The sequence below is a fragment of the Erysipelotrichaceae bacterium 66202529 genome (genome assembly GCA_017161075.1).
In the GTDB taxonomy this organism is placed as follows: domain Bacteria; phylum Bacillota_I; class Bacilli_A; order Erysipelotrichales; family Erysipelotrichaceae; genus Clostridium_AQ.
This window is the reverse complement of the sequence record CP046174.1, coordinates 1499457-1614799: the sequence shown is the minus strand read 5'-3', so window position 1 is coordinate 1614799 and position 115343 is coordinate 1499457. Positions and strand designations below refer to the sequence as shown.

The window sequence follows — 115343 nt, the reverse complement described above, 5'->3', positions numbered from 1 at the left end:
ACAAGAAAATTCATATATTCCCAGCTTTCTCTTTTGTATATTATACCATATATAAAACAGATTTGAAAGCCTTGTGTTTTTTTCTTTCTGAAAAGAAATGAAAAAGACCAGCTGCGTATACGCTGATCTTCCCTGCTGAAACTGCTGTGTTTTCATGGTGATTGTTTTCCTGAATTACCTGAATTTCTCCGGATTTTACAACCGGCACATCTGTAATCCTCCCCTGCCTGTACCATATGCATACCGCTGATTTTGGGTGTATAAAGCTTCATATAACTCACACATAAAGCACACGCATACTTAATAAAGCAAAGCATCTGCTAGATTGATACGCATGCGGAAATGCACTTACGATGGCTCTGCTCCTTCTGCTTCCTGCTTTAATCAGGAATGGCGCACATGCTTGCTGTAGGTATACAGATCTGACACCGTTACCAGCTGATACCCCTTTTCCTGCAGGCGTGGAACCAGCTCTGAAACTGCAGCTGCGGTTGATGCATACAAATCGTGCATTAAGATAATATCTCCATCCTGTACCTGCTCAAGCACGCGCTCCACTACGACCTTCGCATCACGGTCATGCCAGTCTCTGGTATCCAGTGACCAGGTCACGATGCGCTTACCCTTTGCACATTCCATAACCGTCTTATTTTTACTGCCATAGGGCGGCCGGATCACATCCGGATACCGGTGGGTAATATCATAAATGGATTCCTGCGTCGCTATGATCTCCTCCTCTATATTTTCCTTTGACAGTGTGGTCAGCTGCTTATGCGAATACGTATGATTTCCGATTTCATTCCCCTCCAGCACCATCCGCTGCAGGATATCCGGAAAATTATCCGCATTGCTGCCAAGGACAAAGAAGGTTGCACTGGCTCCGTACTCCTTTAATACATCCAGAATTGCAGGCGTATAGCGCTTGCTTGGGCCGTCATCGAAGGTAAGCGCAATCATCGGCTTTTTCGGGTCAATATTTTTTACCGGCTCATTTAAAATATCCTCATAGGGAACAATCGTCTGCTGAGCTTCCTTCTTCAAATCCATCGCATCCTTGAAGACATCATAGCCACACTCAAAGCTCGCTGCCTCATCAAACAACGTACCCTGAGGAAAATAAAACACCATTCTGTCCTTTTTTAATACAAACCGGTCGAAATTTTCCTCCACTGCCGATATATGGGAGCGGAAGCGGTCATTATCACATTCCGAAGGGAACCGCTTCTGAAAATAATCGGATGCCTTAGCGGACAGCTCCTGAATCCTGTTCGCATCAAAAATATCATACAGATGGATAAAATCCTGCTTCTTTGTATCATACACGATGGTTTCCACAAACTCCTGCTTCTGGTAGATGCATTGATAAATCATCAGCTTAATCGAAACATAGCGCTCATCCTTATAGAAGGACTGCCAGGTGATATTAAACTCCGCCTTTCGTTTTTCCTTATATGGCTTAACAGCAGTCAGGAAACGCTTTTGATAACTGTCTACGATATCCTTGATTTTTTTATCCAGCTTGGCAATGTCTGTTTGCGGATACATAATACTTTCCAGATAGGTATCCTTATATTGAATATCCTGTACGGTCGTTCCAATCTCCTGATTTGGATTTCTGTTCTCATCCAGCTCCTTCCTATTACAGCCGCATAAAAGCAGCAGACACAGGAAAGGGCATACAATACGTCTTACATTCATGAATTATCACCTGCTCCTTCAAGTATATGGAAAAACAGGCGAAAATAATGCATTATTATGCGAAAAAAATTGTAATTCCCTCGATTTCGTATTATCATTATAGTTGGTCTAAAAGGTGGAATTGAATATGAATGAAAAAGAAAAGATTATAAATATCGCGGTCATTGCCCACGTCGATGCAGGAAAGTCTACTCTGGTAGATGCCTTCCTTCGTCAGAGTGATGTATTTCGCAGCAATGAAGAAGTTGTCGACTGTGTTATGGACAGCAATGATCTGGAACGGGAACGTGGTATCACCATCTATTCCAAGAACTGCAGTGTAATCCATGATGGTGTAAAAATCAATATTGTAGATACTCCTGGACATGCGGATTTCTCCAGTGAAGTAGAACGTATCATTAAGACCGTTGATGCTGTTATTCTGCTGGTGGATTCCAGTGAGGGTCCGATGCCGCAGACACGCTTTGTATTAAGCAAGTCTCTGGAAATGGGTCTTCGCCCGATTCTGTTGATCAACAAGATCGATAAAAAGGATGCCCGTCCGCAGGAGGTTGTGGATGAGGTGTATGAGCTGTTCCTGGATTTGAATGCCACGGATGCACAGCTTGATTTTCCAATCCTGTATGGTATCGCCAAGCAGGGAATCGTACAGTATGATATGGATACGCCAAGTGATTCCATTGAACCGCTGTTCAAAACGATTCTGAAGCATTGTGAAGCATATCCGGATCTCGATGAGGAACCGCTTCAGATGCAGATCAGTGCCCTTGGTTACGATGAGTACATTGGGCGTCTGGGAATCGGCCGTATCTATCAGGGTGTGTTAAAGGCACAGCAGAGTGTTGTTATCTGTGATTCCTTTGGACATGAGCGTACGAACACGACCTCGCAAATTTTCGTATACCGCGGGTTGAGCCGTGTTTCCGTGAAGGAAGCAAGAAGCGGTGATATCGTGGTAATCGCAGGTATTCCGGATATCATGATCGGTGAAACGCTGTGCGAAAAGGATCATATCATGCCGCTGGAAAGTATTCATATCGAAGAGCCTACCCTGAGTATGAATTTTATCGTCAACAAATCACCATTTGCCGGTAAGAGCGGAAAATATGTGACCTCACGAAACCTGAAGGAGCGTCTGGAAAAGGAGCTGGAAGTCAATGTTGGATTAAAGGTTGAACCAACCGACAGCGGTGACTGCTTCAAGGTCAGCGGACGCGGGGAATTACATATCTCTGTCCTGCTGGAACAGATGCGCCGGGAAGGCTATGAGGTTGCGGTTAGTAAGCCGGAGGTCATTCTGCATAAGGATGAAAACGGAAAGACGGTAGAGCCGGTAGAGGAGGTTGTTGCTCTGGCTCCGGAGGAATACAGCGGAACTATCATCAACAAGCTGAATCTAAGAAAGGGTGTCATGGTGGACATGGTGGAAGAAAACGGCTACTGCCGTATCACCTATGAAGCACCAACCCGAGGACTGCTGGGATATCGCAGTGAATTTATCAATGATACCCGTGGAGAAGGTACTCTCGTTCGCCGTATCAAGGGCTATACGCCATACAAGGGTGAAATTACGCAGCGTTCCAATGGCGCCATGATTTCTACGGAAACCGGAAGTGCGATGACCTACGCCCTGTGGAATCTGCAGGAGCGCGGTACTCTCTTTATCTCTCCACAGACAGAGGTATATGAGGGTATGATCATCGGTGAATCTGCACGTAATGTGGATATGGATGTCAATCCGCTGAAGAACAAGAAGCTGACTGCAATACGTTCTAGTGGAAACGATGAAGCGATGCGTCTAACGCCTCCTAGAGAAATGTCACTAGAGGAAGCTCTGGAATGGATCAATGACGATGAGCTGGTGGAGATAACGCCGGACAGCATCCGTTTACGCAAAAAAGGTCTGAAGCCGCATGAGCGCCGTCAGTATTACCGTGAACGCGTGCAGGATGAAGTGAAGTAAAAAAACAAAAACGCCGATATGGCGTTTTTTCTATATCGTGATGCAGGGTAAGAAGTTGAAAAGCTCGACAAGGGACATACGCTGATTCATAAAAAAACTGCCATGGGAAGTCCTCGTCCGTTACCTTTATTGAGGCTATGGACAGGGACCCTTTTGGCAGTACTTTTACGTACGCTTATCAAATTTTGTCTTACATTTCGGACAGGTGATCGTAATGGTACCTCTCCCCTTTGGTACACGCAAGCGCTGCTTGCAGTTTGGACAGTTATAATATTTATGAGTCTTACGATCCTGAAATTCACGCTTCTTCGTTCTCCATGTATTCTGAATCGGATAAATTTTACCCATAAATTTTGCATTTTCCTGTGCCCGCTTATACGTATTTTTACTCAGAATACGAAACCAACACCATACGATCAGCAGCAACGCCACATAAGTGATATATGGAATGCGGAAAGCGGTACCCACAATGGTGATTACAAAATACAGAATCAGTATCGCAAAAGACAGCTGATCCACTCCTGTTCTTCCACGCATAAAATTCTGAAACCATTTCATATCTCAAAACTCCCTTCGATTGTGACATATTATATCACGTTCTAATTCCGATTTCCACGCCTCCCGTGCTTTTACGACAATATCACACAAAAAGCCCATGTTTGTATGGATTCCTGTTTATTTATGCCTGTCAGCATAAGGCATATTGGTTGACGAATTGCAAAAAGACTGCTATGATATACCCGACAAAAACTTCAGGGTCGGGTGAAATTCCCAATCGGCGGTAAACCCCGCAAGCCGAAAGGCAGGAACCGTGTGAAACTCCGGTGGCGACAGTATAGTCTGGATGAAAGAAGTTAAAGTTTTTTCGATATGTCCCTAAAGGTTTTTGTTGAAAACCTTTTTTCTTTTGAAAAAAGGCTGACAGAGACAGGAGGAATCGTATATGTCAGCATATGTTTCAACAAAAAGCAGGATGAGTGTTCACACCATCGCCAAAATCAGCATACTGGGAGCCCTGGCCTTTCTGGTCATGATGTTTGAAATCCCTCTCCCCTTTGCCCCTGCATTTTACAAGCTGGGATTTGATGAGGTCATCGTATTGATTGGAGGATTCGCCCTTGGCCCATGGGCTGCCGTCTGCATTGAAGCATTGAAAATCGCTTTGAATCTGATTATCGGCGGAACCATAACTATGGGAGTTGGAGAGCTTACCAACTTTCTGATTGGACTTGCCTTTGTACTACCGGCTACCCTCATGTATCAAAGAGAGAAAACAAGAAAGCACGCATTATATGGATTGATTACAGGTACAATCTGTATGACCGTTCTGGGCGGTCTGTTAAATTATTTTGTTATGCTGCCGGCGTATGCCTTTTTTATGAACTGGCCACTTGATCAGATTATCGCAGCCGGTCATGCAGTAAATCCAAATATCAACGGTCTGCTGGCACTTGTTCTGATGGCTACCACCCCGTTTAATCTGCTGAAGGGCATCCTTTGCAGCATCGTTGTCTTTCTATCCTATAAAAAAGTATCCCCTGTGATAAAGAAGCAGTAAATAAAAAAAGGCTTTCGTACGATCCGTGCATAATTATGCTATATGACGGATAGAAAACGAAGGCTTTTTATATATATTTTTTAAAATTCATCTGACGCTTTTCACATACATAACCGTTTCTCTCATAAAATGCATGTGCCTGTTTCCGCTGTTCACCGGATACCAGCCGAACCATGCAGGCATTGCTATCCCTTGCCCAGCGCTCTATGCTATGCAATAGACTGCTGCCGACTCCCTGCTGCTGGAAGGCAGGATGTACAGCAATCCCCAGTATATCCTTCATAGGTAAGGAATATAAAAGCTCATAATCCTGTGCATGAACATAGCCGACAACCCTGTGTTCAGCTACAGCAACAATGATACAGTGCTGCTTCATTTCAAGCAGACAAGCCAGCTGCCGCCTTGTATCCTCTAATGAGCAGGCATAGCCCAATACCTCCTCATTCAGCTTCTGTATGGCTGCTGCATCTGCCATTCGGGCTTTACGAAGCTGCACTGCATGTTCATCCTTCCTCATATCTTATGCCCCGCCGCAACATGCAGTACTGCATCCATAAACAGCAAAATCAGAATGATCCAGCCAGTCCATGCGAATACACCGGTCATATCTGAGGTTAAACGGCATATATTCATTTGACGTCCGATTCCCATCTGTACCTGTCCCATGATTTCTGACATAACGCCTACCTTAAAGGTCAGAGAAATCCCATTCGACAGCGATGCCTGTATGGATGAGGATAGAAGTGGAATATAGACACGGCGAAGCAGATACAAACGCCCTTCCGGATACAGCTGAATCACCTTTTTTAGATTTTCATCCATATGCTGTAAACCACTGAATAAGCTGCTGTAAATCGTTGGAAAGATGATCAGAAAGCTGACAATGGCAGCACTGCTTTCCGAACCAAACCATAAAAGAATAACAATGATATAGGAAATGTTGGGAACACTGCGGGTAAGCAGAAGAACAGGATAAAACAGATCGTGAAAGATATGAACCCGATACGATAGATAAGCACAGCCTGCCGCAAGAATAAAAGCTGCCGCAAGCCCTCCCCATGAACGTATCAGCGTCACCAGGGTGCTTTGATAAAACGTTATGGATTGCAGCTGTGCAATCATCAGGCGAAATACATCCAGCGGATAGGGTATAATAAAATCATTGTCCATCCATACTGCAAGCAGCCACCAGAGCAGGAACAGGAAAAAAGCCGATGACAGAATCCTGACCTGCTTCATTCCTCATCCTCATCAAACAGCGACAGCTGCTTTTTTTCTTTCTTTACGGCTCCTTTTCCCGCCTTATCCACCGCTGTAAATGTCAGACGCTCATTATCGACCTGAAATTCCAGTTCATCCTGTAGATATAAAGGAATCTGATCCTCAAACATCAGGATAGGAGTGCGGTCATGCACCTCCTTCATCAAACCATGAGATTCACCTGTCACGATTACAAATTCCTTTTGTTCATTAAAAATACCTGCCAGATAAAACAAAGGTACATCCTCTCGCTGAATCAAAATTTTCTGCTTTTGCTTTCCAACCTTGACCCATTCATAAAACCCATTGCATGGAATCAGACATTTCTGTGAAAGCATGGAACGAAAGGTTTTTTTCTTATCGATTCCCTCACTTCTGGCATTGATCAGCTTCCCATAAGGGCCCTGGATTCCCCAATGCATGACATCCAGTGCATATCCGTCCTCACCGCTGACAAGCACCAGTGCGTCATTACCGGGAAAAACCTCCTCTCTTGCATACTCGAAGAGTGCCTGCTGTTCAATTTTTCGCTTCAGCCTTGCGAATTCCGGCAATTCTCTCAATTCAAAAAAATATCTTCCACACATATGCGAACCTCCTGTACCTATGCCTGTTCCTTTTGTCCCCCCAGCAGCCTGAGCAGATGTGATATCTCCTTTTCGATCCACTTCTCGTTATATCCCAGCTCTAACGCCTTCTCATAATGCGTAAGTGCCTGCTCGTATTTCTTTGTTTCTGTATACAGCTCCCCAAACGCAGAATGCAGCCATCCGTCATTTCTTCCCAGCTGCTGTGCCTCCAGCAGATACGACAATGCGGCATCCAAATGATTCATACGCAAATGACACCAGCCCAGCATGGAGCTGTATAACGGATTCTTCGGCTCCAAATCATATGCCTTTTTAAAACAGCGGGCTGCCTCCTCATATTTTTGCAGCTGTGTATAATTCCAGCCCAGCTCGCTGAAATTCCATGCATCACTTCCATGGCGATTTATACGCTCATTTAAAATTTCGATTGCTTTCTCCGCCTCATGATTCCGCCCCAGATTCCATGCATACAAATCATACATTTCCCGGCCTTCCTCTCCATGAGACAGACAAAACTGGCAGGCCTCAATAGCTTTTTCATATTCATGCAAATCGCTGTAGCATCGGGCATAGTGAAACATGAGCCATAGATCATCCTTTTTATTCACACTGGCACGATCCAGATAGCGCAGCTTCTTTTTCATATCCTGCTGCTTGTGCGCAATCCAAATCATTTCCTGATAGATCCAGTAGGTATCTGTTTCCTTTTGTACAGCCTTTTCAAAATACTCCAGTGCTGTATTGTATTGCTCATCCGATTCTTTGATCCTATTAAGGGAACGGTAAACATCACCGAGCAGGGTGCGCTCGCTGGTATCATCCCTTCCCAGCTCTAGTGCCTTCAAGAGATGAAGAAGTGCTTCCTGCGGTTCATTCTTCTGTGAATACGCATAACCAAGCTCATACTCCTTCCAATCCTGATAATGTGGATGCTGGATTTCCTGCAAAATATTGATTTCCTTATCATATTCCCCGCATGCCTTATAAAACCTTGCCAAGTCAAAGCGTGCATCCTCATCCGGCAGAATATGATAGCTTTTTAAATAATAATCCTCTGCTGTTTTCTTATCTCCGGCATGATAATACGCCTCTGCAGCCTGTGATAACAGCCAGACATTGCGTGTGTCGTCCATAAGACCATTTTCAAAGTATGTTATTGCCTTTTCAAAATTTCCCTGCTGCTTATAGCACCATCCAATTTCACCATGCAGCCATGGCTCATCAAAGCCCAGCTCCAGCGCCTTTTCCAAAGCCTTTAAGCCATCATCGCTTTCCCCCTGCCGATCTAGCGAAAAGCCTAGCTGACTATACATCCAGCCATCCTCCGGAAAATAGACAAGACCCTTTCGTAAATATATCTCTGCTTCCTGATAGCGCTCCATATGGTTTAATATCCACCCCATATTTCCATAATAGAATGGCTCCTCTGTCGCATACAGTTGATGCTGTTCCAGTAATATACGCGCATCCTCCAGCCTGTTTTGATCCAGCAGCTGCATAAATTCTTCCTTGTAATCCATAGTCTGCACCCCTCTTATGATTATTATACTATACTTTCCAAATGAAAAAAAGAAGGCCAGGATGGTTCCTTAGCCTAAAACAGCTGCAATACAACGCCGCTGATAACCGCTGTCACAAAAAGTATTGCGAAGATTCGAAGGATATCTCTTTTATTATCATACATGCGCAGCAATACGAGAAGTCCCAGGCCGGCGCTTGTAATCAGACCGGCGGTAAGTGCCCCGAAGGAGAGTACACCATCCATAAACAGCTGTGCCAGAATGACACTGGCTGCGCAATTCGGGATAAAGCCGGCAAAGGCTGCCAGTACTGGCTGCAGATAAGACCCTTGTGCAAGTATGGTACGCAGGGTGTCCTCACCTATATAATAAATGAAGACAGACAGTGCAAAATTCACAACAAAGACGAAGATAAATATTTTTATTGTACGCACTAATGCTATATAGAAAATAGAATGATGCTCCTCTATAGCTTCCTTTTCACATTCTGCATGGATATTGTGCAGCGGATGATTTTCCTTTAGCCGGTGACCACGGACTAAGATATCCACCAGATATCCGACAAGAACAGCAAGCACCAGCTTCACTGCGATGACAGACAGCAGGATATTGATCTGCTTTGGTTGCGCCACCAATATAGGAATTGCCTCATCACTTGTAGATATAAAAACTGCAATCAGTGTTCCCAAAGATATGGAACGATTCATATACAAACCACTTGCCAGTACAGAGAATCCACACTGCGGTACAATGCCCAGTACACCGCCAATCAGCGGGCCCAGTGCTCTTGCGGATTCTAAGTGCTTCTGGAAACGGTCATTGCTCTTATGTTCCAGGTATTCCATGAGCAGATACGTAAGAAATAGAAACGGTATCATTGGAAGTGCGTCATGAAATACATCCTGAAGTACATCCTGCATAAAATTCCTCCCTTCACATACTAGAGAATTTTACCATTCTTTCGTATTTTATACCAGTAAAACAATCATTCCTTGCCGATTGAGCATTTCTTTTTTTTCGTTTGCCTCTATATCAGTTGCATCTATTATATAAGGAACATCAAATATATACCAATTTTTTAAATGAGCAAATTCACTGCCACTAATTGCAGAGCCTTACGGTGGCTGCATTTTCAGGTAATAATGGCCCTTAGTATGCAGTACTTCGATTGCAAAGTAAAGTATACAAAGCATATTGCTTATATATGGCGAATTTCAATATACAGAATCATATGGGATACTAAAGCCTTTCATAATCTGTTGAAAAAAGACCCAATCATATAGAATAGTGGATCTGTCTTAATCTTTAAAAAAAGACCCATCCAAGGATGAGTCACTTTACCTGGCAGCGTGCTATCTTCACTGGAGCTTGTCCAGATATTGTCGCCGCTGATATGCTTAACTTCTGTGTTCGGGATGAGTACAGGTGTGTCCACATCGCTATCGCCACCAGATCTCTTTGAGGTCGTTCCCTCAAAACTGAATAACAGTTGACTTGTTTCTTTGTGATTAAGTCCTCGACCTATTAGTATCAGTCAACTCCATGTATCGCTACACTTCCATCTCTGACCTATCTACCTCGTCGTCTTCAAGGGGTCTTACTTCGTTTGACGAATGGGAGATCTCATCTTGGAGTAGGCTTCGCGCTTAGATGCTTTCAGCGCTTATCCCTTCCCTACTTAGCTACCCAGCTATGCTCCTGGCGGAACAACTGGTGCACCAGCGGTAGGTCCATCCCGGTCCTCTCGTACTAAGGACAGCTCTCCTCAGATCTCCAACGCCCACAACAGATAGGGACCGAACTGTCTCACGACGTTCTGAACCCAGCTCGCGTACCGCTTTAATGGGCGGACAGCCCAACCCTTGGAACCGAATTCAGCTCCAGGATGCGATGAGCCGACATCGAGGTGCCAAACCTCGCCGTCGATGTGAACTCTTGGGCGAGATCAGCCTGTTATCCCCAGGGTAGCTTTTATCCGTTGAGCGACGGCCCTTCCATTCGGCACCGCCGGATCACTAATCCCGACTTTCGTCCCTGTTCGACTTGTCTGTCTCACAGTCAAGCACGCTTCTGCATTTGCACTCGTCGATTGATTTCCATCCAATCTGAGCGTACCTTTGGGCGCCTCCGTTACTCTTTAGGAGGCGACCGCCCCAGTCAAACTGCCCACCTGACACGGTCCCTCACCCAGCTTATGGGTGCAGGTTAGAACTTCAATCAAACAAGAGTGGTATCCCAACATCGGCTCCTCGTATACTGGCGTACACGTCTCTTCGCCTCCCACCTATCCTGTACATCTTTGATCAAAATTCAATATCAGGCTACAGTAAAGCTCCATGGGGTCTTTCCGTCTAGTTGCGGGTAACCTGCATTTTCACAGGTACTAAGATTTCACCGAGTCTGCTGCCGAGACAGCGCCCAAATCGTTACGCCTTTCGTGCGGGTCAGAACTTACCTGACAAGGAATTTCGCTACCTTAGGACCGTTATAGTTACGGCCGCCGTTCACTGGGGCTTCAATTCATTGCTTCTCCTTTCGGATGACAAATCCTCTTAACCTTCCAGCACCGGGCAGGCGTCACCCCCTATACTTCGTCTTGCGACTTTGCAGAGAGCTGTGTTTTAGTTAAACAGTCGCTTGGGCCTCTTCACTGCGGCTCTCTTTTACAAGAGCACTCCTTATCGCTAACTTACGGAGTCATTTTGCCGAGTTCCTTGGCAACAGTTCTCTCGCTCACCTCAGGATTCTCTCCTTGCCCACCTGTGTCGGTTTTGGTACGGGCCGCTATGGAATTATCACTAGAAACTTTTCTTGGAAGCTGGCATCATGTGCTTCAGTACTTGCCCGAAGGCGTTCCCTTACCTGTCACATCTTACATCCCGCTGACGCATTTCACTGTCAGCCTGCTATATGCTTCGACCACAATCCATTTAGTGGCTCACACTAGCCTTCTCCGTCATTCCTTCATTTCCATCGCGGGTACAGGAATATCTGCCTGTTTTCCATCCACTACGCCTTTCGGCCTCGCGTTAGGTCCCGACTTACCCAGGGCGGACGAACCTTCCCCTGGAATCCTTGGGCTATCGGTGTGTAGGATTCTCACCTACATCTCGCTACTCACACCGGCATTCTCTCTTCCATGCTCTCCACCACTCCTTACGGTATGGCTTCTACGTGCATGCAACGCTCCCCTACCACTCAACTCTGAAGTTGAATCCGCAGCTTCGGTAGTATGCTTAGCCCCGGTACATTTTCGGCGCAGGGTCACTCGACTAGTGAGCTGTTACGCACTCTTTCAAGGATGGCTGCTTCTGAGCCAACCTCCTAGTTGTCTGTGCATCCCCACATCCTTTTCCACTTAGCATACATTTTGGGACCTTAACTGGCGGTCTGGGCTGTTTCCCTTTTGACCATGGACCTTATCACCCACAGTCTGACTGCCGAGTATATCTGTATGGCATTCGGAGTTTGATTATACTCAGTACCCCGGGATGGGGCCATCGTACATTCAGTGCTCTACCTCCATACGACTCTTCCTCGACGCTAGCCCTAAAGCTATTTCGGGGAGAACCAGCTATATCCGTGTTCGATTGGAATTTCTCCCCTAGCCACAACTCATCCGCCAACTTTTCAACGGGGGTCGGTTCGGTCCTCCATTCAGTTTCACCTGAACTTCAACCTGGTCATGGCTAGATCACACGGTTTCGGGTCTACATCATCGTACTGCCGCCCTATTAAGACTCGCTTTCGCTTCGGCTCCGTATCTTCTACTTAACCTCGCACGATAACGTAACTCGCCGGTTCATTCTACAAAAGGCACGCCATCACCCTTTAACGGGCTCTGACTTCTTGTAAGCATACGGTTTCAGGTTCTATTTCACTCCGCTCCCGCGGTTCTTTTCACCTTTCCCTCACGGTACTGGTCCACTATCGGTCACTTGGGTATATTTAGCCTTGACGGATGGTCCCGCCTGCTTCCGACAAGATTTCTCGTGTCTCGCCGTACTCAGGATACCACTAGGCTTCGCTAGACTTTCAGATACGGGACTTGCACCCTCTCCGGTCGGCCTTTCAATGCCGTTCTCTTAGCCATGCTCTTGCCATATCGTGGTCCTACAACCCCAGATCAAGATCTGGTTTGGGCTCCTCCGCGTTCGCTCGCCGCTACTTACGGAATCATTCTTATTTTCTTTTCCTCCGGATACTTAGATGTTTCAGTTCTCCGGGTACCTCCCGCATGAGCTATGTATTCACTCATCGGTGACAGCTCATTACTGCTGCCGGGTTTCCCCATTCGGATATCGACGGATCTTTGTGTACGTACCACTCCCCGTCGCGTTTCGCCGTTTGTTGCGTCCTTCTTCAGTTCCAAGTGCCTAGGCATCCACCGTACGCCCTTATTCACTTAATCACGATTAAGTTTTAAGCGTTCTTTTCTTGCTTAGGTTTTTGCTTGAGTTTTCTGTTTTGTTTAACTTTCTACTCGTGAATATCTATGTTCGTTTACAACTTTCGTTATAGACCTTCATATGTCTTCTGTTATTCAGTTTTCAAAGATCGACTTCTTTTTCGCTTGGAAAGTCTCAGCCACCTTTGGATGCCTTCGCACCTCCGGCTGCTTCGGTATTCCAAAACTGAACAGGAAATGTTCCTTAACCATTTTACTTCTTTTGTACTTTCTCCTTAGAAAGGAGGTGATCCATCCCCACGTTCCCGTAGGGATACCTTGTTACGACTTAACCCCAGTCATCGGTCCTACCTTCGACGGCTCACTCCTTACGGTTATGCCACCGGCTTCGGGTATTACTGACTCCCATGGTTTGACGGGCGGTGTGTACAAGGCCCGAGAACGTATTCACCGCAGCATGCTGATCTGCGATTACTAGCGATTCCGACTTCATGAAGTCGAGTTGCAGACTTCAATCCGAACTGAGACGGCCTTTATGAGATTCGCTCCTTGTCACCAAGTCGCTGCTCTTTGTGGTCGCCATTGTAGTACGTGTGTAGCCCAGGCCATAAGGGGCATGATGATTTGACGTCATCCCCACCTTCCTCCGGTTTGTCACCGGCAGTCTCGCATGAGTCCCCAACTTGATGCTGGTAACATGCGACAAGGGTTGCGCTCGTTGCGGGACTTAACCCAACATCTCACGACACGAGCTGACGACAACCATGCACCACCTGTGTGATCCATATTTATCTCTCTATCTCTAGAGCCTTTGCATCCATGTCAAGGCCTGGTAAGGTTCTTCGCGTTGCTTCGAATTAAACCACATACTCCACCGCTTGTGCGGGCCCCCGTCAATTCCTTTGAGTTTCACACTTGCGTGCATACTCCCCAGGCGGAGAACTTATTGCGTTAACTGCAGCACTGAATTCCTCCAACACTTAGTTCTCATCGTTTACGGCGTGGACTACTAGGGTATCTAATCCTATTTGCTCCCCACGCTTTCGTGCCTCAGTGTCAGTTACAGACCAGGCGACCGCCTTCGCCACTGGTGTTCCTCCATATATCTACGCATTTTACCGCTACACATGGAATTCCATCGCCCTCTTCTGCACTCTAGCCTACCAGTTTCCATAGCTTACAATGGTTGAGCCATTGCCTTTTACTACAGACTTAGTACGCCACCTACGCACCCTTTACGCCCAATGATTCCGGATAACGCTTGCCACCTACGTATTACCGCGGCTGCTGGCACGTAGTTAGCCGTGGCTTTCTGGTAAGCTACCGTCACTCCCATAGCATTTCCTCTATGAGCCGTTCTTCACTTACAACAGAGCTTTACGATCCGAAGACCTTCTTCACTCACGCGGCATTGCTCGTTCAGGGTTCCCCCCATTGACGAAAATTCCCTACTGCTGCCTCCCGTAGGAGTTTGGGCCGTGTCTCAGTCCCAATGTGGCCGTTTACCCTCTCAGGCCGGCTACGCATCATCGCCTTGGTGGGCCGTTACCTCACCAACTAGCTAATGCGCCGCAGGTCCATCCATGTTCACACCTTGAGGGGTGCTTTAATATACAGAGCATGCGCTCCGTATACCTATCCGGTTTTAGCTACCGTTTCCAGCAGTTATCCCAGACACATGGGCAGGTTACCTACGTGTTACTCACCCGTTCGCCACTAAGTCTCTTTGGAAGCAAGCTCCCTAGAGACTTCGTTCGACTTGCATGTATTAGGCATGCCGCCAGCGTTCATCCTGAGCCAGGATCAAACTCTCCATTTGATTTAGCTCTAACGCATGACTTGCGTTTGAATTTCATTTTAGTTATCGTTATTCCGAGAATATTGTTTTCTCAAATAATTGACGTTTCCTGTTCAGTTTTCAAAGACCGAAATTTCTATTTCGTGCGCCGCTGTTTCTCATCAGCGCTCGTATATAATACAACGAATCATTCTTTGTGTCAACGTTTTATTTCACTTTTTTTGATTTTTTTCTTCCTTTTCTGTTCGTAAACGGTTACAGCATTTGTTTATGCCTAATTCTCCTTATTATAGAATATTTCCCTGTAATGTTTACAATATAAAAGCATTAAGAATAACGGCTGCAGATGGATGCGGTACTACTCAGAAACTAGCAGCACTTGCAGCTGTAAAAAGGAAAAAAGTTTCATAGAAGCTCTCCTGCTTCTTTTCATCACGAGTATTCGTTTCGTTTCAAACAAGCGCATACCAAAAAACGGACAACATTCATACAAGCACAGATACAAAAAAACTGTCCTCTCGCTGATGATAATCATCTGCTGTGACAGTCTTCCTATATATAATGTTTCTATGCTTCCTCACGTACCTTGCCGCATATTGGATAATTTGCACAGCTTGGATTGCATGCCTGCTGTGCAGTGAGTCGCAGCTTAGCCGGAACAAGTGCCGTAATTTCATCATCGTCGTATCCGACAACGAAGCTTTTCTCATTGATCATAATTGGACGCTTCAAAATAGATGGATTCTTTTGTATGATATCCACCAGCTCCTTGATAGAGATATCATCCAGATCTCTATGCAGCTCCTGAAACGCCTTGGAACGCGTGGATATAATGTCCTCCGTACCGTTTTCTGTTCTCTGCAGAAGATATTTTATTTCATCCTCCTTCAGCAGTGTCGTAAAAATATTCTTTTCAATGTATTGCATCTCATTGTCTTTTAACCATTGCTTTGCTTTTCTACAGCTTGCACATCCGGGTGAAGTATATAGTATAATCATCTTCTCTGCCTCCTTCACATATACCTATTATAATTCATTGTATTTTAATAGGAAAGCAATTTTTGCATATTTTGTGTTTTTCCTTGTTTTTCAGAATCGATAATAGTATGATAGTATTGAAATCAAAATGCATAGATAAGGATTAGTAATTTTAAGGATACCTTCTATAGAGAACTGATGGTTGGTGCAAATCAGGGAAGACCTTAACAATGAATTGGGGCCTTGGAGCATGTTCCTGTAAGGAACCGGCAAGCCACCGTTACTGGCAAGTGATTCTATACTATACAGATATGGAATAAGTTGGGTGGTACCACGCTGTAAGCGTCCCTACATGGTACTTTTTTTATTATATGGAGGTGTTTTTATGAAACGAATGCTGAGCGGCATTAAACCAACCGGACGTCTGACTCTGGGAAACTATATCGGAGCTATACGGAATTTCGTAGCTTATCAGGATGATTATGAAATGTATGTCTTTATAGCGAACATGCATGCAATCACAGTCCCACAGGAGCGCGCAGAGCTGAAGAAAAATACAAAGGATTTGATTGCGCTGTATCTGGCTGCCGGTTTGGATCCGGAAAAGGTTACGATTTTCTTACAGAGTGATGTGCATGAGCATGCTGAGCTGGGATGGATCATGACCTGCAATTCCTATATGGGAGAGCTGCAGCGTATGACACAATATAAGGATAAGACGGCAAAGGGAGAAACCGGTATTACAGCAGGGCTGTTTACATACCCGTCCCTGATGGCTGCGGATATCCTGTTATATGATGCAGATTATGTTCCAGTCGGTCTGGATCAGAAGCAGCATGTGGAGCTGACAAGAAATCTGGCAGAGCGCTTCAACAACCGTTATGGCGATACATTTGTCGTTCCGGAACCGCTTGTAAGCAAGGTGGGAGCGAAAATCTATTCGCTGCAGGATCCGACAAAGAAAATGTCCAAATCTGAGGAAAATCCAAAGGGTACCATTGATTTGCTGGATGAACCATCAGTTGCACGTAAAAAAATCATGTCTGCAGTTACCGATTCCATCGGTATTATACAATATGATCCGGAAAACCAGCCGGGTGTTTCCAATTTACTTACTATTCTGTCCTCATTAAATGGAGAGAGCATTGAAGACATTGTTGCGCGATATGAAGGCAAGGGCTACGGTGATCTCAAAAAAGAAGTTGGTGCAGCAGTCTTTGATTTCCTGAGTGATTTACAGGCGAAGTACAAGGATATCCTGTCCAGCGGTCAGGTGGAGAAGGTTATTACAGAGGGTAATGAAAAGGCCAGACGTTCCGCTCGCAAGAAACTGATGAAGGTAAAAAAGAAGATTGGCTTTCAACTGTTCTAAAGCGAATTTAAAAGCATACGGGAAGCATGATAAGCAAACGTGCAATTTATCATGCTTTTTTTGTTCTGTACAGAATATGCATACTGCAATATTCATGCGGTATACGCAACTGTCGTTTCCCTGCCCATGTATTTATGCTATGATACTGGTATACGGAGGTGATGAAATGCAGCACTTATTCTTACGCGATATCTTCATTGACTGGAAAAAGGTCACAGATTACACACAGGGCATTGCGGCACTGCATTCCTTTGATACATTGAAATTTCACAAGCAAATAACCTTTCTCACAGGAGAAAACGGCTATGGTAAGTCAACGCTTCTGGAAGCAATCGCCGTAGCTTATGGCTTTAATCCCGAGGGAGGCACAAAAAATTATCGGTTTTATACCAGAGATACGCATTCCTCACTTTACGAGGGCATTCATATGAGCCGCGGCCCATATCAGCCTTCCTGCTCCTATTTCCTGCGGGCGGAGAGCTTTTATAATGTAGCGACCAAGGCCGAGGATTATGAATCCACATATCAGGGAAGAGCTTTGCATTCCTGTTCTCATGGTGAAAGCTTTTTATCCTTTATGCAGAGCTTTCGGGATGTTGGCTTCTTCCTTTTGGATGAGCCGGAGGCAGCTTTGTCTGTGCAGCGGCAGCTGGCCCTGCTGATTCAGCTCACGACAATGGCCACAGAGGGCTCCCAGTTTCTGATTGCAACGCATTCTCCGATTCTGCTCGGTGTTCCCGATGCTCAGATTTTAAGCTTTGATGATGGCAGGGTAGAAGAAATCACCTATGAACAGACTGCATCCTATCAGATAACCGAGATGTTTATCAATAACCGTGACTATATGCTGGATAAGCTGTTACGGGAAGATGATATATAAGCGCTTATCAAACATTCATTACCATCACACCGGGAAGATTCCTATAATAATACGACGCCGGGCTAACAGCTGCAATAGCAAAAGCATCATCATGCGAAAGGTTCATAATGAGGAAATGAAGTACGCAAATGCCTCAAGATTATCTGGGGATTCTTATTATTTAAAGGGTACATTTCATCTTCGGTTAAAAAGTTTTTGGCAACAGAAACATACTACGCATTATTTCCTCTCTATTGTAATGTTTGTATTTCTTGAAACCTTTCTGTTGCCTTCTTTTTGAACTATTAAATATTCCTTAATAGTTTAAGCTGATTCAAGCTCATTATCATGTGCTAATTGATTGCATTTTCTCTCTCAACCGAATAGCAGTACAAATCGGCAAATGCTTTTACTCAACATGTAGAGGATGGACTGCCACGCCAAATGTGTCTTCCTTCTTCTGTTATGATGTAATGTAATTCTTAGACCGGAGCAAAAAGAAAACTCAACCTACAGTCTTTCAAGTTGAGTATCTTTGAAGATATTGGGCTTGATTATTTAGCATATCTTCTCTTATATAGATAAATATATTGAATTTAATTTCTACATATACTGTTGTCTAAACTATCCAGCTTATTCTCAATCTGCTTTGCGTATTTATAAAATGTTGATCTTTTCATCTGCAATTCATCACAATAATCAGATAGTTTCTGTTTTTTGCTTAGACAGGCTTTGATACGTATTTCAAAATCTTTCGGTAAGGCAGTTTTTGGTCTGCCGTATGAACCCACACCTTCAGATTTTCTCTGTAAGGCTTTTTCAATTCCTTTTTTCTGACTCGCTTTTAACTTTTGTCGATTCAGTTCTAAGAGATAATCATAGAAACAAAGTAATAATGAAGCATCCGCTTTTAAGCCATTACAGGCTATCATCATCCTTTCTTCAGCTAATAGTTCCAAGCTGTTTCTGACTTCTGTTAAATCATTCCCCAAGCATATAAAGGAATCTATCTCTACTTTTTCACTCACTTCAGCTCTCCTTTGATCATTCGTCTTATCATGTGATAAGAATTCGCCAAAATTCCGGTATCAAATTTATAAAACAAATCATTAGAGTAAACATGCAGGAAGATAGATGCTATTTAACTACCATCCTGCTTGGGTAAAACTTTTTCTTAATCTTTCGTTACAATAAAATTCATTGTTTCAGTTCCTGCATCTTTTACGACTGTTGTACCATTTATTTCTACTTTCGTTTTTATCGTATAAGTAATACGATAAGTCCCTGCTTCCAATCCCTCCTTTAATTTATAAGTCTGCTTATTTGTTTTCCAGCTCAGTACTTTATCAAGACTTCCTGTGAAAACATCGGATAAGTTTAAATCCTCGTATTTCTTTGTTTCAGGATTCTTCCTAGATACAACCTGTTCTACTGTCACTTCGCTTGTATCTGCACCACCTTGAGCCACCTTAGTGATTAAAGCATTGATTGTTCTATCTGCATCATCTGTCTTGAATATAGGTTCATCAGGCGATAGCATTTCTACAGCGATGGAATAGCGGTAATCCTTTAATTTAAAGTTATATTGTACATTCGATACTGATGTCGTAGTTGTATCTCCCGGATAGTTTGCCAATGCACCACTGACAAGTTCAATATCAAAACGATAGTTACCAGATGGCACATTACTAAGGTTATCCATAGATACATAAATATTTGATGTAGCCTCTGTCATTTGATCCGCAAGTACGACTGTTAAACTATCTCCTGATGTACTGTAACGCACACCATTGCTGATGATTTTCCATGTCTGCGGTATGTCAATATATCGATTCAAATCCTTGTTAAATAGTTTCACTTTCACACCCATCTGGCGTCCATCTCCAGTTGTATCAATACCTACATTTGCATTTTGAACTGCAGTTTTTAAATCAATCTGGAACGTCGTATTCATTGGATAATCCGGTGTAATAGAGACTGTTCCAGAAGCTTTCTCACTGCTTAAGGAATATTCTTTCTTATCACCATTAACCGCAAATACTGTTGACATCGTTGCGTTGTATACAGAACTACCAGAACTATTTACAGCATCAAGCGTTGCAGTAATAGAATTTACTGTAAAGGATGCTGCACGTGCAAAATCTATGACAAAGATAAAATTTTCCTTCTGTCCTTTCTCTGTTACAGGTTGATACTTCGTATTCGATGTTTCATTTTTGATGAAATCGCTAAGATTGATCTTTGATTTACCGCCATTAGGAACTGTGTATTCATAATATTCATCATGTGTTCCTTTTTTATCTACCATCAGAATCGTTGTTCCTTCCGGAAGTGCTGTTGAGAAAGATAATGTATGATCAGCTGGTATATCTTTTAATTGCCCCTGCTGTGCATATTGTAAAGTTACAGAACTCTCTTTTGATATTGTGATACCTACTTGAGGGCTTGCTGAATTATAGGTATATGTTTGTCCAGCTCGATCATATTTCTTGCCAGATTGTAATGCAACATCTGTATACTGTCCGTGCTGTTCTCGCTTTATATCTAATATCACATTCATTTTACCGGTTTCAATTTCTGAACCATCCGGCTGTAGTTTGATCATATCTATGGTAAATGTTACTTGCAGGGGTGCTGATGAATCCGTTTTGCTGATACCATCAAGATTAGAAAGATCTACCTGTATAATCGGCTTGGCAGTTCCACCATTGATAGAACGCATCTCACCTTTATTTGTTTCATCAACAATGATTTGGTTTCCTGCTCCATCGCTGCTTCCGACTACATAGCCAACTTTTCTCTGTTCTAACCAGCCGCTTTGTCCTGTTCCAATCGATAATCCTAATGTTGTATTGACATTATCATTATCTTTTAACTGTCCTTCTTCTTTAATTGTGAACTTCTCTGTAGAGCCATTTTGTGTCTTAATCTGTAAGGATGAAGTATCCAGACGATAAATGGAACCATCGGCAGAATCCCCTTCAAGCTGGGCTGTTTTTCCTCCAGTAGGCTTATCTGACATGGTCAGAGTTTCCTGTCTATTGAGTACCGCATTTGCAACTTTCCAGTTTCTCCATACTGTTCCTTCTTTATCATGAGTTGGTGTTATTTTTTCATGATATGTAATGCCTTGATCTGTATCTGTAGCATTGGCATAATAGAATCCGCTGTCATCATCTGAACCCATACCACCTAGAATATAGATACCTTTTTCAAGATTATTACCATCTTTATCATAACGTCCTAATAAGGTAAAGCCTTTGACATCACCATAGCCCGGACGAGATACGTCCTCATTGGTACGCAATTCCAGTGCTTCTCCCTGCTGCATATAGATCGTATTGTTAATTCCTAATGCATTGGATGCTGTAGTTACATTACCAGCAGCATCTTGACTCTCAATACCTAATAATAGGTTCGCAGGTGTTTGCAGTTTGACTTCACTTCCATCTTTTAATATCAGATTTCCAATCCTATTCAATGAATATTGAGAAGTCGCAATCAAGTTTGCACTATCTGTAGTTCCGCTAATCTCTATCTTACTTTTTTCAATCGTTAGCGTATCTGCCCGCTGAATAGACAAGAGTGCTGCGTCATAATTTTTAAGAATAAAAGTACGATTTCCTGATACGACACATTTGTTTCCATCTCCAAACAAACTTTCTCCAACTTTGAATGTTGTGTAAGTATATGCATCTACATTCACTTCTGCATCGCCCAATACATATGGGTTAGAAGCATCAAAGGAAGTTCCCGAAGCTGCTTTATTCCCACCTCCAAAGATTGACTGCATAATCGTGATTTCTTTGCTTGTTGGAGTGATACCTACTGTATTTCCATCTGCTGCAAATTTACCTACATGCACTTTGGTATTCCCTGACACGATTGCACTATCCGAACCACCGAAGACATTTCCTGTATCTTTATTTGAAGCAGTTCCTATTGTTCCACTGATAATATCTACATGTGTATCTCCTCCAACCGTACCTTGGCTTCCTCCACCAAAGACATTGCCACTGATAGATGCATCTGCAATAACGATATAGACATCTTTCTTAACATTCGATGTAGCACCGAAACCAGCACCGTAGACACTTTCAGAAATCTTACTACCTTGTATCTCGATCAACGTTGAATCCTCGATACTACCTTCTTCAGAACCACCATAGACATTTTTCGCAGTAGCAGTAGCACTCATATTGATTTTTGTATTGAATACCTGTGTATTGACACCTTTTCCACCACCAAATACATTTCCTGTTACTATTCCATTTATGGTTAGGTTTGAAACTCCTTTTACGGTTCCTCTTTGATTACTACCTCCGTAAATATTTCCCTGTACAGTTGCATTTTTTTCTAATGTAATATAGCTATCACTTTCTGGAGCATTTCCAATCCCTGCATTCTGTTTATCTTCGATACCTACCTGATTTCCTGCTCCATAGACATTTTCATTAACGACAGAGCCTTCCTTCAATGTGATATGAGATGATGTAAAAGTTCTTCCTTCATCTCCTCCACCATAAAGATTGGTTATCTTAGCACCATTATTAACGATAATAACAGGAGTATATGTTTTCGTACCATTACCAAGACCACCACCGTACACTGTTCCTACTGTACCGTTGATCGTTAGATCAACATCTTCTACATCACCTGAATTATTAGAACCACCATAAAGACTTGTGACCTTCATAGATGGATTGATAACTACATTACTCTTTCCGGTGATACCAGCCTGATCTCCTCCTGCAAAGACCTTATCAATCGTCCCTGTATCAGTGCCATTATTTGTATTACCAACTGTAATGCTTGCATTTGAAGTTTGACCAAGATTTCCACCGCCATAGACATTCTCTATTGTCGTATAGCCATCAATCTTGATCACAGGACTTTCCGTTACTGTAGATTGACCATATCCACCACCATAGACATTGGTTACTTTAGGAATTGATCCTTCAGAACCGTCTACCTGTATCTGTGGATTTTTCACAGTTCCATTATTATTGGAACCACCATACATATTTTGAATAGTAGCTGTAGAAATTACCTGAATCTTAACTGTTCCATCAACACCGGCTTCATTTCCGCCGGCAAAAGCATTTTTTATATTTGAATCCGAACTAATGAGTACATTTGTATTGGCAACAAGGCCTTTATTACCTCCACCGTAAGCATTATCAACAGTAGCATTTTGAGTAGTTATAGAAGGAGACTCTGTAGTTGTATCTGCTCCATATCCTCCGCCATAGACATTACCAGCATACCCTTTGATATTGATAACTGGAGCTTTTACAAGACCGGAAGAATTTGCGCCACCATACACATTACTGATTTTATTTGCATTATCAGAAGTAACTGTTATCGTTGATACTCCAGTAACATCAGCCTGTGTCTTATCAGTAGCATTTCCACCACCAAACACATTATCGGCTTTGCCCGCTAGATTTAATATAGGAGAACTAACACTACCTGATGAATTACATCCGGCATAAATATTCCCGGCACTTGACCCAGCCAAAGAAGTGATCTTAACATCGCCAGTGATACTTGCTTGATCAGATCCACCAAAAGCATTCTTTACATATCCACCATTCAAATTAACAGTGGAATTTGTAACAGTACCTTTTTCTGAACCACCGAATGCATTTCCAGCAATATTTGCACCACTTTCAACATTTAATGTTGCATTTGTAACAGTAGTATTTTCTCCCTTACCTCCTGCATAAACACTATTAGCCACGCTACCTGAAATATTAACTGTTGATGTTGTTGTAGTTCCAGATGCATTTGAACCACCATAAATGTTGCCAGTAATTGTTGGTGTATTCTTTAATGAGACAATACTAGTATTAACACCAACATTATTACCTCCACCAAAAATATTCCCACTATTTTCTTCTGTTCCAATTACTCCTCCTAATATATTAAGCGTAGAAGCAGTTGTTGTTCCCTCATCTCCACCACCATAAACATTTTCTTTAATAACAGCATTATCACCTATATTAATATTACTTTGTGAAACCGAAGTAAGGCTTCCTTTCCCTGAACCATATACATTCTTTGCTGTTCCATAAAAGTAAACAAATGCCGTGCTATTGATATTTGATCTGTTATTACCACCACCATAAACATTATTATCAATTATCGTATTTTCATCAATATTTATTGTAGCATTCCCATAAATATTACTTGATATAGTACTTCCTTTATTATTTTTACCACCTAAACCACCACCATAAACACTACCATGTATGTTAGAATTTCTTATCGTTAATGTTGAACTTCCATTTACTGCTCCATATTTTCCTCCTAAATAAACATCATTATTAACTTCAGCATTCTCAATTAAAAGATTTACACCAGATTTAACAGTTGGTCCGCTACCTTCAGCCCAATCATTTAGACCTCCACCATAAATTGCACCAAAAGTTCCACCATGAATAGAAATATTGATTTTTTCTTGTACAGGATACCTATTGGATGTTGAATTACCGTCATATATGCCTCCACAAAATTCTCCTAGTTTCGTAGTCCCATAAGGATCATAAACTTCTATATTAACGTTTTTCACATAACCTGTTCCTGCGTGAGAAGCACCATAAACACTGTGACCTCCTCCATATATTTTGATATGTGTATCGCCAGTGACCTGACCGTATCGATTACCACCAAAAATACTAAAGCCACCACCATATGCAATTATATTCGTACTACCGGTTAATACACCACCTGTATGTATACCTCCATAAACAGCACCACCTCCGCCATATAACAATATATTTGTATTCCCACTTGAACTTGTATTATAACCTGCACCATTAATGTAACGATATGATCCACTGAATATTCGAATGTCCGAATGTCCATTTTTACCACTTGTTCTACTACCACCAAAAACCTGTAATGTTCCAGAAGTATTAACGATGTGATCTCCCATTATCAATGTATGAAAATCTGCATATATTCCCTCTGGTCTTTCAGCATTTCCGCTCCAGAATGTTGGTGCACCAATTTTTATATTCTCAAATTTTGTATCATCTCCTAAAGTAATCATAACATTAGTATTATCCATATACAGAATTGGAGATGTGGTCTGATCATAGGAATTAGCAGTAATTGTTACTTTTTTTGCTGGTAAAGTAACTGTTGAAGTAAACCTATAAGAGCCTAGCAGTACAATTTTATTAGTGTTGATTGTGCCATCAGACGGCAGTTTCCCATATGCTTCATTAAGGGTTTTCACAGCAGTATCTGGCGTCATACCATCTCCACTTGCTGATATATTGGGATTAAAATAAATGACTGTTCCATTACTCCACTGTGCAGTAAAAATTATATTGCCATGATCTGCACCATTTAATGATAGAGATAAAACATCTGAAGTCTGTATAATATCATCTGTGTTTACTATTGTTCCATTATTCTTCGTGACCACTATATTATTCAAGGTTACTTTCCATCCTATAAATACTTGATTGTTAGGTGGTGTCAATGTACTTTCTTCTGGTTTATAAGGTGTAGATATACTAATGCTTGTATTAACCGGAGCTTCTCCAACTCCACCATTTGCATCATATGTTATCGTTATTGGCTTTTCTGCATCAATTCCAGTTACTTCATTTGTAGTAAAGGTTGTAGGAGTTGCAGCAGTTCTTGCTTTACTTTGCTTTGACACAGATAATATTGCTCTGAACATAGAAGTATGATCATTTTCATTTGATTCTCTAATGAGTGTAGATTTTGTTTCTCCTTCTATATCTTTCCAATCACTATCTAAGGTCTTGATCTGCCACTGATAGGACATGACATATCCCTGTATATCAGCAATTTCAGTATCAGTTATCTTATTGAAGATAGAATAGGTCGTTTTTTTATCTTTCACCGATTGCCTGATTTCAGGCTCAAGTGTTGCTTTCGTTTCCCATCGTGAAGTCAGAGAAAGAGTATCAACTGTTTCATCAATTGCCATCTGATCATCTACGTTGATTTCTTTTCCCTGATATGTCCATCCGGTAAATATTGATTCATGAAGTGCATCATCCATGCTTGGATTCGTAAGTCCTATTTCTGGTTGTTCAGGCACAAAGATAGATCCTTTAAAAACCGGAAGATTTCTTGTCAAAACATTATCTAGCTTTGCTGTAACGAATCTATCTGCTTTCTGATACTCTGCCTCATTCATAGCATTAACAAATGATGCGTTATTATCTTCACATTGATAACCACCATGAACAGTAGCGTAGAATACATGTGTTCCCATCTGCTGTTCTGTAATCGTTTTAATCTCTATGACAGTTTCCGTCTTAATTGATGTAGGTTCCTTAATATCAGCTTCATTATCATCAACTGGAGTAGTATTATTTGACATCGGATCATTTGATTCACTATTCACAGGTTCCTGCTTTTCAGTTTGCTCCTCCTCAGTTGAAGGTACTTCTTTTTCAACTGCTACAGTAATATCTGCTGTTTTAAAATGATTTATAATTTTCATGAAATGAGGTGCATTCTTTTCATCGCTGCCATAGAATGCTCCATCTCCAATATGTACAACTGTTGCCGGTATTTCTAAAGCATCATTCAATCCCTTACAATTATAAAAAAGATAATCCCCTATAGATGTGATGCCATCTTCTATAACAATTTCGCTGATTTGATTGCGATACTCTTTTAATGGAGTTGTATCAGCAGTAAAATCCTTGATTTCCCCCTCACCGCTTAAAGTTAGTGTTCCATCCTTTGTCAGTATTGCTTTTACATTATCATTGTTAACACCTACTGGTATCGTAGCGATAATTTCTTCATCATGAAAAGCATATACATGTTCATCATCATTTAACAGTAATCCAATCAAACTTCCCACAAGGAAAAGGGAAGCAATAAGAAGCTTTAAGTTTTTGTTATGATTATTCTTTTTATTCATATTCTGTCCTCCCTTACCTAATTGGAAATCTTTCCTTTGACATCTATGTTTGCAGTTCTTCCGTTTGCTGTAACTGTAAAATACTCACTTTCATTTATCGTATCAGTCACAAAGAATCGGACAATATGACTGGAATCCTGCGCTAAATGAAATGTTGTACTCTTGCCTGTTACATTTGAAAGAAGCTGATCTGTCGTATCAATTGTTACCCATGAAGGCCATGCAATTTCTACGTCGGTTTCTCCTGCAACACCAATACGTATATCAATGTAATTATTATGCTTTTCTAATTCAGCATCAAAGGTCGTCGTTTTCTCATTTAGGGAAAACTCTCCATACATCGTCTGAGTGAAACCAGTTCCTGCCGTGCTTGGTTTCGCAACTGCAGTTACTTTGAATTTATTATTTGCAGGTTTATGTCCACTAGGTACTGTAATGATAACTTTATCTGTAGTTTCACTTGAGGAACTCAAATGCAGTGTATCACCATTATTGATAGTCGTATCATTAACCTGTATTTGTAAACTTGCATCATCAACTGATAACGTATAATCTATATCAATGCTTGAAGATCTTAGACTATCCTGCCAATTTCTAATATCAAGGATAACTGTATAATCTTTACTTGTATTCCAATTATTCATTTCATGCTTCATTGCTGTTCCTTCTTGCAAAGAATCAGATGCAAAATAGAAACCTTCCGGCTTGACAATATGTTTATCTGACATATTTTCACCAATGAACATTGCGAATGAAACACCACCTAAAATGATTGTCACGATAACACAAAGGGATAATATTTTTAAGAGAAGCTTTGTTCGCTTGTTACCTATTTTTATCTCTTTCATACACGTACCCCTTTCTTAACTATTTGCTTGTTTCGTCTTTATTCTGATTCTGACATAGTCTATTTCAGTGCTGAGCTCTGATGTATTTTCCGATGATGGCCATTCTATTTTGACTTTATAAGAATGTTGCATCTTGTTTAAATTGAGCGTTCCTAAATTCGTTTCAGTATTTGCTTCTACTGTTTGACTGATCATATTTGTTGTATCTCCTGTAGGATTTGAACTAACAGGAGTAAAAGTAAATTTCAATGGTATATTTCCTGCAGTTTCAGCAAGAAAGGTATAGGTCATTTTGACTTCGGCCGTTCCATTCGTATCATAATTGGCAACATCGAATGTCATTTCAGTATAAGTTCCGGGTTGTTTCGGCATTTCCACATTGTCGATTTGAAACGTAGATTCATTTACAAATCTTGCAGTCGTTGCAGTACCCTGTCCCTGTACGGAAGAAGTGTAGCGTGCAAGTGTCACAGCACCCATAACCAGCAGTATGAATACTAACCCGATTGCTGTTTTCTTTAATGTTGTTCTATTCCTTTTCATTTCCTGCACCTCTGTTTCTTCCTGTCGCTATATACCAGATTCCTATGATGATAAATAAACTGATGATTCCGAATGGTGACATCAGCCACATGACCAGATAGCCAAGCAGCGGTATCGTCAGAATTACTTTCCCTAATATCTGTTTCTGCTGGACTTCCTCTGTATCTGCCACATTATTGGCGTCACCTTTTGTTATGTATCGTTCCCTGTCTATGCTGATGATTCTATGTGTAATGATGGCTCCTTCTTCCTGAAAGGATATAATATCTTCCATTTCATAACTGCTCTGTTCTTTTGTAATGACGATGCTGCCAACTGGTATTGCAGGTTCCATGGAACCTGTCAGAACTGTCTTGTAATTATAGCCCAGAATGCTGGCAGTTTCATCATGAACAATGAGTTTGTTGTATGCCTGAATGCCAAGTATAATGATCAGCAGACATACGAGAATGCCAAGCACCAATGTTCCAGCTTTTGTGATTATGTTTCTCATTTCTCTTTTACCAGTTCTTCTACACGGACACCTAGCTTGATTTCAAACTTTGACTGATTCTTTCCAAGTTCTGTATCTTTACTATTTGTTTTATCGAATGGCCATTTCCATTCCAGACGGTATAGCTTTTGATTATCTATACTCTTATGACCAATGGTCCCATCCGCAGAAAGCGTCAGCTCTCCATCCTTTAGACTCTGCCATTTCACATCATCATCTACTACACTGTCGATGCTCTGAATTTCAGACAGTCTGTATTCCAGTGGGAATTCTACCTTTGATACCTTCTCAAGATAGATCTTTACCGAGAGATTGGTTGAACGATTGTTCTCCAGACAGAAGATGTAGCTGCCTTCTGATCCCGGCTGTATGACAGGCACATTCTCACTGTTTATCTTTCCTGTATCAAAAAGGTCTAGTGCTGTTAACGGTGTTGTCACATTCCATGGACTTGTCCAGCCTGCCTTATTGTTCCCTCTCACGGTATAACCCTCTGGAGGAGAAAGTGGATTATCGGGGTCTACTGGCGTGTCCGGATCCGTAGGCTTATCTGGATCAAACGGAGTATCTGGATCTGTTGGTTTGTCTGGATCAGTAGGCTTATCAGGGTCAACCGGAGTATCTGGATCGACTGGCTTGTCTGGGTCTACTGGCGTATCTGGATCTGTTGGCTTATCTGGATCAACCGGAGTATCCGGATCGACTGGCTTGTCTGGATCAACTGGTTTATCGGGATCGGTTGGTGTGTCCGGTTCACTAGGCGCGATTGGCTCTACATCACCATCCGGCTTCACATTTGACGGCTTATCCTTTGGTATCTCATTTATAGTTCCATCTTCGTTATTCGTAACTTCATCTCTTTCATCGTTGATTTCTACATCATCCTTAGGGAATACGATCGTTCCGTCCCCCTGTATCACTGTTCCATCTTCCAGTTTGATGCCATCTTCAGGAATGCTGATAATTGTATTGTCCGGCTTCACCATGTATGGATAATGCACGATATTATTGTTTTCCAGAACAACGGTTCCTGATGGCAACACGATCTGTCCATCATCGACTTTTAGCTGTCCATCCTGTGTGAAGACATTTCCTTTATCTGTGACTGCATAGCTGCTTTCCGGTATCAGCAGAAGCTTATCTCCATCAACCTCAACTTTCAGTTCAAGATAGCGAATCGCCGTTGATAAATGGACAACATATTCCCCGTCCTTGTTCTTTGTGATATTGAAATTCTGTCCCTTCTGTTTCTGTTCCACAGATATAAGTGCTTTTGCTATGACATTATCATCCTTATCAAGTACCGATAGCGTATGTTCTGCAGGAGCGACGTCTTTGAACAGAAACCATCCATTCTCATCTGTCTTTGTTTCCTTCACTTCGGAATGCAGCTGCACACGACCGTTCTGATAGACCCTTCCATCAGAATACATAACCTGACCTGATACGTGTATATTACGCTTCTCGACAGGATCGATCGTTATGGTATCGACAACAGGAAGCTCCTCTGTATGATGATTCAGCATGAGACTGACACCGACACTGGAAAAAAGTAAAAGCAACAGTAATAAAAGAATCAGTTTTTTATGCTTTTTCCCTTCATCCTGTTGATTGATCTGTTCAGTTGTACTTTGATCTTTCAATTTATCATCCATAATCATTCTCCTGTTCTTTTTCCCTTAGCAAAGCTCACAGAGTATTCTGTGGGTTCTGCTAAAGGGCAGTGCTGGCACAGGACACTGCTCCTTAGTTTTTGTGCCTTGATTTGATATAAGATGCTGTTTTAATCAGCTTGCTAACTGTGTTGCTTCTACCTTGACTGTAAAATTGACTGTACCAGCAGCTTTACCATCTGTTGTATCATTTGTGTTTCCAGTTTTCTTTGTCGAGTCATCACTACCAGTTTCAAATGCCCATGCCCACGTAATATCTTTTTGTGCTTTTGCATCTGCTGCAGTCAGAACACCTGTTGTTGAGTCAACAGTGATATTTTTTGTCATAAACTCTACATAAGTATCGTTTGTGAAATCTGTTTTTCCCTTAGTTACACCATCACATGTGATTTTGAAATTCGTTGGTAGTTTACTAACATCATCTACCTTGATACTAATTTTGAGATTCGTCTTGACTTCCGTTCCACTCAGATCATAGTAAAGTGGAACAGTACCGGAACTGCCTGGTGCGATTTTTTCTTTTGCAATAGTATCGGTATTGGTTGTCTCACCTAATTTAAAAGTTGTAAATGTTTCTGCACCTTCTGAACTTCCTGCCTTGAATACCCATTTAGCAGTAACCGCAGTTCCTGTACCTGTTACCTCACTGGCATACTTCGCAAGTGTTCCACCGGAAATGCATGTCGTTATCAGAGTCAACGCAAAAGCTGCCATGCCTAATCGTCCGGCTATGCTTTTCTTTCTTTTCATTTCTTCTTTCCTCCATTTTTTCTTTTATATGTAAACATCATCCAATGTTCTGTGCCAACCTATCAGATGTGTATTACAACGATTTCATTTCTTCTATTCTGTTTCTTCTATCTGCTGTTTCTCTGCCTTTAGCTTTGCAAGCTCTGCTTCCAGTCTTTCCTTTTCCTTCAGCTGATCCTGCAGTGCCTCATTCTCTTTCCTGCTGTCTTTTCTTCGCTTAAAGATGTCATACAGGATATAGAGCGCAAATGGGATTCCCAGACATATCAGCATTCCCTGCGTGCTCTGCATGAACATCAGGATATTCCCTAGATTGGGGATACGAAATCCCTTATAGATACCCTGTATCTGTTCCGGATACACTGCCAGTCTATCCTCTACATTGTTGTAGTCTCCCTTTGTCACATAGGCTGTCTTTCCTTCATGATCCGTTACGCTGATGATCCTGTGCGTTGTCGCCTTGCCTGATACCAGATATGTAATCACATCACCTTTCTGCAGGTTCCCTGTATCTTCTGCTTTTTCTATGACGATGACATCTCCTGCATCAAAGGTTGGTTCCATGGAACCTGATAAGACGATCGCAGGCCGATAGCCCATGAAGCCCGGCATATTTTCATTATCCTGAAATCCATTAAAGATGATCACAAGATTGACAACGATGATCGGTATAAATATGATACAAGCTATGATCCCTATCACGCTGGATGGCTTGACTCTTTTCATTTCTTCCTCTCCTTCATTTTCTTTAATTCGATAATACTTTATCCTGCATCCACAGCTTTTCAAACTGCCTGGATTCCATCGGCCTGCCAATCAGAAAGCCCTGTCCGATGTCACAGCCGATCCTGCTAAGGTATTCTAATTGTTCTTCTGTTTCTATGCCTTCGCAGATGACTGTCATGTCGATCTCATGTGCCAGCTCGATTGTCTTTTCTATGATCGAACGGGAACGTTTATTATTTTCAATCCCGTCAAGCAGGCACTTATCTATCTTCAGAATATCTGCTGATACGACACTTAGGAAGTTGAGGGAGGCATACCCTGTTCCAAAGTCATCAATAGCTAATTGAAATCCACGCTTATGCAGATTAGATGCCAGCTTCAGCATTTCGTCCTGCTGTTCTACGAACGCTGATTCTGTCAGTTCAAAGGCAATGTCCTCATGTGGTATGCCATATCTGTCCACTGTTGAACAGAAATCTTCAAGATATGCTTCATTTTCTATGTGCAGTCGGGACTGATTGATGGATATCGGCTTCAGTTCCAGTCCTTCATCCATCCACTTTCTCATCTGCCGGCAGAGCAGTTCCAGCATATGAAAGTCGAAACTGATGATCATACCATATTCTTCAAATACCGGTATGAAGTCATTGGGCGGGATAAGTGTTCCATCCTCTTTCTGCCATCGGCACAGCGCCTCTCCCGAGATGATGCGATGTGTCTGAATATCAAACTGAGGCTGTATGTATAATTTATATTCGTCGTTCTGCATTGCAGGGATTGCCGATTCCAGAAGTTCATTCTTCTGGATCATATTATTCATCATTGCATCATCATAATAGACTGACCGGCTTCCTGTGATGTTCTTGGGAACGCTCTGCTGGGCGATCAGTGCCTTGTCCAGCATGTCGATGACATGCTCATGTCGGATGTCCTGCGGCAGATAGATGCCTGCAACAAAGCAGATGTCCATGTTGATCTTCTTGCTGATACGCTTGTCAATGAGCTTCATGCGTACCTTATTCTCTCGATACGACATTTCATCCTTTGTAAAGAAACGATAGGTCATCGCAAAGATGTCCTTCTCTATCCTTGCGCATGTTTCTCCCTCCCGGCATGTCTTTTTCAGATTCTTCGCAATGTTCTGCAGTACCTTGTCTCCCATGCCATATCCATGAACCCGATTGATATAGCGGAAGTTCTTGATACCAAACTTGATGATGGCATACGAATCATCAGGATATTTCTTGAATATCTTTTCTGTATCACGAATGAAGCCATTCATATTACTGATTCCTGTTAAGGCATCGGTATTGACAGCATTGCTGAGTCTTTCATTCATCTGTGAATAGGCCGACTGCGCTGCCTCAATATTGAAATAGTTATGTTCCTTCAGGTCGGTATCCGCTATCGAATTATGCACATGAATGACCTTCCACAAATTATTATCCTTGTGCCATACAACAGAAAATCGCAGAGGCATCTTCATCACGCAGGAAGCATCCGGCAGGGTCTTAGCAGTCAGTGTTACCATAACGATCCCCAGATTACTGCTGATCTCAATGCCATGAAACCATGCATTCTCTATCAGAAAATATCCGTCATAGATTCTGGATTCCTCCTCAAAAAACATGACCGCTTCTTTCTTGCTGCTGCATATCTCATTGACTCCCGTACCTATCCAGCTGATCTGATCCGATAAATTGTTGTCGCCACATCCTATCACTCCTGCCATCCTCATTGTGTTCATTTTGACAGAGCGTTCTTTCTTTTATAATGCTCTATCACCATTTCATTTGCCTGTTCCTTCGTTATTGGTTTTCCCCTATAGTAAAATTCAATCTCCTGATCCATATTAACCAGATGTGCAACACCGGCACTCCGATACTGCTCATGTGTAAACATATCCGGCAGTCTTGCCACGATCTTTCTTTTCATTGATTTTCCTCCCATTAGCACTGATTCAGCCAATCCCTTACATTGTTATAGCGCTCCTGTGATACCGGTACTCTGATTTCATGTTCCAGCATCAGCTCATAGCGTGCTAAAGACTTCGTATGATAGCGATTGACTAAGTAACTCTTATGTACCCGCTTGAACATATCCTTGTTTTTTTCATTCAGCATCTGTTCAAAGTCAAGCAGCGTGATGCGTCCAAAGACATCGTTCTTTGCAAGGTGGATGATACAGTTCATATCAAATGCCTCACAGTACAGGATGTCATGGATATTGATGATATGGTATCGGTTCTTCTGATCCTTAATGGTAATAGACCCATTTTTCTTAATATCACGATTGACCAGCATCTCAAAGTACCCCTTTGTATATTTACCAATCTTGTGCGGGAAGATCTCACCCTCCTGCAGATTGATCATTGGATTGGATACATGGATATGCATGATGAGAAGCTCATCTTTCATCTTCTTCCATACGAAAGTGATCCTCTGCATATCACTGTAGATTTCACCAGAGGTACTTGTCGTATGACCTGTGTGTCTTCCCGTAATGACGCATTCATGCGTATCATTGGATGCGCACACATAATCAAAGGCGGTCAATTCAATATCCGGCAGTTCCTTTGATTCCTTTTTGAGGACTTCGGCTATCGTCTGTTTACCAACATAGAATTCCTCTGCACAGGAACCGATCCAGATGCAGCTTCTATGTAAATATCCAATTGCAAAGTCATCATCCTTTTGATAATGACGAATCATGATCTCCTTAGTCAGTTCTATACAGTGACTGATTTCTTCCTTTTTCATGTTCTCTCTATCTCCCTCTGATTTGAACAACATAATGCGTATTATGTTGTAGACCCTATCCAGACAGATAGAAGATACATAGGAAAAACACAAAAAAGGCATCACGAATGGATGCCGATTGAATAATTATATGACAGAAAGCTTCATCAGGAATCAGTATATGTTTCTTTAACTATACCGTTTTCATAGCTTTTTTGCGCCCTTTTTTTCAGCTTTATCATATTTATATCACATAAAAAGTGATAAAAATTAGGTTTCCCCAAAATATTTTATTGTTTACCAATATCTATTGTTGAGACTGGTACAAAATGGTAAGATATTTTATGTAAAACGGTTACAATTTCATTTTAATAAAATTGTTACTTATATTTTTGATAGAGAAACATACAAAAAACGGCGATTTAAAAGGGCTTTAGCCGATATAAAAGTATTTTACAACATAATACGCATTATGTTGTATTATTATACGGTTAAAGGAATTATCAAATCCATTTTTGATAGGGATTTCTGACATTCTCTACCTGTTATCATAGTATATATTCTTGTAGTCTCGATACTTGCATGTCCCAATATATCCGCCAATCTTACAACATCTTTTTGTAGACGATAAAATGTCAATGCGAATAGATGTCTCAAATTATGTGGGAATACTTTTTTATCATCGACTCTGGCATCACGACATAGTTTTTTCATGGCACTCCAAATATTACTACGATCCATTGGTCTTCCACTCTTTGTGATAAAGACAGCACCTGTTAATATGCTTTCCTGTTTACAATAATCTTTAAGCAATCTCTTTAATTTCTTTGGAATAAATACCGTTCTTGTCTTCCCTTTATTTCGTACAACTGCCTTCCCTTCTTTTACTGCTTCTACCGTTATGTATTTATGTTCTGATACTCTGATACCTGTACCACATATCGTCTGCAGTAACATATACAAACGTTTATCATCTCTCTTTAATGCCGTATCCAGCAGACGCTTATATTCATCTTTTGTCAGTTCCCGTTCCTCTTCATAAAAAACAGAACGCTGTACCTTGTGTAATTTTAATTTCATATTTCCCAGTTTTAAATAATCAAGCAGACCGTTTAGTGCGACAAGCATACTGTTGATACTTGATACCTTGTATTCTTCAGACAGACTATTTTTATAAGCTACCAGTTTCTCTTTTGTTATTGCTTTATCATTTTCAGGCAAATATTTATAGAAATGCATGACATCTCTTATATATTTTTCAATCGTTGCTTTACTTCTTTCTTCCCCATATAAATATGTTTTGAATTCCCCTATCATTTTCATATTTAATACCGTCTTTTTCATTCTATCCAGCTCCTTTGATGTTTTAATCCAATCATATCATTTTGTTATATTAGAATCACTGGTAATAATTGGTATTTATATAGTGAAATTCAAATTTGCTTGATATCTACAATGAATATTAGTAAAAAAATTCATGTACTTTTATCAATTCATTTAGCTTAATAGCTTGGCTGTTAAGAATGAGTGGCTGGACAATAAATATCCACCAGTATAGCCGGGGGTTTTCTTATATAAACAAGGTATAAAATAAGACAGAAGCCGAAAACAGCCTCTGCCTTATATACGATACAATCAGATTGCGCTTAGATTCAATACGCCAAGGAAGTAACAGATCAGCACTGCCACACCCACGACGATACGGTAATATCCAAATATTTTGAAGTCATGGTTACGAATGTAATTCATCAGGAAGCGAATGGCAAACATGGACACAACAAAGGCGATGATGCTTGCCACGACAAGCAGGGCGATATCTCCTCCACTCATGGATAATCCATAATGCATGAAGTATTTCATAAATTTTAATCCGCTGGCACCAGCCATAGCTGGAATCGCCATAAAGAAGGAAAATTCACTAGCCGCAAAACGGGAACAGCCCAGTATGGAGGCACCTAAAATAGTGGCACCGCTTCGTGAGGTTCCGGGAACCAGAGCAGCAATCAGCTGAAACAGACCGATCATAAAGGCCGTCTGATAGGTGATTTCTCCCACTTTGCGGTATTTTGGATGATGCTTGGTGCTTTCCAGCACGATAAAGCCGATACCGAATACAATCAATGCAATGGCTACGACAATGGCATTGTTCATATACTTCTCAACATAGTCATTCAGGAATATGCCGATGATACCTGGAATGGATGCAACAAATACATGAAACCATAAATCCCAGGTGGAGCGCTTTTCACTGATGGATTTTCTCGGTGAAAATGGATTCAGCTTATGGAAATACAGTACACAGACTGCCAGAATAGAGCCAAGCTGTATAACTACCAGAAACAATCCCCAAAATGCGAATTCCGGAGTATCCGGCTTTGCCAGCGAGGAGCTCATCGGAAAAAAGCTGTTAAACAGAATCATATGTCCGGTGCTGCTGACAGGAAGCCATTCCGTGATTCCCTGAATGATACCGAGCAGAACCGCTTTTATCATATCGAATAGAAACATAGTGTAATCTCCTTTTTTTCATTCTTTACCATTGTAAACCACACAGAGGTAAAGCACAACCTTTCTCTTTGAAAAAACAATAACAATTCTGTAAGAAAAAGGCTTTTTTCAGTCATATATAACGATGGCGTTTACATAAGCTTCTTTTTCAGACCTATGCCTGTAGCCACTCCTTCACCATTTCCTTAAACAGGGTACCACGTACCTCATAGTTTGGAAATTGATCATAGCTGGAGCATGCCGGTGACAGCAGTATGATATCTTGTTCCTTACTATTCGCAATTGCTTCCTTTAAGGCTTCCTGCATGGTTTCCACGACATAAACATGAGAGAAGATCTCCTGAAACTGCGGCCCGGTTTCCCCAAAGGCCACACACAGCTTGACGCGTGCATCATACTGCCTGAGATCATCAAAGCTGATGCCTTTGTCATGTCCTCCGGCAAGCAGAATGATATTGCTTTCAAAGGAGCTCAGTGCCGCAGTAACCGCATGCGTATTGGTTGCCTTCGAGTCGTTATAAAATTTTACACCGTTTTTCTCTCCGATATATTCCAGACGGTGCTCCACTGGTTGAAAGGAGGCAATCGCCTTTTGAATATCGCGAACAGATACGCCCAGCTTATAGGCCATACAGGCGGCAATCATGGCATTGGAGAGATTATAATCTCCAACGACGTGAAAGCTCTTTTCTTCAAACAGCAGAATATCCCGTAAATACACTGCCCCGTCTTTGCGGTACAGGTCAACATCCTGCCGTGTTAAAGAAAAATCAATCACCGTACACGGAATGTTTTGTGCATACTGCAAAACCGTTGCATCATCCACATTGCGCAGAAACCAGTCATCCTTTGTACAGTTCTCATAAATGCGCATCTTGCTTTCATAATACGATTCCACACTCGGCATATAATCCAGATGATCCGGTGCGAGGTTGCATACCACGCTGACACTCGGCGCAAAATGTTCAATCCCCAGCAGCTGAAAGTTGCTCAATTCAAGGGCTACATCCTTTTCCTCTGCTTCATATTCCAGAGCAAGCTCGCTCAGCGGCCAGCCGATGTTACCGGCTACGATTGCCTTCTTATTATATTTCAGCATTTCATACAGCATGGTGGTGATGGTGGTTTTACCATTCGTTCCTGTGATGGCACCATAGTGAAACCCTTTCGCATACCGATAGCCGATTTCCACCTCTGTAAGAATTTTCACCTTATGCTCCACAAAGTAGCGAACAAAGGGAACCGTGTATTTGATTCCCGGATTTTTTACGACAAAGGCATAGCCTTCATGCTTTAGTTCCTCCGGATGCCCCTGTTCGAATACTTGGATACCAAGGGCCTGCAGCTCTTTTTGTTCCGGAATTGCATTCATGTCCGTAATCGTCACAGCATAGCCGTGCCGCTGCAAAAGCTTTGCGACTGCCACACCGCTTTTTGCGGCGCCAATTACAAGTACCTGTTCCTTCATATCACATTACCCCCAGCCATAAACCGATGGCCGCAAGCACGACACCGATGCTCCAGAACATCAGCACGACCTGTGTTTCCTTCATACCGCCCAGCTCAAAATGATGATGCAGCGGCGCCATACGAAATACTCTTTTCTTTGTTGCCTTATAGCTGGTTACCTGAATAACGACCGACAGCAGCTCCATGACAAAGACACCGCCAATAACGATCAGCAGCAGCTCCTGCTTTAAAATCATAGCGCTTGCTGCCAGTAAACCGCCGATTGCTAAAGAGCCGGTATCTCCCATAAAGATTTTAGCCGGATGCACATTGAAGCGCAGATATCCCAACAGAGAACCGCACACTGCCAGCAGCAGCATCGCCAGATCCTTATTATTCTGAAGCAGAGCGAAAATCACAAACGGTGCAATGGCAATAATGGAGGTTCCTGCACACAGACCATCCAATCCATCTGTCAGATTGACCGCATTAGATTCACAGGTGAACATAAAGAAAATCAATACAAAATACAGAATACCCAGCTCCAGCGAGATGTGAACGACCGGAAGGATCAGTGTCGTTTCCGCAATGGAGCGGTAAAACAGATAAAACACAACAGCCAGTATGGACTGCATCAGAAATTTCATAGATGGCTTCAGACCGTCATTGTTCTTTTTCACGACGATCAGGAAATCATCAATGAAGCCTATGAGGGCATAGCCCAGATACGCGAGCACACAAATCAGCATTTCCCCCGAGAAAAACGCCTTGTAGTCCAATACCAGCATGACGAGGATTGGCACGCTCACAAAAACGAGTCCTCCCATGGTCGGTGTTCCCGTTTTCGCCATGTGGCTCTGCGGTCCTTCCTTACGGATGCTCTGTCCGAATTTAATTTTATGTAGAAACGGAATGAGCAGCGGCATTACCACCAGGGTTGCCACCAGGCTGATTCCGAATGCGAGCAGATATTTTATTTCCAAAGTAGTTCCTCCTTAGCTAGACGTTCCTTTACGCAGGATCGATCAGAAAAGGGATATTCCCGTCCAAAAGCCGTAATGGTTTCTTCGCTCCCTTTTCCAGCGATTATTATTATATCACTATTTTGTGCTACTTTAATAGTATGTTTTATCGCAAAGTAGCGATTTTCAAACACAACGGCATTGGAAAAGCTTTCGCACTTCATATCCTGCAGGATATCTGCCACACTTTCCCCCCTTGGATTATCACTCGTAAAGACGGCGATATCACTGTATGCAGCCGCAATCGCAGCCATTTGAGGCCGCTTTGTACGATCACGCTCCCCGCCGCACCCGAGAATCGTCAATATGCGTCCCTTTTTCACGGAGTTGGCAAAAAGCAGCAGCTCCTTTACAGCTGCAGCCGTATGGGCATAGTCGATCCAGATTGTAAATCCGCCGACCTCCATAACCTCCATACGCCCGCTGACCGGCTTCAGCTGCTCACAATCCTGTACAAGCCGCTCATAGGAACAGCCGGTACGATGAACGACAACGATAGCCTCAGCCAGATTATATACGTTTACCATACCCAGAAGCTTCGCATGAAAGGCATAGCCCTGCAGGTGAAAGGAAAGATCATGCGCACTGAGCTGAACCTCTGACAGCGGGAAATGGGCAGCCTGCATACCGATGCTGATACAGGTATGCTGCGCCAGATTGACTAGCTCCTGCATATAGCTCAGATCACTATTGTATATAATCGTTCCCTGTGGCTTCAGATAGCGGCGCAGCTTGAATTTCGTATAACGGTAATGCACTCTGCTCAGATGATAGTCCAAGTGATCCTGTGTTATGTTCGTGTAGACAATATCATCGAATTGCAGAAAGCTGATGCGGTTCTGGTCGATGGCATGCGAGCTGACCTCCATAACAACATGCGTAATGCCTGTCTGCACTGCTCTGCGGAAATAATTTGCCAGCTGAAAGCAGCCAGGGGTGGTATTGTGTATTTCAATAACCTCATCCGGATAGCGGACACTGCCGGTTCCTATTTGTAATACAGCACAGTCCTCCATGGCAAGCAGCTGGGATATGATGCTGGCAACACTCGTTTTCCCATTGGTGCCCGTAACACCGATGACATGCAGCCTTGCACACAAATCCCCGTAATACAGCTCAAGTAATGCCTGCCGGATGCGCTCTACATGCGGCGTGTAGTAGACATGCTCCTGTTGAAGCAGCTCATCACACAGGACGACTGCTCCCTTATCCAACGCCTCCTGCAGAAAGGTGGCACCATCATAGGCACTTCCCCGGCGGCACACAAACAGCCAGTCTTTTTTTAAATCGCGGGTATCATCACTGATTCCCTGTAAAATTCGCGTATCCTCACAGGGGATATGCAGCAGCGTGAACAGCTCATTTAACCTTGTCGTTTCCAAGATAGATCCAGACCTCCCCTCCCTCCGCAGAGAGTGTGGTACCTGCTTCCGGCATCTGTTCCATTACCGTATCACCACTGCCGATGAAGGTAAAGGTAACCCCCTCCTGCGAAACATCCTTCTTTTTCTTACCTCTGAAATCCTGCACCTTGATATTTTCCGTTTCCGGCCATACCAGCTTTTTCGGAATCTGATCCTCTGCTTTTTTCACACCGAGATATGGCAGGATATCCTCATAGCACGCTTTGGCAACCGGCGCAATGACCGTTCCGCCGTAAAGTACATCATTTTGCGGACTGTCTGCGGCAATATACAGCACGATTTGCGGGTCGTCAATCGGTGCTGCGCTTAGAAAGGATAAAATATAGTTACTGGTGGAATAGACACCGTTCTCCGCAATCTGTGCCGTTCCGGTTTTTCCGCCAATCTTATAGCCCTCTGTATACGCCGGCTTTCCTCCGCCGTTTGCTACGACGCTCTCCAATGCGTAGCGCATCTTCTTACTCGTATCCTCACTGATCACCTTGCGCTTTGGTGTCGGCTTGTATTCCAGAATTGCATCATGGGTAATCGGATCGTTGACGCTTTTTGTAATATAGGGAGTATATAGGGTACCGCCGTTGATAATGGCTGAGAAGGCGGTAACCAGCTGAATCGGTGTGACGCTCAAGCCCTGGCCAAATGCCACGGTTGCCTGTTCCAGTTCTCCCATTGCACTTTTCTTAAACATAATTCCCTTGCTTTCCCCAGGAAGATCGATTCCGGTTTTCTCTCCAAATCCGAATTTCTTTACAAAGTCATATTCATTATCCAGACCCATCCGTCTGGATATTTCCACAAAGCCCGGATTGGAGGAGTTTTCCAATACCTGCAGGAAGGTCTGCTGCCCATGCCCGCCAGCCTTCCAGGATTTGATACGCGCACCGCCGACCATCTCATAGCCGCGATCATAATACGTATCCTTAAACATATCAAACAGCTTCAGCTCCAATGCAGAGGCAAAGGTTACCGATTTAAAGGTAGAACCAGGCTCATAGCTTTTCCAAATAGGAAGATTGCGGTTATAAACATCACTGGAGTAATCCTTATAGTGGTTTGGATCGAAGTCAGGCTTACTGACCATGGCAAGAATTTCTCCGGTATTGGGATTCATCGCCAGTGCCAGTGCGGATTTCGGCTTATAGCGCTTTACCAGATTGTTCAGCTCCCGCTCCACGATATCCTGAATTTTCGAGTCAATGGTTAGCTGTACATCCATGCCACGGCCCGGTGCCTCATAGCTTTCCTTATATAAGTCAACATTATGCCCCTTGGCGTCGAAGGGGATGTTCAACGCACCACTTTTCGCAGACAGAATGTCGTTATACTGCAGCTCCAAACCGGCAAGTCCCTGATTATCAATACCGGTAAAGCCCAAAACCTGTGCAAGATAGTTATTATTGGGATAGTTGCGCAGAGAATCCTGCACCAGATAGACACCTGGCAAATCCATCGCCTCCAGCTTGCGTGCCTTGTCATCGCTGATCAGACGTCCCTCCGGCTGAATTTTCTGTGTGCTGACATGCTTGGTTATGGTGGAATATATTTTTTTCTTATCCGCCTTCAAAACCTCCGCAAGCTGCTGGGCTGTTTTGTCCGGATCCTGTATCTGAGCAGGCACGACCATAACGGATGTACTTGGGATATCATGTGCCAGAACATTTCCGTTCTTGTCCAGAATGGAGCCGCGTAAGCCTGCGACTGTAAAATCACGCTCCCAAAGACTTAGAGCCTTTTCCATGATATCGGTATGATGAAAGATCTGTTCATAACCGAGCTTGCCCAGTATACAGCAGAAAATAAGAATACAGCAAAGGAATATTGTGGATATCCTCGTCTTGACCTTTCCTCGAATCATACCAGATCACCTCAGTCCATCGTATGAGCGAAACCGCCTTTTTATGATGAAAACAACGTTCTTCCCATCGCGCTGTTTCCTTTATATAAGAAATACGATACTTTTAATCCACGCTTTTTCCTCTTTCTTTATGCGTTCTATGGACTACTAAAGTGCATCGCAAGGACTTCTGAGTATCGTAAACGACTATGCATCACAGTTTGCTTTCTCCTATGTAATGGTTAACCCTTATCAAAAGAAATTGCCACTATATCCATATGGTTTCTATACCTTACATTTTTTCTTTCCGCATTTTTTAAGGACTGTAACAGACATCATAAGCAAAGAAAATTACAAATTTTCAAAAAAAAGCATTGACCCTCACGCTGCGTGATATAGTATGCTGTAGAGGAAGATACAGAGCAGTGCCGGCTAACACTCTGATATTTTTCAACAGATAAGGAAGTGGTACCATGAAAACAGTAAAAGAGGTCGCTGAGCTGACTGGCATCAGTGTACGCACCCTGCAATATTATGATGAGATCGATGTATTCAAGCCAACAGCATTTACCGATGCTGGTTACCGGCTCTATGATGACGACGCATTGAAGAAGCTACAACAGATTTTGTTATTCAGAGAACTGGATTTCCCATTAAAGGAAATCAAAAGGATCATGGAGCGGAAGGACTTCGATCAGAATGCCGCTTTTCAAAAGCAGAAGGCTCTGCTGATCGAGCGGCGAAACAGACTGAACCGGCTGCTGGAGCTGCTGGACAGGTTAGAGAAAGGAGAGAATTGCATGGAATTTCAAGATTTTAGTTTAAATAGCTATATACAGCTGCTGGAGGAATTTGAGAAAGAGCATACCGAGGAGATTATTCAGGAATACGGAAGCATCGCTGCCTTTGATGAGCTCATAGCCCGGGTTCGCGATCATGAAGCCGACATCGCCAAAACAGCCATTGCGTATTATGGAAGTGTGGAAGCATATACGGCTGCCATGAAGCACAACCTGGAGCATTTCACAGAAAATCTGGATAAGCTCACCCATATAAAGGAACAGGATTATGGAAAGCGCAATCAGGAGCTGATGAAGCAGCTGCTTTCGGATACAGACAGAGATCCGGCCTGTGCAGAGGTTCAGCAAATCGTATATGAGCTGCAGCATCTCATCCCGGAGGCAGAAGCGCCTGCCATGGATGCGGGTGTTCATCAAATGGAAATAATGATTGACAGCTATCTGCATAACGAGGAGCTGATTCACAGGATGGATGAGCGTTATGGAAACGGTGCCTCCCACTTTATGGGCTGTGCCTTGCAGGCGTATTTTGAGAAAGAAAAGAGTCCACACAAATAACGAACAAGGGAAATAAAAGCATCCTGCATATTTTATCACCTTATATACAATAAAAAATCAATTTTCCTTAAAATTGTCACTTGTCATTTATTCGGATATTTCCTCTGGATCAGCCTCTTAAATAAGGCAAAAAATGATGAAAAGGTAAATATTAAGACCTATCGCAAATTTATCCTTAATAAGTACTGCATCCGTAAAATAAAGAAAGAAGGAGAACTCACATTCATAGAGCTTTCCTTCTTCTTTTTCCATCATAGATGTTGATACACAAAACGGTATTAGTGCCAACACAGGCGAATTAGCGATTACCTTTGTATTCTATTAAGGTTTCAAACCTATCAGAATATTTGTAATACACATATGCGGTTATCTTTTTCTATTGTTCTGATCTTATAACTCAGGGATTCTTTTCCATGCATATAATAGGTGTTCCTTTTTTTCAAAAATGAAAGCATGTCTGCGTTTCCTGCTTTATAATAAGGAAGGAATACACATTACTGTAAAAAGTGTTCGTGTTCTTCATACTTTAAGAAGATTCCTTTCCTCATACATCCCAGATAACTTATTTCATCTTCACCTTAATAACCGTATCCTTACTGATGACTTTTCCTGTCTGTATATTTTGTGAAGTAACCATACCCGTGCCATCCATTTCCACTGCGATATGCGTCAGCTGCCAAAATGCGGTAATATCCTTCTTCGTCCAGTCCTTCATATTCGGCATTGTCATACGGCTGCCATCACTTTTCAGAAATATTCTCTGATTGGAGATAATGGTTTCCTTTTCCTGCGGATATTGCTCGACAACCTCGCTGCCATCTCCGATGATAATCTGTTCCGTATGCGTATCCTTTAGTTTTTCCTTCGCATATGCCAAGGAATGATTTCTCAACACAGGCATTTGTGCGACCTTGTATTTCTTAACAGTCTTTTCTTTTGTATCCGTCTCCTGATCGGCTGTAATATTTGCGGCAACCAATGCGGAACGCATAACCTCCTTCATCGGTTCTCTATCATAATTCAGATAATCACTTGCCTGAAATGCGTAATACACCATCACCTTTGGATCCTTTGCAGGTGCAGCCATCATGACCGAATTTGTATACAGGCTGCCATCATAGCCGTGCTTACCGTAAACCTGTCCGGTACCCGTTTTCGCTATAATATCAACATCCTTCATTCGATACATTCTCGCAGTACCATCCTTATCATCGACAACTCGTTTCATCAGCTTCTGAATATAGGCGCTTGTTTTCTCTGTAATCGGCTGCCCCACAACCTTTGGCTCATACTGCTTCGAAATTGTACCATTGGCATGCTCGATACGATCCACCAGATACGGACGCATCATGTTGCCGTCATTGAATATCGCAGAGAATGCCTGCACCATTTGTAAAGCGTTCACATTGATAGACTGACCAAACCCAGTAGACAGCTTTTCTGAAGCATAGGTAAACTGCATTTCCCCCGGCTCATTGGACAGATACGGCGTGTCTACAGATTTCAGAAAACCGAATTTCTGTAAATAGTCCTTATAAATATCAGGCTTCATATAGCTTGCCAGCAGCTCACAGATTCCAATATTACTGGAAAGTACAAAGCCTTTATCAAAGCTGATAGTTCCATGATCACTTCCCTGTGCATCCTGTATGTATAAATTCCCGCTGCTTGTACGAATAATATTTCCCTTCGCATCCTCAAGAAAATGAAAAATACCTGAATTAAATGTCTTGTTATATGGATAATGCCCGCTGTCCACAGCAGCTGCATAAGTGATTCCCTTCATAACAGAACCCGGCTCGTATAAAAAATCCGCAGGTAAATCCTGAAAGCTTTTTATATCATCGCGGCTGTTCAGATCAAAGGAAGGAGAGGACGCCCAGCCTAAAATCTTTCCGGTTTTCACTTCCATGACGATTCCCCAGCCACGCACACCGCCATATGTTTTTTTGACACTTTTATCCAGCGAGCTCTGCAATGTTTGCTGGACATTGCGATCCAGCGTCAGTACCACATTATCCCCGTTCTTTGCATAAGCCTTTGTATATTCCGTACCGGGAAGCGCATTGCCATCCGCATCCTTCTGGTATTCCTTACTGCCATCTGTTCCGTTCAGCTGCTCATCCAGTGCTGCCTCCAATCCAATCTGTCCGCTGATTTTCCCCTTCTTTTCATCATACTGGGCAAAGCCAAGCAGATGGGATGCAAAAACACTGTTGGGATAAGTCCTTTTTACACTGCTTTGAAACACGATACCGGGAAGCTTTAATGCCTCAATACTTTCCTTTACACCGCTGGAAAGGTATTTTCCCTGTTCACCGAATTCTGTCTGATAGCGGTTGGCATCCCGTGCCTGTGTCAAATTATCCCGTATAAAGGTCTCCTTTACGTTCAGCTTTGGGGCAAGAAGCCTGGCGGTCTTGTTGATATCCTGTACATACGCCGGTGTATTCCCAATTCCCTTTCTGGTTTTACTAAGAATTGCAATGAGTGTATAGGTATCCTCATCCTTAGCTAATATTTCACCGCTGCGATCGAGTATGCTTCCCCGGCGCGCCTTCAAAACCTCTGTATGGACAATATCGCCGTCCTTGTATTCCTTCACATTCATACCGGTGCGAAAATGCTTTGCGGAGGTCATTGTATACAGTACATTGGAAATTATCAGTACACTGATACAGCTCATCACCAGCAGCAGTATCATCAGATTCCGATTACTGCGCTTCATATATGCAGCCCCCTTCCTACAGGAAATGGCCCCATTCAGGTGCCATTTTCCATTACTCCATTTCGACCTTGATCACGGTATCCTTATTGATGGATTTTCCCGTTTTAATATTTTGCTTCGTTACCTTTCCGGTACCGCTCATTTCCACCTCGATATGCGTCAGCTCCCAGAAGGCAGTGACATCCTTTTTTGTCCAGCCCTTCATATCTGGCATCGTGATGTTGGCACCGTCTGTCAGAATGAAAACATTCTGATTGGAGATAATAGTTTCTCCTTCCTCCGGATATTGCCGGATAACACTGGAGCCGTTACCAATAATAACCTTGCTGGTGGAGGTTTTCTTCAGCTTATCATTCGCATAGGTAAGCGTATGATTAACAAGCGATGGCATTTGCGACTGCTTAAAATCCTTATATGCCTTCTTATTGCTGTTGGATTCACCGTCACTTGTAATATTCGCCGCAACAAGTGCAGAACGCATGACCTCCTTCATCGGCTCTCGGTCATAGGATAGAATATCGCTTGCCTGAAATACATAATATACCATAACCTTTGGATCATCCGCAGGAGCTGCCATCATGACAGAGTTTGTATACAGACTGCCATCGTATCCATTTGCACCCGCAACCTCACCGGTTCCTGTTTTCGCAATAATTTCCACATCATTCATTTTATAAGGAGATGCGGTTCCATCTGTATCATACACAACCCGTTTCATAAGCTTTTGCATATATTTGCTCGTCTTTTCAGAAATCGGCTGTCCGGTAATCGTCGTGTCATACTGCTTTATAATTTTTCCATTTGTATTTTCGATGCGGTCAACTACAAACGGCTGCACCATCTTTCCATCATTGAATATTGCGGAATACGCCTGTACCATCTGCAGGGCATTGATACTAATTGCCTGTCCAAAGCCGGTGGAAAGCTTTTCCGATGCATAATTGAAGGACATACTTCCTCCCTCATTATTCAGAAATGGTGCATTTACTGGCTTTAAAAAACCAAATTTATCAAGATACTCCTTATAAATAGAGGGATCCATATACTTTGTCAGCAATTCACAGATACCGATATTACTTGATAGCACAAAGCCCTTATCAAAGGTGACCGTTCCATGATTTTTCCCCAGTGCATCGTATATGGTTAAATCCTTGGAATTGCTAGTCCGGTAAATCTTACCGTTTCCGTCCTCCACAAAATGAAAGGCTCCGGAATCGAAGGTCTTATTATATGGATAATGTCCGCTGTCTATCGCCGCAGAATACGTGATTCCCTTCATAACCGAACCCGGCTCATACAAATAGTCGGAAGGAAGATCAACATAATCCTTAATGTTACGCTTATTCAAATCAAAGGATGGAGAGGATGCCCAGCCTAAAATCTTTCCAGTTTCAACCTCCATCACAATTCCCCAGCCGCGTACACCGCCAGCGGTCTTTTTAACACTCTTATCCAGAGAATTCTGTAAGGTCTGTTGGACATTGCGATCCAGTGTCAGCACAACATTGTTTCCATCGGTTGCATAGGACTTTGTATACTTGGTACCTGGAAGCACATTGCCATCCGCATCCCGCTGATATACCTCCAGACCGTCCTTTCCGCTCAGATATTCATTCAGGGCAGCCTCCAGCCCCATTTTCCCTACCATCGTATTTTTTTCCTCATCAAACTGTGCATATCCAATCAAATGGGATGCAAATACACCAGACGGATAATATCGCTGTACGGTTTCCTCAAAGGAGATACCCGGAAGCTCCAGTGCTTCAATGCTTTCCTTTACCTCTTTTGTCAGATTTTTTCCCTTATCTCCCAGCTCCGTCTGATATTTTCCGCTTTTCTGTGCTTTTGTCAACAGCTCTGCCAGCTGTTCCTCATCCATACCGAGCTTGGGGGCAAGCAGTCTTGCCGTCTTGGTAATATCCTTTACATAGGCGGGCTTATTGCCGATTCCCTTACGGTTCTTATTCAGGTACGCAATCAGCTTATAGGTATCCTCATCCTGAGCAACTGCCTCTCCGTTGCGATCATAGATCGTACCGCGCTTTGCCTTTAAAACTGTGCTGCTGGAAATATCCGGATCCTTATAATCTTTGATATTTGTACCGGTTCGCAGATGCTTTTCAGTCACCATAGTAAAAAGGACATTGGATAAAATGATTACACCAATGATCCCTATCATCAACAGCATATATACTAAAGTTCGATTACTTCTTTTCGGGTTCATATCATCACGCCTTTGTTATTTCTTTTCGTCTTTATCTACAACAACAACGTTGTCCTGATTCGTTTTGATCCCCTCTTTTTCCGCCATTCCAAGTACGCGGTCACGATCCTCCAGCTTTGTAATATCCGCCTCCAGATTTGCCACGTCCTCTTTCAATGCCGTTGCCTTCTGCTCACTCTCCTGTGCCTTCAGCTGCAGTGTTATATTATAGGACTTCAGTGCAAACTTGGCACCAAAATATCCGAAAATGGATACCGTTAACAGCAGAGTCGCAAGACCCTCGATACGCAGTCTTCTTTTTCTTTTCACAATTTTTGCCTTCGCCATGTTCCTCACCTGATCCTTTCTATACATCTAAGCTTTGCGGAGTGCGAGCGCATATTTTCCCTCAGCTCATCCTCCGTTGCAGTTATCGGCTTTTTATTCACCAGCCGGTAGGGTGCTTCCTCCATATCCTGTGGCAGGATTGGAAGCCGTTTGTCATATTGCTTTGGCTTGCTGCAGGCCACAAACGTATCCTTTACGATACGATCCTCCAATGACTGAAAGCTGATAACACAAAGTCTTCCTCCTACATGAAGAAGTGCTAATGCATCCCGCAGCACCATCTGCAGCTCCCCGAGCTCATCATTGACAGCGATACGGATTGCCTGAAATACCTTTTTCGCCGGATGTCCCTTTTTATTCAGCACCTTTGCGGGCAGGGCGGATTTGATAACATCCACCAGCTCAAGGGTTGTTTCGATCGGCTTTGTCTCTCTTGCTTTTTCTATTTTTCTTGCAATCTGCTTGGCAAAGCTTTCCTCACCAAACTGAAAAAAGATGCGTACAAGCTCCTGGTATTCCCACTCGTTCACCACCTGATAGGCGCTAAGCTGCTGACTCTGATCCATGCGCATATCCAGCGGTGCATCAAAGCGGTAGCTGAATCCGCGCTGTGCTTCATCAAACTGCGGTGAAGATACGCCAAGATCCAAAACCATACCGTCAATGCCTGTAACGCCGCGTGCTTCCAATTCACTCTTTACATTTGAAAAATTACTATGTATCAGGGTTACATTGCTGCCAATCCTTGCAAGCCGTTCTCTAGATTCCTCGATTGCCGAAGCATCCCTGTCAAAGGCATACAGATGTCCCTGTGGTATCCGTGCGAGTATTTCCGCACTGTGTCCGCCTCTTCCCAGCGTACCGTCCACGTAAATTCCATCGCTTCGTATGGCCAGATTGTCAATGCTTTCCTGCAGTAATACGCTGTAGTGTTTCATCATATCATAAACTCCGTTAAGCTTTCGGCTATATCCTCAAAGGTCTCGTTTGCTTCCTCATCCACCGGTTCCCAGCGTTCTCTTGACCAGATTTCCACATGGTTGGCAGCACCGATTACCATACATTCCTTTATCAGCTCTGCCAGCTTCACCAGGGGAGAGGGAATCAATACACGACCCTGTGCGTCAATTTCACATTCAGCGGCTTTGCTTGTCATCATACGGACAAACATACGGGCATCCTTCTTGGTAGAAGGCAGCTTCATGAGCTGTTCATAAATGGTCTCCCATTGCTCTTTTGTGTAAACAGCCAGACAGCCGTCCAGCCCGCGTGTGATAATGACATGCTCTCCCAGCTCTTCACGGAATTTTGCGGGAATGATGATACGCCCTTTTTTATCAATATTGTGTGCGTATTCACCCATGAACATGTCCTTCACCTCCACTATCCGCCACTTTTTGCTACTTTATACCACCATTATACCCTCTGACTATGATTTTGTACATAAAGAATTAAAAAAATTAAGGATTTTATACTGCCTGTTTCGACGATTTTTCCTACAATTTCCAATAATGTGACGTTCATGGAAGCAATACCTCTTACACTGCCGGTTGCACTCATAAATATCAATCGTAAAACGTAAAAAAAGACACGACATCACATGAATAGGTGAATCTGTGCCTGATTTTTACAAACATACATGGGTAAGAAAGAGCCTTGATTCAAAGCATCAGGGCATGTACTTCCCTGCAGAAGCTTTTCGTGATTTATTGGTTATTTCTGTTATAAATGCCGTTTTTTCCTGTGTATAGGCATCCCGGTCTCTGCGATATTTCCGCGCCAGCTTCTTTTTCAGATTTGCATATTGGCAGCATGCATCCTCATGCGTAAGCAGATAATCGCGGAAATAGAGCTCATCCCAGTCATGAGGATAGCGCACATGCAGATGGAATACCTGTTCTGCAAAGCCCAAAACAGTATATCCCTTATGAAAGCAGAGAATCTCCCCCTGAGCATCCCTTCGCCTGGACATCAGCCCCCAGCCGTTTTCCATAAGTGTTTGTATAAGCGCCTGCGGGTATCGGGTATCTGTTTCCAAAAGAATATCTACACAGGGCTTTGCCTCCAGGCCGGGTACTGCAGTACTTCCAATATGGGAAATGCGAACGATCTGATCCTTTAAAAGTGTCTGTAGGCACTGACACTGTGTATCATACCAATCCTTATACCTGGCAGAATACGGTCTGATCACTATGGGAAACAGCTGCCAGAGCTGTTGCAGTGACATCCTCTGCAATTCCTGTGCATCTGGTTCTAACGCTGTTTTAAAAGCATCTCGTTTCAAAAGGTACAGCCGGTTTTGTTCATCATCCGAAAGCCTCTGAAACCCCAGAAGCTCAAGATTTTCAATGAAAAGAGGCTCTTTCCGTTCCGGTTCCATGAAAGCATTCTTCATATCCCAGCGATGAAATATATAAAACAGCAGCATCGACAGACAGCGGCTTTGCAAAGCAGCAGCATTTTTACCGATATCAGGCAGCTTCTCTGTAATAAAAACCGTATCCTGTTCAAGAAGCCTCACCTGCAGGCTACCGGCATATATTTTGTCCAGCAATACATACAGCTGCAGACAGCTTTGCACCTCCTGCTTCTCTTTATCAAAAAGCTCCTGCAGCGCAGCCGGTACAGGATTTCCCTGCAGCTCTTGCTTACTGCAAATTGTAAGATTCCTATAAGTTAATTTCATATGCTCTCCTGTTTTCTTATTTCACTCCAGCTTTGCGCTACAGCATTTTTCCAGCTGATGCTGAATATACGGTGCGTCTTCATCATCCAGCAAAGCAATCAGCTTATCGCCGGTATGCAGCTGCGTGCTGCCTTTTGGAAGCAGCTCCTTCCCCTGTCGTTCAACACTAATCAGCAGACATTTGTTCGGCCATTTCACATCCCGTATCGCCTGATCGCATACCGGGCTTCCCAGCTCCACAACAGCCTCCACCAAATGGCGCTCCCCATGGAAGGCGGACAGATTCACACCGTTTTTTACAAGCAGATTATGCAGCAGACTTTCATAGATTGGTTCACAGTTTAACAGGCTGGCACACAGATAGCTAATCAGGGATACAACAGCAAGCGGCAGCAGATTGGTCAGCGTTCCACTCATTTCCGCAATCAAAATAATGCCGGTGATCGGTGCCCGTACGATTGCAGCAAAGGTACCTGCCATCGCCATGATGATAAGATTATTCATATATCCGGCAGAGAATCCAAATACCTGAACTGCAATATTACCAAAAATCGCACCGGCGAAGCTTCCCAGCACAAGCAGCGGAAAGAAAATACCACCGGGTGCTCCTGAGCCAAAGCTGACCAGAGAAAATACGAATTTTACAGCCAGCAGCAAAAATAGCGTACGCAGCAGCATAATCGGTTGTTCACTCAGCATTTCAATCATCGCATGTCCGCTCCCCAGCACATCACTCATACTCAACGCAAGGATTCCAGACAATAGCATGGCTACAATAACCCCATAGCTTTTTAATCCGCTTTTTCCAAACAGCTCCTGTACCTTCATCGTAGATTTATTATATAGCACACCAAACAGTCCACAGACAATGCCCAGCAGAAGCAGCATCCAGTAATAGCCAAGTGGGAAGGTTTCCACCACCTCAAAATGAAAGGCTGGAGCCAGACCGAATACATTTCTGGACAAAAAATCCCCGGTTACACTGGCACACATGACAGAAATCAGAACGGAAACACTGAAGTTTTTATGAATTTCCTCCAGGGCAAACATCACACCGGCAAGCGGCGCATTAAAAGCCGCAGATAATCCGGCAGCCGCACCACAGGTCAATAAGAGACGCTCCTCCATCTTCACCCGGTGAAACAGCTTGGCAATCGCCTTGCCTGCCATTGCTCCCAGCTGTATGCTTGGCCCTTCTCTACCTAAGGACAGGCCCCCAAATGCACACAGCGTACCACCAAGCACCTTGCATGGCAATACCCGCGTCCACTGCTGATCGATAAAGGACATGATTTCTCCCTCTACCTGCGGGATTCCACTTCCTGAAATGAGCGGTTCCAGCTTTAACAGCTGTGCCACCAGTATTCCCAGAAGCAGTAAAAAAGCAAACCACAGTACAACATGTATCCAATCTGTACGAATAAAGGCAACGGCTGCCGCAACAAAATCCTCCGCATAGCCGAGCACGATGCGGTACAGCACCGCAATCAATCCGGCGCACAAGCCAGCCGCCAGCCCTTCGGCTATTAAAACATATTTAAAATTTCCTGCGCTGTGCAGGATATGAAGCGTACTTCCATGCTTTCTCTCTTTCACACATCTCATCCTTCTTTCATTAAAATTATAGCATTCGTATTTCTCTTTTACAAATCCTGTCAAAGAAAACAAAAAATCTCTGGATAAGCACGGCATTCAACACATGAATTCACTACTGCATGCACAATTCAATCATAACGATGAGCCCGTCAGGCAAGCGATGAATATGACATAAACATCCCCATTCCCCTGAACTGTAAAAGCTGATGTTCACTGTATGGAAAAGGAAGCCGTGGAATAAAAAGAAACTGCCGTGCATTAGAGTATTCTGTTCTAATACACTGCAGTCCTTCTATTTAAAATGAGAACAAAGACATCTGATTTTCATCCTGCATTCCTTCCAGAACGCCCATACTCTCCATTTTCTTTACCAGTGTACCGCTTAATGCCGTACGTCTTTGCAGATCCTCCTTCGAAAGGAACGCTCCCTGCTTTCTGGCTTCCACAACCGTATCCGCAACGTTTTCACCCAAGCCGTCAATGCTGGTAAACGGCGGAATGATATAGCTTGCATTCTCCGGATCAACAATGAACTCACGGGAAGCAGAGCGCATAATATCAATATTCGTAAAGTAATAGCCGCGAAGGTTCATTTCCAGAGCCAGCTCCAGCGTATTGAAGGTATCCTTATCCTTTTTGGATACATCCTTTTTCGTTTCATTGTTTTTCAGCATATCACTGATTTCCTGCATTCTGCGACGGATTGCCTGTTCCCCCTTGATCATAGTTTCAATATCATAGGCATCACAGCGAATGGAGAAGAACATGCAGTAATATACCTGCGGGCGATGTACCTTGAACCATGCGATACGGATTGCCATCATAACATAGGCAGTCGCATGCGCCTTCGGGAACATATACTTGATTTTCAGACAGGAATCAATATACCAGTCCTCCACCCCGTTCGCCTTCATCTCCGGTATCCATTCATCCTTTAAGCCCTTCCCCTTACGCACACTTTCCATGATGGTAAAGGCAAGCTTTGGACGCAGTCCCTTGTGCAGCAGATACACCATGATGTCATCACGACATCCGATGACGCTTTTCAGGGTACATGTCCCGTTATCAATCAGATCCTTGGCATTTCCCAACCAGACATCGGTACCGTGGCTCAGACCGGAAATCTTCAAGAGCTCATCAAAGGTAGTCGGACGTGTCAGCTCCAGGATACCGCGGACAAACGGCGTACCAAACTCCGGCAGTCCCGCAGCTCCGGTTTCCTCAGTTGATTTGCTCGTATCAATTTTCAATGCATCTACCTTGGAGAACACACTCATCGTTTCCGGGTCATTCATCGGTATCGTAGTCGGGTCAATGCCGCTCATTCGCTCCAGCATCTTCATCGCTGTCGGATCGACATGTCCCAGAATATCAAATTTCAAAACATTGTCATGGATATCGTGGAATTCAAAGTGCGTTGTTTTCCACTCTGCATACGGGTTGTTCGCCGGATACTGCACCGGGGTAAAGTCATGTACATCCAAATCCAGCGGAATTACAATGATACCGCCGGGATGCTGACCCGTTGTACGCTTAACACCCTCACAGCCCTTTGCTAAATGAAGCACCTGTGCATTTCGCATACTTCCCTCGATGCCCATTTCCTCCTCGTAGCCCTTAACATAACCGAATGCGGTCTGTGTTGCGACCGTACCGATCGTTCCTGCCCGGTACACATGATCATCTCCGAATACCTCTTTGGTATAGGCATGCGCATTGGGCTGGTAATCACCGGAGAAGTTCAAATCGATATCAGGAACCTTGTCTCCTTCAAATCCTAAAAAGGTTTCAAAGGGAATATCATGTCCGTCCCCACGAATCGTTTCACCGCAGTTCGGACAGATAATATCCGGAAGATCAAAGCCGTCCGCCACGCTTCCATCCGTATAAAACTTCACATAATGACATTTCGGGCAAACATAATGCGGGGCCAGTGGGTTAACCTCCGTTATCTCCGACATCGTAGCAACAAAGCTGGAGCCGACCGAACCTCGCGAGCCGACCAGATAGCCGTCATTCAAGCTCTTCTTAACCAGCAGATGTGAAATATAGTAAACAACATAGAAGCCGTGTCCGATAATGCTGGCAAGCTCCTTCTCCAATCGCTTCTCTACGATTTCCGGCAATACCGGCCCGTATTTCTTATGCGCATTTTCATAACAGATATCCGTCAGCTTCTGATCGGAGCCTTCGATATCCGGTGGATACAGCCGATCCTTGACCGGCTTGACCTCCTGAATCATATCCGCAATCAGCTTTGTATTTTTGATTACCATATCATAGGCGCGCTGTTCTCCCAGCCAGGCAAATTCCTTCAGCATCTCCTTGGTTGTACGGAAATGCTGATCCGGTGCCTTAAATTTCCGGCGCTTTTCCTGGTTATAAATATATAACGGATGACGGACACCACCAATAGCCTGTGAGGATATATAAATATCGCGAATCATTTTTTCACCCGGCTGTACATAATGACAGTCACCGGTTGCGACCAGCAGCTTATCCAGCTTATCTGCGGCGGAAACGATCGATTTCAGAATTTCCTTTAAACGATCCATGCTGGATATGGAATCACGTTCCACTAGATGGCGGTAGTTTTCCAGCGGCTGGATTTCTATGTAATCGTAAAATTGCATAACCTCTTCCAATGTCTGTTCATTGCGGGTCTGTGCCATATCAAACACTTCACCGTTCAGACAGCTGGAGCCAATCAGCAGATTGCCGTTGATACGGCGTTTTTCAATTTCACTGCGCAGAATACGCGGCTCAGCGACGATATTATTCGTGCTTTTACTGCTATAGGCAAGATATTTTGTATGGGAGAGCGTTACCAGCTCAAATAATTCCTTTAAACCGGCCATATTTTTAGCCAGCACCGTCACATGCTTTACTCGTACCTTGCGAAAGCTTTCCGCCGTTTGCATATCCTGCAGCTCCTGCAGATTTTTGATATGCTTTAAATCGTTCAGCATATTCATATAGGTCTGTACCAGTACCTCCGCATCATAATCGGCTCGGTGGGCAACATCCTCATCATACCGGATTCCATAGGAACGCGCAATCTGCCCCAAACGGTAGCCCTTACGATCCGCCTGCATGCTGCGGGCAAGATCCAGGGTATCAATCACCGGATTCATAATCGGCTTTCTTCCGATACGCGCCAGCTCATCATTCAGAAAATTGTAGTCAAAGGTCGCATTATGTGCTACCAGAATACTGTCACCGATAAAGTCCAGAATTTCATCAATACTATCCGCAAACGATTTCGCATTTTTCATATGCTCCTCGGTAATTCCGGTCAGCTCTGTCGTAAAGGCAGATAACGCAACCGGAGGCTTGATAAACATCTGCAGGCTTTTGATACAGGCGCGATCCTTGACGATCTGTCCGCCAAATTCAATAATATGATCGAAACGGCTGGACAAACCGGTCGTCTCCAGGTCAAATACACAATAGGTTCCCTTTTCCAGTTCAATATCCTGGATATTGCGAACAATCTGCAGGGCTGGATCAACCATGTTCATTTCCAGACCGTAAATCATTTTAAACGGCGTTTCTCTGCTCTTGTTTATGGCATCCACCTTATGCTGTGCCTTCGGAAAGGCCTGCACAACCAGATGGTCGGTGATGGCAATCGCATCCATTCCCCATGCATTGGCCTGGTCAATATATTCCTCTATATTGCATACACCATCCATCTCGGACAGCTTGGTATGCACATGCAGCTCCACGCGCTTCTCCTCTGCTTCATCCACGCGTCTGACCTCAGGAACCTTTTCAATCACATCCGGCATAAACACCAGCTCACGCGTATAGGCATCATATTCCGCTTTACCATACGCCACAACGCAGTCTCCATTGCGGATTTCCGCCAGAACCTCCTTGGTTACGGCACCACGCTCAAAACGCTTCATGATGATGGCATCATCGTCATCACCGATCCACAGCATCTGGATATCCCTTCCATTGCGCAGCGTTCTTGTTTCTGTCTCAAATATTTTTCCATGGATACGGATACCGTGGCACTCCTCTGTGATGTCATGGATAGAAAACGGTACATAGGAATCCAGTCCTTTTTTCCCTTTTGGCTTGAAATTATAGCTTTTCTTTTCCTCATACACCTTCACCGGCTTTGGCGCTGCATCACTTTTTACCGTAACGGTCGGTATCGGAGCTGATTTTTTCATTTCCTCTACATGTATTTCCAGCTGAAAGCCGCACTGCTTCAGAAACTCCTGCAGCAGATGCTTATTCTGAATCGCACGGTCACGTTCCATTCCATCCATAATCTGATAGACAAGATACTTCTGATCATTGATCGTCGGCAATGATTCATGAAATATTTTCAGCTGCATATGCCTAGATACAAAGCGTTCTATATAATTGGATACCTCCAGCAGCTCTGCTTCACTTTTATCGGTACGAATATGCAGGTCTACACTGCAGCGTGTAAGCTTTGTCAGACGCATACAGAATACATCCCATACCTGGAACGGCAAAGGCTTTGGCAGAGAGATTTCCATTTTAATCACATTGGATTTCTTCATATATACCGGCTTCATGGTAAAGGTACCCTGCTCAAAATACTCCAGATCCGGATTGTTCTGTTCCATTTTCTTTACTAAATCTATCAGTTTCAGTTCCATTGAATCCCTCTTTTCCGCTCCTTATATGATAGCATATTTCATCCCGTTGAAAAAGTAAAATCCGTTTGCAATTTACCCGATTACCCTGCGGGCCATCACCATGTGTAAAAAAAGACACCTGCTCTTACGCAGGTTATCATGAGCTGGTATTCTCTTGGCTGCCTGTAAAAGCGTGCAGTGCATCCATGAATCCCTGTAAAATAGCTGTACAGGCTGTCACATATGTCATGCGGCTTACCATACATGATATAAGGCACAAGAAAGCAAACCGCCATCGCAGCGTCCAAATAAGGGATTCATTTTATATGCGGGATATCCAGGAAGCTGCTCATAATAAAAACAGATGTCTGCATAGCCTTATGCACCATCCGTTTGTTTATCCCGGTTATGTCTGTTATCGTGAGCTGAACGTTTCTTATGGCTGGGCTGCTTTTTCGAGCGCCTTTTGTACTGCCATTTTCATCGCTCTGCTGGATATCGTCGCTGATGAGATATCGTCCACTGCTGGTGTGTTATTGCTTTGGATATCGGTCAGGATGCGTTCAGCAGCCTTTCCCATACCATTATCATGCTGTAACAGTCGTATCCTTTTGATTGTATCCTGCTTTACCTCCACCTGCAGCCGTACATAAACCAAACCGGTTTTACATTCCCCCAGATAGCTGCCATCCTTTAGATTTTCCATCTGCGGAATTATCAGTTCCAGTTCATCACTTTGTTTTTTGGTATCATAAAATGCATAGCCCACCAGACAAACCGCGATGATCAGTATAAGGGATATCATGCCTATGATTTTTTTATGCATGGGACAGCTGCTCCACTGCGGCGTCAATATTCTCCCAATGCAGTTGATCCACCACGGATACGGACTGCTCCTCATACAGATGCTCCTGCCGATTCACCATACAGATGATTTTCTTTTCCAGAAAGCCCAGCTTATGAAAATCCAGTCTTCCGCCGATCATGTCTGAAAATGTAAGCCGCCGGTAAAACTCCGCTCCCAGATTTTCTGTGATAATTTTTTCCGTTGATGCATTCCCCATACCGGATAACAGCATACTAACGCGTTTTCCCGTTAGCTCAGCATCCTTTTTCTGGATACAGCTTCTGAGCTGTTTTGCCAGTCTGCCTGCATAAATGCTTCCCATAAATACAATCTGGTCATATGTCTGAAAAGACAGTGTATCAGCTGCCTCCTGTATATCCGCCTGCAGCTTTTTGCCCATATATTCCGCCACCTCCTTTACCGCTCCGTGCTTACTTTTATAAACGATCAGTGTTTTCATATAGTTTCCCTTCTCCTGCACACTGCAGGAATCTCTTATGATAGCTCCTCATTTTTCCTCTGCTTTTCCTCCAGCAGGGCGTAGGGAATCCAGTATCAAATCCAGCATTTCCTTTATGATCCGCTCCTGGTAGGATGCCTCTGGCTGTTCCACAATGATGCGCTCCAAGAGACCATAGATGCAGCACCAGATACTCTGTGCCCTCAGCTCTGTCTGCCTTACCTGAAATTCACCATGCTTCACGCCGCCTTCCAGGCATTCACACAGCATAGCGATGCTTTTTCTGCGCAATCGCAGATCTTCCTGCAAAATCGCGGTCTGTTCCTGTACATGTGGCAGCTTGCACTGCATGATGACCTGATACAGCAACGGCTGCTTCAGCATCCCTGTCAGATAGCTGTGTAGGGTACAGCGAAGCCGGTCACTGTATGTGGTTTGTGTCAGTGCACTCTCCTGTATCATACGTAAAATATTTTGATAGCCATCCTGTACGACTGCCAGCTGCAGCTCCTCTTTCCCTGCGAAATAATGATAAATAATGCCCGGTGTCTGATGGAGGCTGTTTGCCAGCTTACGGATACTCAATGCCTCCAGACCTTCTGTTTCCATAATTTCTCTGGCCGCCGCAATGATGATATCCCTTCGTCTTGCGATCTGTTCCTCATCCTTTATTCTCATACGCTTCCTCCCTTACATACGGACACACTTGCCGATATAGTCCAAGCTGCTTCTGCTGCTTGTGTATCGCGGCATTCATTTTTCTGCTGAGCAGCCAGGTCAGCCATACCGGCATATGCAGCTGTGCTTGCTGTGTAAGCTCATCTACTAAATAGGATTGGTGCTGCACACAGGACGCCACCTTGTACAAGCTGCGTTTTACCTGTCTGGCATTGGGAAGCAGATTCAAAGATTCTCCATGGATCATCGCACCCCCGCCAAGAATAAAGCCTCCCATCCATTGCAGCTGCATTGCCTCACTAAGCAGCTCAATATTGGAAATGCAGCAGTGATGGGTATGTGCATAAGGCATACCTCCCTGTGCAAGTGCATAGACATGCTTTGTATCTGTTATGGATTCTTCCTGCAGCTTTTCCAATACAGACAGAGCATCTCCTGGTATTGCATTAACATAACAGGACGTGGCAAATATCCAGGTATCCGCATGCTGTGCCGCCTGGATAAAGCGTTCCCATTCGCGGATAAGGTCAGTCAAATGCCATAGCTCTGCCGATTGCTCTAGCTGCTCATTCAGTAAGGTAAGCAGCAATGCACTCGTTCCATCCCGATGCGGACTCAGATTTATGAACAATCCCTTCATAACGCAGTCTCCTTTGACAAATACGTGACACTCATACGTGTGCCTGCAATGATACCGTGTACCTCCTGCAGCCACTCCTGAAACACCTGCTTCTCCTTTGGCGAAGGTTCTCCTGGGATGAAAAATGCTATTTCCTGCAGAGGTGTTTTCCATCCCCTTTTCATTAGTTCTTTATTCCTTATGATGTATTCCTGCTGTCCAAGCACAGCCATGCGGTCAAGTATACACTTACATTTTGCGCTGCAGCAGCCATAGCGAAGCTTACAGATAAATACCAGCCTCTCACATTTGGCAATCATCGGATACAAGGTCTGCATATCATCCTGCAGTGCACACCTTCCTGCATATTCCTTTTTCTCTGTACATGCTCCACATCCAAGACAGCCTCGCAGCTTCATCGTACGAATATCCACAAGTGTTTGCGAATGCTTTGGCTGATAGCAATACATGGTATCATTTAAAACCAGTTCCATCATAGACCTCATCCCCTTTATAAATTAAACACTGTTTAATTTATAAGAATCATACTCTGTTTTATTCTCTTTGTCAAGATAAAACCTGTATACTGCATTGCAATTTCGTAACACTATCAGAGATAACCATGTGAATCAAGAGATACATGCAGCGATAACGATATGGTATATACTTCTTTGGAAAATAGTTGAACAACCGCAGGTGAGAAACAGCTTTGCTTCAACAGACACAGGTTCGATGCTACTCGTCCCTTGTTCTATCACCTATGTATGAAGGACTTAGCTGTTCACAGGAGCGTTGGCATAATACTGACAGCACCCTCTCATGAAAGTTAAACAGCAGAGCTAACGTTTATCAAATTCCTTGACTGCTTATGTCCATCCTTGTGGTAATGAAATACGAGCATGCCATACTGCCACAGTTATTTTACATATCATGCGCAGCCAAAACACAGACGCGCCAGCAATGCCTTTCGTATAAGAAAGCAAACGGATGTTAGCAAATACACAGGACTATGGAGTATAGTATGGTGCCGTTTTTGAAAGCTTTTGATATTTTATAGGCATTCATTTTGGATAGAATTGCATAAAAAAACTGTCGTCTTTACCGGTTTTCATAAGACCGGCTCATTCCGACAGTTATCATGGTGTAGATGCAAAAGCTGTTACCAGCAATATCCCTTACATTGACAGTACGATACTGGCCACATAGGAAGCAAGTATTGCGACACTCGCAAGTAATACCAGTGCTCTGTTTTTCTTTCCGTAAATTATAACGAGTGCACAGAGCATAGAGAATGCGCCAAAGCCGAGCAGATTCATAACCTGCACCTCATTCACATAAATACTACCCCTGGTAAACAAGACATCCGCAAAACAGAGGATAATGAAATTAAACAGATTGCTTCCGACGATATTTCCAAAGGAGGCATTGAAATTTCCAATTCGTACCAAATTGACAGAAGCACTCAGCTCAGGCAGTGAAGTAGCTACCCCTAAGAAAATCGCTCCTGCAACCGTAGCACCCAGCTGCAGCTCCTCCGCAAGCTGATCTGTTACCGTTGTCAACAGAATACTCACAGTAACAAGTCCGATACTGTAACAGATAAAACGAACAGCAATCTGTTTAACACTCAGTGATATATACACCTGCTCCTCGCTATCCCCGCTATCGTCATTCCCCATAAATTTCACATTGACCGCATAGACAAGCAGAATCAAAATCGACATCAGATTTACTCTAAAGAAGCTGAAGCCAACCTCCTGTGGCATCATAATTGCCGCAAATACCAGTACATACATCACCAGACCAAAGCACAGGGTTTTGCCGTGAGACTTTGACAAGGTAGCTCTTTGATATCTGCGTGAGGTAAACAGCATCAATCCGCCTATCACACAGAGGTTAAAGATATTACTTCCCAGCACATTTCCCTGTACAAGATCAGGCTGATCAAGTGCAAGAACAGCCGTTAGTGATGTAAACAGCTCAGGTAGCGATGTGACAGCCGCAAGCATAACACCGCCTATGAATGCACCGGACAAATTTGTTTTTTTATCCAAACAATCCACATAATACGACAGCCGTACAGACAGAAATACAACAAGTATTGCCAATACGATATATTCAAGATAGAGCATAAAAACTTCCTTTCCTTTATTATGTTACGTATTTTATTCAGGTAATGCGTAATTACAAAAATCAAGCATTATACAGAGGTATCTAAAACAGCCTTTACAAAGCGTTGCATACATTGTTTAATCAAGCTGCGTGGTGCTGCCATGTTGATACGCTCAAAGCCCTTTCCCTCAGCACCAAATACATATCCTTCATCCAGAATGAGCGACTGTTTCAGCATCCGCTGCTCCAGCAGCTGCGCATCACTGCAGTAGGCCCGTACATCCACCCATAATAAGTATGTCCCCTCACAAGGGGAGACAACAGCCTTCGGCAGTTCTTTTTTTAAAAATTCACTTGCATAACAAATATTCCCATCAATATAAGCGTTGACCTGATCCATCCAGTCCTCACTTTCATTATATGCCGCCTTTGTTGCGGTTATTGCAAAGGAATTGCAGGTACTCAGGGACAGACGATTGATAACAAAGTCTCTCCAGCGCTTCTGATATTTTGGATTTGTAAGGATGATATTGCTGTTTTGCAAACCGGCCAGATTAAAGCTCTTGCTGGGAGCGGTACAGACGATGATTTCATCCCGGTATTCAGGAACCAGTGTATGCAGCGGTGTATGCTGTATCCCCACTCTTACCAAGTCACAATGGATTTCATCACTGATGATCCATTTTCCATACCTGTGTGCAAGCTCTGCGACCCTTCTCAGCTCTTCCTTTGTCCAGACACGTCCCACCGGGTTATGCGGTGAGCAGAGAATCATTCCCTTTACTCTGGTATCCGACAGCTTATGCTGTAAATCCTCAAAATCGATCGTATATGTCCCGTTTGTATTGATCAGCGGATTCTCTACGACACAGCGCTTCGTTGCCTCGATTTTATTACGAAACGGATAATATACAGGAGGCTGAATCACAATGCCGTCTCCCTCCTCACTCAGGATTTCAAGAAGATATGCAATAGCAGGTACAACACCACCTGCATAAAAGATAGATGCTGTATCGATTTCCCATTGAAAACGACGCTGAAACCACCCTGTCACACTGCTTTTATAGTCTTCATCAAAGCCGCAGGAATAGCCGTAAATCTGTTCATCCACCCGTTTATGCAGAGCTTGCTGAATCGGCTGAGCACATGGAAAATCCATGTCTGCCACCCATAGTGGTAATACCTTCTGATCACTGCTGCAGGCGAAGGGCTTATCCCATTTCACACAACCGGTTCCTGTTCTTGAAAGAACCGTATCAAAATCATAATTCATATGTACCTCCCAAAACACTTGTTATCGTGCTGCAAAAGCATTGTACTGCAATATTATAGCGTGTTTAACTCCCCTTGAACAGAGAAAAATACAACAAGATAGATATCATAAGGATTACTGCCGGATTTATTTCCACAGCGGTATGATTTCGAATTGATTATTCACAAAAGAGAAAGGGGGATAGCCTGGAAAATCTATGACCTGTATTGCTTTTTTATCAGCTCTATATAGCTGATATCTAAGTGAAGCCAGCTGGTACACTGCACAGCCTCTTTCCTATAAATGAGATAAGATAGAAACGACATCACAAAGTGCTGTACAGCAGATTGCCACAATTTTATGTTTAAAAGACCGTCCATCTTCATGTGACACCATTTCAGGCAAGATGTGAATAGTAACAAACACCTTACAGCTTCCCGGATATTTTATTAGGAAAACTCCTTAGCAGCTAGTGGAAGGATACCGTCTTTCCTTTTTAAAAACCAGTGCATGATAGCTATAGGGCCGAAAATAGAACACATATAAAAGAAGCCGGCTGAGAAAACCGCCAAATAAGGAGCTATAAGAAATGTATATCCTATAAGAGCAGTTTCATAAAGCTCATGGAATAGAATACCTTATTTTCCTACAGCTCCATAAAAAATATGATAAAAAAACAGACGATACAAGAAATCGTCCATTTTTTGCAGTCTTTCCTTCTGCAGCTTCTTCTGTTTTTTTGTTTTTTTAGTAGCGGAATTCTTCACGGAATAATTCATCAATCGACTTACCTGTTTCTTGACGAACCTCCTCAACTTCCTTATTCAATACAATCTGTCCATTTTTGATAAAGACTACTGTACTGAAGATACGCTCGATATCCGCAATCAGATGGGTCGCAATAAGAATTGTCTGATCTGCAGAGTAATTTTCCAGAATAGTATCAAGAATCACCTCTCTCGCTGCCGGATCTACACCACCGATAGGTTCATCAAGTACAATGATTTTCGCCTTTCTGCTCATAACCAGAGCCAGCTGAAATTTTTCCTTTGTTCCCTTGGACATCGTCTTAATGCGCATACTCTCATCAATTTGAAACCGACTCATAATGCTCAGACATTTGTCTAAATCAAAATCGGCATACATATCCACAAAAATTGCCAGTGCATCCTTAACCTTCATCCAATCGGAAAAATACGGCTCATCCGGCAGATAGGATACAACTGCCTTTGTATCCGCCCCAATATCCTTCCCATCAATTCTCACAACTCCATCATAATCCTTCAACAGTCCTGTCATCACCTTTAACAGCGTTGTCTTTCCACTTCCATTGGGGCCAAGCAGACCGATGATCTGACCACCCTCAAAAACCATATCCACATTATGCAGCGCCTGCTTTTTTCCATAGGCCTTGCTAAGCCCGCATATTTCAATCAGCTTTTCCATTGTGCAACCTCTCTTCCACTGTAGCAACGATTGTTTCATCATCGCATCCGTATTGACGGATTTCCTCTATAAACACATCCATCTTTTGACGAATTACATCTTCCTTTAATTCTTTGATCATTTCAGTATCGTTACAGATAAATCTTCCGGCCGTGCGTTCACTTGCAACAAGGCCGCTGCGCTCCAGTTCACTTAGCGCGCGCTGGACGGTATTCGGATTAACGCCAAATTCAACAGCCAGCTCACGAACAGAAGGTATCTTCTGGGAAGGCTGATATATATCTGTGACGATCCACCGTTTTATCTCATCCATAATCTGTAAATAGATTGGCATGTTTGAATCAAAATTCATATGGTTCACTCCTTCCTAATACTCTCCGTTTTTCATTCGTTTCACTGTCTGCAGCACTGCTATGATGATTATCCCCAGCAATACTGCCCCTACAATATAAATAGGCCATCCAATTTTGAAATAATCCAGCAGCAGATATCCTGTGAATACATACCAGAAGGAGAACAGCAATATGATCAATATGATCAATGCTCTCTCTTTCAGGTCATTCATTATTCTATTTCCAGTTTGTGATCAAGTATATATTTGCTTCCGAAGAAGAACAGGGTAAGCAGCAACAGGGATTTGCCAATCATCACGCCAACGCCTGCCATGAACTGGTATTCCACCTGCATTCCGAAGAAGAACTGTCCCATGATGGACGAAATATCATCAGAAGCAAGATGGAACGGAGCAAGTAACACCTGATTAAACAGAAAGCTTAAAATCCAGGATATCAGCAGATACAAAACGATTGCAGCAGCAGTACGATATCGTGGTACATAGGTAGTGTGTGTAATATTCATCACCAGATAGATTAAGGCTACTGATTCTGCAGCACTGATGATGATATAAAACAGATACAGCAGTGTATCAATCGCAAATACAGTACTGAACAATTCCTGTAAACCAGCACCAATCATCGCAAAATCAAAGCCGGTCACACGTAGACCGATAATCAGCATGGATATAAATAGTACAAGAAGTGATACCAGTATCCAGAATACCGCACTCAGAATCTTTGTCAGCAGCAGTTGAGTACTCGTTACTGGCAGCGTATGTGTCAGATATGAATTTCTGGAAAACATTGAATTACTGTAATTTTTAATAACAACGACCACACACATAATAAACATGATTGTGCACATCACCACATAAACAAACGCCGCCAGATTCGTCAACATTCCATCATTATTTGGATTCATCACCAATGCCGCCGCCACCACAATGGCATATAAAACAAGAAAACTTCGGTATGAGCATTTCAGCTCATGCTTACATAATTTCCAAAACATAAATTTCCTCCCTTTTCAATAGTCAATGTATTACTGTATTAACTATCTAATACAATAGTACATGGTGTTTGCATGTTTGTCAAGCTGTAAGTATCATTTTTATAAAAAATCTTGAAAAGAATGAAAGCCTTATAAAGATAAGATAAAAATAACAAGCTATACAGAATACATTTTTCCGTTCCACTTGTAGCAGTTCAAACAGAATTTACTTATATTTAGTTTATATGAAAGGCAGGGAATGACTATGTGTAAGTTCTTATATGCATTTTTAATACAATTCTGCTTATCAGCAGGCAGATGGCAAAGTCCGCAAGAAATTCTTCTATGTATAAATTCATTCAGCTCTTTGCTTACTACTTGTTCATTCACGCAATTATCAGCATACAGGTATTCTTATTCATGAACAATTTGTTAGGTACAAACAGCAAATCAGATGCTTATTTCTATATAAATGGTTTTAATAGATGATAGCAGGGCTTTGTCTTTATACAGAAGCTCCCGTAAAATGAAAAAGTCATCCTTTCGGATGACTGCCGCTTCCTTTGCCTAGGTATCTTTCTATTTGAAATAACAGCGGCATTGACAATATCATATCACATTATCACACGTATGTCACATATAATAGAAAAGATTAGCATTTTTTTACATGTTTTATTAGCTTTCCAGCTCCGTATGAAAAATCAGAAGCAGAACAGCGATGAGCCAATGATAAATTGAAAAATCCTTACAGTGGTAAAGCTAATGATTGCCCTGATCTAAGTCATTACCGATGAAAGCTGAACGCAAACGGAAGCATTATCTGCATCATAGTTCCTATGTCCGCTTAAGAATTGCATGAACCGGACACACCTCCGCACAAAGACCGCAATGAAGGCAATTCTTCTGTACAATAACATATGGCTGCCCTGTTTCAATGCACTGCTGTGGACAGCTGCGTAAACAGCTACCGCACTGCACACATGCATCCAGAATCTGAAATCCCTTTTTCAGCGGCTGCCTTTTTCCTATGGAAAAATAGAAGCGTTCAATCGGTTGCACACCTAAATCAAAAAACTCCAGCTGTGCATCCTCAATGACAAATGCCTCCAGAATTCTTCTGCTGTTTGCCGGATAGACTTCCTTCATCGATGGATTCTCCTCAAAAATACGATTGATCCAATATTCCTGTTCCTTTACACGCCTTACATCACCCTGCAGGCGCACCGTCTGATACTGACTGTTCATGCCTGTAATTGCGATTTCCGGCTTACGGCGTATCTGATGATAAAAATCCTTTCCTCTTGAAGTACAGAAATACAGCTTTGCATCCTCAACAATCATCACATCTATGATTCGTACCTGAGGCGCTCCGGTTTCATCCACACTCGCAAAGGAAACATCCTTCATTTCACGCAGAAGCTGTAAGCAATCTTCAGCTCGCATATGGCAACACCTCCTATATTTATTAAATAGCGCATGCCTCCATTATTTCCTTAACCGCCTGAGGCGATGACTGCAGCAACAGCCGTTCATATCCCTTCTGTGGCAGTGGCTTATAGTAGACATAGCCCTGGATATAATCACAATGCATCTCCTTTAACATATCAACCTGCTTCTGAGTTTCAATACCTTCCGCGACGGTCTTCACGCCAAACTGGCGAACCAGCTGTATGATACTATTCACAAGCAGCTGATCCTTCTCCTCCTGTTCAAGCTGCCGAAAAAACAAAGCATCTATTTTTAATACATCGACATTCAGATTTTTAAACATGCCCAGGGAGGAATACCCTTTACCGAAATCATCAATGGAGCAGGTAAAGCCTGCGGCATGCAGCTCATCCACGATACTTGTTAACCTTTCCCAGTTATCATATAACACGGATTCTGTAAATTCGATTTCCAGCAGCCCTGCAGGAAGCTGATAACGTTTCTTGATTGCCGCATAGGTTTCCACGAAATCGGCATTGCAAAACTGTAGCCGTGATACGTTAACAGACACCGGAAGTACCATCCGCCCCTCATCCAACAGGCGTCTCTGCCATGCGCATACACATTCAAAAACATACTGATCCAGTAAAGGTATAGTGCGGTTTTTCTCAAATACCGGAATAAACTGATCCGGCATCAGCAGTGTACCTTTCTTTATACGCCAGCGTACCAGAGCTTCAGCACCTGCTATTTCTCCTGTCTGCACATCGATTTTCGGCTGATAGTAAACAAGAAACTGATGGTTTTTCAAGGCCTCCTCCATACCGCTTTCAATAGATTTTTCTTCCAGCAGATGCTGTCGGATGCTTTCATCATAAAAGCAGTAGTTGTTTAGTTCATGACCGTCCTTTACCATTTTCCTTGCAAAATTCGCTCGATTCAGCAATTCATGCAGGCTCAGCTTTTCATCAACGTCCTCCATACAGCAAATCCCGCAGCATATGGAAAGTGATTGCTTTTCAAGGTGTGAGCGCATATATTCGCGAATCCTGGCATCTACAGCAGATTGCCTTTTTGTCAGCTCTGTTCTGTTTTCATAATGCCGTAAAATAATAAAATTATCTGCATTGATCCTTCCAACTAGCTCATAGGCTTTCTTATCTTCAATCAATAAGGCCGCATACTGCCGCAGCATGTCATCTCCTCTTGCATAACCGAAAACATCATTGATATATTTAAAATCTGAGAAATCCACATAAAAGAGAGCATAGTTCAACTCAGTCTGCTGCTTCATCAATTCCTGTGCCTGTGAAATAAAATATTCCAGTGTATAGGCCCTTGTCAGTGAGTCTCTACCTGCTGTATCCTTCAATTCACGATTGGAGGTTTCCAGCCGCAGAATCTTTCGGATATTCGTAATAAAAATAAAAATCCATAAGGCCAGCACACATACAAACATGATGATATCCAGCAGCATTAACCGCCTTGCATGTTGATTTGTAAAGGATTCCGCCGCAAATACCATATCATTAGTAGTATTAAAGAATTGCTCACTATCCTGCAGCAGCTGATTTTTTGCTGCCATATTGCCGGAGTCTTTTCTAGTGATATAAATCTGCTTTTTTATCTGTTCCCAGGCTTCTTTTGTCTTGCCTAATTTGCTTTGATAGTTTTCATCATCGGGCAGTGGAAGATCATAGACGCCGCTTCCTTCCGTAAGACTGTCCAAAATTTCATCAATATAAAGAATCAGGTCATCCCCCTGTATATCATTCAGCTCCATTTTAATTAGCTTTTGAGATGCACCACGCACAATACCGGTATAATTTATCAGACTGCCGTGTCGTTGGATACGATAGATGGAATTGATAGTGACGCCGCCAAGTGTCAGCAGACAGAGGAAGATTCCAAGCAGGGAGTACAGCCAGCCCTTTTTCATATTATACCTTCTTTCATGTGAGTGCTTTACCGCAGGAATATAGGAGCCATCATCGCCAGAATAACAGAACCATGAAAGAATGAAGTGTACTGTTGGGCTAATGCAACCTGCAATTGTAATTGTTAAGTACATTATATACGTTTCCCAAGTGTTTATCAATGTGAGAGCTTGTTTTCTTCCCTGTTTCCATAGAAAAATCAGGCTTTTCGTATGAGGAATTCGCGAAAAATTTCCTAGTATATATGTATGCTTTGCATTACAGTGCAGTTATTTGTATAGTATGGTCGTTTTATGAATACTGAAGCTACATTTATTTTCATATGATAAGGAATTCTATCCCATCATTTACATACTAATAAAAATCCTGCTATCGCATATTCCTACGTCTTGCCCCCGCCGGTTGAAGATCTGGAGGAAGGAAGCTTGAAAACTGGTAGGTATTTTCCCGTTTCATCCGGGTTTCTCCGCTGATGATGGAGCAGCATGGTAAATACCGGAGGTCAAATTCCGGTGTTTCCCCTTCCCTCCGCTTATATCATAAGAAAAAACCACTCATTTCTGAGTGGTTACATTTCGTCAAATGGTGGTCCCGGTCGGAATCGTACAACTTTTAACCATTCATACGTATTCATATACGATAAATAGCTGTCATACACTATCATCCATTACACACAGAACACACTTTTTTAAATTTTTTCGTCATTTTTTCGTCATAAGAATCGTTTCATGCTAACCTTTTTCCATTCACCCTGTTTGCTGAATAGTGATAATGCAACACGTTCATCATGATGACAAGTTAACTGTTAATGTATTTTTTATGAGTATCAGAGTAACTGCGTACGAATTTCGTCCGTAGTTCTTTATACTGACAAATAATAATTTTCCCATTCAACATGGTTGACGAATGGGAAATACTCTGACACAGAGGGACTTTAAGTCCCCAAGTTATAAAACGCCGTACGAATTTCGTACAGCGTTCTGTACTATGTCTATTTCCAGGATGCAGCTAAATGGAAACATTTCACTCTCATACAACAGCCGACGAATTTCATTATTCTAAAGTCCGAAAAAAGGATATCAGATATTTCGTATAACATTTTCTAAAGTACAAAAAGCGTACATTTGAAATGCTAGATAGAGGGATCTATAACTTACCGCCCCCTTTTATATAAAATAGCTCAATGCATAAGAAAGGATGTGGTAGTACACATCCTTTGCGGAATTATCAATCATTTAATCTAATATGCCTTATTAAATTAAGTGCCTTATCATAATCTTTTTTTGAAACAGCAAACTTATATATAACTGATGATCTATAGCCTCTACTAAAACTCAAATTAGACATTATATTATTACGATCAATAGTTGTTACATCATATTTTATACCATTCTCATTTAAAATTTTTCTAATTTCAGATTGGGCTCTTAAAGATTGAGTAAGACACAATTCTCTTTTCGGAAAAAGCATAACATTTATTCTATAAATTCAATTGGAACATCCCAGACCAAGTGGAACTTCCTCTTTTGAGCGTATAATATTGTGTCTGCCCTATAGAAAAATCATACCAACTTTGCCATTCATAAACATAATACCAGCCATGATCTTGTTTAAAATCAAATGAGCTTCCACTTATAGTTTTAGAATTTCTTTGTGTAACACCGCCAGTTGTTCCAGATTTTATACCTGTTTGTCCGTAATTCAAAGAATAAGATGTCAAACTGACACTTGAATCAACTCTTACCGCATCTCCTGTTAATCTTGTAAGACAATAGGATGTAGCTCCATTAGATTCACTCCTTGTATTATAATATAAACTTGCGTAGAAATGAAAACTAGCTGATCTATCCCAACCCTCTTCTTTCTTTGAACCCGAACCTCTCGTAGTAGGTCCTTCTGCTTCAGTACCTTCTGTTATAACAGCCATAGCTACTTTTTTATGGCTTGTTACACCAGTTCTCATATTTTTTTGAATTGGCACATCCACCTCATATACTTCTTGTTTATAAGGTATCTTTTTATCGCCATCTTCCATATAGAAAATCTCTGTGCTTTTTAAGTTTTGATCAGAAACGATATTCTCTGTGGTCATTTCGGTCCCATTAGATAAATTTATGATTTCATCTTTATCTTTAGCTATAACTGGCGCTGCCATAGAAAATGAAAGCATAAAGCTCATAACAAGGGGAATTATTTTTTTCATAAATTTAATCTCCTTTTTTATTATTATATACGAGCGTAACAGAGAAGGCCTATATGTGTAAAGTTATCACACTAGAAGAGATTGATTCAATATAATTTTTCATATTGTTCCCTCCTCAGTATTCCTATATAAAGTATACATTACAAATGGTCATAAATGTTCAATATCTTATAATTTGATTGTTTTATTTTAAAACATGAATTATTCAATAATATAAAATTTTCTGTCAAGTTACCGAATTATCCTTTATGATTTCAAAGATTTATTATATAATTAAGTTTTATTTATCTTAAATCAATTTTATATCAGCTACTAAAAAAGACCACTCAAGGGTGGTCAAGTGCCGCAAATACTGCCTAGGTATTTTTTCTATTTTTTAATGGGCTGCAACGTATCCATTATAAACACATATATTGCAATAAACATACCGTTCGTCCCTTACCAATACCGTTTATCCCTAACCTATTTACATATCCATTAAATTTGTTAATGTTTAAATGAGGTGATATCATGTTCGCAAACAAGAAAAAGGTTATACAGAAGAAAGAAGAACCGCATCCCGATCCAAGAGTGGCCTCCATAGAAAAGGAATCCGGAATATCATTTGCTGATGTAAAAATACATTATGCTAGTGATAAACCGAAGGAGTTTGGAGCGCTTGCTTATGCATATGGGAATGATGTGTATTTAGGTTCAGGGCAAGAGAAGCATTTGAAGCATGAGCTGGGGCATGTCGTGCAGCAACGGCAAGGGATTGTAAAACCAACAATGCAATTAAAAGGATATCCTGTAAATAATGAATCGAAATTAGAAAAAGACGCCGATATTTCTATAAGCAACTACAATTCAGAATCTAATAACATAAAAAATAAAGTGGTGCAACGTCTCATTGGCTTTGAATTTCAAATGCTTAAAAGTAAAGTTTCCAAAATAGATAATTCAAAAGATATATATTCCTCTTATTTTAAAACAGAGATGGATGGAACAAATATTGAAATGATAACACCCCCACTCGCGAATCTTAATAATGTCGATACTACCGTAAGAAAAATGGTACAAAAAGCTAATCGTATTATAGCAGTTCCTAATAAACCCTGTGATTTATTAGGAATTACTATTTGCGAAGATGATAAAAATGATGGTACAGCTCAACCACAAATCAATGTAGATATTGATTTTTCTCAAGCTGTCAACTTAGATAATTTCATTAATGACTCAGCAAGATTAGGTGCATTTGATGGTAATTCTTTTTATTGGAAACCAGCTATAACAAGGCAAACCATGAGCAAAACAATAGATCTAGTGGGAAAAATAAGAAATTTCGCTCCTGATTTTATTCAAAAAACACTAAAAGAAAATAAAGTAAAAATTAATATGGACCAAATGGCTGCTATTCAATCTTCGATTACTGGACTTGCGCAATTGATTGGTGCTCAGTATATTCAATCAATAAAAGAGGACGAATTATATACTAAATCTGACAATCATTACAGTAAAGATATTCCAATTCTAATAAAAACTAGTTTTATAGGATCTATATTAAGTATAAGCCAAATCTATCATCTGCCTATGCAAATTATAATTGATATACTTAACAATATGATTAACCAACAACTCATCTCTGAGAATATAAAAAGCTTTGATCCTAATTGTTTAAGAGATGATAATCAGCATTTATACCTAAACGAAGAATTAAATAAGCATCCTTTGGCTCCTAAAGTGGATTCTCAAAGCCTTAGTATAGCAGCTATTGCAGAATTGCGACGCGCTCCTATTCTACATTTTAATCAGTGGGTACCTTTTGCAATTAATGCATTTAAATCATTAGATAAATATGGTAACCACCCCTATAGCGAATCTAGTAAAACTCCTTTAAAGCCTAAAGGCAAATCTAAAAAATGATATAGAAAAATATCCCTACCTCTCAATTAAGAGAAGTATGGATTTTCATGTGGCATAACGGATAATATAATATGGCTAACGTTCTAAGTAATAAAAAGGCTACTCTCTGGTGTGGAGAGTAGTTACGTGCACACTTTTCACATAGGCGTTATGGCCTATAATTGCGCATAATCCATATCTCAATAGAAAAATGCAAAATTCTGAATAAAAAATCTGATTCACCTATATAATAAGGTATAGCGGTAGTAACCCTACGGGGGCTATTGCGGGGATCACTTATTAAGAGTGATCCTTTTTTCTTGACAATTCAAATTAAAAGTTATAGAATATGAATACGAAGAAGCGGTAGTAACCCTACGGGGGCTATTGCGGAAAACCTACCATTCTGATGTGGTAGGTTTTTTCTTTGATTAAGGAGATAGATTATCATGAAACCGTTTAAGACTATTGATGAACAATATGAATTATTATTATCGCGCGGCTTGAATTTCAGCAATAAGGAGAAATCAAAAAAATTTCTTCTAAACAACAACTATTATAATGTCATAAATTGCTATGCTAAATTCTTCATGACCAATGATGATAGATTTATACCTGGAACTAATTTCGACGAAATTACTCAAGTTCATTATTATGATAAGGAGATCAAATCTATTTTTTTCAAAAGCATACTTGAAGCTGAAAAACATTTTAAATCCATACTTGCTTATCGTTTTTCCGAAAAATATCAAGACGAAAAGTATGCATATCTAATCGCATCAAACTATAATAGTAATGATATATTACAAGTTACTAAAACCATTTCGTCACTGTCAAACATTATTAACAAATATAAACACATACCAAATAATCCTATAAATCACTACATACATAGGCATGGTGATGTTCCCTTTTGGATACTGACAAATTACATGAATTTTGGTCAATTACTATACTTTTATAAATACTTGGATGATGCTTTGAAAAATGTTATCGCTAAGGATTTCAGTCTTTTCTTAATTGATAATTTAGAACTTGATTCCATACAACTGACTTCAAGTAACTTGATTTCTTACATTGAAAATGTGATCGATTTAAGAAATATTGTCGCACATAACAATAAGCTACTAGGGTTCAATTGCAAAGGACACGTTCGATATTTATCGGAATTGCATGATAAATACTCTATTTCAAATGATTCTATTAAGCAAGATGTCTATAATGTTTTTATAGTAATGCAGACTTTGTTATCCAAAAATCAATATGCATTACTTCATAACACACTGTTAAGAAGAACTAATTATCTACGATTAAGATTAAAAACCATCGATATAAATTTAATATTAAATAGCTTGGGTTTTCCAATCAACTGGTATACTACGCCTAAGATTCCCCAACCAAATAGTAAGATTGAAGAATAGCAATTTCACTTAACGACAGCTATTATTCACAAACCTTGCAGGATGCACTAATTAAAAAATTAAGTATTTAATACGATATGGTGCATACAAAAAAACACCCTACCTCTCAGTTAAGAGATGTAGGGCTTTTTCATACATTAGACTTCACGCAGCGGCTTTGCATAAATCCACATTTTTCTGCGTCCGACTTTAGCATATACAGAATCAGTTTCCGGATCATTGTCTAGGACAGTGTATGTGCCTTTGATTTTCACATACTCGCCCGGCTGCAGCACCTGATCGCCGGATTTCTTACCGCCTTTTGTAACCTCTTCGCATACTGCTGCATCCAGCCAATGGTACTCGGCCACAGGAGTGCCAGTCAGGGCATAGCAAATTACCGCATCACGAGATGCTGATACCTTGGATACCTGGTAGACATCCGGGAAAATAAACTTATCCCCTTTATTCAGTATCTGGTCTGGTTTCGGCTTGCTAGAAGCGTTGTCCTGCTGCATATATCCTTTTACCTTACTGACAAATTTCGCCCAGCTGTATGGCTTATTGGCACGAATCTGGCTAGGACAGTTTTTGCCAGACCAGTCGTGATGCTGGTACAAGCTCTGGTGATCAAGACCTTGTGCTTTCAGCAGCTTCGCAGCCAGCCATGCAGCGTTATCAGTGGCTTTCTCCAGATTACTATCCGGATTGACACAAATCTCGATCGCAATGGTTGTCATGTTACCATTTCCATATCCGTCCCCTGCATGCCATGCTACTTCGTTATCCGGGATTGACTGTGTGATCATTCCATCGTCCACAGCATAATGCCAGGAAGCCTGCACCGTGGATCCGCTGTTCTGTAGATACGTTCCGTGGTTCTTAGCTCCAGCTCCTGCCTTAAAGTTATCCGTGTTATGGATAGTGACACCGCCATTTTTCGTCCTCTTAATGCCACTTCTTGCTCCGCTATAGATTACTGGTGCTAACATTTTTGTGATATTCATTATTCTTCATCCTCGCTTTCTTTGTCTCTTAACTGCGCTAATGCAGCTTTTAATTTTTCCGGTACTGGCAGACCTAGATTCCCTGCATTTTCTAACAAGCTGATGCCTTCATTCGCGATGTAGAAATAACATACCAATGTACGGAATACCCATGTTCCGTTACTCATCAATCGGTCTAATGCTACAGCACCGATCAGAATAAGGATAATCAGAAACTTTTTCGATAATCCTTTCAGACCGACCTCACTAGATACAGTTTTCGTGTTCCAGGCATAAAGCACGCCTGTGATGTAATCCATTACCATGAAGGTAATCAGTACGACAATAGCTGTGTCCCAGCCTCCGAACAGATATGTGAAGATCGTAGCTATTACAGCTACTACAGAGTTGAATACTTTATCCATATGTTTCATATACCTCATCTCTTTCCGCCATTCTGGCATAATAAAAGGGCGTTTAACGCACGCCCATGCGAGATATTGGATTACCTATTTTCTAATAATCATACGCATCTAATGTTACATTTGCAGATAATCTCAGCATAGTTTCACTCGATATGTTGGTATTGAAATTTGCAATCAATATCGCTCTACGGTCACTTACTGAATTGACTTCAATACTATCAGTCATTGTCAAATTTGATCCTGCTTTATTTCTAATGATGGCATTTGAAAGAGAGCATGTTGGTGTTTTCTCCATTGGCTCATAATCTAACATGAAATATGCCTTATTGCTTGTGATCTGATATGCCATGATGCTCACGGTTTTGATTATTAACCGTTTTCTACATTTTAGTTCTTCAATTGTTCTATCCCAGTATTGCATTCCTGTATAATAGTTGCCTAACTCTAGTTTGATTCGCTTTAAATTGATTTTTGTCCCACCATTAAGAATTATGCTTATATTATCATCCTGCATATTATCCATTTTAAAAATATTGATACCCTGCTTTAATACCTTTGTGCCGTTTGTGGTCACTCTTCCGCTTACCTCTCCTACTTCTATCATCAAAGTAGCAGTCCTGTTTATGATATTCATTTGTTGCCGGAATCCATGCGCTACTGTATCATTGTTCGTGATTGTGATCCCACCTTCAGGACGGATTATTTCTACTTTCACATTATAAGATCGCCACATATCAATAGTATATTCTAACTTATTGCCCACTTCATATGACAGTAATCCTTTTTGGTTTACCAAACCACTTACAAAATCACTATTGACCAGAATATTTGTATTCGGTGTCATCACCCCATTTTCTATCAATGCTCCTGTACCATCACATATTCTGGATTTTGTATCAATCTGGTATTGTAGATTACCGGCGGTATCTTCTGTTAACTGTCCTTTCACATGCTCAAACCATGCATCAAATGCATTCTGAAACTGCTGTGTAGGAATCCTTGATAATGTATCAGAAGCTAGACCACACAAAGTTTCATCTAAGATCACATCCTTTATCGATTCCTCTGTGATACTTCCTATACCATGATCGACATGGATATACTTGAGTACGAGTTCATAGCCTACTATACTTCTATCAGGCCAATAACCTACTGGATTACTTGCTGGTACCCCCTTTTTCAATAAAAGCTTCGTACTATTTGATTCTTTATCATATCGTAGGACGATTGCGTCTATCCTGTCGAGCACACTATCTGCTGCATCCAAATCAAATGTGATCGGTGATGTATTTCCATACACTACACCACCTCTTGTCCCTGTTCCAGTCTTTATGTATGCATACCCCTCACCAACTGTTATCTGCATACCACCAGATGGCCATGTTATAAAATCTTCTCTCGTTGCATTGATCACTCCACAGGTACGGCCAATAAACCACATTCGAAGATCATCAGCAAGATACTCTGTATCATCATGAGGGAAAGCTCTCTCTGCCATTAAATCATCCTTTCTTTACATAAGCGGTAAGCATACCTGTCAATTTCAGGCCGCCTTCATCCACTTCATCCAATCCCGTCAGGCGGAATAATTTTATGAATCCATACTTTTGTGATTTTATTTTTACAATATCTCCAAGCTGGTAATCTATTTTATAGATATAACTCTCATTGGTAAGATCAATCTCACACTGGAACTCTTCAATCTTCGGATGTTCTTTCAACACATTTATTCCACGCTGGCGTAATTGTTCATCATACTCAGTGTCTGTGAGCCTATGTTCTGTTCCCGATTCATCAAGCCATACTTTTTGCAGATCCTTTGCATCAACGAATACCTCGAAGCGTTCTCCACCGTCCGTCTGATCGACCTCTACAACCGTTCTCGCATTTCCTTCTCCTTCGCCAGCTACATATGCAAAATTTTTATAATCACTCATATTCTGCAGATATGATTCAGCAATCACATTATTCAATTCCTCCGAAAACAGTATATCTTCATTCTCTTTACATCTATAAAGTTGGATGACATTGAACTCATCTCCATCCTTCACCATCCTGTACCCATACCCTGTCTTCTTACATATTTCACTGAACGTTTTACGGATTTCTTGCCATGTTGTCTGCTGATCGATCGTAGTATCCGGCAACACGATGCCTGCAGTCGTGATAGGGAGTTTTCTCTTATTCTTATTCACAAGATCATAAAGCCCCTCCAGCACTTTTTTTAACTGCACCGTCGAGCGATTGATCCTGTTATTGAGATTATCCATGTGGCCTCTGATTTCAAGTTCCCGATCCTTGCTGTAAGTATATTCGATGAATCCTATCGTACCGTCATCCTGCCTGATCAATCTATTTCCTATTTGAAGGAGCTGTATATTTTCTTTCGTATCCAGAACATGTATTTCAAAAGTACCTGTTTCGTCATATCTTGGCATCCATTGTATGCTACTGTAATTCTGCAATATACCGATACGTTCATTTTGAGTATTATAGATATGATATACCATCAGACACCTACAAAAGCCGTTTTAAACATGATCATCACTTCAAGCCCTTCGTGATTATTGGCGGCGCCATATTTTATTGGATTGTCTCCAGGTTGCAACTGCCAGAAAACAGTCTCATCAGCAAGATACTTAAAGCCGTTTTCCGATTTTCCTGTAGATGCCTTGGTCAGTATTACTTTTTTCTGATTATCATATGTGCTGACATACAATAGATCATCCGGATTCAGTATAAACCCTTTTTTAAAACGGATGACTTCCTGAGTCTTTATGTTCAGGAGTTCGGGAGAGATTACAGCAGTGATAGCCCTGAATCTTGCAGCAAAACCTGTGACTAGTGAACCGTCGTTTATCACATTCTTTATAACAGCGAGACGCTGTTGAGATATCTTCCAAGGCTTCACATTAGAAAAACTCATTGGGAAACAGAATCGTGCATCATACCCTATAAACGAAGTCACCTTATCTTCAGTAGATTGCCAAACAGGGTAGTAAACATGAAAAACGAATTGGAATTGTTGATAACCGACATCATTCGATATATCTGGCGTTCTCTTTGGCTCGCCATCAAGAAAAAGATCTAGACCTTTGTCCGTGTCTATGAATCGGAGTTTGGCAGCAATGCATGGCATGACCGTATCGATCAGATTCCTTCTATGCTGATACGACTCTGCAAAATCGCCTTCGATCGTGATATCTTTTGTCTCGATCTTACTGCTTGCCGCCGATGCCCCAATTTGTGATGAGCCTGACACCTCTGTGATTGCAATATCTAAAGCCGATAAGCCTTCTATATTTGTCAGTCGAAACCCTGTATCCACAGAAAATTCGATCTCTCGTCCTAAAGAATTCTTGTATATATATCTTCTCATTTGCTCCACTCCATCCTTCTTACTGCGTCTCTCATTTCTCTGGACGCTTCGCTAGGTTTGACAGGACCATTCCCAACGAATGTAAGATTTTGATTATAATTGGTAATATTTGAGGAAGATCGTTCATTCCCTCTTGTTCGATTGATATCCATATGCGATTGAATATCCACGATTGCCATCATTCTACTCTGTTGTGCAACTATCGCAGACCGCAAACCAGCCAAAGTCTTATCCATGTCGATATCTTTGAATGAATCCACCATCTCTTTTGCTATGTTACCTACAGATGTAAGCAATGGTTTTTTCTTATTTTCAATACCTTTAATAGCACCCTCAGGAATATGTTCTGATTCTTCTTCAAAAGCTTTAGACGGAGAATGGATTCCCTATGTCTTTTTAAACTGCTTCAGAATTGCATCTGCAAGGGTTTTGGATGCACCCTTGAGTTCTTTCTGTTTTGATAACATCCCCTTGACCATGCCGTTCACCGTCTGCTGTCCGATACTCGTTGTCTTATTTGCTGTTTGTTCCAAGATCTTAGAGATGTCGTCATTGAATTTAGTCTGCACGGATTTGATCTGATCGGCGTAAAATTTATCCGAAACTGATTTGATAGCTTTTTCACGCTCTGTCCATGTCTTCACATAGGTATCTCTTTCTTTTTTTGACATTTTCATCAAAGCATCAGTGTACGCTTTTCCATCTTCAAATGACATGGAAGTGATCTCCTCCATCAGAGCTTTAGGCATTGTCTTTTTCAGAGCTTCCAGATTCTTGCCATACGCCTGTATTTCATTCTTACTTTTTGAGAGATCGGTAAGTAATGTATTTCCACTATCGTCTTTCGTTAATAAACGGTCATTTCCATCCAATGTCTGCGCGAGAGCTTTCCGCTTATTGACCAGTTCATCGTATTGTGACTGGGCCTGTTGCGCAAATTTATTTATAGATGCTGTTACAGATTTGATAGATGCATCTGTCTGTGTTTTTATAGCATTACTGTAGGTGCTTATTAGTTCTTTTCCGGCATTCTGAAATTCCGCCTTTGCTTTTGGATTCTGTTTCACAAGCGTAGCTACCGTCTTATTCACGATATCTGTTACAGATGATACTGCTTTTTTCTCACTAGCATTTACACCATTCGTATAACTTGTGATCATATTTTTGCCGATGTTTTCAAAATCGAAACTTTTGTTTGTTTTGGCAGTTTGTGACATCATCTGCGCGAGATGTACCATAGATGCTGCTGCACCCTTAGCAGATGAATTTACACCATTGACGACACCTTGGACTGCGAATTTTCCTATCTTTACACCTTTATTAGACGGTGAATGTTCATCCAGCCCCTGTTTGCTTGTGACTGCACTCAGCAAAGTATTTGCAATATTGATACCGGCAGACCATAATTCGTCACTTGCAGCGCTCGTCCCGTCTGCAACACCTTTTCCTAAAAAGTAACCAGCATTGTGTGCTTTATCTTTTCCAGCATTCACTCCGGATGTAAATCGTTCAGATCCACTCACACCTGATTTATATAATTCAGGTCCCAGAGTATCTGCTTTCTTGATGAGTAGCCGATTCATCTCAGCTACAGCTTCGGCAGGAGAAAGCTTTCTTTCCAATACTGCTTTTTGAATATTTTCGGGTACTGTCTGACCAGCCATTCCAGCTTCAGCCAGCATATCATTGAAGCTGATAAGTGCTTGCATCTGATTTACTGCATCTTCCGGCTTCAATTTCCCTTCAAGGATCTTATTTTTGATAGATTCCGGTATTTCTTCACCTGCTATATCGGCTTTTTTTAATGCATTGCTGAAGTCGATAAGCGTCTGGACTTGATCTGCAGCTTCTTTGGGCTTCAACTTTCCTTCCGCAATCTTCTGTTTCATTTTTTCAGGGATATCAACACCGGCTTGCTCAGCCTTTTTTAATACATCGCTGAAGGAGATCAGATTCTGCATTTGTTTCACTGCTTCAGATGGCTTTAGATTTCCACTTGCTATCCCATCAGTAAGGCTTTTTAGGAGCTCAATGCCGTTTTCTTTTGCATTTTTGAGCATATCATCATATTTAATGAGTGACTTCATTTCATTAACAGATTCAGGAACAGCGTAGGTTCCTTCTCTGATAGAATTTGCTATTTCTTTTGGAATTTCTTTTCCTTTCTTTTTGGCAAGGTCTGTTAGTTCAGAAAGTTTCTTTTCCAAATCTGCTGAATTTAAAGACTTTTGTGCATATTGGTCTGTCTTGTCATATTCCTTATTCAAATCACTCATTTTATTTTTTAAATCATCAACTGTTTTTTGAGATTTATTGCAATTTTCTTGAGCGTTTTTATAAGCTATAGTTGCATTTGCCCATGCTTCCATTTCTTTACTTCCAGCTTTTTCACCAGTTTCAATATATTTCTGATATGCTTTTTCTGTTGCTTCTTTTGCCTCTTTAAGCGCAATTTCATTTTTTGTATTTTGCTGTGTAGCCTCATCGAGCTTCATTTGTGCATCAGCCATGTCTTTAGCAATAGCGGCCATATTCTCTTGATAGGCTTTCGCTATAGCCAAGTCCTTTTGAGCTTTTATGTTTGACCTTATGGCATCTGTGGATTTATTCAAAGCATCTTTTTCGGCATCGTACTTTAAATTCAAATCCGGAACAATTTTGTTCAGTTCATCCACATAGTACTGCATCTGCTTCTTTTCAGCATTTGATTTATTTTCTTTTTTGCTTAATTCTTCAAGTTTCTGAGACATGATTTCAGCACTGCCAGCTTCGGCTTTTGAATTTTCGAGTGCTTCTTTTCTAGCTTCTTTGTTTGCCTCTAATGTATCATTCAATTCCTCATAATCATCCACAAGTTTTCTTGTGGCAACACTGTTTTCGTCCGTTGCGTCTCTTGACTTTATGGACATTACGATATATGCTCCTATTGCCGCGGCACCTGCCACAATAGCGGCCGTCAGTAAGCCTTGTGGACTTGCAAGTTGGGCTATTGCTAATGCTTCTTGTGCAGCTGTCTGCAGTGTTATTTTACCTGTAAGCAATGCCGTAGCTGTCTCCATAGCCCAAGTTCCTAATGTGTATGCTTTTTGTGCTGCTGCAGTTGCTAGAGTAATTGCATTGGCCATTTTCTGTTGATTTGAATAATAAAGCAAACCAGCTGCGATAGCTGACGTCACGGTAACGACTTCTTTTCCGTGATCAACAATAAAAGCAAATCCGTTTATCATGACAGGGATTGCGTCGGTAGCAAGGTCAAGTGCTTTATCTGCTACCGTTGCAATACCTTCGGCGCATTTATCCATTGATTTAGATAGCTTGCCCGAAGACATTTCCCTGGACAATCCCTCTACCTTCGTTATCGCCCCATCCACAGCCTTTTTCATAGGCTTTTCAAACTTCTCATATGCCTGTATGCCTAAGCCTTCCAGAGAGCTTCCTAAAATGGTTACTTTGCCCTTTAGGTTATCATTCATGGTCTTGGCCATTTTTTCGGCAGAGCCATCTGCTCCATTGATAGCTTTTGTCAATTTATCAAAGTCAGTATCACTTGCATTGACAATAGCTAATAATCCAGACATAGCTTCCGTCCCTGCGATAGCTGATGCATACTGTGTTTTCTGAGTATCTGATAACTTACTGAATTTCTGCCGCATATCCTGCAGCGTTTGATTTAGAGGTTTGGCTGAACCATCGGAATTTTTTATGCTAATTCCTAGCGTGTCCATAGCCTCAGCACATTCTTTTGGTGGTTTAGCCAATCGGGTGAACATGGATCTCAACGATGTACCGGCTTGCTCCCCTTTGATTCCGGCGTTAGCCATAAGGCCAATCGCTGTGGCAACATCCTCGACAGAGTATTTTAAGACACCTGCTAGAGGAGCTGCATATTTAAAGGTTGCACCCATCATTGACACATTGGTATTACTGTTGGAAGAAGCAGCCGCCAGAACATCCACGAAGTGTGCAGAATCTTTGGCCTGCAAGCCAAATGCAGTCAAGGCATCTGTTACGATATCAGACACGCTTGCAAGGTCCTCACCGGATGCTGCAGCAAGATTCATTATTCCATCAATACCGGAAATCATATCGGCGGATTTCCAGCCTGCCATTGCCATATATTGCATTGCTTCGGCTGATTCCGTAGCACTGAATTTAGTCTTAGCTCCCATCTCTTTGGCTTTTTCAGTTAAGGCTTCCAGTTCTTTTCCCGATGTGCCTGATATGGCAGCTACCTTTGACATGCCTTCTTCAAAGTCAGCCCCCACTTTTATAGCATAGGCACTGGCGCCGGCTAATGCAGTTCCAACGGCAGCAACACCTTTTGCTGCCAGTCCACTTATTTTCTTTACTCCTGTATCAAATCCAGACGAGTCTATCTTTGTATCAAATTTTAAAGAGCCATCTACGGCCATACATAACACCTCTTCTCAATGAATTTGTGTATGCAAGGCTCAATGGCTCTCTTAGTGCATTACTTAATTTTTATTTCTACTATTTCTCTGCAACGTTTACACTGTAAATATATACCTTCACATTTCGTTGTGTTGTCGAATTGCACCAGTCTTTTTCCGCATATCGGGCACATGTACCATTTTGTTGTATATGGTGCCGGTTTAACCTTATTCATCAGAACACACTCGCTATGTCTTCTTCTGACATTTCAGCCGCAGGAATAGCAATCTTACGTTGAATCTCGCGAATACGATTACGCTCTTTCTTGTCAGGTATATCTGATAACCTTATACTCCGGTACATTACCCGTTTCTTTAATTCGCTTTCTTCATTAAGTGCATTCAAAAGTGCGTTAAAGTGCCACCAATGCATATATCCAAAATTAAGGAGATCGATATTGTAATATTCGAGAAAAGCGCCAATAATGTAATCTTGATCATAGGTAAATGAAAACACATACAGAGAGTTTTTCTTTACATCACCACTGCTTTTTTTCTCGGTATTTAGGACGTTTCCCTGAAGAAATAGCACTATACTCTCAACCGCTTCTGCTATGTCTTCGGGCGCATCGTTTACAAAAAGATCAATGATAAGCAAAACTCTCTCTTCATCTGTCATTTCAGCATCCATTAAAGCCTCATTCAGGCCAATCCACCTTCTAAAATCAGAATCAATCTGATACAACTTTCCGTGTACCATGATTTCCTCAGGGTATTCTTCAATCAAAGCATTAAACATTAGTTAGTGCGTTTCTTTCCTTTATAGGGTTTACGTTTTCCTGAATACTTTTGAATGCGATCGTTGAACTCCCTTTGTGATTTTTGGCGGCATCGTTTTACAAACTCTAAAAAATCATCATACACACTGTCATAAAGATGCACATTCTTCCGACCTGCGAATATCTTTTCTGCTGTCCCTTTTCCAAAAATATTATCATATACAGCATCAAAAATTTCACAGTAGGATCTGATTTCATCAGATCGTGTTCCCTCTGTAACAACTTTTCTCGCATCTCTTTCAAGTTGCTTCATTGCATTGATGTATCTATCCATTGTATCGGCATCATCAAAATCAAATTCCAAAGTTAGACCATTTATCTTCCAAACTGGTACGTTATAATTCTGGCTCATAGGCTCACTCCTTTTTTTAGAAAAGGCTCCGACTTAAATATCGGAACCTTTATTTTCTGGTGTTGGTTCTACAATTTCGCATGTAGCCCAATTATCTTTTGTTGTAACCTCAATCTCCTCTTTATCAGATTTCGATTTAAAGTTTCCAGAATACGTATATGTATTCTCGTCATCCCCGTCAGAATCCGGGATGATTGCATAGTCACGTTTGATTGCGAAGAAGCTTCCCTCCGTCTTCCCTGGCTTTGTAAAATCGATATTGATAATAGTACGAATAGCATCATCGCCGACCTTTTCCCCATCAGAAATCGCAATAATTTCATCATGTACGGGATCATCAATATACTGATCGAATGCATATGCGATAGATGGTGCATATCCAGTAACGTCCGTATTCTCCCCTGCTTCATCCACGTATTTACGCGAATATTCATTCGGGTTGCTGGAACGGCTCAGGGAAGTGAAATGGCGCATACGGTTATATGTCGTTTCACTTTCTGCAACGCATCCCATGAAGGCAACCTTTTTTTCTCTTGTTACTAATTTGCTCATTTTAAGCCTCCTTTAAATATTGTATTTCCATTTGTATCTGATACCTCGCCACCGTTCCATCAGCGTCGAACAGGCATCCAGGTGACAACACCTCAATGCTCTCAACTTCAACGCCCGGAAACGCAGGCAGGTTATTACTTTTGTTCTGTATTTCTATCCATTCAGCCAGGCTTTCATAAAAACCGCTGTTCTGAATATTTTCGATCTCGCTTTGCGAATACACTTCGCTAGACATGAAGTCGAATTGATATCGTCGTAATGAACCGCCGTCACTATACTTCTTTACGATTGGACTGCAAACGAGTGGATCAATAGAATAATCTGTTGTAGTATCATCGAGATAATCGACGTATAGATGGCCGTCTTTTAGAATCGGACATTTGAGAAAGTAATCCCTGATAGATTCAATCATGCTTTTATTTTCCTGCAATCTTGCCAGCTCCTCTCAGTATTGTTTTTTTGTCCTTAGCTTTCATACGCTCGAACCAAAACGCTCCTCTTGTAGGCGCCCCATCGTAAACTAAAGGTTTATCAGTCACGGTCTTCGGTGCTCTTCCGACCATCACCTTGCCATAATATAAATACCTAGCTTTTGGATCAGCATACTGAACAAGACCTTCTCCGATTCGTGTGGTTCTTGCACCTGCCTTAATCAAGTCACCGTGCATTCGTGGAGTTAGTGGGTCTGAGCATCGTAAAACTTCGCTATCAACAAACTTTTGTGCTAATAAAAAAGCATTTGTTTTTCTTGGCCCGAAATCAGGTTTCCAATGAACAGTACCTTTCACTGTACCGCCTTTACTTTGCGCGGTTATCAGTTCGTTGCGTGGCGTTTCCATAGTTAAGAAGCCCCTTGAATACGGATGTGCTTAGAATATTCGCCACACTCTTTGTTTACTGTATAGGACATAATCATAAAGTATTCATCGTATTGCTCTGTGATACAGCCTGGCGTTATTTCTGGGAGCTGTTTGTGTCCTTTAACTACATAGTCACCCTTTGACATGATAAGCTCTGCAGGGGCATTTTTAAGTGGTATCCGCACACGAAATTCATTAGCTGATTTGACCCCTTTATCGGTTGGCTGAATCTGTAGCTTTGAATACCACGAACAGCCAGAAATCACCTGTTCCGTCCATACATCACACCTGTTCTTTTTATCAAAGAAAGCATGATAAATAGTGATGGTTTCATTGCACCCTAACATGCGGTAATACCTCGATACATAAGCCCTGTGCCTGCCAGATGCTTTGAGACAATCTGCCGTAATTCTTTGTTTATAACAGATACCGTTTTTTCATCCTTAAACGTAACACTATGACCGTCTGTTGATTCGCTTGATATGCCATTTCCTTTAGCTCTGTGGTCATTTGCAAACAGATACTCCATAAGCTCGCACATACATTGTTCGATGACAGTTGTTATTGGTAACCCCTTAACTCTTCCAAATGTATAGCGATCCAGCTCAAAGCGAGCCTTTAGTTCATATTTAGAAAAGGACTCTTGCGGAATCATATCTCCGTAAAAGTCCCTTGTGTAAAACTCATAGGTGGTATATGGCATATTGCCACCTCCTTTTTATTCTGTAGGCGTATCTGTTTCAAGCGCCTTATTTGCTTTTACAATTACTCCATCCGCAGTCGTAACTCGATAACCGGCATTGATTTCAATTTGTGCAAGTGATCCGACAAATTTTTCGGAATCAATGATGCGCATTTCCTCCAGGTTGTCTACGATGGAAAAGAATCGGTGATCATACATAACAAAATCAACGCCTGTCAGGTCTACAGTGTGCTTTACTCCTGCATGGTCATAATAGACAGCTGCAGAGTTTTCCATAGCGTTTGCCTCGTACCACTTCATGCCCAGCCAGTATCCTACCTGTCCGGTAGCAATCATTTCATCGTTTTTAGCTGGTGTAAACTGGTCACCGGCAGCCTCCAACATTGCAGTAAACACATCAACAGATGCAAAAACCACATCAGCTTTTGCTTTCTTTTTACGGATAGCTTTACGAGCATTCAAAACTGCTGATTTCACATTTTTTGAAGTAATAGCGGTAGTATCCGTTAGTTGTACGCCTTCCGTCGTTAAGCAAGCCACACCTGCTGCCTGATATCCTTCTTTCACATCGCTCAACGCCGTGGAAAATGTGGTGTCTGCCAGCGGGTAGGAAACTGCACCGGCCTGCACTTTGTAAATTTTCTTCGATTTGCGGAATGAGTTGTTCAAGCGAATATCAATCAGCTCATTTTCTGCCTTCGTGTCCTCGAAATCACCCGCTGGTGTCGTTGCGTCAGTAGCTCCGTCTGATTTCTGCTTATAGACCTTAACCAGACCACTATCTGCGTCCCCCTGGAAGTCTTCATTATATGTAACGCCTGGCTCCAGGATGTTGTCTGAATAAAGATTAGGCTCTACCAAAGAGCTGTATTTCTCATCCACGTTTAAATTTCCGTATTGCATTTAATATGCCTCCTTTATCCTCGGTAATATTTGTTTTTGCCGTATTTTCTTCGGCGATATTCTTCATCGTCTGTCATGGCAGGTGGTACATCAGACCCCTTACCTTTAGTAATGACGATGTTTTTCATAGATTTGAATTCTGGAACATCCTTTAACTGGATTTCCATTTCTTTTTTGATAGCCTCTTTATCAATGACTCCTTTTTCGTCGGCGAATTTGCTACGATCGCATAAAGCAATCAACTTTTCAAATCTATCATCACGCACCCCGAGCTCTTTCGCAATCGTCTTCGCTTCGTTGGTAACGTTCTGCATCAGCTTAGCTTTCTTAAACTCATTATTTTCTTTAATGATGTTATCAATACGTTCCTGTTCAGCTTTTGCTTTATTCTGTTTGGCTTCTTTGTACGCTTTTAACGCCTCATCCATCTCACTTCCAGTGATTCCTTTTTCCTTAAGAATACCCTTTAGTGCACCCTCCTCTGTTCTTGACTTGCGCTTCTCGATAGCCTCGGCCAGTTTGTCATAGTCGAGTTCTGGATTTTTGTTGCTCTGGCCTGCTGCTGGCGGGTCCTGTGGTGGGTCTGCTGGATTATCAGCAAATAACTGGATGTTGAGCTTGAATCTTAATAAATCTGTCATAAATCCTCCTGTTTAAAGGGTGTCGCCCTATTGCCCGTTTTACGTGTGTCGCACGATAATGATTCCCCAGTTTTTTAAGAGGTGTCACCTCATAAATATTGTCCGAAATACGGTAGCTTACGTTTAGGCGGATCGTTCATATAGCTGGTCCTTTCTGGTGTTCTGTGTCCACAAAAAATGCAGGTATCGTGATATTTCACAACCCTGCAATTAAGTTTTTTATCAAAATATTCTATTTTATGATAAGTATACGCATGACGACACATCACTCATCCGCCTTACATTCTCCGATAATCTGTGATGTAATACTTGATGAACCGTTTTTTCCAATTCTGTAAATCCAAATTTTATGCCCTTCAATGCACTTTGTTTCTTCTTTTGTATAAGTGCTCATGTCGTCTTTTGCTTCATTTACCTGTGCACAACCTACTAAGAAAATACCGCACATGGCGGTAATCATAATTTTTCTCATATCCTTTTCTCCTTGTAAAAAGCACCCAGTTTATGAGTGCTTAATTGTTCATGAATTCATCGTAATCTTCTTGTGAGATGATACCGTCCTTTAAATTTTTTAATATATCCTTGTGGATTTCTTTGAATTGTTCCTCTGTGAGATCACTCTTATACAATCTTTCTGGTTTGAGTGGCTCTGTCCATCGTGGATGAGAAAACTTTTTATGTTCCTTATTTTCCATGCTTCTTTTCCTCCAGCCAGATATCCCATATACCATCCTTTTCTAGTATCTTTTTTACCATGAAAACGGCATCTCTCTCAAATAAAATCTCATTTTCGTTGCCATTATATTGCCGTATATCTTTTCCATATCGAGAACTTATATGCATCTGGACTTGTCCATCTTCATTATACATCAAATCAGTGGTAGTTGATATATATTGATTATACCTTATCGGTAAACCAGCCTTATGCATACTTATATATTTATCAATATCCTCATCATACATAAATGAAAGGGACCTATTCACTTCTCCTTTGTAAGCCTTTGTTTTGCTCAATGCTGCATCAAGATATCTTACAAAACTGTCTTCTTCTGGAGTAAGCTGCTGTTTATCTCTCAGTTTTTCGTTAATTTTATACGAATCACTGCTTATGTATCGATTGAGTGCTCCGTATTCCTGCTTGGTCAATACACCTTTCTTTTTATAGCTCCCCCTCGTTCCCAGTGAATCCATGTAAATGCGTTCCTTTTGCTGCCGAAGCTCCATTGTATCAGAGAATTTCACATACTCGTCCATCGTAGCACGGTATCGTGCCTGCATAGTCAGGATATCAAAAGCATCACCTTCTCCATCCTGTAGCAATTTTATTGATTCACGCTGCGCTCGCATGCGCGTTTCCAGCACTCGTTGGCGTTGTGTGGCTGTATATGCTGTATATTCTTTACCAGCAAAGGTACGAATCTGATCTTCTTTTTCATTTTACTGCCGCAGCCAAGAATCAGACCAGTTACGTTTTGATACACCTTTGATAAATGGATAGTATAGGTGATAGCAATTATTGCCTAAAAGACCGTCTGCTGTGCCAAGCCCACATACAGTCGCAAGCTCTTCCCGACTCCATACCTGGCCATGCCAAGCCCTATGCGTTGGTCTTGCATTTGCGTGCCATGCTACCTCGTAATCGCTGGTACCAAGCTGCTCTGCGTTATATTCGGCCATCTGCCCCGCAAGGTTTCCGAGGCCAGTGAAAACGCTCCTGCGGCTCGCTACCACTATCCTGTTGTGATGACCAGATTCGTAATCAATCCAGCGGATGCCGCTGTTTGTCATTTGTCTTACGGTTTTTCTGAGTGTCGTGTTATAGTCAAATGATCCTGTGGTTATATCTGTCATAGCTTCGTCGAGAGTATCTTTGTAAAACTTCGACAACTCCTTGAATACCTGACCGTTTCTATCGTTTACCACGAATCCCATCGTTTTCGTAATGTTCCGCATTTCATTTTTTGTTTGTTTCCTGGCTGCCATTACAAGTTGCCTTACAAACGCATTCTTTTCGTAAGGTATGAACGACTTTCCCACAGCTTTATATAGAGCTTCGTTGTCTATATATTCTGTTTTCAATGCTTTATCGTAAATGGAATCTATATACGCATCTGATGCGTTGAGCGTTTCCTGCAGCATGTCTTTGATTTCTTGGTCACTGTAACCTAAATCGGATAACCGGTTCAGTTGAAAGTCTGCTGTACGTGTAATAACTTTTGCATCTTTTAGACGTCTTACAACATCCAACATAATACGCTGTTCCAAGTCTAAGAAAAACGCCTCATTACCATACCCGAAACGCTCAATGTCATTTGGTGTCATGGCATCACATCAGCCTGCTGTGGAAGGTTTTTCAATGCCGTTTTCTCATCCTCGCCCTTCCACTTCATTCTGTATTCCAGCAAGCTCATAACACCCATTGCAACGTCTTTGCGGTCGTTCTCCTGCTCTTTTTCAGCATCCACAATAATACTATCATCCCAGCTGTAAATCTCCTGTATAGCACCATCTGGCACAAGTCCATGAGCTGTACACATGTTATCCATTACATGCACCAGATTCGATATAGCGATTTCAAGCGATTCCTGGATGTCTTTTACTAATTGGTAAGACCTCTGTTTGCTGCTTTTGATTTCTTCGGCTGTTTTATCAACGTTCTGAGGATCGCTCAGCGTGCCATAAGCAAGACCGCAATTATACTCTATTCTTTTGAGTATCTTATCTAGTCCTCGCGAAAATGATTCGTCACGAATTTCAGGGCTGAAATGCTTAAATAATTTTGCACCTGTATCGGAAATAGTATACCCGTCATACGTTCTGAACAATCTCTCTTTTCCTTTTGGCAGCATTTTCGTTCCGTAGATATCTTCCTCGATCATAGAAGTATCTACCTCTATCGCTGTTTCTTTGTTTTCGAATTCCCAGTCCATACGTGATGCTTGTATATCTGCTTTTTTGATATCTTCAATGGCCCTTGCATATACAGATACACCCAAGGGGCTTTTACGCTCTATATTGTTTGCAATCGGAATTTTAAAGAAAGAAAAAAATGGCCCGTCTACACCAGAAATATTCACATCCGGTTCAATATCTGTCCATTCTTCTATACTGCTGAGCGGTACTTCTATTCCAAGATTGCGTATCTCGTTCGTATCAATCGATACATCTTTTGACATAAAGCATTTATTCTGAATCCTATAGCTTTTTTCATTCTTGTAATCATGTATTTCCAACCTAGTATATTTCCTGTTACCTTGAAATTTATACGACGGAAATATGATGCCGGTGATTTTCCCGTTATCATCAAATCGGAAAGGAAGCATTTCATCTTGATATGTAAAATCAAGCAGTATATTATCATTACTCACATATGGTTTAAACACCACGCCTCCAACAGAACAGGCGATTTCGATGATATTCTTTTTATTGCTTTTAAATCCATTAAGCTGTTCCCCTATGAAATCTGCCCGCTCAGAACCGCTTATCTCAATCGTATTCTCGATCGTAACAAGTCGTGCGATTTCGCTTGCAACCGATGCGGCTATATTCAAAGTTTTAACATCCTTGTTCAGCCAGTCTGATTCGTTGATATAGGCTTTTTGCCACCTTCTGATTGCCTGCTTCATTTTTGGCGTTACAGCGATGTTGATTCCCAGTTTTTCCTTTATTCCATCAGATTTTAAATCCATTATTTATCACCTCTTTCCGTCACTGGTAACAATAATCTAAGATAGCGCCACATACCCATGATGTAGTATCTCATTGCATCACAGCAGTGGTCATTTGTCTTCACTACTTCTTCTTTGCCTTTATCCAGCAAATCCTTGTTGTATTTATACAATCCAAGCTCTTCCTTTAGATGCCTCTGTTTCTTGCATATGAATAGCTTCATGAAAGAAAAAAACTTCTGTGTCCGTTCGATTCCAAGTTTCACAGAATTCTCGGCTGGTTTTATTTTAGCTCTCGGCAGTATACGTTTGATTTCCTCAGCAAGTCCTCGTGCAGATGGATCTATGAACACAGCTTCTATCCTTTTCCCCGTCAAACGTTCGATTTCTTCATAATATTCTTTAAAATCTTTGGCGTATTCACTCGGCGGCTTCTGATGGCCACTTTCTCGGCCCGAATGATAATATTCTGGCAGTCCTTCAACTCTCATTTTGCTTTGATTTAACCCAAACGCCTGGAACGTCGTAGCGTTCAGCTGACCATAATCAATGCCAATCCCTATATGTATCAAATCCTCATAAGACGCTTTTTCTATTTCATGGTCTTTTTTAAACATATAGTAAACAACTTCTGCCAGCCCGGTACACATACCTAGCCATACCCACTTATACATTTCTGGATCAGCCTGCAGCATAGCCTCAGCTGATTGTATAAGTTTTTTCCCAAGCCATGCTACTGGTACATCTTTGTATGTAACATGTGCGTGGATGGCATCAGAACGTTTTTCCATGCTCCTCAGCCATTTCATAACTGGCGCCTGTTCATTCTTCGGTGGATTGAATAAGTACATAATGCGAAAGAAATCATCATTCCCTCGAACAAACGTAGCTTCTATGTTCGCTATTTCATCGGCACCTTCCCCTTTGTCAAAAAACTCCGTTAATTCATCTAGGACTACGAGCTTTATTTTATTTTCTGCATCGATCATACCTTTTGTATCATCGATAGAATCAGAACCAGTAAAATATATAGTATTGCCATTAGGTCTATAGGTTATCTGCATGGGGCTTTTAGTTATTTTAAACAAATCTTTGCTTAAACCCAAGCGCTTAATAGCCCTCTCACATTCTCTATACACAGTTTTACGTAATTGGTTATGGTGCTTACGCATTATCACAGCGGCCGAATGTGGTTCGGACACTAAAAGAAAATCTGCCATAATCGCCATTGCTGACGATTTAGTTCCTGCTCGTCCCGATGTAAGTATCTGGTGCATATGTTCTCGGTCATTTACAAGTGGTTGAAATTTTGGAATGATAATGTCACTCAGCTTAACTACTTTAGATGTCATTTATGATCATAACCTTTTCGTCTCCAGTATTCTTGTCATCAATCTTCTCAAGACGTTTAACTAGTTCCTTGCTGGCGTCAAGTCTATCTCGCAGGGCTGCATCTAATCCAAACTGGTCCTTTTCAGCTCCACGCATGACTGCAGTATAAAACTCCATGACTTCTTTAATGTCGGCGATTTTCTTATCTTCGACCTTTTTCATGACCTTTTTCATGTATTCTTGGACGCTAACGTTTGTTAACAGACGAGCAGCACCAGCCCTTGCTCCTTTTGGGCTATATCCAGCCTTTATATAAGCATCGGTTTGTGAAAGGTTATCCTTACATAGATACAACACAAACGCCTTTTGTTTCTCATTTATTTTCACGAGCTATCATCCCTTAATAAGTCAGCGAGGAATTGAACCACGTCTAATGCTTTATCAAAGTAATAGCTATCTTTCTGCTTTTCTCCATCTGCATCTATGTATGTTGTAAATACTGTATACTTAGTACATATGCAATCGTGCTTATCTGAATAGAATTGTGACCTGTTGATACAATACACTTTGCCTTTGGCTTTTAATGCCTTCTGCAGCTTGTTTATTAAGGTGTTTAGATTATTGCTCATTAGATCACTCTCCTTTCTTCGTTTTAAGTTGCTGGCATGAGTACAGGCTCTGCTCCGGGTGCTACTGTATCTGCATCCACATATTTTAATGTCTGATGTGGCACAACCCTTTTATACAGCTTATTAAACATCTCTTTACGTACGACATAAACCTTAGTTCCATTTTGCACAACCCAATCTCCGGCCTCCATGTTTACTATAGCGCCTTCTTTGCTTTTCACTGTAACGCTGGCATATCTGGCGATGATGTTTTTGGGAGAAAGCTGTTCAGCTCTTACTTTTTCTCCTGTTTTCTTGTTTATGTATATCACGTTATCATTCCTTTCTTGCTAAAAGAAAAGCACCCTTTAGGTGCTAATCATTATGTATCTCAAATACCTTAATAATATTCCTGCTGATTATCTCAGAAGAATCGCCACTTTCTAATCTTCTAATTTTGTATCTTACTACCATTTTCACATATAATTTTGTATTACTCAGAAATGGAATTTCATCGTCATGCACCTTATCTAGAAAATCTTGATCACTGATGATGCAAGATATCTTTTTACCATTAAAAGTCAGCCCCCATTGCGACTTTCCATTTAAATCTGGTTTATTTACTTTAACCCATGTTATAACTTCGTTCTCCTCTATCTCTTTATTAAATTTATCTACATCTTGAGGAATTGATAAATAAGATAGATTTTCCCTATTTAAATCCAAATAATCTTTGTTTCCTTTTTCATCAACAAATTCGTAAGATAGACCTGTTCTATCATTATCATTTAAAACAGTTTTTGCTGTAGTAGCCATTCCTTTTTCAACATCGTTATTGTATATATTTACAGTCATTGTATTAGCATAATAAATATCGCCGTATTTATTTTCTATTTTAGTTACATCATCATTCTTAATGAGTTCTTTGGGAGGATTTCCTTTTAGAAATTTTCTTATTTCTAACACTTCTTTATAAGCTTGTATGACGGTAGGTACCATAGGTATAATTGTTGGAGCAATTTCCATTATTTGCTCAATATCTATTACAAAACTACCCTTCTGTATGTTCAAAACCTTAAATTTACAAAAATCATTCTCACTTATCAGATTATTAGATAAATTCTTCAATGTATCAACTGTGGCGTTTAACGATACAGATAATGTTTCTAAATCAATATCATTCTCCCCACCAAACCGCATAATAAGTTTTTCAGATATCATGATAAAATCCCCTTTAAATTTGCTTTTTCTTAAGTACATTTTATCACACATCCTCTCACTTTTAAATTATAATCTATATTATTACATTATCTATGTAACAAAACTAAATTAAAAGCACCTCATTAGGTGCTTTTCTAGTCTTCCTTTTCGATTTTAACGGTACCGTTACCAGGTTTCAATTTGTATTTTTTGCGACATACTGCACATACTTTGTGATATACACAACCTGGTTCTCCGTCTACTCTGATACTTTGCTTGTTTTTGCCACAATAAGGACAGTAAACATCTACGAAAATAGCCATTATATTATCACCTCTATCTAAAGCATACAACATATCACGATAAATAAAAAGCCCCATTAGGAGCTTTTATGCTGGTAAGTCCGCTTAGGATTCCTTACCGCTTTTCCTTTTGGTTATTCCGCCACCAGGGCAACCAATATATCTAGCAGGTTTTCTCATTAGTATGAGGTCCTTCCCTGCTTTGATATTGACTTTTGGGTGTATCTCTAAAGCAAGAAACCTACTACCCTAATCTACAGACGATATACGGGTGGGGGAATCGCCTGTAGATTACGGCAGGCATCCGAAGATGCCGCGTAAGTAAACCGTAAGGGAGAAAAGTGAAGCAGAAGGAAGAGTATTGCACCTCATCCCCCGTACTTCTACGCTATCATAATACCACGGAAAATGTAGAACTGAGTTCCATTATTTCAAAATTTTCAGAATTTCTTCATTCATATCACGGTACATTTTCCCTTTGCTCCGATTATGGTCATACGCTATATCATCATGCCTTTTGTTTCTGTCAATATAGCATTCAGTTATCATATCGACTACTTCACCATCAGCAATATTATTAAGCACCTTATTCACAATCACTGTATCGTATAGCAATGCAGCTCTCTCCAATAAAAGCTCATCTTTCTTTTCGACCAAGTAATGATCCCATACATGGCTTGGGTCACCAGCATTCTCAATGATAACATCCTTCATTACAACTGAGCTCACACCATACATATCGTTCATTATTTCCTCATACTTCAACCGGTTCGCTTCTATCTTGGACAAGTTTCTATGATAGTTCCGACACTTGTTGTAGAAGTCTTTGCAGATTTCTTTGTCCTTCCTCTTCTCTTTCTTTGATTTCATCAATACACCTCTTCCAGATACTGTTGCAGTTCTTCTGCTGTGTAGAATAACAACAAGAGATTGGCTTCGTGCAGAATATAGCCATCATATCCATTCACCCTTACTTTATCGATCTCCACGCTATACTTTTTAGCTAATGTGGTATATCTCATTCTTTTTCCTCCTGTACATCACTCCATACTGGTTCAACATAAACAGCACCGCCGCATCCGTAATGGTCAAGGCAGCATATTTTTATATACAGAACCAATAGCCTTGTTAAAAAGCTATACGGATTTCTAACCACATAACTTTTTGATATTTGATTTTCATTGTTGTCTTCCGCATAAACACGATATTTAATCACTCTATTCGTCCCTCCAATTGCTTCCTGATAAATTCTATTGCATTCTTAATGTAAGCTGGTTCCTGGTTGCTCCAATTCAGCATATCGAACATATCATGTTGAAGTGTGATAGCGTAATCTTTTCCATAAGCACCATTGTACCAGAAATTGATTTCCTTGTAAGGCTCCTCTTTGTAGGCTCTCAGCTCACCGCTCTGGTTTCTTGCAGCAAAGCGATAGCCAGCAGCGTATAATGCTTCTAAATCTCTTAACTTCACTTGTAAAGTATTGCGCTCCTGCTCACTCATCTTCTTTTTCATTCTTCACCTTCTTTCGATTTAAGGGACACCAGTGTGGTGCCCGTGTAATGATGGGATTATCTGGATGTCCATAACATACGAAATCATTGTCTGTATATTCTCGTGCACTCATATGATTGCAATAATACATCATGCGTCCTTTATACTCACTATGAGTATTGAAGTATTTACAATTTACACATTTCTTCATTCAGATTTCCTTGTTGTGATACGATTAGAAACTCTATAAGAGCCTCTTTTATTACTTCTGGATGTGTTTCCTCTAATTTTTTTATTCCTGCTGTAGAAGGTCTCTTTAACACCTCATATACTTCCCATTGATTCATGGCTTTACCTCGCTTATGATTTGATTCTGCTTATTGTAAGTGATAGGGATATATCCTGTTGGGCCACTTCGATTCTTTTCCAAAACTAAAGAATATCCATCATCGTCCTGCCACACGAACAGAATCTTGCTGGCACTCTGTTCAATTTCTCCGCTATCTCTCAACATGGACAATTTCGGTTTCCCCAATGTCTTTGTCGCATCAGGTTCAACTGACATAAGCCGATAATCGTACAGTTATAATCCAGGCTGATTTTGCGTAGCTCTTTTGCGATTTCTGTCATGCGTTCATATGAGTTCCTTGCTCTGGATCCAATAAGGCCTATATGATCAATAATCACGATGATATGCCTTTTCCCATCATGACTAGCAACCATTGACCGAATAGAATCTATGGACTGGCTCTTGTCTACAACTTCAATAGAACGCTGCGCTATTGAATTGATAGCTCTATTCACATCATTAACCTCTGTCTCTGACATTCTTTTGTATGATGCTATGTAGTTTTGGTCAAGTCCACAGTTAATGGATATCAGCCTCTGATGAAGCTCTTGCGGAACCATTTCCAAATTAAAATACAGGCAATCATATCTCCATGATAGGTCATTTAATAAATTTAAGACAAAGCCAGATTTTCCTGAACCGGTTGCACCAGCTATCACCATGAAGTCATTTTCTTTTAGCCTCAGCAAAGAACCCAGCTGCTGATATTTCTTGAAGTAGATGCTTTTCTTATCGTCTCTGCATGATTCTAAAAGCTTATCTGAATCCAGTTTGTAAGATTCTGCAGTCTCTAACTTACACACTTTCTGATAGACCGCGTTGTATTCGTCCAAGCTGATACTGTGTTCTTTCAGCTTATCTGATATTTCAACAATTTTACGCTCTTTGAATTTATCAATCACAACACGTTGTATACGCTTAAAGTTTTTTATATCTCCTGAATATGTAATATCTGAGCACCTTACATAAAGGTCTATATCGGACCTCGGATAGTCAAGCAATGCTTCTATCGTTATGAATCCGTTTTTCTTGTAGTAGTCCAACATAGCCTTGAAAATGTTTTGATATGGTCCTACGAAATGCTCTGGCTCCAAGATAGAAACTGCAAACAACTCATTGTAGACGGAAAGCATACCGATTGCAGTTGCTTGTGCTTCAATCATTGAACTGGTGTTCATAACATTTCCTCCAATCTACCGTTATCAGATTACATGGAAGCGGAGGTTTTTCATTCTCCGCAATCCATGCATTTAATTTCTTCATGACTTTCTTGTAGTCTTGATCATGCATAATACTATACCAAGCCTTACAAACTTCTTTAAGGTCTCTACCATACATGAAATTAGGATAAATATTCAGAATCGTATTTATAATCTGTGTCATTTCTTCTTTTGTCATTACCAATCACCCGCCTTTATTTCTCTTGGTGAAGATGTGATAACCTCATCAACTTCATCGTTCCATCGTTCTCCATTCAGCCATGTAGTAGGATAAGGGATATACTGACCATTATTTTTCAACCAGTCAGCTGATGCGGCCTGTCTTCTTAAACCATCCATGATGGACTTATAGACCTGTTCGTTTTTACATACACTGAGGAATTTTATATGAGACTTTTTCTTGTCTCTTTTTTTAGGATATACTTTCCAAAATTCATTGAATGCATTTTCTCTATCGAATGCATTTTCCAACATCACACCACTATTTTGAGTATCACAATCAGGCGTACTCTGCGCAATTTGCGCATATCTTTTTTCTTTATTGTTATTTATATTTTTATTAGTTGTGGTCGTTTTGTGGGTCACTTGCTGGGTCGGTGATTGCGTAACACCATGAAATAAGCCTATATTTAAAGCATTTTCTGGCATTGCGCACTGGGTCACGCACTGGGACGTTTTGTGGGACGCCAAATCTGCGCAAATTTCATCGTTTTTTTGGTATAAATCATAGTTCAAAACAATGACTAGAGTGTTAGATTTCGATGGTATTTTATCAATCATTTTATTATCAACAAGAACTTCTAACGCTGTTCTGACTTCGCGTTCTGTTAGGCCTGTTTCATCAGCCAATTTTCGCCTTGAAGTTATAAAAGTCCCTCGCTTAACAACTTCTCCTTTATACATTTTATCTGTCCAATTAGCCTTCATGATGCAATGAATAAAGACTGTTTTCACAGGGACATTCTTGTACCAATCTCGTTGGGTTATCTTTCTATAAAGCAATATATACGTTCCTTTAGAAGTCATTGTTATCACACTCGCAATCAATACGAAGGTCACTATGAACATGTTCGGGACAGATTTTATCGACACAATTTTGACAGATATATCCGATTGGTTCTCCGGCAAACAATATATTTATAGCTAAAATATATACATTATTTTGTGAATATTCTTTCCCACAAATTGAGCATTTCACTGTCGTTTTTTTAATCATTGATACACCTATCTTTGTTTATCTATCAAAGCACGGATATGCTTTTCTTCTGCTTCCATTTCCGATAGACGGCGTGTCAAATTATTGATTTCCTCTTCCATCGTCATGGCAGTTTCCACCATTTTTGCATACATATCCTCACGGCCGTATAAGTCAGCCATGAAGTCTGTAGAAAAGTCGATATGATTATCCTCATCCGTTTTTACATCGTATTCGTGTTCATATTTCGTACCGTCATCGAACATTTCTACGCTGATACATAAAGCATTATTTCTATAGTCTAAATTAAACTTCATTTTTCTTACCCTTCCTGATGATGTCGTTTCTTTCGTCTGATTCAAATTCCGCTTCCTCGCTGTCTGTGAACCAGTTTACGTTATGATCTGATATTTCTATCCAGTGCATTTTAACGCCCTGCTGTGAGTCTGTTTCGGGCCATCCCGGACGTGTTTCATACCGTACCATCATTTGCTCATTGGTAATGGCTAATACGATACATTCAAGAGGAAGCCACATACTCCCGTTATAATACAGAAAGTAAATCGGTGTTTCGCAGTTCATTAAATCCAGCAGGAAATCTGAACCAACTTTAGCTATGCTTTCACTTGCTCTATACATAAGAGGGCCTCCTTAAATGCTGAAAACTCTGCTTCCGGTGCTAACAATTCTGCAATTCTTTCTAATGTTGCGTCATCCAGCCTTCTACAGTAGCGTTCTACCATCCAATAGGTAAATACATTCACTCCCACTTTATGTGCTGTATCGCGTAGGGAAAGCCCCTGAATGAGTCGTTTTCTTTTTAAAATCGGATATGTGTTCTTTCGCTCAACATCTGCAACATTTTCAATATTAAGTATCAGACAGATTTGTGTGATGATACCGATTGCAAATTCACCAGTATTATCTTCCAGCGCTTTATACTGCTTCCTGGTAATACCCAATAATTTAGCCATTGATTTTCTAGAGATGCCGTACTCTTTTCTTCTTTGTTTGATTGTCATACCTACTATCCTTTCATCCACATCTGTAATGCGGTATCATACAATTTTTTTAGATCGCTGTCGGATAGTTTGAGCATCGTTTTATTGATGTATTCGATCAGGTCTCCTCTGGTAACTGATTTATATTTTTTGCTCTTATGATACTTCTCATTTAATGCGTTTATCTGTTCATTCGTCATGCCTGATAACTCCCTTCTGCTTCCGGAATCCCCATAGCTTTTCCATAACCCAAGTAAAAGGCAAGATTGAATATATCAATCGGATCCATTGCACCATCTAAAATCTCTAGAGCTTCATCTAGCGTGCAATCATTTTCGGATAAGATATGAGCCTTTACTTCATCCGCATATTTGCGCAAGCCATTGTTGAGGTTCTCTATCTTTGCATCGTCAGATTCATTCGTAGATGCTTCTTTTTCAATCAGTTTACAGATAGCACAAGCAAAACCATCTTGTCTTGCAGCTTTCACATCGTCAACGAGACGGTAAACAAGCTCATCATTCTGCTCTCGTGTTAAAGGTAGATTTCTGATAAATTCACTCGTTGCTTTGAACTGCTGCTTGATTTTTTCATTGTATTCTGGCAGTTCGATAATAACATCGTCAATATTTTGCATTAGGCACCTCCGTAATCAACTTTTGGTATTTATTTCTCAGACGCTCAAGTGCATCTCTTTGAATATTCAAAACCGAACTGATGGCTTCATCAATAATTTGCTCGTTGTTGTATAGGTATCCTTCTATACCATCCTTCACTATCATCAAAAGAGACATGGACATTTCCAAAGTGGTGATTTCATCTTCTAAATCCAAAATTTCAATTTTCTTCATGATCTCAACTCCTTTGGTGTCACCTGAACAAAATAATCGTCTGGGTCTTCACCGTTCTTACGTAATTCTTCTCTGGAATCCTCAATTCTAGCGATTAGTTCATCCTGAGTTTCTCCGGTGATTTCCATCATATCCTGCAAGCTGAAATATTCATGCTCACCTGTTACATTAGAAAACGCCATTCTTAACCCGTTGTAAATCATTGTATAGGAGAACCCGTGTTTCTCACCATCTTTGATAAGCCCACTAATTTTCAAACGTGTATAACCATGCTTACCATACTTGGAAAGCAGCTTGTTCAGCACCTCATTTCTGGTCATGATAATACCTCCTGGCGCAATGATGTTTTCACATTTTTGCATTTTCTTATAACATTTTTCATATTGAAACTAATTCTACTATATCCCTCATATGCTATCGCCTTCCCATCATTAAAGGAAAGCTCCATATTTACATACTCAGTACGCAAATCTGATTTCATAAACGCTATAGCAGCTTCACATCCAGCCTTTGCATACTCCCAAATTTCATATAACATTGATTCTAATTCAGCCATATCGATGTGAATATAGGCTTGTCGGTCAGGTATCACCATATTAAAATTGCTCATTCTTCCGTCTCCTCGAGAAGTGGATTCTCATGTCTGAACAGACATTTTGTATAATAGGCAATGCAGTATACACATGCTGAAATGCACATGATATCAGTTAAAATACGCATATCTAAATTCATTTTTCATTTCCTCCTTGATTATTCAGGAGGTCCCTTGGTATAATATACTCGTGATAGAGTATGGAGGGACCTCCTCCAGATGTTTGGTGATTGCCGTCACTAAGCATCTTTTTTCTTTTTGCCCTGATGAAAGTAGTCTTTTACGATTGCGACTGGCAGCACACCTCTTCTAGGTAAACGGTTCTCATCAATCTCGTAGATTTCCTTCATTCGCCGCATATGGCGATAGGCCTGTGCTTCGCTGATTTCATATAATTCCCGGATATCTTTATTACTGTAAAAGAGTTTTTCCATGTTGGCACCAGAAACTAATCTTCATTCAAATCCATCCCCTGCTGTTTGCAGTTATTCGATAGATCGATACTCAGCTGCAGGTCATAGCTTGGATACCATTTTTCAATCAGCGATAAAGCTTCGTCATATTTGACCTTTGGGATATCAGCATATTCTGAAATATCGTAATGATCATATAGGAAGTTGTATACAGCTTTATACACTCTTTTGCTGTTTTCTTTATATGCAGCGGTCTTTATCCCACCACATGCAGAGGCAACGGCACTATGAATTGCGCCTCTTATTTTGCGGCGCTGTCGAGTGCTTAGCAATGTATTATCTTCCAATACTGTGATTCGCTTATCCTGCTCGACTAGTTTCCTATCCTGCATAAGGATTGCTTGCATTTCTGTGGATAGACCGGATAATTGAATTGCAGCTTCTTTTGATTTATTTTCAATGGTTACATAATAATCTCTCGCTTCTTTTCCACGTTTCGAGTGAGATTCCATTGATAAGTGTTTTGCCAAGTCGGTTGTGAGCTTGTAATCTTTGCATTCATTACCGTTCAACATGATGTTGAACCCCCACCAATCCGTATTTTCTTCATAGAATTCATTATTTTCAATATTCTGCTTTGCCCATCTAGCAAAGGCTGATGGATGAAGTTCTAAAAACTCATACAGCTTTCTAGCAGTAGTCATGCCGTTCTCATCAATGCCTAATGCGATTTCAATCGGTGTTTGATTTGTTATGTTCATTACGTTATTCATGTGCGCCTCCTTATGCACTTAGTGCTATCTTTTTTTTAATGTCCTTTGGCTTAGCATCATTTCCAAGCTGCCAGAGTACTTTTTCTGTTTGAATTAAATTAGTAAGATTCAGAATTGCCATATCGTCGTAATCTTTACTATAATTTCTAACAGCATAAATCAGATCACGATACTGATCTCCCTTTAAGTCAAAAAGCACATCGCATACAGCATTAAAGAATTCTGTAAAATCTTCAACCTTGGACAGTCGATGAATAAAGAACTTCTCCAATTCTGTAGTAGTTCGTGTAACTTTCGCTTTTTTAGAATCTTTCCAATTTGCCAATTCCAGACTGTTGAATCCTTCTACTAGTGCGTTGAAATTCTTTTTCATAAATCCATCAGAACACGCAGCTCCTAACATCAGGCATCCCTCTCTTGTTAAAAAGAACGTGTTCGCACCATTATCTGTTGGTTTCCCTGGAATAACGAAGGAATCTGACATCGGTTGATTCTGATTAGCCTCTTTGATGAGTCGCTTAATCTTTTTATTTAACTTACCAACTGAAACTCCAAAGGCATTCGCTACATCAATATTACTTACCACATATCTTCCTTGTACCTTATAGCAAGGAAGATTCACTTTCTTTGTTTTTAATTCATCACTCATATCTTTTCCTCCTTAAAATAAACTTTCTTGTTCGAACGCCAACTGATCAAAGTTATCAGATAAATTTATACCGAACTGTATGGACACCTTCTTAAACTCAGTGGCAATTTCTTTTGGTGACTTCCCTAAGTCTTTCATAACAGTACGCTGTATCCTCTGGTAGCTGGCAAATGCTTCTAATGGAATATCTCTGAAATCAGAATCAGATAGACCAGCGATTTCATTTTCCATGCGATTAAATGCTGTAACATATTCAGCAGTGAACAGGACACCCTTTTCTCCAGTGAGCTTATTCCCTACCATTTCGCATCCTTCTTTTGTAAGTAAGTAGCACATCAATGTCCGTCCTGTACTATCTACATAATTGCTCTGAATAAAGAAATCTACTGAGCGCAATTTTGCGCCGAGTAATACAGCCTCATAATTTCGTATCTTTTTAAGTAAATCCTTGTGCTGCATCTTAATTCTTTCAGCAACTAGTCGTGAATCGATGACGTTCTTTCCGTCAATGTGTAGAATCTGTAATTCTTCTGCCATTTCTAGGCCTCCTTTCTATGAGTGATACTTTTGATAAACTGCTTTACTTACTGAAATGCCTAATCCGAATTTTTCATTGACAGACATAAGTTCAACAGTATCTTCTAAAATAGGTTCACGCTCAATTAACATCTGCGGGGACATTTCACCTTTTTTTATCATTTTTGTATAACCATGTTTAGTAGATATCGCTTTGTTTGCTATCGTGTTTGCTTTAATGAAGTGCTTTTGCTTAGGGCTCCCAATATTATGGTTTAATTTCTTCATCATTTCTTTTTGATGCTCCTTGTCCAGCATACGAAATACTTGGAATCCTTCAAGACCTGTAACCTTACGTAAATAACAGAATAATTCATAAGCCCAATGCCTGAACTTTTTTGCTTCTTTCTTACGTGATTGAAAAACTACATCATAGAAACCAAATTCACTTACTATAAGCATTTCTTGAACACCACCATTAGTTTCAAGGGTATACTTTGAAAGTAGGTCCTTTTCAAGTCTTTGTTTTACTTTCCAAGTTTTCAGTTCCAATGCATCGCAAACGTCTTTCAATACTGCCCACCATTCACCATCTTTCTCAACGAATCTAATCCGATAGCCATTCCATTCTTCAATTCTCATGTGCTCACCTCACTTCCTATCTGTAAAAGTCACTTATCTAGTGACTGAACTGACAAAAAAAATACTTGTAGGGTCTCTAATATCTAATATATCTATCATTTTTTCGATTTCATCACTACCAAACACCCCGGCCTTCATTTTTGCGTAAAATGTTTTTTCAGTGATACCGATACATTTTGCCACTTTGCGCTGTGAAAGACCTTTTTCAGCTATCCTACCTTTCAACTTCGCTGTATCAATCATTTCCTTACCTCCTGTCACTGATTAGGTGACTTCATAATATCACCCAGTAAGTGACATGTCAAGATTTTTTTGTTGCATATTGAGTGATTTGTGTTATACTTTAGCTAGGAGGTCAGAAAAATGAAAACCTTACTCAGCATGAATATTAAAAATCTTAGGAAAAAAAAGAATATGACTCTCGAAGAATTAGCTGAAAAAGTTGGAACTAGCAAGCAAACAATACAGAGATATGAAAGTGGAAAAATTTCTAACATACCTTCAGATAAAATAGAGTTACTTGCAAAATATCTTGATACCACCCCTGCAAAACTGATGGGATGGGAAATATCAAGGGGGAGCGAAAGCGAGATTATCACTACTTTCGCATTAAACTTGCAGTATTACATGGATCGTGATAATATATCAATCACTGAATTAGCTGAAAAAACTAATTTAGATTCTGCTAAAATTTATAGATGGATTCATGGGCAGGCATCCCCCATTATGGCTGATGTATATACTTTAAAAGACTATTTTCATATAAATGTCTCAGATTTGATAGAGCGAACAAAAAGAATGGGTGATCCTAATTATATAGGTAAAGATATTTCTGAAATCATAGATACGCTTATCAGAAATGATATAGTTCAGGAATTTGGACAATATGATTTAACTGAAATGTCAGAAGATGATATAAGCGAATTTAAAGAGCAGTTACTTGATTCTATTAAATTTTTTGCCGGAAGATATAAAAAAAGGGCATAAATTTATAACCCTTTATTAAAAAAATATCTCTCTGCTTCACTTATAGGAATTGATAAAATGTCAATTCCTTTTTTCATATCATCAGTATATAAGCCGGAATCACTGACAAACCTTTCTTGCAGTTCTTCAAAACTTATTCCCAGTCTTCTTGCGAACTCCTGCTGTGATCCGCATACCTGGGCGATGCGGTTGTTCAGCAGATTGTAATTGAATATCATATCTTAACATCCTCACTGCTATGCTACTGTCTGAGAGAAGAGAGCTTTTACAGCTTCTACACCCTTGGCATTGTATTTGAAAGTGGACACCTGTTTATGTGAATTAGGCGATTTATCGAAGAACCACATTCCATATTCAGATTTCGTATCTTCATCCACAGGACGAATACCGGCTTCTTTTGCTTTCTTTCCTACTGTGTTCTTGTTACTACCGACCATTTCGGCTATCTCTGTAGCTGTAAAATAGCGTTCCTGGCATTCTGGTAGCGGAATAACTTTTTCCCCTGTTAGAGCTTCTGAAGCATAGCTAATGCAAATCTGTTGGTGCATTGGATTATCAGGATTCCGGTCACTTAATTTGAGCAGCATAGAGGCCATTCGTGCTTTAGCGTTCATAAGTTTAGCCTCAGCAATCATCAACTTTTCTGGATCAGTTTGGTTTTCTGGCTGCTTCTGGAAGTATGTATTAACCAGCATCCGCTGTACTTCCCATGCTAGATCATCTTTCATTGGTTTTGTTATCATAAAATAACCAGATTCTGAAACTACGATTGATTTATCCGGAGTTCCACCTTGAGGGCGTTTAATACCAAGCGTCCGTAAAACGGACGGTTCACTTATAGTAAAGTAATCTACTCCCTCAATAAAGTGCTTTTTGTTATCATTAAATCTCTTTCTAGCTGTTCCCTCTGGTCTTTCGTGGCATTCGTCAATATCCTTGAATGTCACTACACGCTGCCCTTTGTATTCCTTGACTTGTAACTCATGATTTTTGATTCTTACTACTTCGTTCACTTTATCTTATCTCCTGTACGGTTCTGCCGTATATGGTATACGTCTAAACCACAGGAAGCTATATTTTCATGATTATAACCCAAATTTTGCAATTTCCCTGCAATTTCTAGTATTTTTCCATTGATTTTGGGATACAATTTTAGTAGAATAGATATAGCAATCCCTTGTGGTTGTTGTGTGGTGCACTCATTAATCCGGCCAAAGATTATGAATGAGTGCTTTTCTTTTTGTCTTTCACTTGATCTGGAAAGAACAATTCTTGGACAGTAAGTCCATAAAAATCAGCTAATTTAATCTTAATTTCATCCTTAGGCATCCTTGTTCCAGTTTCATAATTCATTAAAGCCACTGTGGTAATACCAACTTTATATGCAACCTCTTCTTTAGATTTTGTGCCTCTTAATATTTTTAGCTTCTTTCCCATTGAAATATTTTCCATGCATCACACCTCCTTTTCATTTTGGGATTCTTGTCATTTTGTATGACAACAATATAATAATTCAAAACAAAAAAAAATTTCAACTATTTTTTAAAACAAATTGTTTGTATAGCCATTTCGTGGTAAAATAACAGTGGTGATGATAATGGAAAATTTAAAGAAATTAAGAACATCATGTAATCTAACACAAAAAGAAATGGCAGATAAGTTGGGTATGAATCAACAGACTTATGCGAATTATGAAACAGGTAGAAGAGAACCTGATTTCGATACTTTGAAAGAGATAGCCTCATATTTTAATGTAAGTATTGATTTTCTTTTAGATATTGATAGAGAATATAAAAGAAACGATAATTTTGAAAATTTTTCTGTAAATTTTAAAACTGCTATACAATTAAACAGAAAAAATTATTATGAGTTTGTTACAGAATGGTATAGATATGTGAAAAAAGATCATCTATCAATGATTAAATACGAAACTTTGGAGCAAACATATTCTAAAATTTATTCTTGGGTAATTGGTGAAAGCATACCAACACTCATAGAGCAGAGAGCACTTGCTGTTATTTTAGATTACCCTATAGATATGACGTCCGAGCAACTTTTTCTTAATAAAAAAAATGAGTTTCCTAAAGATTACAATACATTAAAGCAAGAAGCTATGCTTTATTATAAAAAAAATGATAAAGAAATCCAACTAAACAATGATGATTATTACGATTATTATACAATCTTCGAACATGATATACTAATTCAATTAAATTTATTAAAGTATGAAAATTTTTATGATGCAATATCCAAGAAAAGCTTACAAAAAATACAGGAACCCTATTTATTAAGCATTGGGACATTGAGAGATGCAATGGGCAAAGAAAATGAAAAGCGATTTGGAGATTTTAATGCCGGAGCAATACTTCTGAAAAATAAAGTAATGCAAATAAACGATGAAAGTCAATTGAAGAATATTTCAAGAAGGAAGCATTTACTTATGTTTTTTCAAGATATAAATATAACCACAATAGATAATCGACATATAAAACAATATCACACTTCTTTCTTAGAAAAAATATATCATATCATTATTGATCAAATAAAAAACAATCAATTTCTATATTATATCGTACGCGATCTTGATATAAAAAAGCCTATTAACTATATAAATAGTGGCTATAATTACTGTTATGACACGTTTACAAATCTTGAACAAGCACAAGAATTTTTAAAAAACCATTCAATAGGATTTGTAAAACAATTAGCGGATTATACTGATCCTATTGAGAAAGCAAATGTTTTAAAAAACATTATTGATAATAAAGCAAAAGACATTCGCGATGAAGCTATAGATTCTCTTTATCCATATTATGATTAAAGGACAGCCCTACAAAGAGCTGTCCTATTTTTTGAATACATTATTGATGATTTGAATCATAGCATCTTCTGTTTCATTGAACAGATGGGAATAGGTCTTCAGCACCTCTTCCACTGTGTTTCCGAGGCGATCTGCTATGGCTTTGATATTTGCACCGTGGTTAATTAAAAGCGTGGCATGGGAGTGTCTGAGGTCATGAATACGAATTTGTGGTAAACCTGCAGCATCTGCCACTCTATGAAACCTCTTATTTAGCAGTTTAGGAATAATCGGCTGATCCATTCCGAACAGGAAGCCATCCGCAGGCGCTCCAGGGCATGAATCATACCATTCAAGATATTCCGTCATAATCCGAAGCTCCTCATCCGGCATTTTTATGACCCTGTACGAGTTTTTTGTTTTAGGAGGTGTTACTACATACCTCTGTCCACTTACGTACTGAGAAACAGTCTTATTGACGCGTATTGTCCCCTTTACGATGTCCACATCATCTTTCCTATTCAAGGCAAGTACTTCACCACGACGCATCCCCATATAATACAAAGTGCAGCAAATCGTATAATACATGATATCGTCTTTAGGAAATGCCTGTATGAAGCGTTTCCACTCATCAGGTGTGTAGAACTGCATTTCTTCTTTCAATTCGTCAGGGCGCTTAAAATTAGGAATAGAAGAAACGGGGTTACGTTCGATAAGATTCTGTTTAACAGCATAGCTGAAAAGTTTATTTAGATATGTCCTCATCTTATTAACATACGACAGCTTGTATTCTGGTGTGTTGTAGCTTTCGATGAAGTCTTTTATCGTCTTCGTTCTAATCAGATTGATTTTCTTATCATACAGCTCATCCATCTGATCAAACATGTACTTATCAGTAGCAAGCGTACTTGATTTCGTGCTTCCCTGTTTTTCCCTTAAATACATTTCAGTAAGCTCTTTAAATGTGATATTGGTAGCGCGCATCTGCTCCAGATCCTCATTGTACTTGGCCAGGAAGCTCTCCTCAAATTTCATAGCTTCTTTTTTGAGTTTGCAGCCTTTTGCTACACGATGATAGTCTTTGAAGTTGCCATCCTCCAACTTCACTTTACCACGTATATACCACTTACCGTTTCTCTTTTCAACAGCCATGAATCACACCTTCTTTCCTATCTCTAATATCAGTATAGCACCTAATCAGAATATAAAAAAGTAGATTTTTTCGTCATGTTTTCGTCATTTTGGTGTTTTTTATCATAACAAGCAATATAGTAAAACATAAGAAAAGCCTTTAAATAAAGGATTTTCTTTATCTAAAGGCTTGTTTTCTTAAATGGTGGTCCCGGTCGGAATCGAACCAACGACACATGGATTTTCAGTCCATTGCTCTACCGACTGAGCTACGGGACCATTTGGTTGCGGGGGAAGGATTTGAACCAACGACCTCCGGGTTATGAGCCCGACGAGCTACCAGGCTGCTCTACCCCGCGATGTTTAATGAGCAATTCTTTTTTAGTTGAAGATTTAAATGGCGGAGGAACTGGGATTCGAACCCAGGCGCCAGTTTCCCGACCTACCGGTTTTCAAGACCGGACCCTTCAACCACTTGGGTATTCCTCCAGATGTTCGGTAACATAATGGTGGACCCTGTAGGACTCGAACCTACGACCCACCGGTTATGAGCCGGATGCTCTGACCAACTGAGCTAAGGGTCCAATTAGCAAAATTGGTGGCGGGGGCGAGACTCGAACTCGCGACCTTCCGGGTATGAACCGGATGCTCTAGCCAACTAAGCTACCCAGCCGTGTTTACAATTTTACAATGGTCGGGATGACAGGATTTGAACCTGCGACCCCTTGATCCCAAATCAAGTGCACTACCAAGCTGTGCTACATCCCGAAAAATAATGGCGCGCCCAGCAGGAATCGAACCCACAACCTTTTGATCCGTAGTCAAACGCTCTATCCAGTTGAGCTATGGGCGCATCGTTTTCGTTTTCTTTCTTTGCGCTGTTCTCATCAGCGCTCATATATAATACAACAGAAAGACCATTTATGCAAGACTTTTTTTGAATTTTTTTCGTTTTTTTTATCTTTTTCAGCAATACTGCAAAATCCCCTGATAAATAAAGGTCTTGTGCCCTTTTCTTTGCTTACCTTTGTACTCTTTTCGATAAAAATCCGATGCATTTCCTTCCAACCTTTATAAAGCAAAAGAATCCTGTATATGGAAAGCAGCAAATGGTTAATCATTTAAAAACCGATGGATCACCAGCATTCTATATCATATAGAAAGAATCGTCCTATGCAAATACCGGGCCGCTACATACCCAAGTTAACATTCGATTTTTCACAGTTCAGTAAAGCCATCTGATCTTGTCCAAGAAAATATCCTCGGATTCAGATTGATTCTCTTTTCTGAAGCCGGCACCGATTGCCTCACTCCCGCACGCACATTCCACCTTACACCATGCCGCAGCACATTCCCTGCATATATTCCTTGAACACGATTTGATTTTTCCTGCCAATAACCGTACTTATTCAGAGCCTGAGCGCTGCTCTTGGAATCTCATGAGCATGTTGAGCGTGAAAAAAAGAGCCGCTATGTTGCGGACTCTTCAGCTTTTTTTCGATCCTTAGTTGCCTTGATGACCTTCTGACGGGAAAACTCCTCCCGCTCCTTTTCCTCAAGCGCATCCGTTATGAACTTGATATTATGTTCAAAATCCGGAATCACGATGTTCTTCAGGGCGTTGGCACGCTTCTGCGCCTTGCGGATCGCATTTGCAAGCCGGTACACACTATTCTCCACCTCTGCCAGAATCACCGTCATTTCCTTTACCTTATAGAAACAGCGGTACGCATAATCCAGCTTGGAATTTGCATGATCTAAGCCATAGGTCAGCTTATACTCCTGCTTATCGTATTGAATCTTTGGAATCTCCACACCCATGACACTGCGATAGCTGATATGGATACCGGTATCCACCGGCACCGCTTCCACCAGATCACTGATGACACCCAAGGACATATTCGCCTGCTGCAAGGCATAGTAAGCCTTCTGATACGTAATCGTAATCTTATCACGCAGCAGCTTTACATCATCCAGCAGCGACATCATCTCGCGCGTCAGGATATTCCGTTTCCGATCCATCAGCTCATACCCCATATGTGCCAGATCGTTTGATTTCTTTGTCGCAATCAGATTTCCTTTGGTTGGAAACACCTGTTTATTGGCCATAATCAGTTACCCTGAGATGCCAGTTCCTTGATGATAGGCCCACTTTTCAGACCAAAACGTTTCACCGCACGCTCATGATCGTAATAGACCTCAAGAACCTCGTTATCTACACGGTCAAGCTCCGCACGCGGCAGGACGCTGAGTAAATCCCAGCCCAGATCCAGCGTTTCTTCAATACTGCGGTTATCATCAAAGCCCTGATTCAGGAAATGCTCCTCAAATAACGTACCAAAGGACATATACTGCTTGTCGACATCACTCAGCTCATCCTCACCGATAACAGAAGCCAGACTTCTGGCATCCTGCACCTTCGCATAGGCTGCGAACAGCTGATTGGATACATCAGAGTGATCCTTTCTTGTAAAGCCTTCACCGATTCCATCCTTCATCAAACGTGACAATGAAGGCAGGACACCAACCGGCGGATAAACTCCCATCTGGTTCAGATTACGATCCAGTACGATCTGTCCCTCGGTGATATACCCGGTAAGGTCAGGAATCGGGTGGGTGATATCGTCATTCGGCATTGTCAGAATCGGAATCTGCGTGACAGACCCTCCGGCACCCTTGACAATACCTGCTCTTTCATACAGTGAAGCCAGATCAGAGTACAGGTATCCCGGATATCCCTTACGTCCCGGAATTTCTCCCTTACTGCTGGAGAACTCACGCAGCGCCTCACAATATGAGGTAATATCTGTCAAAATAACCAGTACATGCATATCCTGCTCATATGCCAGATATTCCGCAGCCGTTAAGGCACAGCGCGGTGTCAGGGTACGCTCGATGATCGGGTCATTGGAAAGATTGATAAACATAACAACCTTTTCCATAACGCCTGCTTCCTCGAAGGAGCGCTTGAAATAATCTGCGACATCGTTTTTAACACCCATAGCCGCAAAGACGATACAGAAATTCTTACCGTCCCCTTCCGATATCTTCGCCTGCTTTACAAGCTGAACTGCCAGCTCATTGTGCGGCATACCGGAGCCGGAGAAAATTGGCAGCTTCTGTCCGCGAATCAGTGTTGTTAAGGCATCGATACTTGAGATACCGGTATTGATATAATTTCGCGGGTACACACGGGAAACCGGATTCAGCGGCTGTCCATTGATATCCGCACTTTTCTCGGCATAGATTTCTCCCAGCCCGTCGATTGGCTGTCCGCTTCCGTTAAAGGTACGCCCCAGCATCTCGCGTGATAACGCAAGCTCCATCGGCTTTCCTGTAAATTTTGTTTTTGTGTTTTTCAGGGAGATTCCGTTGGTTCCCTCAAACACCTGAATGGCAGCTTTTTTGCCCTCCAGCTGAACCACTCTTCCCAGACGTGTCGTTCCATCTCCACATTTGATTTCCACCATCTCTTCATAGCTGGCGTTTTCCACGTTATCCAGGAAGACAAGAGGCCCGTTAAT

Annotated in this window: 104 protein-coding genes, 7 tRNA genes, 3 rRNA genes, 3 pseudogenes, 1 riboswitch and 1 other annotated feature (2 of these 119 cut by a window edge); of the genes and pseudogenes, 10 read left to right on the top strand and 107 right to left on the bottom strand. The window is 41.3% G+C overall.

Annotated elements, in window-relative coordinates; translation table 11 throughout:
* Together GKZ87_07605 and GKZ87_07600 are read right to left on the bottom strand one after the other, a co-directional pair.
* A pseudogene (locus GKZ87_07605) lies at window positions 1-14 on the bottom strand (hypothetical protein); it reaches 238 nt to the left of the window's first position.
* Between the two features lie 370 nt (window positions 15-384).
* Window positions 385-1698 (bottom strand): polysaccharide deacetylase family protein, encoded by a 1314-nt coding sequence (locus GKZ87_07600; GenBank protein QSI25358.1) that lies wholly within the window; start codon window positions 1696-1698, stop codon window positions 385-387.
* Window positions 1699-1825: 127 nt separating this feature from the next.
* Here GKZ87_07600 and typA point away from each other — a divergent pair, with 127 nt between their 5' ends.
* Window positions 1826-3661, top strand: coding sequence for a translational GTPase TypA (gene typA, locus GKZ87_07595; protein QSI25357.1), 1836 nt, complete (start codon window positions 1826-1828; stop codon window positions 3659-3661).
* 165 nt (window positions 3662-3826) lie between these two features.
* Here typA and GKZ87_07590 read toward each other — a convergent pair whose 3' ends face one another.
* Window positions 3827-4219 carry a hypothetical protein gene (locus GKZ87_07590; protein QSI25356.1) on the bottom strand — a complete coding sequence of 131 codons (393 nt, stop codon included), beginning with the start codon at window positions 4217-4219 and terminating at the stop codon, window positions 3827-3829.
* 186 nt (window positions 4220-4405) lie between these two features.
* Window positions 4406-4521: riboswitch (FMN riboswitch) on the top strand.
* An 83-nt stretch (window positions 4522-4604) separates the two neighbouring features.
* On the opposite strand from GKZ87_07590, the gene GKZ87_07585 reads away from it, so the two are divergent.
* Window positions 4605-5219 (top strand): ECF transporter S component, encoded by a 615-nt coding sequence (locus GKZ87_07585; protein ID QSI25355.1) that lies wholly within the window; start codon window positions 4605-4607, stop codon window positions 5217-5219.
* Window positions 5220-5286: 67 nt separating this feature from the next.
* On the opposite strand, the gene GKZ87_07580 is transcribed toward GKZ87_07585, so the two are convergent.
* From GKZ87_07580 to GKZ87_07540, 9 genes are all read right to left on the bottom strand, one after another.
* Window positions 5287-5736: a GNAT family N-acetyltransferase gene (locus GKZ87_07580; protein QSI25354.1), complete on the bottom strand. Its 450-nt coding sequence runs from the start codon at window positions 5734-5736 to the stop codon at window positions 5287-5289.
* Window positions 5733-6458 (bottom strand): ABC transporter permease subunit, encoded by a 726-nt coding sequence (locus tag GKZ87_07575; GenBank protein QSI25353.1) that lies wholly within the window; start codon window positions 6456-6458, stop codon window positions 5733-5735. The genes GKZ87_07580 and GKZ87_07575 overlap by 4 nt, the downstream gene beginning before the upstream one ends.
* Window positions 6455-7066, bottom strand: coding sequence for an SOS response-associated peptidase (locus tag GKZ87_07570; protein QSI25352.1), 612 nt, complete (start codon window positions 7064-7066; stop codon window positions 6455-6457). Before GKZ87_07570 ends, GKZ87_07575 begins: the two co-directional genes overlap by 4 nt.
* A 17-nt stretch (window positions 7067-7083) precedes the next feature.
* Window positions 7084-8589, bottom strand: coding sequence for a tetratricopeptide repeat protein (locus GKZ87_07565; GenBank protein QSI25351.1), 1506 nt, complete (start codon window positions 8587-8589; stop codon window positions 7084-7086).
* Between the two features lie 74 nt (window positions 8590-8663).
* Window positions 8664-9509, bottom strand: a complete 846-nt coding sequence (locus tag GKZ87_07560) for a hypothetical protein (GenBank protein ID QSI25350.1) — start codon at window positions 9507-9509, stop codon at window positions 8664-8666.
* A gap of 419 nt (window positions 9510-9928) precedes the next feature.
* Window positions 9929-10042: ribosomal RNA gene (gene rrf, locus GKZ87_07555) — 5S ribosomal RNA — on the bottom strand.
* Between the two features lie 50 nt (window positions 10043-10092).
* Window positions 10093-13001: ribosomal RNA gene (locus GKZ87_07550) — 23S ribosomal RNA — on the bottom strand.
* A 273-nt stretch (window positions 13002-13274) separates the two neighbouring features.
* A 16S ribosomal RNA gene (locus tag GKZ87_07545) occupies window positions 13275-14816 on the bottom strand.
* The 16S, 23S and 5S rRNA genes sit together here, the layout of an rRNA operon.
* Window positions 14817-15362: 546 nt before the next feature.
* Window positions 15363-15794 (bottom strand): Spx/MgsR family RNA polymerase-binding regulatory protein, encoded by a 432-nt coding sequence (locus GKZ87_07540; protein QSI25349.1) that lies wholly within the window; start codon window positions 15792-15794, stop codon window positions 15363-15365.
* A gap of 123 nt (window positions 15795-15917) precedes the next feature.
* Window positions 15918-16126, top strand: a binding site (T-box leader).
* Window positions 16127-16158: 32 nt separating this feature from the next.
* Here GKZ87_07540 and trpS point away from each other — a divergent pair.
* Together trpS and GKZ87_07530 are read left to right on the top strand one after the other, a co-directional pair.
* On the top strand, window positions 16159-17145 hold the full coding sequence (trpS, locus tag GKZ87_07535; GenBank protein ID QSI25348.1) for a tryptophan--tRNA ligase: 987 nt from the start codon (window positions 16159-16161) through the stop codon (window positions 17143-17145).
* A gap of 166 nt (window positions 17146-17311) precedes the next feature.
* Window positions 17312-18025 carry an AAA family ATPase gene (locus tag GKZ87_07530; GenBank protein ID QSI25347.1) on the top strand — a complete coding sequence of 238 codons (714 nt, stop codon included), beginning with the start codon at window positions 17312-17314 and terminating at the stop codon, window positions 18023-18025.
* 575 nt (window positions 18026-18600) lie between these two features.
* Here GKZ87_07530 and GKZ87_07525 read toward each other — a convergent pair.
* The 5 genes from GKZ87_07525 to GKZ87_07505 all read right to left on the bottom strand — a co-directional run bounded on the left by GKZ87_07525 (window position 18601) and on the right by GKZ87_07505 (window position 28811).
* Window positions 18601-19032 carry a recombinase family protein gene (locus tag GKZ87_07525; protein ID QSI25346.1) on the bottom strand — a complete coding sequence of 144 codons (432 nt, stop codon included), beginning with the start codon at window positions 19030-19032 and terminating at the stop codon, window positions 18601-18603.
* Between the two features lie 146 nt (window positions 19033-19178).
* Window positions 19179-26927, bottom strand: a complete 7749-nt coding sequence (locus GKZ87_07520) for a leucine-rich repeat protein (protein ID QSI25345.1) — start codon at window positions 26925-26927, stop codon at window positions 19179-19181.
* A 17-nt stretch (window positions 26928-26944) separates the two neighbouring features.
* Window positions 26945-27775: a hypothetical protein gene (locus tag GKZ87_07515; protein ID QSI25344.1), complete on the bottom strand. Its 831-nt coding sequence runs from the start codon at window positions 27773-27775 to the stop codon at window positions 26945-26947.
* A 15-nt stretch (window positions 27776-27790) separates the two neighbouring features.
* A complete protein-coding gene (locus GKZ87_07510) occupies window positions 27791-28318 on the bottom strand; it encodes a hypothetical protein (protein ID QSI25343.1) in 528 nt (175 codons plus the stop codon).
* Complete coding sequence (locus tag GKZ87_07505; GenBank protein ID QSI25342.1) at window positions 28305-28811, bottom strand: signal peptidase I; 507 nt, start codon at window positions 28809-28811, stop codon at window positions 28305-28307. The genes GKZ87_07510 and GKZ87_07505 overlap by 14 nt, the downstream gene beginning before the upstream one ends.
* A gap of 528 nt (window positions 28812-29339) precedes the next feature.
* On the opposite strand from GKZ87_07505, the gene GKZ87_07500 reads away from it, so the two are divergent.
* Window positions 29340-29807 (top strand): hypothetical protein, encoded by a 468-nt coding sequence (locus GKZ87_07500; GenBank protein QSI27909.1) that lies wholly within the window; start codon window positions 29340-29342, stop codon window positions 29805-29807.
* Between the two features lie 791 nt (window positions 29808-30598).
* Here GKZ87_07500 and GKZ87_07495 read toward each other — a convergent pair.
* The 11 genes from GKZ87_07495 to GKZ87_07445 all read right to left on the bottom strand — a co-directional run bounded on the left by GKZ87_07495 (window position 30599) and on the right by GKZ87_07445 (window position 42956).
* The gene (locus GKZ87_07495) at window positions 30599-31234 is read right to left on the bottom strand and encodes a hypothetical protein (protein ID QSI25341.1); all 636 of its coding nucleotides are present in this window, start codon (window positions 31232-31234) and stop codon (window positions 30599-30601) included.
* A 93-nt stretch (window positions 31235-31327) separates the two neighbouring features.
* Window positions 31328-31960: a signal peptidase I gene (locus tag GKZ87_07490; protein QSI25340.1), complete on the bottom strand. Its 633-nt coding sequence runs from the start codon at window positions 31958-31960 to the stop codon at window positions 31328-31330.
* 22 nt (window positions 31961-31982) lie between these two features.
* The gene (locus GKZ87_07485; GenBank protein QSI25339.1) at window positions 31983-33707 is read right to left on the bottom strand and encodes an EAL domain-containing protein; all 1725 of its coding nucleotides are present in this window, start codon (window positions 33705-33707) and stop codon (window positions 31983-31985) included.
* Window positions 33704-33895, bottom strand: coding sequence for a hypothetical protein (locus GKZ87_07480; GenBank protein QSI25338.1), 192 nt, complete (start codon window positions 33893-33895; stop codon window positions 33704-33706). The genes GKZ87_07485 and GKZ87_07480 overlap by 4 nt, the downstream gene beginning before the upstream one ends.
* 14 nt (window positions 33896-33909) lie before the next feature.
* Window positions 33910-34719 (bottom strand): regulator, encoded by an 810-nt coding sequence (locus GKZ87_07475; GenBank protein ID QSI25337.1) that lies wholly within the window; start codon window positions 34717-34719, stop codon window positions 33910-33912.
* Between the two features lie 462 nt (window positions 34720-35181).
* Window positions 35182-36042 carry a tyrosine-type recombinase/integrase gene (locus GKZ87_07470; protein QSI25336.1) on the bottom strand — a complete coding sequence of 287 codons (861 nt, stop codon included), beginning with the start codon at window positions 36040-36042 and terminating at the stop codon, window positions 35182-35184.
* A gap of 291 nt (window positions 36043-36333) precedes the next feature.
* Entirely contained in the window at window positions 36334-37206 is an 873-nt protein-coding gene (locus tag GKZ87_07465) for an undecaprenyl-diphosphate phosphatase (GenBank protein ID QSI25335.1), read from the bottom strand.
* Between the two features lie 154 nt (window positions 37207-37360).
* Window positions 37361-38674 carry a UDP-N-acetylmuramoyl-L-alanine--D-glutamate ligase gene (locus tag GKZ87_07460; GenBank protein ID QSI25334.1) on the bottom strand — a complete coding sequence of 438 codons (1314 nt, stop codon included), beginning with the start codon at window positions 38672-38674 and terminating at the stop codon, window positions 37361-37363.
* Window position 38675: 1 nt separating this feature from the next.
* Complete coding sequence (locus GKZ87_07455; GenBank protein ID QSI25333.1) at window positions 38676-39638, bottom strand: phospho-N-acetylmuramoyl-pentapeptide-transferase; 963 nt, start codon at window positions 39636-39638, stop codon at window positions 38676-38678.
* On the bottom strand, window positions 39629-41089 hold the full coding sequence (locus GKZ87_07450) for a UDP-N-acetylmuramoyl-L-alanyl-D-glutamate--2,6-diaminopimelate ligase (protein ID QSI25332.1): 1461 nt from the start codon (window positions 41087-41089) through the stop codon (window positions 39629-39631). The genes GKZ87_07455 and GKZ87_07450 overlap by 10 nt, the downstream gene beginning before the upstream one ends.
* Window positions 41037-42956: a stage V sporulation protein D gene (locus GKZ87_07445; GenBank protein ID QSI25331.1), complete on the bottom strand. Its 1920-nt coding sequence runs from the start codon at window positions 42954-42956 to the stop codon at window positions 41037-41039. Before GKZ87_07445 ends, GKZ87_07450 begins: the two co-directional genes overlap by 53 nt.
* Before the next feature lie 452 nt (window positions 42957-43408).
* Between GKZ87_07445 and GKZ87_07440 the strand changes: the two genes are divergently transcribed.
* A complete protein-coding gene (locus GKZ87_07440; GenBank protein QSI25330.1) occupies window positions 43409-44293 on the top strand; it encodes a MerR family transcriptional regulator in 885 nt (294 codons plus the stop codon).
* A gap of 562 nt (window positions 44294-44855) precedes the next feature.
* On the opposite strand, the gene GKZ87_07435 is transcribed toward GKZ87_07440, so the two are convergent.
* The 22 genes from GKZ87_07435 to GKZ87_07330 all read right to left on the bottom strand — a co-directional run bounded on the left by GKZ87_07435 (window position 44856) and on the right by GKZ87_07330 (window position 72784).
* Window positions 44856-47021 carry a penicillin-binding protein gene (locus GKZ87_07435; protein ID QSI25329.1) on the bottom strand — a complete coding sequence of 722 codons (2166 nt, stop codon included), beginning with the start codon at window positions 47019-47021 and terminating at the stop codon, window positions 44856-44858.
* A 52-nt stretch (window positions 47022-47073) separates the two neighbouring features.
* Complete coding sequence (locus tag GKZ87_07430; protein QSI25328.1) at window positions 47074-49245, bottom strand: PASTA domain-containing protein; 2172 nt, start codon at window positions 49243-49245, stop codon at window positions 47074-47076.
* Between the two features lie 15 nt (window positions 49246-49260).
* Window positions 49261-49572, bottom strand: coding sequence for a cell division protein FtsL (locus tag GKZ87_07425; GenBank protein ID QSI25327.1), 312 nt, complete (start codon window positions 49570-49572; stop codon window positions 49261-49263).
* Between the two features lie 5 nt (window positions 49573-49577).
* Window positions 49578-50513, bottom strand: coding sequence for a 16S rRNA (cytosine(1402)-N(4))-methyltransferase RsmH (gene rsmH, locus GKZ87_07420; protein ID QSI25326.1), 936 nt, complete (start codon window positions 50511-50513; stop codon window positions 49578-49580).
* Window positions 50510-50941 carry a division/cell wall cluster transcriptional repressor MraZ gene (gene mraZ / locus GKZ87_07415; GenBank protein QSI25325.1) on the bottom strand — a complete coding sequence of 144 codons (432 nt, stop codon included), beginning with the start codon at window positions 50939-50941 and terminating at the stop codon, window positions 50510-50512. The genes rsmH and mraZ overlap by 4 nt, the downstream gene beginning before the upstream one ends.
* 300 nt (window positions 50942-51241) lie before the next feature.
* Entirely contained in the window at window positions 51242-52258 is a 1017-nt protein-coding gene (locus GKZ87_07410; GenBank protein ID QSI25324.1) for a GrpB family protein, read from the bottom strand.
* 21 nt (window positions 52259-52279) lie between these two features.
* Entirely contained in the window at window positions 52280-53863 is a 1584-nt protein-coding gene (locus tag GKZ87_07405; GenBank protein QSI25323.1) for a ClC family H(+)/Cl(-) exchange transporter, read from the bottom strand.
* 287 nt (window positions 53864-54150) lie between these two features.
* Complete coding sequence (locus GKZ87_07400; GenBank protein ID QSI25322.1) at window positions 54151-58497, bottom strand: PolC-type DNA polymerase III; 4347 nt, start codon at window positions 58495-58497, stop codon at window positions 54151-54153.
* Between the two features lie 415 nt (window positions 58498-58912).
* Window positions 58913-59302, bottom strand: coding sequence for an FMN-binding protein (locus GKZ87_07395; protein ID QSI25321.1), 390 nt, complete (start codon window positions 59300-59302; stop codon window positions 58913-58915).
* Window positions 59295-59783, bottom strand: coding sequence for a hypothetical protein (locus tag GKZ87_07390; protein ID QSI25320.1), 489 nt, complete (start codon window positions 59781-59783; stop codon window positions 59295-59297). The genes GKZ87_07395 and GKZ87_07390 overlap by 8 nt, the downstream gene beginning before the upstream one ends.
* Before the next feature lie 48 nt (window positions 59784-59831).
* Window positions 59832-60461 (bottom strand): TetR family transcriptional regulator, encoded by a 630-nt coding sequence (locus GKZ87_07385; protein QSI25319.1) that lies wholly within the window; start codon window positions 60459-60461, stop codon window positions 59832-59834.
* Window positions 60445-61101, bottom strand: a complete 657-nt coding sequence (locus GKZ87_07380; GenBank protein ID QSI25318.1) for a hypothetical protein — start codon at window positions 61099-61101, stop codon at window positions 60445-60447. The genes GKZ87_07385 and GKZ87_07380 overlap by 17 nt, the downstream gene beginning before the upstream one ends.
* Window positions 61098-61577: a flavodoxin family protein gene (locus tag GKZ87_07375; protein QSI25317.1), complete on the bottom strand. Its 480-nt coding sequence runs from the start codon at window positions 61575-61577 to the stop codon at window positions 61098-61100. Before GKZ87_07375 ends, GKZ87_07380 begins: the two co-directional genes overlap by 4 nt.
* 678 nt (window positions 61578-62255) lie before the next feature.
* Complete coding sequence (locus tag GKZ87_07370) at window positions 62256-63212, bottom strand: sodium:calcium antiporter (protein QSI25316.1); 957 nt, start codon at window positions 63210-63212, stop codon at window positions 62256-62258.
* A 68-nt stretch (window positions 63213-63280) separates the two neighbouring features.
* Window positions 63281-64465, bottom strand: a complete 1185-nt coding sequence (locus GKZ87_07365; GenBank protein QSI25315.1) for a putative C-S lyase — start codon at window positions 64463-64465, stop codon at window positions 63281-63283.
* A 726-nt stretch (window positions 64466-65191) separates the two neighbouring features.
* The gene (locus GKZ87_07360; protein ID QSI25314.1) at window positions 65192-65890 is read right to left on the bottom strand and encodes an ATP-binding cassette domain-containing protein; all 699 of its coding nucleotides are present in this window, start codon (window positions 65888-65890) and stop codon (window positions 65192-65194) included.
* Window positions 65874-66242, bottom strand: coding sequence for a GntR family transcriptional regulator (locus GKZ87_07355; protein QSI25313.1), 369 nt, complete (start codon window positions 66240-66242; stop codon window positions 65874-65876). Before GKZ87_07355 ends, GKZ87_07360 begins: the two co-directional genes overlap by 17 nt.
* A 15-nt stretch (window positions 66243-66257) precedes the next feature.
* On the bottom strand, window positions 66258-66455 hold the full coding sequence (locus GKZ87_07350) for a hypothetical protein (GenBank protein QSI25312.1): 198 nt from the start codon (window positions 66453-66455) through the stop codon (window positions 66258-66260).
* Window positions 66455-67237, bottom strand: coding sequence for a hypothetical protein (locus GKZ87_07345; GenBank protein QSI25311.1), 783 nt, complete (start codon window positions 67235-67237; stop codon window positions 66455-66457). The genes GKZ87_07350 and GKZ87_07345 overlap by 1 nt, the downstream gene beginning before the upstream one ends.
* A gap of 813 nt (window positions 67238-68050) precedes the next feature.
* Entirely contained in the window at window positions 68051-68659 is a 609-nt protein-coding gene (locus tag GKZ87_07340) for a 4Fe-4S dicluster domain-containing protein (GenBank protein QSI25310.1), read from the bottom strand.
* 22 nt (window positions 68660-68681) lie between these two features.
* Window positions 68682-70583, bottom strand: coding sequence for an EAL domain-containing protein (locus tag GKZ87_07335; protein QSI25309.1), 1902 nt, complete (start codon window positions 70581-70583; stop codon window positions 68682-68684).
* A gap of 1478 nt (window positions 70584-72061) precedes the next feature.
* Complete coding sequence (locus tag GKZ87_07330; GenBank protein QSI25308.1) at window positions 72062-72784, bottom strand: hypothetical protein; 723 nt, start codon at window positions 72782-72784, stop codon at window positions 72062-72064.
* Between the two features lie 510 nt (window positions 72785-73294).
* On the opposite strand from GKZ87_07330, the gene GKZ87_07325 reads away from it, so the two are divergent.
* Entirely contained in the window at window positions 73295-74686 is a 1392-nt protein-coding gene (locus GKZ87_07325) for a DUF4157 domain-containing protein (protein ID QSI25307.1), read from the top strand.
* A gap of 428 nt (window positions 74687-75114) precedes the next feature.
* Entirely contained in the window at window positions 75115-76086 is a 972-nt protein-coding gene (locus GKZ87_07320) for an Abi family protein (GenBank protein QSI25306.1), read from the top strand.
* Between the two features lie 137 nt (window positions 76087-76223).
* On the opposite strand, the gene GKZ87_07315 is transcribed toward GKZ87_07320, so the two are convergent.
* The 44 genes and pseudogenes from GKZ87_07315 to GKZ87_07100 all read right to left on the bottom strand — a co-directional run bounded on the left by GKZ87_07315 (window position 76224) and on the right by GKZ87_07100 (window position 107144).
* The gene (locus GKZ87_07315; protein QSI25305.1) at window positions 76224-77072 is read right to left on the bottom strand and encodes a hypothetical protein; all 849 of its coding nucleotides are present in this window, start codon (window positions 77070-77072) and stop codon (window positions 76224-76226) included.
* Entirely contained in the window at window positions 77072-77485 is a 414-nt protein-coding gene (locus GKZ87_07310; GenBank protein QSI25304.1) for a hypothetical protein, read from the bottom strand. Before GKZ87_07310 ends, GKZ87_07315 begins: the two co-directional genes overlap by 1 nt.
* A gap of 82 nt (window positions 77486-77567) precedes the next feature.
* Complete coding sequence (locus tag GKZ87_07305; protein ID QSI25303.1) at window positions 77568-78974, bottom strand: hypothetical protein; 1407 nt, start codon at window positions 78972-78974, stop codon at window positions 77568-77570.
* 4 nt (window positions 78975-78978) lie between these two features.
* The gene (locus tag GKZ87_07300; GenBank protein ID QSI25302.1) at window positions 78979-79986 is read right to left on the bottom strand and encodes a hypothetical protein; all 1008 of its coding nucleotides are present in this window, start codon (window positions 79984-79986) and stop codon (window positions 78979-78981) included.
* Window positions 79986-80855, bottom strand: a complete 870-nt coding sequence (locus GKZ87_07295) for a hypothetical protein (protein QSI25301.1) — start codon at window positions 80853-80855, stop codon at window positions 79986-79988. Before GKZ87_07295 ends, GKZ87_07300 begins: the two co-directional genes overlap by 1 nt.
* Window positions 80856-81241: 386 nt before the next feature.
* Complete coding sequence (locus GKZ87_07290; protein ID QSI25300.1) at window positions 81242-85267, bottom strand: phage tail tape measure protein; 4026 nt, start codon at window positions 85265-85267, stop codon at window positions 81242-81244.
* 214 nt (window positions 85268-85481) lie between these two features.
* Entirely contained in the window at window positions 85482-86045 is a 564-nt protein-coding gene (locus GKZ87_07285) for a hypothetical protein (protein ID QSI25299.1), read from the bottom strand.
* Window positions 86045-86437 (bottom strand): hypothetical protein, encoded by a 393-nt coding sequence (locus GKZ87_07280; GenBank protein ID QSI25298.1) that lies wholly within the window; start codon window positions 86435-86437, stop codon window positions 86045-86047. The genes GKZ87_07285 and GKZ87_07280 overlap by 1 nt, the downstream gene beginning before the upstream one ends.
* 33 nt (window positions 86438-86470) lie before the next feature.
* Complete coding sequence (locus tag GKZ87_07275; protein ID QSI25297.1) at window positions 86471-86989, bottom strand: hypothetical protein; 519 nt, start codon at window positions 86987-86989, stop codon at window positions 86471-86473.
* Between the two features lies 1 nt (window position 86990).
* The gene (locus tag GKZ87_07270; protein QSI25296.1) at window positions 86991-87401 is read right to left on the bottom strand and encodes a hypothetical protein; all 411 of its coding nucleotides are present in this window, start codon (window positions 87399-87401) and stop codon (window positions 86991-86993) included.
* Between the two features lie 4 nt (window positions 87402-87405).
* The gene (locus GKZ87_07265) at window positions 87406-87828 is read right to left on the bottom strand and encodes a hypothetical protein (GenBank protein ID QSI25295.1); all 423 of its coding nucleotides are present in this window, start codon (window positions 87826-87828) and stop codon (window positions 87406-87408) included.
* 2 nt (window positions 87829-87830) lie between these two features.
* Window positions 87831-88196: a hypothetical protein gene (locus GKZ87_07260; protein ID QSI25294.1), complete on the bottom strand. Its 366-nt coding sequence runs from the start codon at window positions 88194-88196 to the stop codon at window positions 87831-87833.
* A complete protein-coding gene (locus GKZ87_07255; protein QSI25293.1) occupies window positions 88190-88552 on the bottom strand; it encodes a hypothetical protein in 363 nt (120 codons plus the stop codon). Before GKZ87_07255 ends, GKZ87_07260 begins: the two co-directional genes overlap by 7 nt.
* A gap of 15 nt (window positions 88553-88567) precedes the next feature.
* Entirely contained in the window at window positions 88568-89455 is an 888-nt protein-coding gene (locus tag GKZ87_07250) for a hypothetical protein (GenBank protein ID QSI25292.1), read from the bottom strand.
* A 14-nt stretch (window positions 89456-89469) separates the two neighbouring features.
* Window positions 89470-90096 carry a hypothetical protein gene (locus GKZ87_07245; protein QSI25291.1) on the bottom strand — a complete coding sequence of 209 codons (627 nt, stop codon included), beginning with the start codon at window positions 90094-90096 and terminating at the stop codon, window positions 89470-89472.
* A gap of 265 nt (window positions 90097-90361) precedes the next feature.
* Window positions 90362-90568: a hypothetical protein gene (locus GKZ87_07240; GenBank protein QSI25290.1), complete on the bottom strand. Its 207-nt coding sequence runs from the start codon at window positions 90566-90568 to the stop codon at window positions 90362-90364.
* Window positions 90569-90608: 40 nt separating this feature from the next.
* On the bottom strand, window positions 90609-90791 hold the full coding sequence (locus GKZ87_07235) for a hypothetical protein (protein QSI25289.1): 183 nt from the start codon (window positions 90789-90791) through the stop codon (window positions 90609-90611).
* 490 nt (window positions 90792-91281) lie between these two features.
* Window positions 91282-92418 (bottom strand): annotated as a pseudogene (locus GKZ87_07230) (minor capsid protein).
* Entirely contained in the window at window positions 92415-93785 is a 1371-nt protein-coding gene (locus GKZ87_07225) for a hypothetical protein (protein QSI25288.1), read from the bottom strand. Before GKZ87_07225 ends, GKZ87_07230 begins: the two are co-directional and overlap by 4 nt.
* Window positions 93785-95116 carry a PBSX family phage terminase large subunit gene (locus GKZ87_07220; protein ID QSI25287.1) on the bottom strand — a complete coding sequence of 444 codons (1332 nt, stop codon included), beginning with the start codon at window positions 95114-95116 and terminating at the stop codon, window positions 93785-93787. The genes GKZ87_07225 and GKZ87_07220 overlap by 1 nt, the downstream gene beginning before the upstream one ends.
* Complete coding sequence (locus GKZ87_07215) at window positions 95106-95483, bottom strand: terminase small subunit (protein QSI25286.1); 378 nt, start codon at window positions 95481-95483, stop codon at window positions 95106-95108. The genes GKZ87_07220 and GKZ87_07215 overlap by 11 nt, the downstream gene beginning before the upstream one ends.
* A 265-nt stretch (window positions 95484-95748) precedes the next feature.
* Window positions 95749-96036 carry a hypothetical protein gene (locus tag GKZ87_07210; protein ID QSI25285.1) on the bottom strand — a complete coding sequence of 96 codons (288 nt, stop codon included), beginning with the start codon at window positions 96034-96036 and terminating at the stop codon, window positions 95749-95751.
* 43 nt (window positions 96037-96079) lie between these two features.
* A complete protein-coding gene (locus tag GKZ87_07205; protein QSI25284.1) occupies window positions 96080-96964 on the bottom strand; it encodes a hypothetical protein in 885 nt (294 codons plus the stop codon).
* A 668-nt stretch (window positions 96965-97632) separates the two neighbouring features.
* Window positions 97633-98076: a hypothetical protein gene (locus GKZ87_07200; protein QSI25283.1), complete on the bottom strand. Its 444-nt coding sequence runs from the start codon at window positions 98074-98076 to the stop codon at window positions 97633-97635.
* Window positions 98077-98224: 148 nt separating this feature from the next.
* The gene (locus GKZ87_07195) at window positions 98225-98422 is read right to left on the bottom strand and encodes a hypothetical protein (GenBank protein ID QSI25282.1); all 198 of its coding nucleotides are present in this window, start codon (window positions 98420-98422) and stop codon (window positions 98225-98227) included.
* Window positions 98419-98721 carry a hypothetical protein gene (locus tag GKZ87_07190; protein ID QSI25281.1) on the bottom strand — a complete coding sequence of 101 codons (303 nt, stop codon included), beginning with the start codon at window positions 98719-98721 and terminating at the stop codon, window positions 98419-98421. Before GKZ87_07190 ends, GKZ87_07195 begins: the two co-directional genes overlap by 4 nt.
* The gene (locus GKZ87_07185; GenBank protein ID QSI25280.1) at window positions 98702-98911 is read right to left on the bottom strand and encodes a hypothetical protein; all 210 of its coding nucleotides are present in this window, start codon (window positions 98909-98911) and stop codon (window positions 98702-98704) included. The genes GKZ87_07190 and GKZ87_07185 overlap by 20 nt, the downstream gene beginning before the upstream one ends.
* A 132-nt stretch (window positions 98912-99043) precedes the next feature.
* Window positions 99044-100227, bottom strand: a pseudogene (locus tag GKZ87_07180) (AAA family ATPase).
* A complete protein-coding gene (locus tag GKZ87_07175; protein ID QSI25279.1) occupies window positions 100205-100447 on the bottom strand; it encodes a hypothetical protein in 243 nt (80 codons plus the stop codon). Before GKZ87_07175 ends, GKZ87_07180 begins: the two are co-directional and overlap by 23 nt.
* Window positions 100447-101295 (bottom strand): hypothetical protein, encoded by an 849-nt coding sequence (locus GKZ87_07170; protein QSI25278.1) that lies wholly within the window; start codon window positions 101293-101295, stop codon window positions 100447-100449. Before GKZ87_07170 ends, GKZ87_07175 begins: the two co-directional genes overlap by 1 nt.
* A gap of 198 nt (window positions 101296-101493) precedes the next feature.
* Window positions 101494-101781, bottom strand: a complete 288-nt coding sequence (locus GKZ87_07165; GenBank protein ID QSI25277.1) for a hypothetical protein — start codon at window positions 101779-101781, stop codon at window positions 101494-101496.
* Entirely contained in the window at window positions 101771-102103 is a 333-nt protein-coding gene (locus GKZ87_07160; GenBank protein ID QSI25276.1) for a hypothetical protein, read from the bottom strand. The genes GKZ87_07165 and GKZ87_07160 overlap by 11 nt, the downstream gene beginning before the upstream one ends.
* Complete coding sequence (locus GKZ87_07155) at window positions 102079-102486, bottom strand: helix-turn-helix domain-containing protein (protein ID QSI25275.1); 408 nt, start codon at window positions 102484-102486, stop codon at window positions 102079-102081. Before GKZ87_07155 ends, GKZ87_07160 begins: the two co-directional genes overlap by 25 nt.
* Window positions 102487-102491: 5 nt before the next feature.
* On the bottom strand, window positions 102492-102665 hold the full coding sequence (locus GKZ87_07150; protein QSI25274.1) for a hypothetical protein: 174 nt from the start codon (window positions 102663-102665) through the stop codon (window positions 102492-102494).
* Window positions 102662-103102 (bottom strand): hypothetical protein, encoded by a 441-nt coding sequence (locus GKZ87_07145; protein ID QSI25273.1) that lies wholly within the window; start codon window positions 103100-103102, stop codon window positions 102662-102664. Before GKZ87_07145 ends, GKZ87_07150 begins: the two co-directional genes overlap by 4 nt.
* On the bottom strand, window positions 103089-103316 hold the full coding sequence (locus GKZ87_07140) for a hypothetical protein (protein QSI25272.1): 228 nt from the start codon (window positions 103314-103316) through the stop codon (window positions 103089-103091). Before GKZ87_07140 ends, GKZ87_07145 begins: the two co-directional genes overlap by 14 nt.
* Complete coding sequence (locus tag GKZ87_07135; protein QSI25271.1) at window positions 103313-103636, bottom strand: hypothetical protein; 324 nt, start codon at window positions 103634-103636, stop codon at window positions 103313-103315. The genes GKZ87_07140 and GKZ87_07135 overlap by 4 nt, the downstream gene beginning before the upstream one ends.
* Window positions 103633-103926, bottom strand: coding sequence for a hypothetical protein (locus tag GKZ87_07130; protein QSI25270.1), 294 nt, complete (start codon window positions 103924-103926; stop codon window positions 103633-103635). Before GKZ87_07130 ends, GKZ87_07135 begins: the two co-directional genes overlap by 4 nt.
* Before the next feature lie 221 nt (window positions 103927-104147).
* On the bottom strand, window positions 104148-104342 hold the full coding sequence (locus tag GKZ87_07125) for a hypothetical protein (GenBank protein ID QSI25269.1): 195 nt from the start codon (window positions 104340-104342) through the stop codon (window positions 104148-104150).
* A 14-nt stretch (window positions 104343-104356) separates the two neighbouring features.
* Entirely contained in the window at window positions 104357-105094 is a 738-nt protein-coding gene (locus GKZ87_07120) for a hypothetical protein (GenBank protein ID QSI25268.1), read from the bottom strand.
* Between the two features lie 10 nt (window positions 105095-105104).
* Window positions 105105-105743, bottom strand: a complete 639-nt coding sequence (locus GKZ87_07115; GenBank protein ID QSI25267.1) for a hypothetical protein — start codon at window positions 105741-105743, stop codon at window positions 105105-105107.
* A 12-nt stretch (window positions 105744-105755) separates the two neighbouring features.
* Window positions 105756-106280, bottom strand: coding sequence for a toxin Bro (locus GKZ87_07110; GenBank protein QSI25266.1), 525 nt, complete (start codon window positions 106278-106280; stop codon window positions 105756-105758).
* Window positions 106281-106295: 15 nt separating this feature from the next.
* The gene (locus GKZ87_07105) at window positions 106296-106901 is read right to left on the bottom strand and encodes a phage repressor protein (GenBank protein QSI25265.1); all 606 of its coding nucleotides are present in this window, start codon (window positions 106899-106901) and stop codon (window positions 106296-106298) included.
* A gap of 33 nt (window positions 106902-106934) precedes the next feature.
* Entirely contained in the window at window positions 106935-107144 is a 210-nt protein-coding gene (locus GKZ87_07100; protein ID QSI25264.1) for a DUF739 family protein, read from the bottom strand.
* 120 nt (window positions 107145-107264) lie between these two features.
* Here GKZ87_07100 and GKZ87_07095 point away from each other — a divergent pair, with 120 nt between their 5' ends.
* On the top strand, window positions 107265-107888 hold the full coding sequence (locus tag GKZ87_07095) for a helix-turn-helix domain-containing protein (protein ID QSI25263.1): 624 nt from the start codon (window positions 107265-107267) through the stop codon (window positions 107886-107888).
* A 2-nt stretch (window positions 107889-107890) separates the two neighbouring features.
* Here the strand turns inward: GKZ87_07095 and GKZ87_07090 are convergent, their stop codons facing one another.
* The 3 genes from GKZ87_07090 to GKZ87_07080 all read right to left on the bottom strand — a co-directional run bounded on the left by GKZ87_07090 (window position 107891) and on the right by GKZ87_07080 (window position 109340).
* Complete coding sequence (locus GKZ87_07090; protein ID QSI25262.1) at window positions 107891-108106, bottom strand: DUF739 family protein; 216 nt, start codon at window positions 108104-108106, stop codon at window positions 107891-107893.
* Between the two features lie 18 nt (window positions 108107-108124).
* Window positions 108125-108901 carry a hypothetical protein gene (locus GKZ87_07085; protein QSI25261.1) on the bottom strand — a complete coding sequence of 259 codons (777 nt, stop codon included), beginning with the start codon at window positions 108899-108901 and terminating at the stop codon, window positions 108125-108127.
* A gap of 205 nt (window positions 108902-109106) precedes the next feature.
* Entirely contained in the window at window positions 109107-109340 is a 234-nt protein-coding gene (locus GKZ87_07080) for a helix-turn-helix domain-containing protein (GenBank protein ID QSI25260.1), read from the bottom strand.
* 139 nt (window positions 109341-109479) lie between these two features.
* Here GKZ87_07080 and GKZ87_07075 point away from each other — a divergent pair, with 139 nt between their 5' ends.
* On the top strand, window positions 109480-110709 hold the full coding sequence (locus GKZ87_07075) for a helix-turn-helix domain-containing protein (protein QSI25259.1): 1230 nt from the start codon (window positions 109480-109482) through the stop codon (window positions 110707-110709).
* 24 nt (window positions 110710-110733) lie between these two features.
* Here the strand turns inward: GKZ87_07075 and GKZ87_07070 are convergent, their stop codons facing one another.
* The 10 genes from GKZ87_07070 to GKZ87_07025 all read right to left on the bottom strand — a co-directional run.
* Window positions 110734-111840: a tyrosine-type recombinase/integrase gene (locus GKZ87_07070; GenBank protein QSI25258.1), complete on the bottom strand. Its 1107-nt coding sequence runs from the start codon at window positions 111838-111840 to the stop codon at window positions 110734-110736.
* A gap of 182 nt (window positions 111841-112022) precedes the next feature.
* Window positions 112023-112098: transfer RNA gene (locus tag GKZ87_07065), tRNA-Phe, on the bottom strand.
* Window positions 112099-112101: 3 nt separating this feature from the next.
* A tRNA-Met gene (locus tag GKZ87_07060) sits at window positions 112102-112178 on the bottom strand.
* Window positions 112179-112217: 39 nt separating this feature from the next.
* A tRNA-Ser gene (locus GKZ87_07055) sits at window positions 112218-112308 on the bottom strand.
* 18 nt (window positions 112309-112326) lie between these two features.
* Window positions 112327-112403 (bottom strand) — tRNA-Ile (locus tag GKZ87_07050).
* Between the two features lie 12 nt (window positions 112404-112415).
* Window positions 112416-112492, bottom strand: a tRNA-Met gene (locus GKZ87_07045).
* A gap of 18 nt (window positions 112493-112510) precedes the next feature.
* Window positions 112511-112587 (bottom strand) — tRNA-Pro (locus GKZ87_07040).
* A gap of 8 nt (window positions 112588-112595) precedes the next feature.
* Window positions 112596-112672 (bottom strand) — tRNA-Arg (locus tag GKZ87_07035).
* Between the two features lie 617 nt (window positions 112673-113289).
* Window positions 113290-113928, bottom strand: a complete 639-nt coding sequence (locus GKZ87_07030; GenBank protein QSI25257.1) for a V-type ATP synthase subunit D — start codon at window positions 113926-113928, stop codon at window positions 113290-113292.
* 2 nt (window positions 113929-113930) lie between these two features.
* On the bottom strand, window positions 113931-115343 hold the 3' portion of the coding sequence (locus GKZ87_07025) for a V-type ATP synthase subunit B (protein QSI25256.1). Its footprint extends 30 nt past the window's final position; 1413 of the gene's 1443 nt are visible here — the last part of the coding sequence; its start codon lies beyond the right edge, outside the window; the stop codon is at window positions 113931-113933.

Coding starts and splice junctions, on each gene's coding strand:
- GKZ87_07600 (QSI25358.1), bottom strand. CDS start 1,698: ATGAATGTAAGACGTATTGTATGCCCTTTCCTGTGTCTGCTGCTTTTA.
- typA (QSI25357.1), top strand. CDS start 1,826: ATGAATGAAAAAGAAAAGATTATAAATATCGCGGTCATTGCCCACGTC.
- GKZ87_07590 (QSI25356.1), bottom strand. CDS start 4,219: ATGAAATGGTTTCAGAATTTTATGCGTGGAAGAACAGGAGTGGATCAG.
- GKZ87_07585 (QSI25355.1), top strand. CDS start 4,605: ATGTCAGCATATGTTTCAACAAAAAGCAGGATGAGTGTTCACACCATC.
- GKZ87_07580 (QSI25354.1), bottom strand. CDS start 5,736: ATGAGGAAGGATGAACATGCAGTGCAGCTTCGTAAAGCCCGAATGGCA.
- GKZ87_07575 (QSI25353.1), bottom strand. CDS start 6,458: ATGAAGCAGGTCAGGATTCTGTCATCGGCTTTTTTCCTGTTCCTGCTC.
- GKZ87_07570 (QSI25352.1), bottom strand. CDS start 7,066: ATGTGTGGAAGATATTTTTTTGAATTGAGAGAATTGCCGGAATTCGCA.
- GKZ87_07565 (QSI25351.1), bottom strand. CDS start 8,589: ATGGATTACAAGGAAGAATTTATGCAGCTGCTGGATCAAAACAGGCTG.
- GKZ87_07560 (QSI25350.1), bottom strand. CDS start 9,509: ATGCAGGATGTACTTCAGGATGTATTTCATGACGCACTTCCAATGATA.
- GKZ87_07540 (QSI25349.1), bottom strand. CDS start 15,794: ATGATTATACTATATACTTCACCCGGATGTGCAAGCTGTAGAAAAGCA.
- trpS (QSI25348.1), top strand. CDS start 16,159: ATGAAACGAATGCTGAGCGGCATTAAACCAACCGGACGTCTGACTCTG.
- GKZ87_07530 (QSI25347.1), top strand. CDS start 17,312: ATGCAGCACTTATTCTTACGCGATATCTTCATTGACTGGAAAAAGGTC.
- GKZ87_07520 (QSI25345.1), bottom strand. CDS start 26,927: ATGAATAAAAAGAATAATCATAACAAAAACTTAAAGCTTCTTATTGCT.
- GKZ87_07515 (QSI25344.1), bottom strand. CDS start 27,775: ATGAAAGAGATAAAAATAGGTAACAAGCGAACAAAGCTTCTCTTAAAA.
- GKZ87_07510 (QSI25343.1), bottom strand. CDS start 28,318: ATGAAAAGGAATAGAACAACATTAAAGAAAACAGCAATCGGGTTAGTA.
- GKZ87_07505 (QSI25342.1), bottom strand. CDS start 28,811: ATGAGAAACATAATCACAAAAGCTGGAACATTGGTGCTTGGCATTCTC.
- GKZ87_07495 (QSI25341.1), bottom strand. CDS start 31,234: ATGAAAAGAAAGAAAAGCATAGCCGGACGATTAGGCATGGCAGCTTTT.
- GKZ87_07490 (QSI25340.1), bottom strand. CDS start 31,960: ATGAAAAGAGTCAAGCCATCCAGCGTGATAGGGATCATAGCTTGTATC.
- GKZ87_07485 (QSI25339.1), bottom strand. CDS start 33,707: ATGAACACAATGAGGATGGCAGGAGTGATAGGATGTGGCGACAACAAT.
- GKZ87_07480 (QSI25338.1), bottom strand. CDS start 33,895: ATGAAAAGAAAGATCGTGGCAAGACTGCCGGATATGTTTACACATGAG.
- GKZ87_07475 (QSI25337.1), bottom strand. CDS start 34,719: ATGAAAAAGGAAGAAATCAGTCACTGTATAGAACTGACTAAGGAGATC.
- GKZ87_07470 (QSI25336.1), bottom strand. CDS start 36,042: ATGAAAAAGACGGTATTAAATATGAAAATGATAGGGGAATTCAAAACA.
- GKZ87_07465 (QSI25335.1), bottom strand. CDS start 37,206: ATGTTTCTATTCGATATGATAAAAGCGGTTCTGCTCGGTATCATTCAG.
- GKZ87_07460 (QSI25334.1), bottom strand. CDS start 38,674: ATGAAGGAACAGGTACTTGTAATTGGCGCCGCAAAAAGCGGTGTGGCA.
- GKZ87_07445 (QSI25331.1), bottom strand. CDS start 42,956: ATGATTCGAGGAAAGGTCAAGACGAGGATATCCACAATATTCCTTTGC.
- GKZ87_07440 (QSI25330.1), top strand. CDS start 43,409: ATGAAAACAGTAAAAGAGGTCGCTGAGCTGACTGGCATCAGTGTACGC.
- GKZ87_07435 (QSI25329.1), bottom strand. CDS start 47,021: ATGAAGCGCAGTAATCGGAATCTGATGATACTGCTGCTGGTGATGAGC.
- GKZ87_07430 (QSI25328.1), bottom strand. CDS start 49,245: ATGAACCCGAAAAGAAGTAATCGAACTTTAGTATATATGCTGTTGATG.
- GKZ87_07425 (QSI25327.1), bottom strand. CDS start 49,572: ATGGCGAAGGCAAAAATTGTGAAAAGAAAAAGAAGACTGCGTATCGAG.
- rsmH (QSI25326.1), bottom strand. CDS start 50,513: ATGATGAAACACTACAGCGTATTACTGCAGGAAAGCATTGACAATCTG.
- mraZ (QSI25325.1), bottom strand. CDS start 50,941: ATGTTCATGGGTGAATACGCACACAATATTGATAAAAAAGGGCGTATC.
- GKZ87_07410 (QSI25324.1), bottom strand. CDS start 52,258: ATGAAATTAACTTATAGGAATCTTACAATTTGCAGTAAGCAAGAGCTG.
- GKZ87_07405 (QSI25323.1), bottom strand. CDS start 53,863: ATGAGATGTGTGAAAGAGAGAAAGCATGGAAGTACGCTTCATATCCTG.
- GKZ87_07400 (QSI25322.1), bottom strand. CDS start 58,497: ATGGAACTGAAACTGATAGATTTAGTAAAGAAAATGGAACAGAACAAT.
- GKZ87_07395 (QSI25321.1), bottom strand. CDS start 59,302: ATGCATAAAAAAATCATAGGCATGATATCCCTTATACTGATCATCGCG.
- GKZ87_07390 (QSI25320.1), bottom strand. CDS start 59,783: ATGAAAACACTGATCGTTTATAAAAGTAAGCACGGAGCGGTAAAGGAG.
- GKZ87_07385 (QSI25319.1), bottom strand. CDS start 60,461: ATGAGAATAAAGGATGAGGAACAGATCGCAAGACGAAGGGATATCATC.
- GKZ87_07380 (QSI25318.1), bottom strand. CDS start 61,101: ATGAAGGGATTGTTCATAAATCTGAGTCCGCATCGGGATGGAACGAGT.
- GKZ87_07375 (QSI25317.1), bottom strand. CDS start 61,577: ATGATGGAACTGGTTTTAAATGATACCATGTATTGCTATCAGCCAAAG.
- GKZ87_07370 (QSI25316.1), bottom strand. CDS start 63,212: ATGCTCTATCTTGAATATATCGTATTGGCAATACTTGTTGTATTTCTG.
- GKZ87_07365 (QSI25315.1), bottom strand. CDS start 64,465: ATGAATTATGATTTTGATACGGTTCTTTCAAGAACAGGAACCGGTTGT.
- GKZ87_07360 (QSI25314.1), bottom strand. CDS start 65,890: ATGGAAAAGCTGATTGAAATATGCGGGCTTAGCAAGGCCTATGGAAAA.
- GKZ87_07355 (QSI25313.1), bottom strand. CDS start 66,242: ATGAATTTTGATTCAAACATGCCAATCTATTTACAGATTATGGATGAG.
- GKZ87_07350 (QSI25312.1), bottom strand. CDS start 66,455: ATGAATGACCTGAAAGAGAGAGCATTGATCATATTGATCATATTGCTG.
- GKZ87_07345 (QSI25311.1), bottom strand. CDS start 67,237: ATGTTTTGGAAATTATGTAAGCATGAGCTGAAATGCTCATACCGAAGT.
- GKZ87_07340 (QSI25310.1), bottom strand. CDS start 68,659: ATGCGAGCTGAAGATTGCTTACAGCTTCTGCGTGAAATGAAGGATGTT.
- GKZ87_07335 (QSI25309.1), bottom strand. CDS start 70,583: ATGAAAAAGGGCTGGCTGTACTCCCTGCTTGGAATCTTCCTCTGTCTG.
- GKZ87_07330 (QSI25308.1), bottom strand. CDS start 72,784: ATGAAAAAAATAATTCCCCTTGTTATGAGCTTTATGCTTTCATTTTCT.
- GKZ87_07325 (QSI25307.1), top strand. CDS start 73,295: ATGTTCGCAAACAAGAAAAAGGTTATACAGAAGAAAGAAGAACCGCAT.
- GKZ87_07320 (QSI25306.1), top strand. CDS start 75,115: ATGAAACCGTTTAAGACTATTGATGAACAATATGAATTATTATTATCG.
- GKZ87_07315 (QSI25305.1), bottom strand. CDS start 77,072: ATGAATATCACAAAAATGTTAGCACCAGTAATCTATAGCGGAGCAAGA.
- GKZ87_07310 (QSI25304.1), bottom strand. CDS start 77,485: ATGAAACATATGGATAAAGTATTCAACTCTGTAGTAGCTGTAATAGCT.
- GKZ87_07305 (QSI25303.1), bottom strand. CDS start 78,974: ATGGCAGAGAGAGCTTTCCCTCATGATGATACAGAGTATCTTGCTGAT.
- GKZ87_07300 (QSI25302.1), bottom strand. CDS start 79,986: ATGGTATATCATATCTATAATACTCAAAATGAACGTATCGGTATATTG.
- GKZ87_07295 (QSI25301.1), bottom strand. CDS start 80,855: ATGAGAAGATATATATACAAGAATTCTTTAGGACGAGAGATCGAATTT.
- GKZ87_07290 (QSI25300.1), bottom strand. CDS start 85,267: ATGGCCGTAGATGGCTCTTTAAAATTTGATACAAAGATAGACTCGTCT.
- GKZ87_07285 (QSI25299.1), bottom strand. CDS start 86,045: ATGTTTAATGCTTTGATTGAAGAATACCCTGAGGAAATCATGGTACAC.
- GKZ87_07280 (QSI25298.1), bottom strand. CDS start 86,437: ATGAGCCAGAATTATAACGTACCAGTTTGGAAGATAAATGGTCTAACT.
- GKZ87_07275 (QSI25297.1), bottom strand. CDS start 86,989: ATGAGCAAATTAGTAACAAGAGAAAAAAAGGTTGCCTTCATGGGATGC.
- GKZ87_07270 (QSI25296.1), bottom strand. CDS start 87,401: ATGATTGAATCTATCAGGGATTACTTTCTCAAATGTCCGATTCTAAAA.
- GKZ87_07265 (QSI25295.1), bottom strand. CDS start 87,828: ATGGAAACGCCACGCAACGAACTGATAACCGCGCAAAGTAAAGGCGGT.
- GKZ87_07260 (QSI25294.1), bottom strand. CDS start 88,196: ATGTTAGGGTGCAATGAAACCATCACTATTTATCATGCTTTCTTTGAT.
- GKZ87_07255 (QSI25293.1), bottom strand. CDS start 88,552: ATGCCATATACCACCTATGAGTTTTACACAAGGGACTTTTACGGAGAT.
- GKZ87_07250 (QSI25292.1), bottom strand. CDS start 89,455: ATGCAATACGGAAATTTAAACGTGGATGAGAAATACAGCTCTTTGGTA.
- GKZ87_07245 (QSI25291.1), bottom strand. CDS start 90,096: ATGACAGATTTATTAAGATTCAAGCTCAACATCCAGTTATTTGCTGAT.
- GKZ87_07240 (QSI25290.1), bottom strand. CDS start 90,568: ATGAGAAAAATTATGATTACCGCCATGTGCGGTATTTTCTTAGTAGGT.
- GKZ87_07235 (QSI25289.1), bottom strand. CDS start 90,791: ATGGAAAATAAGGAACATAAAAAGTTTTCTCATCCACGATGGACAGAG.
- GKZ87_07225 (QSI25288.1), bottom strand. CDS start 93,785: ATGGATTTAAAATCTGATGGAATAAAGGAAAAACTGGGAATCAACATC.
- GKZ87_07220 (QSI25287.1), bottom strand. CDS start 95,116: ATGACATCTAAAGTAGTTAAGCTGAGTGACATTATCATTCCAAAATTT.
- GKZ87_07205 (QSI25284.1), bottom strand. CDS start 96,964: ATGTACTTAAGAAAAAGCAAATTTAAAGGGGATTTTATCATGATATCT.
- GKZ87_07200 (QSI25283.1), bottom strand. CDS start 98,076: ATGAAATCAAAGAAAGAGAAGAGGAAGGACAAAGAAATCTGCAAAGAC.
- GKZ87_07190 (QSI25281.1), bottom strand. CDS start 98,721: ATGAAAAAGAAGATGAGTGAGCAGGAGCGCAATACTTTACAAGTGAAG.
- GKZ87_07185 (QSI25280.1), bottom strand. CDS start 98,911: ATGAAGAAATGTGTAAATTGTAAATACTTCAATACTCATAGTGAGTAT.
- GKZ87_07175 (QSI25279.1), bottom strand. CDS start 100,447: ATGACAAAAGAAGAAATGACACAGATTATAAATACGATTCTGAATATT.
- GKZ87_07170 (QSI25278.1), bottom strand. CDS start 101,295: ATGACTTCTAAAGGAACGTATATATTGCTTTATAGAAAGATAACCCAA.
- GKZ87_07165 (QSI25277.1), bottom strand. CDS start 101,781: ATGAAGTTTAATTTAGACTATAGAAATAATGCTTTATGTATCAGCGTA.
- GKZ87_07160 (QSI25276.1), bottom strand. CDS start 102,103: ATGTATAGAGCAAGTGAAAGCATAGCTAAAGTTGGTTCAGATTTCCTG.
- GKZ87_07155 (QSI25275.1), bottom strand. CDS start 102,486: ATGACAATCAAACAAAGAAGAAAAGAGTACGGCATCTCTAGAAAATCA.
- GKZ87_07150 (QSI25274.1), bottom strand. CDS start 102,665: ATGACGAATGAACAGATAAACGCATTAAATGAGAAGTATCATAAGAGC.
- GKZ87_07145 (QSI25273.1), bottom strand. CDS start 103,102: ATGCAAAATATTGACGATGTTATTATCGAACTGCCAGAATACAATGAA.
- GKZ87_07140 (QSI25272.1), bottom strand. CDS start 103,316: ATGAAGAAAATTGAAATTTTGGATTTAGAAGATGAAATCACCACTTTG.
- GKZ87_07135 (QSI25271.1), bottom strand. CDS start 103,636: ATGACCAGAAATGAGGTGCTGAACAAGCTGCTTTCCAAGTATGGTAAG.
- GKZ87_07130 (QSI25270.1), bottom strand. CDS start 103,926: ATGAGCAATTTTAATATGGTGATACCTGACCGACAAGCCTATATTCAC.
- GKZ87_07125 (QSI25269.1), bottom strand. CDS start 104,342: ATGGAAAAACTCTTTTACAGTAATAAAGATATCCGGGAATTATATGAA.
- GKZ87_07120 (QSI25268.1), bottom strand. CDS start 105,094: ATGAATAACGTAATGAACATAACAAATCAAACACCGATTGAAATCGCA.
- GKZ87_07115 (QSI25267.1), bottom strand. CDS start 105,743: ATGAGTGATGAATTAAAAACAAAGAAAGTGAATCTTCCTTGCTATAAG.
- GKZ87_07110 (QSI25266.1), bottom strand. CDS start 106,280: ATGGCAGAAGAATTACAGATTCTACACATTGACGGAAAGAACGTCATC.
- GKZ87_07105 (QSI25265.1), bottom strand. CDS start 106,901: ATGAGAATTGAAGAATGGAATGGCTATCGGATTAGATTCGTTGAGAAA.
- GKZ87_07100 (QSI25264.1), bottom strand. CDS start 107,144: ATGATTGATACAGCGAAGTTGAAAGGTAGGATAGCTGAAAAAGGTCTT.
- GKZ87_07095 (QSI25263.1), top strand. CDS start 107,265: ATGAAAACCTTACTCAGCATGAATATTAAAAATCTTAGGAAAAAAAAG.
- GKZ87_07090 (QSI25262.1), bottom strand. CDS start 108,106: ATGATATTCAATTACAATCTGCTGAACAACCGCATCGCCCAGGTATGC.
- GKZ87_07080 (QSI25260.1), bottom strand. CDS start 109,340: ATGGAAAATATTTCAATGGGAAAGAAGCTAAAAATATTAAGAGGCACA.
- GKZ87_07075 (QSI25259.1), top strand. CDS start 109,480: ATGATAATGGAAAATTTAAAGAAATTAAGAACATCATGTAATCTAACA.
- GKZ87_07070 (QSI25258.1), bottom strand. CDS start 111,840: ATGGCTGTTGAAAAGAGAAACGGTAAGTGGTATATACGTGGTAAAGTG.
- GKZ87_07030 (QSI25257.1), bottom strand. CDS start 113,928: ATGGCCAATAAACAGGTGTTTCCAACCAAAGGAAATCTGATTGCGACA.